Origin of the sequence: Algibacter mikhailovii (genome assembly GCF_014651495.1) — a bacterium.
GTDB lineage: Bacteria > Bacteroidota > Bacteroidia > Flavobacteriales > Flavobacteriaceae > Algibacter_E > Algibacter_E mikhailovii.
In genome coordinates this window covers 115,344-230,686 of the sequence record NZ_BMWZ01000004.1, presented here as the reverse complement: position 1 = coordinate 230,686, position 115,343 = coordinate 115,344, and the positions used below count along the sequence as shown (strand labels likewise).

Annotated in this window: 90 protein-coding genes, 6 tRNA genes and 1 other RNA gene (2 of these 97 cut by a window edge); 65 read left to right on the top strand and 32 right to left on the bottom strand. The window is 33.5% G+C overall.

Annotated elements, in window-relative coordinates; all coding sequences use genetic code 11:
• The 3 genes from IE051_RS09710 to IE051_RS09700 all read left to right on the top strand — a co-directional run.
• Positions 1-1,784 carry the 3' portion of a SusC/RagA family TonB-linked outer membrane protein gene (locus IE051_RS09710; protein WP_189360583.1) on the top strand. The gene continues 1,168 nt to the left of window position 1, outside the view, so the window shows 1,784 of its 2,952 coding nt (coding positions 1,169-2,952); its start codon lies off the left edge, out of view; it ends in the stop codon at positions 1,782-1,784.
• Between the two features lie 10 nt (positions 1,785-1,794).
• Complete coding sequence (locus IE051_RS09705; RefSeq protein WP_189360582.1) at positions 1,795-3,324, top strand: RagB/SusD family nutrient uptake outer membrane protein; 1,530 nt, start codon at positions 1,795-1,797, stop codon at positions 3,322-3,324.
• A gap of 148 nt (positions 3,325-3,472) precedes the next feature.
• Positions 3,473-6,832 carry a VCBS repeat-containing protein gene (locus IE051_RS09700; protein ID WP_189360581.1) on the top strand — a complete coding sequence of 1,120 codons (3,360 nt, stop codon included), beginning with the start codon at positions 3,473-3,475 and terminating at the stop codon, positions 6,830-6,832.
• Positions 6,833-6,844: 12 nt separating this feature from the next.
• On the opposite strand, the gene IE051_RS09695 is transcribed toward IE051_RS09700, so the two are convergent.
• Positions 6,845-10,963: a hybrid sensor histidine kinase/response regulator transcription factor gene (locus tag IE051_RS09695; protein WP_189360580.1), complete on the bottom strand. Its 4,119-nt coding sequence runs from the start codon at positions 10,961-10,963 to the stop codon at positions 6,845-6,847.
• Positions 10,964-11,488: 525 nt separating this feature from the next.
• On the opposite strand from IE051_RS09695, the gene IE051_RS09690 reads away from it, so the two are divergent.
• From IE051_RS09690 to IE051_RS09670, 5 genes are all read left to right on the top strand, one after another.
• Positions 11,489-12,736, top strand: coding sequence for a glycoside hydrolase family 88 protein (locus IE051_RS09690; protein ID WP_189360579.1), 1,248 nt, complete (start codon positions 11,489-11,491; stop codon positions 12,734-12,736).
• A gap of 6 nt (positions 12,737-12,742) precedes the next feature.
• Complete coding sequence (locus tag IE051_RS09685) at positions 12,743-14,305, top strand: DUF4955 domain-containing protein (RefSeq protein ID WP_189360578.1); 1,563 nt, start codon at positions 12,743-12,745, stop codon at positions 14,303-14,305.
• An 807-nt stretch (positions 14,306-15,112) separates the two neighbouring features.
• The gene (locus IE051_RS09680) at positions 15,113-15,985 is read left to right on the top strand and encodes a T9SS type A sorting domain-containing protein (protein ID WP_189360577.1); all 873 of its coding nucleotides are present in this window, start codon (positions 15,113-15,115) and stop codon (positions 15,983-15,985) included.
• 280 nt (positions 15,986-16,265) lie between these two features.
• Positions 16,266-17,606 carry a T9SS type A sorting domain-containing protein gene (locus IE051_RS09675; RefSeq protein WP_189360576.1) on the top strand — a complete coding sequence of 447 codons (1,341 nt, stop codon included), beginning with the start codon at positions 16,266-16,268 and terminating at the stop codon, positions 17,604-17,606.
• 266 nt (positions 17,607-17,872) lie between these two features.
• On the top strand, positions 17,873-20,584 hold the full coding sequence (locus IE051_RS09670) for a glycoside hydrolase family 2 protein (RefSeq protein ID WP_189360575.1): 2,712 nt from the start codon (positions 17,873-17,875) through the stop codon (positions 20,582-20,584).
• 135 nt (positions 20,585-20,719) lie between these two features.
• Here the strand turns inward: IE051_RS09670 and IE051_RS09665 are convergent, their stop codons facing one another.
• Together IE051_RS09665 and ssrA are read right to left on the bottom strand one after the other, a co-directional pair.
• Positions 20,720-21,076: a hypothetical protein gene (locus IE051_RS09665; protein WP_189360574.1), complete on the bottom strand. Its 357-nt coding sequence runs from the start codon at positions 21,074-21,076 to the stop codon at positions 20,720-20,722.
• A gap of 51 nt (positions 21,077-21,127) precedes the next feature.
• Positions 21,128-21,522: a transfer-messenger RNA gene (gene ssrA, locus IE051_RS09660) on the bottom strand.
• 196 nt (positions 21,523-21,718) lie between these two features.
• Here ssrA and IE051_RS09655 point away from each other — a divergent pair.
• The 3 genes from IE051_RS09655 to IE051_RS09645 all read left to right on the top strand — a co-directional run bounded on the left by IE051_RS09655 (position 21,719) and on the right by IE051_RS09645 (position 24,327).
• A complete protein-coding gene (locus IE051_RS09655) occupies positions 21,719-22,138 on the top strand; it encodes a DUF1801 domain-containing protein (RefSeq protein WP_189360573.1) in 420 nt (139 codons plus the stop codon).
• Between the two features lie 12 nt (positions 22,139-22,150).
• Positions 22,151-23,359 carry an NAD(P)-dependent oxidoreductase gene (locus IE051_RS09650; RefSeq protein WP_189360572.1) on the top strand — a complete coding sequence of 403 codons (1,209 nt, stop codon included), beginning with the start codon at positions 22,151-22,153 and terminating at the stop codon, positions 23,357-23,359.
• A gap of 230 nt (positions 23,360-23,589) precedes the next feature.
• A complete protein-coding gene (locus tag IE051_RS09645; protein ID WP_189360571.1) occupies positions 23,590-24,327 on the top strand; it encodes a slipin family protein in 738 nt (245 codons plus the stop codon).
• Between the two features lie 100 nt (positions 24,328-24,427).
• Here IE051_RS09645 and IE051_RS09640 read toward each other — a convergent pair whose 3' ends face one another.
• Positions 24,428-25,270 carry a hypothetical protein gene (locus tag IE051_RS09640; RefSeq protein WP_189360570.1) on the bottom strand — a complete coding sequence of 281 codons (843 nt, stop codon included), beginning with the start codon at positions 25,268-25,270 and terminating at the stop codon, positions 24,428-24,430.
• A gap of 145 nt (positions 25,271-25,415) precedes the next feature.
• Between IE051_RS09640 and IE051_RS09635 the strand changes: the two genes are divergently transcribed.
• On the top strand, positions 25,416-25,793 hold the full coding sequence (locus tag IE051_RS09635; protein WP_189360569.1) for a DUF1801 domain-containing protein: 378 nt from the start codon (positions 25,416-25,418) through the stop codon (positions 25,791-25,793).
• On the opposite strand, the gene IE051_RS09630 is transcribed toward IE051_RS09635, so the two are convergent.
• Complete coding sequence (locus IE051_RS09630) at positions 25,790-26,638, bottom strand: hypothetical protein (protein ID WP_189360568.1); 849 nt, start codon at positions 26,636-26,638, stop codon at positions 25,790-25,792. The genes IE051_RS09635 and IE051_RS09630 overlap by 4 nt on opposite strands.
• A 21-nt stretch (positions 26,639-26,659) precedes the next feature.
• Positions 26,660-27,478, bottom strand: coding sequence for a 3-deoxy-8-phosphooctulonate synthase (kdsA, locus tag IE051_RS09625; protein WP_189360567.1), 819 nt, complete (start codon positions 27,476-27,478; stop codon positions 26,660-26,662).
• Positions 27,479-27,724: 246 nt separating this feature from the next.
• Here kdsA and typA point away from each other — a divergent pair, with 246 nt between their 5' ends.
• From typA to IE051_RS09590, 7 genes are all read left to right on the top strand, one after another.
• Positions 27,725-29,524: a translational GTPase TypA gene (typA, locus tag IE051_RS09620; RefSeq protein WP_189360566.1), complete on the top strand. Its 1,800-nt coding sequence runs from the start codon at positions 27,725-27,727 to the stop codon at positions 29,522-29,524.
• Positions 29,525-29,888: 364 nt separating this feature from the next.
• On the top strand, positions 29,889-31,190 hold the full coding sequence (locus IE051_RS09615) for an O-antigen translocase (RefSeq protein ID WP_189360565.1): 1,302 nt from the start codon (positions 29,889-29,891) through the stop codon (positions 31,188-31,190).
• A gap of 22 nt (positions 31,191-31,212) precedes the next feature.
• Positions 31,213-32,505, top strand: coding sequence for an O-antigen translocase (locus tag IE051_RS09610; protein WP_189360564.1), 1,293 nt, complete (start codon positions 31,213-31,215; stop codon positions 32,503-32,505).
• A 22-nt stretch (positions 32,506-32,527) separates the two neighbouring features.
• Positions 32,528-34,132 (top strand): sulfatase-like hydrolase/transferase, encoded by a 1,605-nt coding sequence (locus IE051_RS09605; RefSeq protein ID WP_189360563.1) that lies wholly within the window; start codon positions 32,528-32,530, stop codon positions 34,130-34,132.
• Positions 34,133-34,428: 296 nt separating this feature from the next.
• The gene (locus tag IE051_RS09600; RefSeq protein ID WP_189360562.1) at positions 34,429-35,457 is read left to right on the top strand and encodes a hypothetical protein; all 1,029 of its coding nucleotides are present in this window, start codon (positions 34,429-34,431) and stop codon (positions 35,455-35,457) included.
• Complete coding sequence (locus IE051_RS09595) at positions 35,447-36,562, top strand: glycosyltransferase family 2 protein (RefSeq protein ID WP_229796773.1); 1,116 nt, start codon at positions 35,447-35,449, stop codon at positions 36,560-36,562. The genes IE051_RS09600 and IE051_RS09595 overlap by 11 nt, the downstream gene beginning before the upstream one ends.
• 74 nt (positions 36,563-36,636) lie before the next feature.
• Entirely contained in the window at positions 36,637-37,707 is a 1,071-nt protein-coding gene (locus IE051_RS09590; RefSeq protein ID WP_189360561.1) for a glycosyltransferase, read from the top strand.
• A gap of 3 nt (positions 37,708-37,710) precedes the next feature.
• Here IE051_RS09590 and IE051_RS09585 read toward each other — a convergent pair whose 3' ends face one another.
• Genes IE051_RS09585 through IE051_RS09575 form a run of 3 tightly spaced genes read right to left on the bottom strand, consistent with a single transcriptional unit; the run spans position 37,711 to position 40,234 of the window.
• Entirely contained in the window at positions 37,711-38,664 is a 954-nt protein-coding gene (locus IE051_RS09585) for a glycosyltransferase family 2 protein (protein WP_189360560.1), read from the bottom strand.
• A gap of 4 nt (positions 38,665-38,668) precedes the next feature.
• Positions 38,669-39,544 carry a glycosyltransferase family 2 protein gene (locus IE051_RS09580; protein ID WP_189360559.1) on the bottom strand — a complete coding sequence of 292 codons (876 nt, stop codon included), beginning with the start codon at positions 39,542-39,544 and terminating at the stop codon, positions 38,669-38,671.
• A gap of 3 nt (positions 39,545-39,547) precedes the next feature.
• The gene (locus IE051_RS09575) at positions 39,548-40,234 is read right to left on the bottom strand and encodes a cell division ATP-binding protein FtsE (RefSeq protein WP_189360558.1); all 687 of its coding nucleotides are present in this window, start codon (positions 40,232-40,234) and stop codon (positions 39,548-39,550) included.
• Positions 40,235-40,429: 195 nt separating this feature from the next.
• On the opposite strand from IE051_RS09575, the gene IE051_RS09570 reads away from it, so the two are divergent.
• Together IE051_RS09570 and IE051_RS09565 are read left to right on the top strand one after the other, a co-directional pair.
• Positions 40,430-43,450: a tetratricopeptide repeat protein gene (locus IE051_RS09570; protein WP_189360557.1), complete on the top strand. Its 3,021-nt coding sequence runs from the start codon at positions 40,430-40,432 to the stop codon at positions 43,448-43,450.
• Positions 43,451-43,481: 31 nt separating this feature from the next.
• Positions 43,482-45,221, top strand: coding sequence for a porin family protein (locus tag IE051_RS09565; RefSeq protein WP_189360556.1), 1,740 nt, complete (start codon positions 43,482-43,484; stop codon positions 45,219-45,221).
• Positions 45,222-45,260: 39 nt separating this feature from the next.
• Here the strand turns inward: IE051_RS09565 and IE051_RS09560 are convergent, their stop codons facing one another.
• Positions 45,261-45,956: a class I SAM-dependent methyltransferase gene (locus tag IE051_RS09560; protein WP_189360555.1), complete on the bottom strand. Its 696-nt coding sequence runs from the start codon at positions 45,954-45,956 to the stop codon at positions 45,261-45,263.
• A 71-nt stretch (positions 45,957-46,027) separates the two neighbouring features.
• On the opposite strand from IE051_RS09560, the gene IE051_RS09555 reads away from it, so the two are divergent.
• On the top strand, positions 46,028-46,519 hold the full coding sequence (locus IE051_RS09555; protein ID WP_189360554.1) for a YkgJ family cysteine cluster protein: 492 nt from the start codon (positions 46,028-46,030) through the stop codon (positions 46,517-46,519).
• Positions 46,520-46,546: 27 nt separating this feature from the next.
• A complete protein-coding gene (locus IE051_RS09550) occupies positions 46,547-47,383 on the top strand; it encodes a sterol desaturase family protein (protein ID WP_189360553.1) in 837 nt (278 codons plus the stop codon).
• Here the strand turns inward: IE051_RS09550 and IE051_RS09545 are convergent.
• Positions 47,373-48,437 carry a serine hydrolase domain-containing protein gene (locus tag IE051_RS09545; protein WP_189360552.1) on the bottom strand — a complete coding sequence of 355 codons (1,065 nt, stop codon included), beginning with the start codon at positions 48,435-48,437 and terminating at the stop codon, positions 47,373-47,375. The two genes, IE051_RS09550 and IE051_RS09545, sit on opposite strands and share 11 nt — an antisense overlap.
• Positions 48,434-49,675, bottom strand: coding sequence for an exo-beta-N-acetylmuramidase NamZ family protein (locus tag IE051_RS09540; protein ID WP_189360551.1), 1,242 nt, complete (start codon positions 49,673-49,675; stop codon positions 48,434-48,436). Before IE051_RS09540 ends, IE051_RS09545 begins: the two co-directional genes overlap by 4 nt.
• Before the next feature lie 8 nt (positions 49,676-49,683).
• Between IE051_RS09540 and IE051_RS09535 the strand changes: the two genes are divergently transcribed.
• Both IE051_RS09535 and IE051_RS09530 read left to right on the top strand, forming a co-directional pair.
• Positions 49,684-50,919: an ABC transporter permease gene (locus tag IE051_RS09535; protein WP_189360550.1), complete on the top strand. Its 1,236-nt coding sequence runs from the start codon at positions 49,684-49,686 to the stop codon at positions 50,917-50,919.
• Between the two features lie 148 nt (positions 50,920-51,067).
• On the top strand, positions 51,068-53,605 hold the full coding sequence (locus IE051_RS09530; RefSeq protein WP_189360549.1) for a glycoside hydrolase family 2 protein: 2,538 nt from the start codon (positions 51,068-51,070) through the stop codon (positions 53,603-53,605).
• Positions 53,606-53,747: 142 nt separating this feature from the next.
• Here IE051_RS09530 and IE051_RS09525 read toward each other — a convergent pair whose 3' ends face one another.
• Positions 53,748-54,230: a CIA30 family protein gene (locus IE051_RS09525; RefSeq protein ID WP_189360548.1), complete on the bottom strand. Its 483-nt coding sequence runs from the start codon at positions 54,228-54,230 to the stop codon at positions 53,748-53,750.
• Positions 54,231-54,259: 29 nt separating this feature from the next.
• Positions 54,260-54,655, bottom strand: a complete 396-nt coding sequence (locus IE051_RS09520; protein WP_189360547.1) for a DUF2721 domain-containing protein — start codon at positions 54,653-54,655, stop codon at positions 54,260-54,262.
• Positions 54,656-54,751: 96 nt separating this feature from the next.
• Between IE051_RS09520 and IE051_RS09515 the strand changes: the two genes are divergently transcribed.
• The 24 genes from IE051_RS09515 to IE051_RS09400 all read left to right on the top strand — a co-directional run bounded on the left by IE051_RS09515 (position 54,752) and on the right by IE051_RS09400 (position 76,578).
• Positions 54,752-56,026, top strand: coding sequence for a DUF2851 family protein (locus IE051_RS09515; RefSeq protein WP_189360546.1), 1,275 nt, complete (start codon positions 54,752-54,754; stop codon positions 56,024-56,026).
• Between the two features lie 36 nt (positions 56,027-56,062).
• Positions 56,063-56,290, top strand: a complete 228-nt coding sequence (locus IE051_RS09510; RefSeq protein WP_189360545.1) for a PspC domain-containing protein — start codon at positions 56,063-56,065, stop codon at positions 56,288-56,290.
• 30 nt (positions 56,291-56,320) lie between these two features.
• Entirely contained in the window at positions 56,321-57,352 is a 1,032-nt protein-coding gene (locus IE051_RS09505; protein ID WP_189360544.1) for a potassium channel family protein, read from the top strand.
• Between the two features lie 100 nt (positions 57,353-57,452).
• Positions 57,453-59,057 carry an alanine/glycine:cation symporter family protein gene (locus IE051_RS09500; protein ID WP_189360543.1) on the top strand — a complete coding sequence of 535 codons (1,605 nt, stop codon included), beginning with the start codon at positions 57,453-57,455 and terminating at the stop codon, positions 59,055-59,057.
• A gap of 31 nt (positions 59,058-59,088) precedes the next feature.
• Positions 59,089-59,955: a ComEA family DNA-binding protein gene (locus tag IE051_RS09495; protein ID WP_229796772.1), complete on the top strand. Its 867-nt coding sequence runs from the start codon at positions 59,089-59,091 to the stop codon at positions 59,953-59,955.
• The gene (locus IE051_RS09490; protein WP_189360541.1) at positions 59,952-61,118 is read left to right on the top strand and encodes an acyl-CoA dehydrogenase family protein; all 1,167 of its coding nucleotides are present in this window, start codon (positions 59,952-59,954) and stop codon (positions 61,116-61,118) included. Before IE051_RS09495 ends, IE051_RS09490 begins: the two co-directional genes overlap by 4 nt.
• Positions 61,119-61,203: 85 nt before the next feature.
• Entirely contained in the window at positions 61,204-61,398 is a 195-nt protein-coding gene (gene rpsU, locus IE051_RS09485; protein WP_189360540.1) for a 30S ribosomal protein S21, read from the top strand.
• A 140-nt stretch (positions 61,399-61,538) separates the two neighbouring features.
• Positions 61,539-62,429 carry a tyrosine-type recombinase/integrase gene (locus IE051_RS09480; RefSeq protein WP_189360539.1) on the top strand — a complete coding sequence of 297 codons (891 nt, stop codon included), beginning with the start codon at positions 61,539-61,541 and terminating at the stop codon, positions 62,427-62,429.
• 36 nt (positions 62,430-62,465) lie between these two features.
• On the top strand, positions 62,466-62,768 hold the full coding sequence (hpf, locus tag IE051_RS09475) for a ribosome hibernation-promoting factor, HPF/YfiA family (RefSeq protein ID WP_189360538.1): 303 nt from the start codon (positions 62,466-62,468) through the stop codon (positions 62,766-62,768).
• Between the two features lie 101 nt (positions 62,769-62,869).
• A tRNA-Thr gene (locus IE051_RS09470) sits at positions 62,870-62,943 on the top strand.
• 49 nt (positions 62,944-62,992) lie between these two features.
• Positions 62,993-63,074, top strand: a tRNA-Tyr gene (locus IE051_RS09465).
• Positions 63,075-63,146: 72 nt separating this feature from the next.
• Positions 63,147-63,219 (top strand) — tRNA-Gly (locus IE051_RS09460).
• Between the two features lie 90 nt (positions 63,220-63,309).
• Positions 63,310-63,381, top strand: a tRNA-Thr gene (locus IE051_RS09455).
• A 68-nt stretch (positions 63,382-63,449) separates the two neighbouring features.
• Positions 63,450-64,637, top strand: coding sequence for an elongation factor Tu (gene tuf, locus IE051_RS09450; RefSeq protein ID WP_189360537.1), 1,188 nt, complete (start codon positions 63,450-63,452; stop codon positions 64,635-64,637).
• 64 nt (positions 64,638-64,701) lie between these two features.
• Positions 64,702-64,774 (top strand) — tRNA-Trp (locus IE051_RS09445).
• An 80-nt stretch (positions 64,775-64,854) separates the two neighbouring features.
• On the top strand, positions 64,855-65,052 hold the full coding sequence (gene secE / locus IE051_RS09440; protein ID WP_189360536.1) for a preprotein translocase subunit SecE: 198 nt from the start codon (positions 64,855-64,857) through the stop codon (positions 65,050-65,052).
• Between the two features lie 11 nt (positions 65,053-65,063).
• On the top strand, positions 65,064-65,618 hold the full coding sequence (nusG, locus tag IE051_RS09435; protein ID WP_189360535.1) for a transcription termination/antitermination protein NusG: 555 nt from the start codon (positions 65,064-65,066) through the stop codon (positions 65,616-65,618).
• Between the two features lie 71 nt (positions 65,619-65,689).
• The gene (rplK, locus tag IE051_RS09430) at positions 65,690-66,127 is read left to right on the top strand and encodes a 50S ribosomal protein L11 (RefSeq protein WP_189360534.1); all 438 of its coding nucleotides are present in this window, start codon (positions 65,690-65,692) and stop codon (positions 66,125-66,127) included.
• 20 nt (positions 66,128-66,147) lie between these two features.
• Entirely contained in the window at positions 66,148-66,837 is a 690-nt protein-coding gene (gene rplA / locus IE051_RS09425; protein WP_189360533.1) for a 50S ribosomal protein L1, read from the top strand.
• 20 nt (positions 66,838-66,857) lie between these two features.
• Positions 66,858-67,379: a 50S ribosomal protein L10 gene (gene rplJ / locus IE051_RS09420; protein WP_189360532.1), complete on the top strand. Its 522-nt coding sequence runs from the start codon at positions 66,858-66,860 to the stop codon at positions 67,377-67,379.
• Positions 67,380-67,444: 65 nt separating this feature from the next.
• The gene (gene rplL / locus IE051_RS09415; protein WP_189360531.1) at positions 67,445-67,819 is read left to right on the top strand and encodes a 50S ribosomal protein L7/L12; all 375 of its coding nucleotides are present in this window, start codon (positions 67,445-67,447) and stop codon (positions 67,817-67,819) included.
• A 124-nt stretch (positions 67,820-67,943) separates the two neighbouring features.
• Positions 67,944-71,756 carry a DNA-directed RNA polymerase subunit beta gene (gene rpoB / locus IE051_RS09410; RefSeq protein WP_189360530.1) on the top strand — a complete coding sequence of 1,271 codons (3,813 nt, stop codon included), beginning with the start codon at positions 67,944-67,946 and terminating at the stop codon, positions 71,754-71,756.
• A gap of 32 nt (positions 71,757-71,788) precedes the next feature.
• Positions 71,789-76,090, top strand: coding sequence for a DNA-directed RNA polymerase subunit beta' (rpoC, locus tag IE051_RS09405; protein WP_189360529.1), 4,302 nt, complete (start codon positions 71,789-71,791; stop codon positions 76,088-76,090).
• Positions 76,091-76,260: 170 nt separating this feature from the next.
• Positions 76,261-76,578: a DUF3467 domain-containing protein gene (locus IE051_RS09400; protein WP_189360528.1), complete on the top strand. Its 318-nt coding sequence runs from the start codon at positions 76,261-76,263 to the stop codon at positions 76,576-76,578.
• A gap of 91 nt (positions 76,579-76,669) precedes the next feature.
• On the opposite strand, the gene IE051_RS09395 is transcribed toward IE051_RS09400, so the two are convergent.
• Positions 76,670-78,259 (bottom strand): peptide chain release factor 3, encoded by a 1,590-nt coding sequence (locus IE051_RS09395; protein ID WP_189360527.1) that lies wholly within the window; start codon positions 78,257-78,259, stop codon positions 76,670-76,672.
• A gap of 128 nt (positions 78,260-78,387) precedes the next feature.
• Here IE051_RS09395 and idi point away from each other — a divergent pair, with 128 nt between their 5' ends.
• From idi to IE051_RS09370, 5 genes are all read left to right on the top strand, one after another.
• Positions 78,388-78,912, top strand: a complete 525-nt coding sequence (gene idi, locus IE051_RS09390) for an isopentenyl-diphosphate Delta-isomerase (RefSeq protein WP_189360526.1) — start codon at positions 78,388-78,390, stop codon at positions 78,910-78,912.
• Positions 78,909-79,316 (top strand): 6-pyruvoyl trahydropterin synthase family protein, encoded by a 408-nt coding sequence (locus IE051_RS09385; protein ID WP_189360525.1) that lies wholly within the window; start codon positions 78,909-78,911, stop codon positions 79,314-79,316. Before idi ends, IE051_RS09385 begins: the two co-directional genes overlap by 4 nt.
• On the top strand, positions 79,297-80,289 hold the full coding sequence (locus tag IE051_RS09380; RefSeq protein WP_229796771.1) for a type I phosphomannose isomerase catalytic subunit: 993 nt from the start codon (positions 79,297-79,299) through the stop codon (positions 80,287-80,289). The genes IE051_RS09385 and IE051_RS09380 overlap by 20 nt, the downstream gene beginning before the upstream one ends.
• Before the next feature lie 27 nt (positions 80,290-80,316).
• Positions 80,317-80,565, top strand: a complete 249-nt coding sequence (locus IE051_RS09375; RefSeq protein ID WP_189360524.1) for a hypothetical protein — start codon at positions 80,317-80,319, stop codon at positions 80,563-80,565.
• Between the two features lie 61 nt (positions 80,566-80,626).
• Positions 80,627-80,700, top strand: a tRNA-Thr gene (locus IE051_RS09370).
• 114 nt (positions 80,701-80,814) lie between these two features.
• On the opposite strand, the gene IE051_RS09365 is transcribed toward IE051_RS09370, so the two are convergent.
• The 3 genes from IE051_RS09365 to IE051_RS09355 all read right to left on the bottom strand — a co-directional run bounded on the left by IE051_RS09365 (position 80,815) and on the right by IE051_RS09355 (position 83,931).
• Positions 80,815-81,504, bottom strand: coding sequence for a DUF4369 domain-containing protein (locus IE051_RS09365; protein ID WP_189360523.1), 690 nt, complete (start codon positions 81,502-81,504; stop codon positions 80,815-80,817).
• A gap of 50 nt (positions 81,505-81,554) precedes the next feature.
• Entirely contained in the window at positions 81,555-82,859 is a 1,305-nt protein-coding gene (locus tag IE051_RS09360; RefSeq protein ID WP_189360522.1) for a DUF819 family protein, read from the bottom strand.
• Positions 82,860-83,337: 478 nt separating this feature from the next.
• Positions 83,338-83,931 carry an alpha-ketoglutarate-dependent dioxygenase AlkB family protein gene (locus IE051_RS09355; protein ID WP_189360521.1) on the bottom strand — a complete coding sequence of 198 codons (594 nt, stop codon included), beginning with the start codon at positions 83,929-83,931 and terminating at the stop codon, positions 83,338-83,340.
• Between the two features lie 39 nt (positions 83,932-83,970).
• Here IE051_RS09355 and IE051_RS09350 point away from each other — a divergent pair, with 39 nt between their 5' ends.
• Positions 83,971-84,636: a M15 family metallopeptidase gene (locus IE051_RS09350; RefSeq protein ID WP_189360520.1), complete on the top strand. Its 666-nt coding sequence runs from the start codon at positions 83,971-83,973 to the stop codon at positions 84,634-84,636.
• A 191-nt stretch (positions 84,637-84,827) separates the two neighbouring features.
• On the opposite strand, the gene IE051_RS09345 is transcribed toward IE051_RS09350, so the two are convergent.
• From IE051_RS09345 to IE051_RS09305, 9 genes are all read right to left on the bottom strand, one after another.
• The gene (locus tag IE051_RS09345) at positions 84,828-85,331 is read right to left on the bottom strand and encodes a cupin domain-containing protein (RefSeq protein ID WP_189360519.1); all 504 of its coding nucleotides are present in this window, start codon (positions 85,329-85,331) and stop codon (positions 84,828-84,830) included.
• A 4-nt stretch (positions 85,332-85,335) separates the two neighbouring features.
• Positions 85,336-87,006, bottom strand: coding sequence for a sulfatase family protein (locus IE051_RS09340; protein WP_189360518.1), 1,671 nt, complete (start codon positions 87,004-87,006; stop codon positions 85,336-85,338).
• Positions 87,007-87,064: 58 nt separating this feature from the next.
• Positions 87,065-88,306: a DEAD/DEAH box helicase gene (locus IE051_RS09335; protein ID WP_189360517.1), complete on the bottom strand. Its 1,242-nt coding sequence runs from the start codon at positions 88,304-88,306 to the stop codon at positions 87,065-87,067.
• 42 nt (positions 88,307-88,348) lie between these two features.
• Entirely contained in the window at positions 88,349-88,984 is a 636-nt protein-coding gene (locus IE051_RS09330) for an MOSC domain-containing protein (RefSeq protein WP_189360516.1), read from the bottom strand.
• Positions 88,985-89,037: 53 nt separating this feature from the next.
• Positions 89,038-92,682, bottom strand: a complete 3,645-nt coding sequence (locus tag IE051_RS09325) for an ABC transporter permease/M1 family aminopeptidase (protein WP_189360515.1) — start codon at positions 92,680-92,682, stop codon at positions 89,038-89,040.
• A 34-nt stretch (positions 92,683-92,716) separates the two neighbouring features.
• Entirely contained in the window at positions 92,717-93,604 is an 888-nt protein-coding gene (locus tag IE051_RS09320; protein WP_189360514.1) for an ABC transporter ATP-binding protein, read from the bottom strand.
• Positions 93,605-93,928: 324 nt separating this feature from the next.
• The gene (locus tag IE051_RS18715; RefSeq protein ID WP_308427714.1) at positions 93,929-94,756 is read right to left on the bottom strand and encodes an FKBP-type peptidyl-prolyl cis-trans isomerase; all 828 of its coding nucleotides are present in this window, start codon (positions 94,754-94,756) and stop codon (positions 93,929-93,931) included.
• 236 nt (positions 94,757-94,992) lie between these two features.
• Positions 94,993-95,682 carry a helix-turn-helix transcriptional regulator gene (locus tag IE051_RS09310; protein WP_189360513.1) on the bottom strand — a complete coding sequence of 230 codons (690 nt, stop codon included), beginning with the start codon at positions 95,680-95,682 and terminating at the stop codon, positions 94,993-94,995.
• Positions 95,683-95,749: 67 nt separating this feature from the next.
• Positions 95,750-96,127 (bottom strand): VOC family protein, encoded by a 378-nt coding sequence (locus tag IE051_RS09305; RefSeq protein ID WP_189360512.1) that lies wholly within the window; start codon positions 96,125-96,127, stop codon positions 95,750-95,752.
• 332 nt (positions 96,128-96,459) lie between these two features.
• On the opposite strand from IE051_RS09305, the gene IE051_RS18710 reads away from it, so the two are divergent.
• The 4 genes from IE051_RS18710 to IE051_RS09285 all read left to right on the top strand — a co-directional run bounded on the left by IE051_RS18710 (position 96,460) and on the right by IE051_RS09285 (position 101,181).
• Positions 96,460-98,205 carry a polysaccharide lyase family 7 protein gene (locus IE051_RS18710; protein ID WP_189360511.1) on the top strand — a complete coding sequence of 582 codons (1,746 nt, stop codon included), beginning with the start codon at positions 96,460-96,462 and terminating at the stop codon, positions 98,203-98,205.
• A 239-nt stretch (positions 98,206-98,444) separates the two neighbouring features.
• The gene (locus tag IE051_RS09295) at positions 98,445-99,128 is read left to right on the top strand and encodes a hypothetical protein (protein WP_189360510.1); all 684 of its coding nucleotides are present in this window, start codon (positions 98,445-98,447) and stop codon (positions 99,126-99,128) included.
• 160 nt (positions 99,129-99,288) lie between these two features.
• Entirely contained in the window at positions 99,289-100,557 is a 1,269-nt protein-coding gene (locus IE051_RS09290; RefSeq protein WP_189360509.1) for a hypothetical protein, read from the top strand.
• Positions 100,558-100,740: 183 nt separating this feature from the next.
• Positions 100,741-101,181, top strand: a complete 441-nt coding sequence (locus IE051_RS09285) for a hypothetical protein (RefSeq protein WP_189360508.1) — start codon at positions 100,741-100,743, stop codon at positions 101,179-101,181.
• 200 nt (positions 101,182-101,381) lie between these two features.
• Here IE051_RS09285 and IE051_RS18595 read toward each other — a convergent pair whose 3' ends face one another.
• Complete coding sequence (locus IE051_RS18595) at positions 101,382-101,645, bottom strand: hypothetical protein (protein WP_229796770.1); 264 nt, start codon at positions 101,643-101,645, stop codon at positions 101,382-101,384.
• 322 nt (positions 101,646-101,967) lie between these two features.
• Entirely contained in the window at positions 101,968-102,444 is a 477-nt protein-coding gene (locus IE051_RS09275; protein WP_189360507.1) for an Hsp20/alpha crystallin family protein, read from the bottom strand.
• 411 nt (positions 102,445-102,855) lie between these two features.
• Between IE051_RS09275 and IE051_RS09270 the strand changes: the two genes are divergently transcribed.
• The 3 genes from IE051_RS09270 to IE051_RS09260 all read left to right on the top strand — a co-directional run bounded on the left by IE051_RS09270 (position 102,856) and on the right by IE051_RS09260 (position 106,489).
• Positions 102,856-104,319, top strand: a complete 1,464-nt coding sequence (locus IE051_RS09270; RefSeq protein WP_189360506.1) for an alpha/beta hydrolase-fold protein — start codon at positions 102,856-102,858, stop codon at positions 104,317-104,319.
• A 156-nt stretch (positions 104,320-104,475) separates the two neighbouring features.
• The gene (locus tag IE051_RS09265; protein WP_189360505.1) at positions 104,476-105,417 is read left to right on the top strand and encodes an alpha/beta hydrolase; all 942 of its coding nucleotides are present in this window, start codon (positions 104,476-104,478) and stop codon (positions 105,415-105,417) included.
• 82 nt (positions 105,418-105,499) lie between these two features.
• Positions 105,500-106,489 (top strand): hypothetical protein, encoded by a 990-nt coding sequence (locus IE051_RS09260; RefSeq protein WP_189360504.1) that lies wholly within the window; start codon positions 105,500-105,502, stop codon positions 106,487-106,489.
• A gap of 238 nt (positions 106,490-106,727) precedes the next feature.
• Here the strand turns inward: IE051_RS09260 and htpG are convergent, their stop codons facing one another.
• Complete coding sequence (htpG, locus tag IE051_RS09255) at positions 106,728-108,641, bottom strand: molecular chaperone HtpG (RefSeq protein WP_189360503.1); 1,914 nt, start codon at positions 108,639-108,641, stop codon at positions 106,728-106,730.
• Between the two features lie 160 nt (positions 108,642-108,801).
• Here htpG and IE051_RS09250 point away from each other — a divergent pair, with 160 nt between their 5' ends.
• Positions 108,802-109,809 (top strand): 3-oxoacyl-ACP synthase III family protein, encoded by a 1,008-nt coding sequence (locus IE051_RS09250; RefSeq protein ID WP_189360502.1) that lies wholly within the window; start codon positions 108,802-108,804, stop codon positions 109,807-109,809.
• A gap of 480 nt (positions 109,810-110,289) precedes the next feature.
• Here IE051_RS09250 and IE051_RS09245 read toward each other — a convergent pair whose 3' ends face one another.
• Positions 110,290-112,764, bottom strand: a complete 2,475-nt coding sequence (locus tag IE051_RS09245) for a TonB-dependent receptor (protein WP_189360501.1) — start codon at positions 112,762-112,764, stop codon at positions 110,290-110,292.
• Between the two features lie 95 nt (positions 112,765-112,859).
• Between IE051_RS09245 and IE051_RS09240 the strand changes: the two genes are divergently transcribed.
• Positions 112,860-113,222 (top strand): CoA-binding protein, encoded by a 363-nt coding sequence (locus tag IE051_RS09240; RefSeq protein WP_189360500.1) that lies wholly within the window; start codon positions 112,860-112,862, stop codon positions 113,220-113,222.
• On the opposite strand, the gene IE051_RS09235 is transcribed toward IE051_RS09240, so the two are convergent.
• Positions 113,193-114,641, bottom strand: coding sequence for a sodium:solute symporter (locus IE051_RS09235; protein WP_189360499.1), 1,449 nt, complete (start codon positions 114,639-114,641; stop codon positions 113,193-113,195). The two genes, IE051_RS09240 and IE051_RS09235, sit on opposite strands and share 30 nt — an antisense overlap.
• 115 nt (positions 114,642-114,756) lie before the next feature.
• Here IE051_RS09235 and recR point away from each other — a divergent pair, with 115 nt between their 5' ends.
• Positions 114,757-115,343 carry the 5' portion of a recombination mediator RecR gene (gene recR, locus IE051_RS09230; RefSeq protein ID WP_189360498.1) on the top strand. The gene runs 31 nt beyond the window's last position, so only the first 587 of its 618 coding nucleotides appear in the window; the start codon lies at positions 114,757-114,759; the stop codon falls past the right edge of the window.

The following is a 115,343-nucleotide window of genomic DNA, read 5'->3' as shown; positions in this document are numbered from 1 at the left end:
GGACTTATTATGATATAGAGCCACAAGCAGTTGGTAGTATTTTGGTTAACCCTATAGCTGTCATATCTGAAAAGAATAATAATTCTATTCAAGATAGATTAGGACTAAATTTAAATCTAACTTACAATTTTACACCGGCATTTAGTTATAGGCTTAATGCGGGGTCTAATACATTAAATGCCAGAGAAGAGCGTTATTCCCTTATACCCGATGGGTCATCTGTAATAGCACCAAGAGCTAGTTTTATTACTTCGGTTTTAACAAATACGCAGTTAAGTAATATTTTTACTTATACTAAAGATTTTGGGAAAACTAATTTGATACTTACGGGTGTTTATGAAATAACAAAGAACGTAAGACGAACCGCTAATGGAGGGTCTGGAGCCTATTCTTTAGAAGGATTAAAAGATGCTTTTTACCAAATAGAATTAGGCACATCACCAGGGGTGTCTGCAGGGATTAATGATCGAACCTTACAATCTTATGTGGGGCGTGCACAAGTTGGTGTGAGCGAAAACTTTAATATTACTGGATCATTGCGTGTAGATCAGTCGTCTACCTTTAGGAAAGAAAATAATACAATTTATGCCCCGGCCGTATCGGCAAGGTATAGCCTGCAAAATTTATTTAATGATGATGATGCATTTCTTAATAATATAGTTTTAAGAGCAGGATGGGGTAAAGTAGGTAATGATGGTACCTTCTTAGGTACCTATGAACAATTAACTAATAACTTTAATCAACACTATTCATATGATGGAGTTGGAATAACCAATGGTTTAGGCTATGGAGGTGTAGTAGATAAAGATTTAAAGTGGGAAATTACTAGACAAACCAATGTAGGTCTAGATTTTAAATTAGTAAAAAATAAAGTTTCATTTTCTGTTGATTGGTATATCAAGAATTCAGAAGATTTATTGTTAGATAAGCAATTACACCAAGAAGCAGGGGATCCAGATGGCAGGGTGTTTACTAATTTAGGAGAAATTGAAAACACAGGTTTTGATTTTTCTTTAAATGCTGATTTATTGGATTCTAAAGACTTTTATTGGAACGCAAATGTTGTGCTTTCTACAATAAAGAATACAGTAGTTGATTTAGGTGGACCAGATGAAGTTCCAATTTCACCTGCCAATATTGTTGGGGCCAGTGGAGAAACTGTTTATGTTTTACAAAAGGGTGAGCCCTCTGGTCAGTTTTATGGACGTACCTTTTTAGGGACTTGGAAAACAGATAATCCTGAAGGAGAAACCCCAGGTACGGCAAGATATGCTACTGATGAGAACGGTGAGTTTATACTCGGTGCTATAGGGAATGGACTTCCAACGCTAACATGGGGATTCAATCAAGTCTTTGATTACAAAGGTTTTAATGTTAACCTTTTATTTAGCGGAGCACATGGTTTTGATGTGTATAATGACACATATTCTGAAATGCTTGTTAAAAACCCAATACATCCGGATTATTTAAATAGATGGACTCCAGATAATCAAACTGAAATACCAACGGGTACAGATAGAGTAAGATCTTCTAGATTTGTAGAGAAGGGAGATTTTATAAGATTAACCAACCTGACTTTAGGTTACACTTTTGATGAGATCAAATTTCTTGAATCTGCCAAGGTTTATGTAAGTGGTCAAAATTTAGTATTGATAACAGACTACCGAGGTTATGATCCAGAAGTATCTTCAACCAACAATAGTACTGATCTTGCTCCTTCCTATGACAAGGGCGCATTTCCTAACCCTAGGACATTCACATTAGGTTTAAATTTAAATTTTTAAAAATATAGATATGATGATATTTAAGAATTATAAAATAAAAAGTGCTATTTGTTTAAGCATGATTATAACATTATTTTCATTTTCCTGTGCAGACCTAGAGGAAGATCCTGGTCAATCCCAGCTATCACCGCAGGCATTGACTAATGTTGAGGCGTTGCGTGGCGTTATAGCTGCAACTTATAGAGTTGCCTTTAACGCAGTTAGATGGTCCGAATTTCACCTTGCCGCTTATGGAGGGGATGATATTACCACAGAGAGTAGTGTAACCTCTGGAAATAAAGAGGATTTTCGAGATTCCGATTGGAGAACTCAAACAGATGGTGTTGACCGTGTGATAAAGGCATATCTCGAGTCATATAGAATAATAGCCAATGCCAATGTTGCTATTAATGCTCAAGAAAATATTGTAGACGGTGATAAAGATGAAATTGATAGGCTACTTGGTGAGGCCTATTTTTTAAGAGCATATGCTTACATGCATTTAACTAGAACTTATGGTAGAGTTCCTATTGTGACTACATTAGGTAGTGTAGAGCAACCAGCCAAAGCTTCTTTTGATGAGATTTATACGTTAATGGAAAATGATTTATTAAAGGCTGAAGCACTATTGCCAGATACATACCCAGGTATAGTTGCAACTGGTACAAGGCCAAGTAAAGGAGCCGCCAAAGCGTTCTTAGCCAGACTGTATATGCATTGGGCTGGTTTTCCTATAAATGATAATAGTAAATATGCTCTAGCGGCTGAAAAAGCTGGTGAAGTAGTAAACGGAGATTATGGTTATGCATTAGCAAGTAGTATTAAAAGTATGTGGACTATTGATGGCAGATTTGCTCATGACGAAGGCGTTTTTACTTTTGTAGCCTGCCTAACGTGCATGGATAACTTAGGTAATAGAACAGTAGGACGTCTAGGTTTACCTGCTGAAGCAGGCGGTTGGACCGAAACTTTTGGTGAAATTGCCTATTATGAAGATATGGAAGCCGCTGCAATTACAGATGGAACACAATCACGTTTTGAAGACACTTATGTTCATGAACGCATATTAAGAGGAAGTGGTCCTTATGGTTCAGATTGGAGAGAATGGATAGATCCACATCCTGTTTTAAGAAAAGTAGCCGGTTCAGAATCCACCGTTTGGAATAGCACCAATGCCGACATAAACCGTTATGTTATGCGTTATGCAGATGTATTGTTAATGTATGCTGAGGCATCCGGTCGTTCTGGGAACGTGACTGCTGATTCGTGGAAAGCACTAAACGAAGTGAGACGTAGAGCTGGGGCGACGGTAGATTTAACATCTGCTGATGGTCCTATAGAGGAACTTGCTTATACAGAACGGAAATGGGAGCTTTGTGGAGAATATGAAAGGTGGCATGATTTAGTTAGAATGCAACGCTTTACAGACCCTAATCATGTTAGACGTTCTTCCATAGAACCTGTAGATGTTGTAAACAATAGAACGCCTGCTGATTCAGGAGAATATTTATATTTCACGCCAATCCCAAGAGGAGCTAAGGATGTAAACCCGAATCTATAAATTAGGACTTTTTGAAATACTACTATTATTGCTAGTAGAAACAGTCTATTTGTTAGTTAATTTGTTAGTTTGTTTAACCCTGCATGCTTTATGGTATGTAGGGTTAAATGCTTAATTAAATTTTTATATTTAAAAAACATAAACAATTATGGTTCATTATTTTAATGGCATTTTTAGTAATACATCATTTTTCACCTTTGCATTTTTATTGGTACTGACTAGTTTCTCTTGTAAAGAAGAACAAATCAATAAAAGATCAAATATGCGCTTTGAAATTTTACCAGCAATAGAAACTGGGGTAGGTTTTAAAAATGAGATTGTAGAAAGCGAAGAATTCTACTATTATAAATATATATATTCTTATAATGGAGCAGGTGTTGCATCTGCAGATTTTGATAATGATGGCCTAGAAGATTTGTTTTTCGTCTCAAACCTAAAAGAATGCAAGCTATACTTAAACTTAGGAGATTTTAAATTTAAGGATGTCACCAATAAAACAGGTATCCATTTGGAGTCCGGTTTTAATACAGGCGTAACGGTGGTAGATATTAATAGCGACGGTTTACTCGATATTTATATTTCTAGAGCCGGTTGGTTTAAAAATGAGCAGAACTGTACCAATTTATTGTTTATAAATAAAGGTAATTTAACCTTTGAGGAAAAGGCAGAATCTTATGGTTTAGCTGATGCCAATAGAAGCATTCAATCTACTTTTTTTGATTTTGATAAAGATGGAGACTTGGATGTATATATTGTTAACGCCCCCTATACCAACAAAAAAGCGAGTAAACTAATAGATTTAAAAACCTTTAAAAAGGATGATGAGACCATAAAATGGGGTGGGAGCGATTCTTTTTATGAGAATAATGGCGACCATACCTTTACTAATATCTCAGAAAAAGCAGGTATTGTACCAGACATTGCATTTGGATTAAATGCTCAAATAGCTGATTTAAATAATGATGGATGGTTAGATGTTTATGTGAATAATGATTTTGCTATGCCCGATTTTGTCTATATAAATAAGAAAGATGGCACTTTTCGGGATGAGAGATTAGAGATGTTTAAACATCAATCATTTTATAGTATGGGTGGAGATATTGCCGATATAAATAATGATGGCTTTTTAGATGTGGTTAATTTAGATATGAACCCAGAAGATTATATCAGGTCTAAGACAACAATGTCGATGACCTCTATCTCAAAATTTACTGACATGGTAAATAAAGGGTATCATTATCAATATATGCATAACGTCTTACAATTAAATAATGGTAATGGTTCATTTAGTGAAATTGCCAATATGGCGGGCATGGCAAATACAGACTGGAGCTGGGCGCCGCTAATAGCCGATTTTGATTTAGATGGTTTAAATGATATTTATATAACTAATGGTGTTTTTAGAGATGTTATTGATAAGGATACAAATAAAAACATACTTAATCTAATCAGGCAAAAACGGAGAAAACCGAGTTCAAAGGAGTTTTTAGAGTATACACAAATGCTGCCTCAGCAAAAGTTGAGTAATTACTTTTTTAAGAATCAAGGCGATTTAACCTTTTCAAATGTTTCAGAACTCTGGCATAATGCTTCACCAACCTTTTCTAATGGGGCCGTATTTGCTGATTTAGATAACGATGGGGATTTAGATATTGTTGTTAATAATATAAACGAAGAGGCACATATTTTAAGAAATAATACTGTAGAAAGAGAAAAAAAACATTTTTTAAATTTTAATTTTAAAGGCCCTGAAAACAACCCATTTGGGATAGGAGTAACTGTAAATATTTATGGTGAAAACAAAGAGAAACAGACCAGAAACCTCGTGAATTCTAGGGGATACATGTCTTCTGTATCTAACAAATTGTTTTTTGGATTAGGGGAACAATTAACTGCTGATAAAGTTGAAATTATTTGGCCAGATGGTAAAGTGCAGTATTATCAAAATCTGAAATCGAATCAATTGATAACTGTAGACTATAAAAATGCGATTAGGCCTACTGAAAATAACGTTACTTCTAAAAATATTAAACTATTTCAAGACATTCCATTCAATTTCAAACATATAGATAGTTTATTTAATGATTATGATATTCAGGTTTTATTGCCGCACAAGTTCTCTCAGTTAGGACCTGGTGTTGCGAAGGCAGATATTAATAATGATGGAATTGAGGATTTATATTTAGGTGGGGGTTACTCACAGCCAGGAAAACTATTGTTAGGAAAAAAATCGGGAGGCTTTGAATCAATTGAAAATAAGGATTTCATAGCCGATAAATTACACGAAGATGTAGGCGCTGTGTTTTTTGATTTAGAGAATGATGGCGATTTAGATCTTTATGTTGTAAGTGGCAGTTATGAGTTTCAAGAATCTTCTAAATTTTTGGCTGATCGCATTTATAAGAATGATGGAAAGAACAATTTTAAAAAATGTCTAGATTGCCTACCAAAGTTTTATTCGGCAGGTTTTATAGTAAAACCATCAGATTATGATAATGATGGTGATATTGATCTTTTTGTTGGAGGCAGAGTGATTCCTGGAAGATATCCGTATGCCCCAAATAGTTATTTGCTTACAAATTCAAACGGAAAATATATTGATGAAACATATAAACTAGCTAAATCCTTAGGTAATATAGGCATGGTTTCAGATGCGAATTGGAGCGATATTGATCATGATAATGATTTGGATTTAATTGTTACCGGAGAGTGGATGGGGATTGAAGTCTTTGAAAACGTGAATGGAAAATTGTTAAAATCTTCAGATTACAAAACACTTAATGAAACCAAAGGGTGGTGGAATACATTGTTGGTTGAGGATATAGATAATGATGGCGATTTAGATATTATTGCTGGAAATTTAGGGTTAAATTCCAAGTTTCATGCAACAATAGAAAATCCTTTTGAAGTTTATGCTAGTGACTTTGATAATAATGGAACCGAGGATGTTTTTCTTGCAAAATATCATAATGGCAAGCAGGTTCCAATAAGAGGGAAAAGTTGCAGTGCACAGCAAATACCTGAGCTTGATGCTAAAATAAAATCATATAAAGAATTTGCTAGTCGAGATTTGGAAGGGATTCTTGGCCCTGCAATTAAAACAGCCTTAAATTATAAGGTCACAGAGTTTCGCTCTGGGATTTTTGTCAATCAGGGACATGGGAAGTTTTTGTTTTCAGCATTTACTAACGAATTGCAAGTAGCGCCAATAAATAGTATTATTTTTGATGATCTTGATCAAGATGGAACAAGGGATTTACTATTAGCTGGAAATAATTATCAAACAGAAGTTGAGACTACAAGGTTAGACGCAGGTATTGGAACATTCATGTCCGGCGAAGGCAATGGAAAGTTTCATATAGTACCAAATTTGAAAACAGGCTTTTATGCCAATAGGGACGTTAGGGATATGGTTCAAATAAAAACAACTACCGGAAAAAATATACTTGTCATTAATAATAACGACAAGCATGAATTGTTTAAAATTAATAAGCTAATTCTAGAATAATTTACTAATCATTTATTTTTCTTTTGGTTCTTTATCCTCATAGTTTTTTGGGTTATTCCTGTATTCTGAAGGTAGTTCGTTGAATAGGTTTTTAAACAATTTCCTAAAGTGTTTTAAATCTACAAAACCAATTTCATAAGCAATTTGGGAAATATTTAAATCTTTTCTAGAAACAAGAAGTTGACCTGCATGTTTAAGTTTTATTGTTTTGATGAAATCATAAATAGACTGTCCAGTTAAGGCCTTTATTTTTTTGTAAAGTATAGACCTACTCATATTTAGCATATCGGCAAGGTTGTAGACTGAAAAATCTGGATTAGATAAATTTTCCATAACTACATTAAATACTTTTTCTAAAAATAATTCGTCAGCAGAGGTAGCCGCTATAGCCTTTGGTTCTATAATAATGTCTTTTCTAAATTTTTCAATTAAACTTTTTCTTGAAAGTATAATATTATTTACCTGAGTAAACAATAAATTTGGATTGAATGGTTTAGCTATGTATAAATCGGCACCAGTCTCATAGCCTGATTTCTCCGATTCTTTGGAAGTCTTTGCAGTTAACAAGACTACAGGGATATGACTCGTATTTATGTTGGTCTTTATAGTTTCACAAAGTTCTATGCCATCCATAAATGGCATCATGATATCACTTATTACAACATCTATAGTATGGTTATTCGCCAATTCTAGACCAACTTTGCCATTTTTTGCTTCAAGGATATTAAAACTATTAATAAAAATACTTTTTAATAAATCTCTAACATCAGTATTATCTTCAACAATTAAAATGGTTGGCAAAGATTCGTCAGAATCAACTATGTTAGCCTCATTTTGAGTGTCCCTTTTTTCTAATAATTCAAAGGGCTTATTATAGACCCCATAGTCCATTGTATTGGTTGAATCTTTCTTAATAATTTCTTGTTTGCTTAAATGGGAATTACCAAGTGGGAGTAAAACGGTAAAACAAGTGCCCTTTCCAATTTCACTTTTTACATCAATATACCCTTTATGCAAAGACACAAGGCTTTTGGTTAATGATAAGCCAATTCCAGTGCCTAAAGAGCCCCCGTGTTTTTTATCAAGATTGTAGAATCTTTCAAAAATAAACTTTAAGTTTTCTTTAGAAATACCGATACCTGTATCACAAATTTTTATTTTGACGCCCGCGGTAATCTTATCATCCTTAAAAAATTTCTCAGTTGTTGAAATGTTGATAATAATGTCACCATCATTAGGTGTGTTCTTGAAAGCATTAGATAAGAGGTTGTAAATAATTTTTCTAAGTTTAATTTTATCAAACCAGACTTCTATATTGTCTTCTGTAGTTTTTAGTTTGAAATTAATATTTTTTTCAACAGCTAATTCGTCAAAAGATTTTTTAATATCGTCTATAAAAGTTATAATATTTGACTTGGAAGCTTCTAATTTAAACTGTCCGGATTCATTTTTTCTAAAATCTAAAAATTGATTTATTTGCTGTAATAAGATCATGGCATTTCTATGCATAACTGTATGCTGTTTCTGTATAGAGGCTAAAGTTATGTTTTTATGATCTTCAATCATTTTCTCCAAAGGCGCAACAATAAGGGTTAAAGGCGTCCTGAAATCATGTGAGATATTGGTGAATAATTGAAGTTTTAATGCGTTTATTTCTTTGATTTTTTCTTTTTCTTCGCGTTCCCTTATAAGCTCTTTTCTTTCAGTTAGTCTCTGTAAATAATATTTTCTTATTAAAAACGCAATACCTGAGAGTACAAGCATATACAATAAGTAGGCCCACCATGATTTCCAAGGTGCTGGAAAGATTTCTATAAAAACTTCATCACCCTTTCCATTCCATAAGTCATCACTATTTGAAGCTTTTACTCTAAACGTGTATTTTCCTGGGTCAATATTTGTATATGTTGTAGACCTCCTATTGCCAATGTAAATCCAGTCTTTATCGAATCCTTCAAGTTTATAAGCGTATTGGTTTTTCGTGGGTTTGGAATAACTTAATGCAACAAAATTAAAACTAAACACATTCTGTTTATGATTTAATTTAAGTGTTTTTGTGTATTTTGGATAATGTAATTCATTATTAATCCGAATATCAGTGACTAAAACTGGAGGTATAAATGAATTCCCTGTTATATCATCGGGATTAAAAATGGTTAACCCATTCGCGCCTCCAAAAAATAGTTTGTTGTTTTTAGTTTTTAAATAAGCGCCATAATTAAATTCGTTACCTTGAATACCATCTGACGCATCAAAGTTTTTTACTTTTTTTGTTGTTAAATCGAATTTACTTAGGCCCTGATTAGTACTCAGCCATAAGTTATTCTCATGTGCCAATATGCCGTAGATTATTTCACTTGGTAATCCTTCTGCAATCCCGTAATTACTGCTGATTTTTGTTTTTTTATCATAATAATACAATCCGTTGCCTTCAGTGCCAATCCATAAATTTTGAGTATTATCTTCATAAATACTAATTACTGGTGTTTTAGTAAACACATTATCATCTGATCTAAAATTTATAGGGTTAATTTTTTGTGTGTAAATATCAATTTCATACAAGCCTTCATTACCTCCAATATATAGAATATTAGTATTTAATGACTTTGTAATGACGTTTACAAAATCTTTTGAATATTTTGAATGGGGTTTTAATCTGGTAACTCGTTTTGAATCTTTATTGATAATATTAACTCCACCACCTCTAGTGCCTAACCAAATATTATTATTGTCATCTTCGCAAAGAGCTGTAACTCTATCATTACTTATGCTTGTGGTGTCATTTGGAATATTTTTAAAATGCTGAAAATTTTTCTTGTTGTTTTGAATATTGATAAAATTTAGTCCGCCGTCAAAAGTTCCAACCCAGAGATTCCCTTTAACATCTTTTGTAATCGCCTTTACGTTATTACTACTTAGACTGTTTTTGTTCTTCGGATTATGAATAAAATATTCAAAATTCCCCGTGGTATCATTGTAATAATTTAATCCACCACCTTCCGTTCCTATCCATAAATTATCTCTACCGTCTTCAACAATTGAACTTACCACCTTATAGTTTAAAGTGTTTTTACCTCCCGGTGAAAATAATTTAAACGAATCATAATTTCTATCGTAATAATTAATGCCACCTGCATAAGTACCTATCCAAATATCACCTTTACTGTCTTCGAAAATTTTAAATACAGAATTTTGACTTAAACTACTATTGTTGTCTTCATTATGCTGAAAATGTTCAATTGATGTTTTGTTGGCGTTAAGGATATAAAGACCATTATAAGTTCCTATCCATAAATTTCCATGGTAATCTTCATGAATACTTCTTACGTTATCATTAATTGAGGATTTTTGATTTTTATTAATGCTGTAAACCTCAAAAGTGTTTGATTCTTTATTTAATAAGGCTAATCCATTTTTATAGCCTAGCCATATATTTTTTGAACGATCTTCATACAAACATGAAATAATATTAAGGTTTAAGTCATTTATTCCTTTTGCATTAAGTGTGTGTCTTTTTAGGGTTTTATTATTGAAATCATATGTTCCAACAGCTGTGGTGGTTTTAATCCATAATTTACCATCTTCAGATTTTAGTATGGCCCTAATTGGGGTGTCTAATTTAATTCCTCGATTATCAATAATTCGTTTCTCCTTAATACTAAAACTCTTCAGTTGATGGTAGGTAGCAACCCATAAATGATCTGAATCATCTTTAATAATATTTGAGATTTCATTGTTGGAAATGTTATTGGTTTGCATAAAACGCTGAAAGTTATCTTCACTTTCTACATAAAGATTTAGGCCATTACTTGTACCTATCCACATGTTACCGTGATCATCTTCATAGAGTGCTTTTATATAGTTATTACTTAAAGACGTAGAATCATTGGATATATGCTTGTACGTTTTAAAATTATGGCCATCATATTTATTCAATCCATCTCTAGTTCCAAACCATAAAAAGCCATTTTTATCTTGCAAAATAGAAAGCACTGAACTTTGAGATAAACCCTGTTCTAAGGAAATGTGTTTTAATTTTAAATTTTTTATGTCAATATTTGAGCTTTGACCATAAAATATTTGGGACAGCAGAGAAAAGGCGATAAAGCTTATAAAAAAATTAAATTTCATTATTAAAATCTTGGTGAACAAAAATTTTTGGAACGCTGAAGAGCGTCAATTTTATACTTTTGAATAGTTCCAAAATATAGTAAAATTTAATAGAATTCATTACAAGAATTTAGAGCAAAAAAGAAATACTTTATAAAAACCAACCTGTTGTAAGTTTTTTGCGATAAAGATTTGTAGGATACAATGGATGCATTAGAATAACTCAAAAACAACGTTATAATATTCTTAATGAAATAATGACCTTAATTTAAGTTGTACGAAATTATGTTACTCTTCATAGCATCAAAAAACCTTCGAATTGTTAATGTAATGTTCAGTTCAATTTACATGATTGGAGCATGTTTTTTGTAAAAAAAACGCCCAAATCTATTGAAATAGGCAAAATGCCCCCCCTTATTATTTATTTAGCTCCCCCTTTTATTTTCTTACATTATTGAAATTTGTCAGGAGTCATTAATGTTCTGTTTATAGATTTCTTTATTACTGTTCAATAGGAAATTTCAATACGTCAAAAAAATTTAAAGTATGAAAATAATTAAAGTGGTATTTGTATTAGTTTTTATTAACCTATTATACTCTTGTGCATCAAAAAGTAAAAAAAATGAATTAATTAGTGAAAAAAGTGAATTACTTGATGTTGAAAAAAGAGACTCAAAAATGGTTAATATTGATGATCAAATAACCTTTATAAATAGTCAATTGTCCTTGTTACTTCAGGATGCTGAGCGCGCAGATAATATACCTCGGACTGTAGAACATAATGAAGTAAAATGGGTAAATCCGGGTTTTGACTGGACGGAAGGATTTTTTCCAGGGACATGTTGGTATTTATATGAAGCAACAAAAGACAAAAAATGGAAAAATGCGGCCGAAAAATTCCAATCTAAATTTGAGGCTCATCAGGTATACACCTCAAATCATGATTTAGGTTTTGTTTTTAATTCTTCTTATGGCAATGGGTTAAGGCTAACAAATAATGAAGGCTATTCAAAGGTGCTTGTTACAGCAGCAGATGCTTTATCTAAAAGGTTCAATTCTAAAGTGGGATGTATAAAAAGCTGGGATGTAGATGAAGGCTGGCAATCTAAACGCGATTGGCAATACCCTGTAATCATTGATAATATGATGAATTTAGAATTATTGTTCAAAGCGAGTGAATTAACAGGTGATACCACCTATAGCGAAATGGCTAAGAAACATGCTAATACAACGCTTAAAAATCACTACAGAGCGGATAATAGTTCTGTACATGTGGTAGACTATAATCCCAATACTGGAGAAGTTCGTAGTAAACAAACAGCACAGGGTTATGCTAATGAAAGTTCATGGGCTAGAGGTCAAGCTTGGGGTTTGTATGGGTTTACGGTGTGCTATAGGTTTACAGGAGATGAAAAATATTTAAATCAAGCAATAAAAATTGCAGATTATATCATTAATTATAAAGATTTGTCCGAGGATGGAGTACCATATTGGGACTATAATGCACCAAATCTACCTGATGAACCTAGGGATGTTTCAGCCTCTGCAGTTACGCTTTCTGCATTGATTGAATTAAACCAATATACGGATAATACATATAAAACATTTGTAGACAAAACCATGAATTCATTGGCATCCCCTCAGTATATGGCTAAGCTGGGAGAAAATCATCATTTTGTCTTAAAACATAGCGTTGGCAGTATACCTCATCAGAGCGAAATTGATGTGCCCTTAATTTACGCAGACTATTATTATTTAGAAGCATTGTTAAGATATAAAAACTTTAATCTTTAAAACAAGATGATGATTTTTAAAAATTTGCTTCTAGCGATAGTATGTCTATATTATATACCTATTGTTTCTCAAGAAAAGAGCGTTTGGGAAGATTTTAAAACGGCAAAAGAAACAGGGATTGAGGCCATTTTACCCGATTTTTCATATGCTGGATATAAATACAGTGAAACGGCTTTACCTACAAAGGGTCATGAGGTATTTAATGTTTTAGATTATGGAGCTATTCCCAATGATAATAAATCAGATAAAAGAGCCGTGTTAAATGCCATAAAAGCTGCGAAAAAAAAAGGTAGTGGTATTGTGTTCTTTCCCAAAGGAACCTATCATTTGTTTACAAAAGACGATGATCATAAACCCATAGAGATTGATGCATCAAATATCGTTTTTAGGGGAGAGGAGCAAGGGGAGTCTATTTTGTTTTTTGAAAATAACCTTGAGCCAACAGAACCTGACAAACTTTGGACAACTCCAAATATGATTGTAGTTAAGGCAAATGGTAATAGTGTAAAATTGGCAGATGTCATTTCTGATGCTAAGAGAGAAACTTTCACGGTTACCCTATCTGATGCGAGCAAAATAAATAAGAATGATTGGGTCATTTTATCAGTATCTAATAATGACTCAGATTTAATATCTTATGATATTCAACCTTTAAAGGCCGAGCCAGAATGGACCTCAATTCTAGAAGAAGGTGTCATTGTGAATGAGCGTCATCAAGTAGCCTCAGTAAATAATAACGTAATTACGTTTTATGAACCTATACACTACGATGTTAAGGCAAAACATCATTGGGAAATTTTAAGTTTTGAACATGTTGAAGAAATTGGTTTTGAGAATTTAACTTTTGAAGGGAATTGGAAAGAAGAATTTGAGCATCATAAATCAGCAAAACACGATGGTGGATGGAGTATATTATGTGTTTCAAAAAGTGTTAATTCTTGGGTTAAGGATTGCACATTTAAAAATATCAATAATGCATTTTCTTTTAGTAAATCGGCTGCTTGTACTGCCTTAAACATAACTATTGAAGGTAACATAGGGCATAGCTCTGTTCATTCTGAAGGGTCAACAGGTATTTTATTAGCAAAAATTAATGATTTGAGTGGGATGCATCATGCTGTTGGTGTAGGAGGAGGAAGTAATACAGGCACTGTAATTTGGAGATCGAAATATCCATCACACACCTCTTTCGAGGCGCATGCATCTCAACCTAGATGCACCCTTTTTGATAATGTAGAAGGAGGTTTCTTTGCAGGCAGAGCAGGAGGTGCCCGGTTTAATTTACCTAACCATGGAAGGTATTTAGTATTGTGGAACTTTAAAGAAATTGATGAACCTGAGTCTAATTTTAAATTTGTAGCGACTGACACTTGGTGGTGGAGAATAGTGCCACCAATTGTTGTCGGTTTTCATGGATCTGATACTACTTTTAAAGAAAACGAAATACAAATATTGGAAGGTTTAGGAACTAAGGTAAAACCTGAATCATTGTTTGAGGAACAATTGAAATTGAGATTAGGGGGTAAATTACCAAAATGGATGATTACAAATAATTATTGCAAAAATTGAAATTACCAAACTAATATTTACCTGTTATTTTAAATCTTGATATTGTGGGTTAGATAGTTTAAACTATGTGCCGGAAGCGTTTTTATTTTAATCATTAAAATGGAATATTTATGTTACCGGCATTTTTGTTTCCTTAAAAAAGCAATATCTCATGATCAAGACATTAAATATTTACTAGAAGTTTTCCTGAAAATTGATTGTTTAGAGGTGTTCTATTCTGTAAGGAGCCGTAGGTAGAGCACATAATAAAATAAAAAGAGCATTCAACCTACTTTTTACTTCAAGGGCTTACCGCAGTCAATGACTCCAGTAAGAATCTTTACAGATCGGTAATTCTGCTATTTATAAGACCAACAAATATTTTGAAAAACGAGTCCTTAATTCCTCCGTTATTTTTCTTATTACTCATAGTCATAAACATAATAGCTGTGCATATCTAAAATGATTAATGATGAATGTCTTGTAATGCTATTAAAAAGTCTTTTTAGCTAAATAAGAATTCAAACATGTGTTTGTTCTTTTTTTATCTGAGCCTTAAAAATTTGAAATTGAAGTATTAATTATGCATACACCTTTCACATCTTCATGGTTTCAATCATAAACTTTTAATAGAGAATGCATTAAAAACAGTCTGTTTTGGTTAAAATAAATGAACACGTGTCTTTTGTTGTTAACTAATTGTTTTTTAATGTGGTAAAAACAAATACACCCTCTAAAAGAAGCAAACCCCCCCTCTTAAATCAGGTCAATATCTTCTAATTTTATCCTCGATAAATAATTTATTAAAAACTAATAACTAAAAACATTATGAAAAAAATTACATTATTATGTGCTTTGATGTTAACTATAAGTTTAGCACAAGCGCAAACTACAGTAACAGAAACATTTACTGATTTTAAAAACAACTTTGGCGTACCATATGTAGATGGTTGGTCAAGTAAGGATTTTCCTTATACAAGTGGTGTTACTGGATATGATTATTTCTTAAATGGCTATCTTGAAATTCCAGGAAGAAGAAATGAAGGAGGAAATCCTATGCCTGGATCGATACGTGGTAGAGCTGGAGAAGTAGAGAATGATGAGCCAGTACGTACTTTTCTTCTTAAGGCTACTGACTTACCTGGAGGGGTTACTAGTATAACGGTCCATACTGCTGCTTTTTGGGGAACATCAAGTACTGTCCTTAGAAGTGTTAAAATTTTTGTTAATGGTGAAGATGTTGGAACAAGTCCAGGAAAAACTTCTCAAGGAACAGGTGATGCAGGAGATAATACTTTAGGGTATGCAGATTTTACTGTTAATAATCTTGATATTGATGGAGCCTTTAGTTTGGATATAGAAGCGGTTTGTACTACTGGTGATTGTGCAGGTGATAAGCCAAATATTGCTATGGCTCAGTTAAGTTGGACTACAAAAACTACATTATCTTCTCAGGATAACGTTTTGGCTAGTGGTTTAAGTGTTTATCCAAACCCTGTAAGTGATGTATTAAACATCAAGAAACTTAGTAACAATGTTACATTTAAAAATGTTGTACTCTATGATATCGTAGGTAAGGTGGTATATGAAAGCAACGATACACAGTCAATACATGTTCGTGATTTTGCAAAAGGCCTATACCTTTTGAAAATTGAATCACAAGAAGGGGGTGTTTTAAATAGAAAAATATTGGTGAAGTAAAAATATTTTGTACACTTAAAAAAAGGCTATGTTAACATAGCCTTTTTTAGGTTAAATTAAATAATGGAAAAAGTTTACCGCGATATGTAAAAAGAGAATTATGCGGTTACTTTATTTCGAAGGTAGCTCACCGAGATTCCAAAGTTTCTAAAAGTTTTTTACGATATAATTATATGATGCCTTTAAGTATTTTTTGAAGTAGTAATAAAATAATTATTCTTCAAAAAAAGGTGTTTTATAATTGGCATTTCTCAACAAAAGATTAATAACATAACATGCAATGAAAACAATCAATACCTATTTATTTTTAGCGTTTTTAATTCTTTCTTCTTCAAAGGGCTTCTCACAACTACGTGTGGGTGATCCTGGCGTTACATTTTATGAAGATAAATTTGATGACACTAATTATCCTGAAATGCGTGAGTGGGCTAAAGCGGGAGTTGTAGGGGGTATCCCTTTTCTTTCAACTTCTCCAATAAAGAAAACAATAGATGCCACAGACAGTAATGGAATAAATGCGGCAATTACTGATGTTGCCCGTCAGGGAGGCGGACAATTGGTTTTAAACAATGGGAACTACACTATAGATAGCAGAATTAATATGAAGTCTAAGGTTCGAGTTGTTGGTGAAAGTCAAAGTGGTGTAGTGTTAAATATAACTATGCAGGGCACTAGTGGGGAAGCGATTAGGTTTGGTGTTCAAAATGCTGGTATTGAAAATATGACCATACAAGGGGTTTACGGTACACCATCAATGAGGATGTCAGATCAAAAACCAAATTATTTAATAAATGCCGTATATATGGGAGGCGGAACAAAAAATTGCTGGCTGGATAAAGTTAAGATTATTAATGTTGGAAATTGTCCATTTACATCCTGGAATAGTAATCATATAACTATAAGAGATTGCCACTTTGAAGGGTCATGGAATAAGGGTAGTGGTGGACACGGATATTTTCAAATTGCAGGAAGTTACACCCTAATATATAATACATTTGTTACCAGATTAAGACATATTACTATTCAACGTCAATATTGCCATCACAATGTGTTTTATCAGAACAATGTGGAACAGGATTTTAATTTCCACGATAGTAATGCGGGCTATAATCTTGTTGAGCAGAATATTTCACGTCTCAACCCTGAACTCAATACTCAATATCATTCCATGATGGGGCCGTGGTCAATTCAGCATCAAGATCCTCCGGGAACAGACGCCATTTTTAGAAACGATTGTATTGAAAGAAACAATAATGATAATGTAACATTTAGTGATCCAAACTTAGTATACATTCCCGTAAGACATGAAAATTCAATCCCTTTTGATACGCACTCTGTTTTACCAAAAGGAGGCACATTCTACCCCGTTAATCTTACTACGTTGAGCACTAATACATTTGATACTCATAATATCACAGCATTTCCAAATCCTGCTCAGAATTATATTTCCCTTAAAGGCTTAAAAGGCCATACAAATTATAAAATTTTTGACATTATTGGCACAGAAATGGCTAGCGGAAATATCACAAACAGCGAAAAAATCAATCTACAAAACCTTTCTGTTGGATTATATCTAATAAAACTTGAGAACGGAAATGTAATCAAATTTTTAAAACAATAAATCGTTAATAATTATAGGGCAAGACATATGGTTTTAGTCAAAGCAAAGGTCCTTGAGAATATAATTACTCGTTGGAATATATCTTGCTAAGACCTTAGATGCCTTTTATTTTGCGTTAGCAATACATAGTTTGTTTTGGCTAATCAATCCTGCTAACAGCAAATGTTTATGCCTTGATAATAAACATTAAATTATCAGGGTAAGCCATTATTTTATTAAGAAAGCTATCTCAGAAAAAAATTACATTATCAAAGAACAAATCTTATATGTATAAATTAGCAATTCAATTCATATGCTTAATTCTAGTAAATGTAACGCTTAATGCACAAGCGCTTCTTAAATCTCCAGAATACTCGAAAGCCGGTTTTTTTGAAGTGCCAAATTCTGGTCGTCAAGTATATGATTTTAATGTTGGTTGGCGTTTTTACAAAGGAGTTATAGAAAGGGCAGAATTATCTGATTTTGATGATTCAACTTGGAATGTTGTGAATACACCCCATGGTTTGGAATTGAATGCTTCGGAGGCTAGTGGGTCCACTAATTATCAAGGTGAAGCTTGGTACAGAAAACACTTTACTATACCCAAAAACCTTTTAGGTAAAAAGTTGACTATACATTTTGAAGCCATCATGGGCAAAAGTAAAGTCTGGTTAAATGGTGAGTTATTAACGACGCACTATGGCGGATATCTTCCTTTTAGTATAGACATAACGAATAAAGTTTTAAAAGATAAAGAAAACGTTTTGGCTGTGTGGGCAGATAATAGTGATGACCCAAATTACCCGCCAGGGAAAAGCCAAACCGTTTTAGATTTTTCATATTTTGGTGGTATTTATAGAGATGTTTGGCTTTTGGCTACCAATAATGTTTACGTGACCAATCCAAATACGGCCAATAAAGTTGCGGGTGGTGGCCTTTTCGTGCGTTATGAAAATCTAACTAAAAAAAGTGTAGAAGTAATAACCAAGACCGATATATCAAATGATTCTAAAAAGTCATTTGATATCAGTATTACCTACAATTTAAAAGATGATGACAATAATATAGTAGCCACCAAAACTATTTCAGAAACAATAAAGGCGCGGAGTAATATTCAGGTTGAACAAATTCTCCTTGTTAAAACCCCAAAATTATGGTCGCCAAAATCACCATTCTTGTACAACTTGGAAGTATTAATACAAAATCAGAATCAAAATATCATTGATGGTGTTAGGCAAAAAATTGGGATTAGAAAAATAGAGTTTAGAGGAAAAGAAGGTTTTTATTTAAACAATGAACCCTATGATGGAAAACTTATGGGTGTAAATCGTCATCAAGATTATGCTTATGTGGGTAATGCTTTACCTAATTCTGGGCAATGGAGAGATGCCCTCATTTTAAAAGAAGCGGGAAGCGAAATCATAAGAGCTGCGCATTACCCAGCTGATCCTGCGTTTATGGATGCCTGTGATGTCTTGGGTTTGTTTTTTATTGTAGCTACTCCCGGCTGGCAGTTTTGGAATGATGATAATACGCAATTTCAGGAGTTGGTTTATCAAGATATAAGAAATATGGTAAGAAGAGATAGAAACCATGCCTCTGTTATTCTCTGGGAACCCATATTAAATGAAACCCATTATCCAGATTATTTCGCAGAAACCGTACACAATATTGTGCATGAAGAATATCCGTATCCCGGGGCTTACACAGCTTGTGATTCTAGAGCAAAAGGCATGGAGTATTTTGATGTTATCTATGATCATCCAAGATATGCAGACAAGTTCAAAGTTTGGATGCCAGACCCAAAGGGAAAAAATACAAGCAAAATAAAGTTTGATTATGGAGCGGAAAATAGAAGTATTTTTACGCGAGAGTGGGGAGACAATGTTGATGATTGGAACGCTCATAATTCTTCAAGTAGAGTCGCGAGAAATTGGGGTGAATCTCCTCAGTTAATTCAGGCCCATCATTATGCGAATACAGCCTATAGATTTACAAATTGGGAATCTATAAGCAGCACGCCTGCCCAACACGTTGGAGGTGCTTTATGGCATGCGTTTGATCATCAAAGGGGGTATCATCCTGATCCGTTTTATGGCGGTATCGCAGATGTTTTTCGTCAGCCAAAATATTCATATTACTTATTTAATGCGCAACGAAAAGCAAAAGATAGCGAACCTATGGTGTACATTGCTCATGAGATGTCTCCTTTTTCTAGTAAAGATGTTACCGTTTATAGCAATTGCGATGAAGTAAGACTAATAGTCTTACAAAAGGATACCATTACTATGAAACACGACAGAGAAACTTTTAATATGCCAAATCCAATTATGGTTTTTGAGGATGTCTATGATTTTATGGAAGTTAAAAGTTTGTACAGAAAAAAAAGACATGCCGAAACCACTATTGTAGCGGAAGGTATAATTGACGGTAAAGTCGTCGTGAGCGCTACTAAAATGCCAACCAATAGAATTACAAGAATTAAATTAGAATTAGCAGATTATGGTATTCCTCTTACGGCAAACGGATCTGATTTTGTTCCGGTGATTGCTTCTATTGTTGATGATAATGGGAATGTCAAAAGATTAACTGAAAATCATATAAAATTTGAGGTGGAAGGCGAAGGAACAATAATAGGGGATTCAGACATTATGGCTAATCCAAGAACGGTTGAATGGGGCACAGCACCAGTGCTAATAAGGGCAACAGAACAGTCAGGAACTATAGTAGTAAAGGCATCAATGGTACATGAAGGGGTACATACTCCCATGGCTGCAAAAATTACTATTAATAGCATCCCTACGAATACGCCCCTCATATTTGATGAAAAAACCAATACATCATATAAGAAAGCGGTCTCAAAACCTATAGATTCTAACAATCAAGATTCGACATTGAAACAAAAGGTCTTAGAGCTTGAAAAAGAACTGAATCAATACAAGCTAAAGGAAGTTCAAAAACAACAAGAAGAGTTTGAGAATGAAAGCAAGAAAAATTAATATAATAGGTTTCATGCTTATGCTTGACATTAATTATCCACTTTTTTGAGAATCCAACAAGGGATGTTGCCATTTACTTAGTAAACGGTTACGGGTATATTAATTAGAACTTTATAAAAGTGTTCAAAAAAGGGGTTAATCTAGAAGCTCTAAAGGATTAATTCTGAAACATCGTTCAGTTCCTAAAAAATGTGGATCCCCGTAATCTTCAGACCAAAATCCGTCCAGTATGTTTTGGCTAAGACATTTATAAACCACCACACCCCTATAACTATTTTCATCGGCTCCTTGATAGGTAAAGTTAATAACAAGAATATTGTCTTTAAAAAAACCAATGCCTTCCTGTTTTTGCTCTTTGTTAATGAGCCAGTCAGCCTTAATTCTATTGCTGGGGTCAAGTTGTAAATGAAGTATTCCGTGGTAAGTATTTTTGCTATCGTCTTGATTGCTTCCAGTGACTTTATATTGACCAACTAATTCTTCAACTTTCATAGTAAATTATAATACAAAAGGCCTCATAAATATTTTTTATGAGGCCCTACAAAGTGGAGTCGGAGAGAATCGAACTCTCGTCCAAACAAGTAACCAAAGGGCTTTCTACACGTTTATTCTTTTCTTGGGTTTTCGATTATAAGCTGGTTAAAGACAACCCACTTATAACTTAACTTCTTTAGTTTCAAAAAGGCATCAAAGTACTACCTAATCTATATTGACATTTACGATGCCTCAAAATGGAACGCCGTCAATCAAGGCTTTCCGGAGACATAAAGCTTGTACACCTTGTGTACCTAGGCCAATCTTACTATAATTCAGATTATGCAGCTAAAGCGTAGTTATTCTCGCCGTTTAAAATTTGGTCTAGCCTTTAACGTGTTTCAATGCCATTACACGACGTGCTTACCGTTTAATTAATCTCGCTGTCAAAACCAGTCGACCCCATTATTATTTAAATAGTTATTTCTATTGTGGCGTTACCCTATCGGGTCAGGCTTTCTGCTATATCTTTTTTGCTTTTAACGGCAAAAAAGGATGTCGCTTCAATCCTTAACGCGGGCAGCAAAGGTATCAAAAAGTTTGTAATTCCGTTTAAATCCTACTACTTTAGAGCAAAAATTATTCCAATTCTTTCAGTACATGCAACTTGTCAGTAATCCAAAGGCTAAAGAAGTGTTTAATACATATCCCATGCCTATAAAACCCAAAATGCTTTACCTTAGAGAACTGGTTCTCGAAGTAGCTAAAGAAGAAAGTAGTGTTGAATACTTAGAAGAAACTTTAAAATGGGGGGAGCCAAGTTACCTTACTAAGTACGGAAGTACCGTCAGGATGGATTGGAAAGAAAAAAGCCCAAATCAATATGCCCTTTATTTTCAATGTTCCTCAAGCCTTGTCTCCACTTTTAAGACTATTTACAAAAATGAATTTAAATTTGAAGGAAAACGAGCAATTGTGTTTAAATTGGAGGATGAGTTACCCGTATCAGAATTAAAACATTGTATTTTGCTAGCATTAACATATCATAAAAGAAAACATTTACCTCTTTTGGGGGCATAAAAGATAAAGCTTATGAAATTTGCCATAATAAAAGAACGCAAAAACCCACCTGACCGTCGCGTTGTATTTTCTCCATCAAAATTGGTAGAAGCAAAAAATAAATTCCCCGAGGCCACTTTTAAAGTAGAGGCTTCAGATATTCGAGTATTTTCCGATCAGGAATACAGAGATGCTGGTTTTGAAGTTGTACAAGATGTTTCAGATTGTGATATTATGATTGGTGTTAAGGAAGTGCCAATTGATGCTCTTATAGCTAACAAGAAATACTTCTTCTTTTCACATACCATTAAAAAACAACCCTATAATAGAAATCTATTAAAAGCTGTTTTGGAAAAGAATATTGAATTATATGACCACGAAACAATAATCAATGAAAAAGGGTTCCGACTTATAGGTTTTGGTCGTTATGCAGGAATTGTTGGTGCCTACAATGGTTTTAGAGCCTGGGGATTGAAATATAAGTCATGGCAATTACCAAAAGCCGGACCATTACCAAATCAACAAGCCTTAATAAAAGAGTTAAATCAAATAGAGGTACCTAATATTAAAATTTTACTCACGGGGAGTGGAAAAGTATCAAATGGCGCCCAAGAAATGTTGAATGCTATGGGCATCAAATCGGTTTCAGTTGAAAATTATCTCAATAAAAATTTTGATGAACCTGTGTATTGTAAAATAGACGTGCTTGACTATAATAAACGATTGGACGGTAATTTGGTGACAGATGTTTTTGATTTTTTTAATCACCCTGAAAAATATGAATCTGATTTTATGAGATTTGCAAAAGTAAGTGACTTCTATATTGCAGGTCATTTTTACGGAGATGGTGCGCCCTATTTATATACTAAGGAGGATGTGAAGTCGCCTGATTTCAATATAAAAGTAGTAGCAGATATCAGTTGTGATGTTGATGGTCCAGTGGCGACCACCTTAAGAGCATCTACTATTGCAGATCCTATATATGGGTATGATCCTGAGTCAGAAGCAGAAATAGACTATAATAACGAAAAAGCTATAACGGTAATGGCTGTTGATAATTTACCCTGTGAATTACCACAAGATGCCAGTGAAGGTTTTGGAGAGCAATTTCTTGAACACGTTATACCGGCGTTTTATAATAACGATAAAGATGGTGTTTTACAGCGTGCTAAAATGACCGAAAACGGACTACTTACCGAGCGTTTTGATTATTTGCAGAATTATCTAGAGGGTAAGGAATAAATCAGAAGAAATTTAAAACCTAGTAATAATTATAAAACCATCAATAGCTTGCTTTTGATGGTTTTTCTTTGCTTTTGAGGTTCCTGTTTAATTAAAAGATTTTGGTTTTAATAATTTATTCAAGTTCAAGTCAACTTTTAAAAGGTAAATGATATATATCATTTTTAAGTTCTTAGAAATAAACGAACTTATAGTTCTATTTATTTAGTGTTAACTTAAATTAATATATCATGAATCCACTATTATTATTTACGCTTCTTTTTCTTGTATTCTTGTTTTCTGGCATACGAGTAATTTTTGAATATAAACGCGCTTTAAAATTTAGGTTTGGTAAATACATTAAAACTTTAAAGCCCGGATTTAGATGGATTATTCCAATTATTGAGACTATTCAGAAAGTTGATATTCGCGTCATTACTATTAATATAGTCTCACAAGAAGTCATGACTGAAGATAATGTACCATGTAGTATTGATGGTGTCGTGTTTTTTAAAATTGAAAGTCCAGAAAAAGCCGTTTTAGAAGTGGAAGAATATAATTTTGCTATTACGCAATTATCTCAAGCTGCACTTAGAGATGTTTGCGGTAAGGTTGAACTGGATACTATTTTATCAAAACGGGAAGAAATGGGGAAGAATATTAAAAGCATTGTTGAGATTGCAACTAAAGAATGGGGCATTGAAATTATTGATGTTAAAATAAAAGACATACAGCTTCCAGAAAACATGAAACGTATGATGGCTAATCAAGCAGAGGCAGAGCGTTCTAGACGTGCACGTATTATTTTAGCGTTAGCTGAGGAGCAAGCAGCTGGTAAGTTATTAGAAGCCGGTAAATTAATTGATCAATCGCCATCTGCAATAAAATTAAGATTGTATCAGACTTTATCGAACATTGCAGCTGAGAAGAATTCTACTATTTTGTTTCCTTTTCCTGAAGAAGTGTTGCCAAGAAATCATTCAAAATAAAACGACAATGAGATATCTATTTGTTAATTTTTATAAAAGTTTAATTTTTAAAACCTGTTAACCTTTATTTGTTAAATAAAAAAGAACCTAATAAATTTCACTAAAACCTAGCCGTTAAAAACAAATTAAAACCACCAAAACTAAAATCAATTTTTCCATTAAAGTCATCGCCTAAAGGTACATCATTAACTCTATAGCTATTTGTTGAATACGCAGCTCCTAAACCGAAATTTTTAAAGAAAAAGTAATGGACAGCGGCATTTGATTCAACAACATTAATATCTATACCACTAACACTAAGATAAAAATATTCTAATGAATATCTGGCTAATAATTTAGGAGTAAGGTAGGCACTGCCATGAACACCAAAGAGAATGGCCGGTGCTGTTATTGAAGTTGATTCAGTATAAGTCCTCTCATTTATTTTGGCGCCAAAACCAGTATTTATAGATACAGCTCTTGCCCCTAAAGATAATCCAGCATTCCAATTCTTTTTATTGTAAAAGGAATACCTCCAGGTGACTGCGTAATAATCGACATCAAACAAAATCCCTACACCTGAACCTTTTAGAAATGTGCTATCTCCTACGGTAACGTCCCTTTCTAGTAGCGCTGTGCTTTCTCTGTTTATGTTAGTGTAGGTAATAGCTAACTGTGATTTAGGTGAAACCCGAATAACACCATCGAGTTTAAAAACACTTTTGTCTTCTTCTAATCCTAAGTCTTCTAGACCTATTTCAGTTCCTATTCCTAGAGCCGTATCAATTCTAAGTGAGGTGTTTATTGCAGGAAAGTAATATCCGGCAGTTATATATGCTCTTGGGTTAATTGAATCTCCCTCAACAGTGGAATAGCTTTGGGCAAGAACCTTACTCGTGCTACAAAGGTATAAGCATATGGCGAAGCAAAGAAACAAATATTTGTTTAAATGGTTTGTAGACATATTTTTGGATGATGTTTGGTTATAATATAAAGGTATTAAAATTTTGCATTAATTGTATGTTTTTGCATTGAAAGTATAGTCAAATAATGCTTTATTAAAGCCTATAAAATTATTAAGTTTGAAAATAATAATTGAATCATAGCTTTTGAAACCAGTTGATGAATATTTTATAAACCAAAAAGAGCCCTATCAATCTATATTGCTTTATGTTAGAAGTATTATTATAAATACATTACCAGAGGTAGAGGAGAAGTATAGTTATAAAATCCCTTTTTATAATATTGATAAAAAGCCTATGGTATATTTGAACATTTTAAAAGGAAAAGATTATGTAGATGTGGCGTTTGTTCAGGGTGTGCTTTTAGAAAACGACTTTCCTATTTTAAGAAATGATAACAATAGGAAACAAGTGCGTTCTATTCAATTAAAAACTATTGAAGATTTAGATTATCAAAACTTTATAGAATTACTTAAAAAGGCTACACACCTACTAGGTAAAAGTAATAAAGCATGGTTTCTCTAAATTCTAAAAATTCCTCCAAAAGAAACAACGCGTTGTATGTAAAAGAAATGCTGTGAAGCACTATCTATTGAATTATTTGTGGTTCTTATATCGGGCATATTGATATAGCCCCCTTTGAGGTCTAATTGTAAAAAAAAGTGTTTGAAGCAGGTAAAGTTGATACCAGCATGAGCAGAAAGACCATAGCCTGCTAGATGAAACTGGTCATACCTGTCTTTTTGTAATAGTTTGGAGTTAGTTTTGGGGTATAGCATACCGGCAGCCAAACCCTCAGTAAGATTTATTTGAAATTTATCCGTGTTCGGGAGTTTAAATAACTTAGAGATGTCATCATATCTAGAAAATTCTGCATAAATATAATTTAAACCATCAGTATGCTCAAATTGAAGAAAATCATCAGATACAAAAAAGGCTTCATTGTTATAAGTCCCATTATATATTGATCCTGATTCAGTATCGGGCAAATTGATATAGCCGTCAATGTTTTTCGTTTTGTTGTTATTCATCACATATTTCATATGGTCTAGCCCAACAGAAACTGTATAATTATCTGAGATAAAATACCCTGCTTTAAAATTTGTTTGGGGAATGGTTAACCTTGTAGGATTGATATAATCAATATGCCAACCTTTAGGCCGATCTGCAGCGGATACGTCTTTTATTATAAAATCATAATGCTCTCCTTTAAAGCTAATATCAGAATTAGAATAGGACTCCCTATTGCCACCCCAACTCACAAAGAACTTTCCTTTATTGGAAGCTGTATATCTTTGGATTGAATCTTGCGCCAACGTAGAATACGTGAGCAATAGAAAAGCAATGCTGAAGAAAGGTTTTACCGTCATGTACAATTGAAAGACGTAAAATTAGAGTGCGTTTACGGCTCTTCTAATAGAAACTAAATTTGTTAAAAGATGTTCTAAGTTATCCAAATGTAACATGTTAGCACCATCACTTTTTGCATTAGATGGGTCAAAATGGGTTTCAATAAATAAACCATCAACGTTATTAACAACACCTGCTCTGGCTATGGTTTCAATCATTTCTGGTCTACCACCGGTAACTCCAGCTGATTGATTAGGCTGTTGCAATGAGTGCGTCACATCTAGAACGGTAGGTGCATATTCCCGCATAGTTGGAATCCCTCTAAAATCTACAATCATATCTTGATAGCCAAACATCGTGCCTCTGTCTGTTATCCATGCATTATTATTACCTGCATCTTTTACTTTCTGCACAGCATGTTTCATGGCTTCAGGACTCATAAACTGACCTTTCTTTAAGTTTACTACCTTACCTGTTTGTGCTGCAGCAACCACTAAATCTGTTTGACGCACTAAAAAAGCGGGTATTTGCAATACATCAACATATTGAGCTGCTAACTGGGCATCCGAAATCTCATGAATATCAGTTACCGTTGGGACATCAAATGTTTCCGAAACCTTTTTTAGTATTTTAAGGGCTTTCTCGTCTCCAATGCCTGTAAAACTATCAATCCTGCTTCGGTTGGCTTTTTTAAAACTACCTTTAAATATATAAGGGATTTCAAGTTTTGTGGTAATATTTACTACTTTTTCTGCAATGTGCAATGCCATGTCCTCACCTTCAATAGCACAAGGGCCACACAATAAAAAGAAGTTATTAGCACTAAGGTGTTTTAACTTAGGAATATCTTGAAAATCCATAATCTTGTTTCGATAATTTTGAGTGCAAATATACAATTATGATATTTTAAACCATAGTACTTTTATTATATTAATAAACCTATATAAAATAAGCGCTCTGTGTTTAATGTGTTGTTAGTCAGAAAAATGCGTCTTTCTATATGTGAGCATGAACTTTTCAAAAAACAAGATTTTTCTTAAACGCGATATTGTATTATATATTCATAATTTATAAGTACCTTTGCACGCTTAAAATAAGGCACTATTATGGCTAATATTAAAAACATTGCGATTATTGCACACGTAGATCATGGTAAAACTACTTTGGTTGATAAAATTATGTATCACTGTCAATTATTTCGTGAAAACGAAAATACTGGAGATTTAATCCTTGACAATAACGATTTAGAACGCGAAAGAGGAATAACAATTACCTCAAAGAATGTTTCTGTAATCTATAAGGATACTAAAATTAACATTATAGATACACCTGGTCACGCCGATTTTGGAGGTGAAGTTGAGCGTGTATTAAATATGGCAGATGGCGTTTTATTATTAGTTGATGCCTTTGAAGGTCCTATGCCACAAACACGTTTTGTACTTCAAAAAGCCATTGATTTAGGATTAAAGCCATGCGTTGTAGTTAATAAGGTGGATAAGGAAAATTGTACGCCTGATGAGGTTCATGAGAAGGTGTTTGATTTGATGTTTGAATTGGGTGCTGAGGAGTGGCAATTGGATTTTCCAACAGTTTATGGTTCGGCCAAAAACAACTGGATGAGTGAAGATTGGCAAAAAGAAACAGATAATATAGAGCCCTTATTAGATATGGTTATTGATCATATCCCTGAGCCTAAGATTGAAGAAGGCTCAACGCAAATGTTGATTACTTCTTTAGACTTTTCTTCTTTTACAGGAAGAATTGCTATAGGTCGTTTAACAAGAGGAGAACTTAAAGTTGGACAAAATATTTCTTTAGTTAAAAGAGATGGAAGTATTGTAAAGTCTAAAATTAAAGAACTTCATACGTTTGAAGGTTTAGGTAGAAAGAAAGTTGAAGCTGTACAAGCTGGAGATATTTGTGCTATAGTAGGTCTAGAAAGTTTTGAAATTGGTGATACTGTGGCCGATTGGGAAAATCCTGAAGGTTTAAAGACGATTGCTATTGACGAACCAACAATGAGTATGTTGTTTACAATTAATGATTCACCTTTCTTTGGAAAGGATGGAAAGTTTGTAACATCGCGTCATATTAAGGATCGTTTAACAAAAGAATTAGAAAAGAATTTAGCACTTCGTGTTGAAGAAACAGATAGTGCCGATAAATTCATGGTGTTTGGTCGTGGTGTATTACACTTATCAGTTTTAATTGAAACGATGCGTCGTGAAGGTTATGAGCTTCAAATAGGACAGCCACAGGTAATTATTAAAGAAATTGACGGGGTTAAATGTGAACCTGTTGAAGAAATGACAATTGACTTACCAGAAGTAGTTTCAGGAAAAGCAATTGAAATGGTGACCTTACGTAAAGGGGAGATGTTGAGTATGGAAGCGAAAGGCGACCGTATGGTTTGTGAATTTATTGTACCATCACGTGGAATAATTGGTTTACGTAATCAATTACTAACAGCTACGGCTGGAGAAGCTATAATGGCACACCGTTTTAAAGAATATCAACCTTTAAAAGGTGGAATTCCAGAACGTCAAAATGGCTCATTAGTGTCTATGGAAAAAGGACAAGCTATTCCTTATTCAATAGATAAATTACAAGACCGAGGGAAGTTTTTTGTTGATCCAGGTGAAGATATTTATGAAGGCCAAGTTATTGGAGAGAATTCTCGTGGTGATGATATGACTGTTAATGTTACGAAAACAAAAAAATTAAGTAACGTACGTTCTTCAGGTGCAGATGATAAGGCAAAAATTGTTCCTGCAATTAAGTTTTCTTTAGAAGAAGCCTTAGAGTATATCCAAAAAGACGAGTACGTTGAGGTAACTCCTAATTTCTTGCGTTTGCGCAAAATTTGGTTGAGCGAAGTAGATCGTAAAAGAAATAAATCTATTTAGTAAGATAATTCTAAGGAATAAATTAAGGAACAGTTAAAAGTAAATTTTAGTTTGCTGCTTCTTTCTTAAATTATATTAATTGATAAACACAAAAAGTAAACAATTTAGTTTGTTTACTTTTTGTGTTTTACAGCATTTCTTTATAAGCGGATAGTTTTCTTTTCTTACGGGTTAAGCGTGCTTGATTTATTAAAGCCCTATTTTGAAAACAGAAAATTTCGACAAAAGGTAAATTAAGGCTTTATAATCCATTTTGTATTTGTTTTCTTTTTTTAAGCAGATATAATTTTGTTTTTTTAGGGGTTATAAATCATCATAAAGCATATGATGCCCGAACTAATTGGATAAATGAAATTTTTATTAATTGAAAGAATTAATAAACTACATAAATAACAAGGTTTTACTTAAAATAGCTTCACTGCAAACAGTCTCAGTATTAATTAGAATCATTGGGGGCTTATTAACATCAAAGGCCATTGCCGTATTTATTGGAGCAGAGGGCTTAGCTTTAGTGGGTAATTTAAGAAATTTTGTAGGGTCTTTCCAAGCGATAGCCACCGTTGGCTTTTACAAGGGGATAGTAAAACATATTTCTGAAGTAAAAGAAAAAGCTCAAGAACTAAGTAAGTTGTTGTCAACGGTATACTATGTAGGTTTTATTTCTACAGTACTCGTTTGTTTTTTTTGTTATCTGAAAGCAGAGTGGATTAATGATTTAATTTTTCCTACTTATAACGATTATGCCTACGTTATCAAGATTTTTGCCATAGTGTTGCCTTTTTATGTATTGAACATGTTTTCATTTTCAATAATGAATGGGTTCTTAAAGTATAAAATTCTTATAATAATTAATATCATTGGGCAAATTTTAAGTGTGTCTATCGCTCTGCTCCTAATTTATCAAAATAAGATTGATGGTGCTTTAATATCAGTAGTTATAGCTGAGTCGTTAATATTTTTAATTACGCTTGTTGGAATAATTAATAGACGTAGTTTAGTGTCTTCTCTTAAGGTAGGAAGCATAAGCCTTAAATATTTAAAAAAGATGGCACCTTATTCCGTTATGGCACTTTTTACAGCTGTGCTACTACCCATGGTTGCTATTCTTATTAGGTCTTATATTATTGATACCATCGGCTATAAAGATGCAGGGTTTTGGGAGGCCATGACTAGAATATCGAAGTACTACCTGATGTTTGTGAGTTCACTAATAGCAATGTATCTTGTACCAAGGTTTTCGGAGATTAACAAGGCTAGTGAGTTTAAAAAGGAAATATTTAGTTTTTATAAAACCATAATGCCCATTTTATTAATAGGTTTAATAGTGATATATTTATTGAGAAAATATATTGTATTGACCATATTTTCGGAGGAATTTGAGCCCGTAGAAAATTTGTTTAAATGGCAGCTATTAGGTGATTTTGTTAAGGTTTTATCTATAGTTATAGCGTATCAGTTTCTAGCAAAAAAAATGTTTTGGCATTATATATTAACCGAAGCTTTTCTCGTTATTACGTTATATTCTACTAGTATTTATTTTATCAATTTATACGGGGGAATTGAAGGTGCTGTTATAGCTCATTTTGTATGTTATACTATGTATTTCGGTATTCTGATACTTATATTTGGCAGCTCGCTTTTTGGAGTTGAGAGCCATGAGAATTAAGCGAACTTGTTAAAAAATTTAATTGAAGTTACCTAATTACATAAAGCATAATCTATTGTTTAAGGTGACTTCAGCAAATACTATCCTTGTATTAGTAAGAATGTCTTTTGCTTTAATTTCTCAAAAGGTACTGGCTATTTTGATAGGAGCAGAAGGGATAGCACAAGTAGGAAATCTAAAAAATGTAGTGAGCTTTTTTGAACAATTTACCATTCTAGGTACGTCTAATGGTTTAGTGAAATATATAGCTGAACATAAGAATGATAAGGCTGAACTAAATAAGTTATTTTCAACAGCCTTTGTTTTTACCTCTTTTGGCACAGTTTTGTCTTTCATAGTTTTGTTTTTTTGTGCAGATTTACTCAATAATTTTATTTTTGGGAGTGACGAAAACTATGTGTTTGTATTTAAAATCTTAGCTTTTATTATTCCTTTTATGGGCATAAATGCCTTGCTATATTCTTTGCTGAATGGCCTGTCTTCTTATAAAATATACTCAAAATCTGCTTTGAGTACAATTGTTATGAGTACGGTGCTTATTGTAACACTTACATATAGAAATGGCCTTTCCGGGAGTTTAGTAGCTATTAGTGTATTTCCAGTATTACAAATTTTAAGCTATTTGATGTTTTATTCAGGAGGCTATACCCAATATGTAAGTATAAGAAAAATAAGGTTTGATTTAAGCTTTAAGAATCAGTTGTTAACTTACAGTTTTATGTCTGTAACTGTTATTCTATTGATTAATGTTACAGATATTGCAATAAGGAACCTAATAGAGCAAAAACTGAATGCTTCGGAGGCGGGGTATTGGACAGGGATGACGTCAATATCTAAAACATATATGCAGTTTTTAGCAGCCATATTTCCCATCTATATATTACCAAAATATGCTAATATTACAAATACTTTTGATTTTAGGAAAGAGGTTAAGAAAATATACAAACTATTATTACCAATTTTAATAATTGGCATGTCTCTAGTGTTTGTTTTTAGAAATTTAATTATTCAGTTACTTTATACCAAATCGTTCTTAGCAATGGGAGAACTTTTTATTTGGCAACTTTTAGGCGACTTGATTAAATTCATTGCTCTAGTTTTGTCTTATATATTTTTAGCTAAAAAACAAGTGATGTATTATGTTTTTACAGAATTGTTATCAGTTTTTCTGTTTTATATTTTAGCTCAATATTTTATTTTAACAAAAGGAACCCAGGGAGTGGTAATAGCACATTTTATTAGATATATTATATACTTATTCGTAGTTCTATTGATTTTTAGAAAGTATTTTATTGGAAAAAATATAAGAATTTAACTGGTAATAGTAAAATGAAAAAATGAATATATTTTTTAAGGTTTTAATAGTATTTTTTATTGTTGCTTTCACAAGTTTCACTTTTGATTGTATTTATGATGAACTTTCATTTAGTACATTTTATGACTTATTGGAAGAAGTTTTGTTTGCCATTGTAATAATCAGTTTTAGTTATGTGTTTGGAAAACATATAAGAGGTGTTTTCTTGAATATATCCTATGTCTTTTATTGTTTGTTTAGTTATTTGGAAAGCGTTTATTACTATTTGTTTAAAACTCATTTAAGTCCGTCAGCTATTTTTGTTGCATTAGACTCTAATTCTGAGGAGAGTGGAGAATTTCTTAGTTTTTATTTAGATAATATAATCCTTGCCTTTACCGTTGTTTTTTTTATTGTTTGTGTGATCTTGTATTTTAGGTTAATTAAAATTAAATCTTTAATTGGTTACAACAAGAGTTTTAGGACTAAGTATAGGTATATTGGGCTTGCTGGGTTTCTAATAGTCATGTGTTTTTTGAAGTTTTCAGAACTGATTATTTATAATTTACCCTATCTCATTGTTAAATCTACGGTTGATTATAATTTCGAAAATAGTAAATTGGGAAGTCAGAATATTAATAAGTTCGGTGATTTTAAAAATGTACAAAGAACAATTAACACTAATGAGAAAGAGATATATGTAGTAATAATAGGTGAGTCAACATCCCGTTCTCATCTCGGTTTATACAATTATTACAGAAACACCACTCCAAATTTAGACAGGATTAAAAACGATCTATTAATATATAAAGATGTCATTAGTCCCCATGCCTATACGGTTGGTTCTTTAACTAAAATATTGACATTAGGGAATTATGAAGAACCTGAGAAGGTTTTTTCAGGTTCAATTATACAGTTATTGAATAGTGCAGGATTTAGTACTTATTGGATATCAAATCAAAGACCTATAGGACCTTATGAGAGTATGGTTACCAAAATAAGCCTGGCGGCAAAAAGTAGTGAATTTTTAACAACTGATTTGGCTAAACTTAGTAAGGTTTTGGATGGCAGTTTAATAGATGAATTTGCTGAAGTTCTTCAAAATCAAGATGATAGGAAGGTTATTTTTGTTCATTTAATGGGAACACATCACAATTATGATAATAGATATCCAGATTCCTTTAATGTTTTTAAGGAGGAACCGAAATCAAACTTTAAATCAATAGAAAGTAGAATTAAAATAAACCATTATGATAATGCAGTTCTATATAATGATTTTGTGATTTCATCTTTAATCAAAACGCTTAAAAAATATAATTCATGTAGTTTCGCACTCTACTTTTCTGATCATGGAGAAGAAATGTATGACGATATAAACTTGGCGGGCCATAATGAAGACATTTATTCAAAGAAAATGTTCGAGGTACCCTTTTTTATCTGGCAGTCTAAAAAATATAATGAATTAAAGGAATTAGATTATAATTGTAATAGAAAATATATGCTTGATGACCTTTTTCATAGTTTGGCTGATTTAACCGGCGTTAATGCAGATGAAGTGGATTTAAAAAGAAGTATTTTCAACGATTCTTTTAAGTTAAGAAAGCGAATTATTAAAGAACGAATTGATTTTGATGCTTATTATGAATAACATCGATGAGATTAAACTTTTTAAATTAGAACATGAGGCAAATTAACGTCGATAGATTATCCAATCTTTTAAGAGTATTAATATATGTATGTGTAGGATTTTTGGTCGTTTCGAGAGGAGTAGTCCTTTTTCCTGATAGTTATACTTTCTTGGATATGGCAATAAACCACTCAATAACCTATTGCCTTTTTTTGAAGTTTTTTACGTTGCTTTTTAATGATTATTATGAAATTCCACTACTAATCTCTCAGTACGTTTTTATTGTTTACGGTATCATGTTTATAAACAATCGATTATTGGAAATATTTGATATCAAATGGTTTGGTAAAATAGTTTTGCAAATTCTATTATTAGCACCTTGTATTTATTTACATTTATTGGGAAGCGCTATCTTGTCAGAAGCTATTGCATACCCGCTGTTTTTGATTTTTTTTGGACTTGGCCTTAAGATGTTTGTAAATGAGAGTTTTGAGGATATTTTTAAAATATTTTTACTGCTAGTAGCATTAGTTTTAACAAGAGGTCAATTTATTGCTTTGGTACCAGCATTCTTAATAATTGTGATATACACAATTATTAAGAATGGGGCTATAAGAAATAGGTGGTATGTCTTAATTATTTTGTTAGCGGTGCCTTTAATGGCTTCTTTGGTTGAAAAGACGTATAATAAAATAAATTATGATCATTTTGTTGGTAACACTATGAATTATGTTCATTTAATTAGCTCTCCGTTTTATCTTTCTAATGCTAATGATATTGATGTTTTTAGTCAGGAAGATCAAAAAGCTTACTTCAACTTAATTTATAAGAATTTAGAAAGCCGCAAATTATTATACAATCAAATAGATTTAAATAAGTCCGATAATTATCAATTCTACCACCGGAATTTTTCAAATATTTGTAATAAAGGTGTTTATAAATTGGGCCTAGATTTTTTTAAGAATAAAGGATTTGACTATTATCAGCAGCATATTCAATTAAATAAACTATGTAAATCTATGCTTTTACCATTAATAAAGCAGAATTTTCAAAGTTGGATTTATTTATATATAAAAAATGTTAAGAATTCATTTGGTTCATTTAAACAATTATTGCTTTTTTTATTATTACTGATATATGGTCTAATATATCTTGATGTGAAGAATAATAACTTTTATAAGTTTTTAGTAATGGCGATTATCTTTATGTTTGCTAATAATTGTTTAGTGGCTATACCAATTCACACTATAAAAAGATATATTTTCTATTTTGATTGGGTAATTTTTGCTGTCTTTATAATATTAATAGAAGAAAAGTTAAGAAATAGAATTGCCTATGAGTGTTAAATTATCTATCATAATGCCTTGTTTGAATGAAGCGGAAACAATTGGTACCTGTATCAAGAAGGCACAGGCATTTTTGAAAAGAGTAAAAATTTCTGGTGAAGTTGTAATAGGTGACAATGGCAGTGTTGATGGTTCTCAAGATATAGCCAAAAATCTTGGTGCTATTGTTGTAAATGTTGAAGTTAAAGGTTATGGTAGTGCCTCAAGAGGTGCAATTGATCGAGCTAATGGGGATTATATTATTTCGGCAGACACAGATGATAGTCATGATATTTTGAATTTAGATGAGTTCGTTCATAAGCTTGATGAAGGGTATGATTTGGTTATAGGTAATAGATTTAAAGGTGATAAATTAAAAGAGTCTATGCCCTTTTTACATAGATATGTAGGGAATCCAGTATTAACTTTTATTGGAAACATATTTTTTAAAACTAAAATTGGTGATTTTCATTGCGGTTTGAGGGGGTTTACCAAAGAGGCGTATAATCAAATGAATTTATCAACAGTGGGTATGGAGTTTGCTTCGGAAATGATTGTAAAGGCTTCTTTGTTAGATTTAAAAATAACTGAAGTATCCACAACCGTTTATCCTTCTGGAAGAAGTAGAAAAGCTCATTTGAGGTCCTTTCCAGATGGATGGCGGCATTTAAGGTTTTTATTACTTTATAGTCCAAAATGGTTGTTTTTGATTCCAGGCGTTATATTTATGCTGATCAGTTTTATCGGTACTTTTTTATTAATTTATTTAAAAAACCTTTTTGTTGTCGAATGGATCCCCCTATTTTCAGGTTTGTTTCTTATAAGCTTTCAGTTTGTCATCTTCTATGCACTGACTAAAATCTATGCTACTAATCATGGCTTAATCCCAAGACGTAAAAAATATAATGACTTGTTTTCTTTTTTTACTCTTGAAAGAGGTTTGTTGAGTGGATTGCTTATATCGATTTCGGGAATTCTTTTGTATGGCTTTGGTTTTCAAAAAGATTTAGATATTTATCAGGTTTTAAGCATTGTTGTTCCTGCTACAATAATTATAGTAATGGGGGTACAAGTTATATTGTTTAGCTTCTTTTTTAGTATTTTGGGTTTAAAGGAAGAGCTTTAAGAATATAGTTGCACATTGTTCAATTCTAATCCTTTTTAAGGAAATAAGAAGCGAACTTTTATTTATAATTTTTTATGAAGAAAGTCTGCATAATAACAACATCTTTAGGTGAAGGAGGAGCACAACGATTTAGTGGATTACTCTCTCAAATGCTTTCTAATCTTGGATATAATGTAAAAATAGTTTCCACAAAAAATATTATAGATTATGAATTTTCTGGGGCATTATTTAATTTAGAAGAAAAGCTAGAAGGACGTGTTTCTATTTTTAACAAAACTAAAATTTTAAGAGCATATTTTAAAAAACATAATTTTAATTTCATTATTGATAACCGACCCAGAAGTGAATTTTTTAAAGAGTTCTTGCTTTACTATTATGTGTTCAAGGCTAAAAATATTATATCTATAATACACAGTTATTATTTGAAAACGTATCTCCCTAATTCAAAATGTCTTGCAAGGGTATTGTATTTTAAAAACGCAAATATTCTAGCTGTTAGTAAAGAAATACAAAATGCTGTGGTTAGTACATATGGTTTTAAAAATTGTATTCATATATACAATCCCATAGAATTAGCGAGTATAACAGCAAAAGCTAATGAGGAAATTGAAGTAGAAGGAGAATACATTTTGTGTTATGGACGCATTGAAGAAAGGGTAAAAAACTTCACATTATTGCTACAAGCCTATAAAATATCGTCGTTGTCAAATAGTAATATAAAGTTATACATTATAGGCGATGGGAAGGATGTCGATTTTTTAAATTTTAAAATAAGGGAACTGGAACTTGAAAACTACGTAATCCATAAATCATATATCAAAAACCCATTTCCTTTTGTTAAAAAAGCACGCTTTACAACTTTAACAAGTAGGCATGAAGGATTTCCACTGGTTTTGATAGAATCTCTGTCATTAGGAACTCCTGTAGTTTCTGTTAATTGTAAATCTGGTCCAAAAGAGATTATTGAACATGAGCACAACGGGTTGTTAGTAGAAAACAATAGTCCTACTGAGTTAGCAAATGCTTTTGATACTTTTATCAAAAATAAGCCGCTATATGAGTTTTGTAAAAAAAATGCAGTAGAAAGTGTGGGGCAATTTTCAATGGATAATATATCTAAAGCATGGAAAAAGCTACTTGATTAAAATTTAATTGTATGCGGTGAGGTAGAGTTTGTTTTTGATTAAAAACTTTTGAAAACTTTTAATTTTTAACACAATATATTTTGGTGTTTTTAACAGGATATGCTGCTTAACGTTTAAGTTTTTGTAATTAATTTCTGTTTTTAATTTTTTGTATATATCGTCTTCATTGTTTAAAAGACAGCGTATGGCAAGAGCGTACCTATTGATGTCTAAATATTGTTTAAGACCTGAATTTTTGCTTTCGTATTCCTGATATTTTTTTAGTCCATTATACCTCATAATGTTATATTCATTTTTTGAAAGACTGTCATCAATAAAAAAATGGTACGACATGGTGATAGTAGGGTTGAAAGAAATATCATAGTTCAGAGCTATTCTAATCCATAAATCTAAATCCTGAAACGTTTTAAGATCGGGATCAAAACCTCCAATGTCTTCAAATGTTTTTTTTGATACGGCTACAGCCGATGTCCAAGCCAAACAGTTGGTTATACTTGCAGTAAAAAAATTGGGTACTATTAAACAATCTTTGTTATAATCTAAGTTTAATTCTGCTGGTTTACAAAACCCATTGGTGTGATAGATTTCATAATTATTGCAATAAAGACCAGCATCTGGGAAGGCCCTTATTTGTTTGTTTAATTCAAATAAATGATTCTCATACCACAAATCATCTGCGTCTAGAAATGCGATGAAATTAGCTTGAGCTGCTTGCACTCCTTTATTCCTAGCAATTGAAACTCCAGCGTTTTTTTGTTTTAAGATTATAATATTGTCTGCTTTAAAACTTTCAATGATTTCTAAGCTTTTATCAGTACTTCCATCATCTACAATAACTATTTCAAAATCTTTGAAACTTTGATTTAGCACACTTTTTAATGTTTTTTCTATGTAATTTTCCTTGTTATACAAAGGGATTATAACCGAGAAAAAAGGAGTGTTTAGATCTGGGGTCATGTGATTATTGAATAGAGGTTAAATAAAAAAGTTTAAACATTTGAAAAAAGCTTGTGCTGCTCGTTTTTTCTGCCAAAACCTCAAAGAATTTCGAAATAGGGTATGCCAATTTTTTTGATAATTGGTAATTTAATATTGTATTTGTTTTTGCAAATTTTAAGAGCTCGCTATATTCCATGAACTGGGGATATTCAGTGTAAAGAACAATCAGGTTCTCAATACTCTCTTTAGTTTTTTTTATGAATTGCGAATTGTTACTGTCATCAAAATGAATTACAGGATTGTCGATATGAATAATTTTAACAGGAACTTGTTCCATTTGGTAAGCAAAAAAGGTGTCCTCATGCCCGTACTTTTTTAAGTTCTCATTAAAAGGTGTTGCTGTAATGATTTCTTTGGGTACAATAAAATTGTTCGTTTTAAAACAGATAAACGGCTTTTTGTTTCTTGTATTAGCCTTTTTAAATTCTATCTTTTTACTGTAGTTATATCTTAGTCCTTTTGTTTTATTAGATTTCTTTGGTTGCGCAGTTCCACCATAAATTATACAGTTGTCATTTTTAGAAAGCGCCAATAGGTAATGGTCTAAGAAATTCTGCTCAATACCGGAGTCCCCGTCAATGAAAAGGATATGACTGTATTTTGATTTTTGCGCAAGATAATTTCTAATCTTAGACCTTCCAATATTTTGCTCTAATCGTTCGTATGTATAGTTGTTGTTTTTAAAGTTAGCCAAATCGGTAATTTCTGGACTAGATGCGTCATCAACAACCAATACCTCCGCTTTTAAATCTAAGGATTGTATTTGTTTACATAACGTTTTTACAGCGCTTAATGCATTATAATTATAAACAGGAATACAAATACTTAACCCATTCATATTTTATTGACTTTTTCGCTGCACGACTTCATACACTGCATTGTTATCACATTTCAAAGTCTTGCTTGGGTATTTTAATAAAAGCGCATAATCATGAGTGGCCATCAAAATAGTATTGCCGTTTTTATTGATTTCTTGGAGCACTTCCATAACTTCTATACTAGTTTGGGGGTCTAGGTTGCCTGTAGGTTCATCGGCAAGAATAAGTTCAGGATTGTTAAGTAATGCTCTGGCAATCGCAATGCGTTGTTGCTCACCTCCAGAAAGTTCATGAGGGTATTTAAAGCCTTTAGATGTCATTCCTACTTTGTTAAGAACTTCTTCTATACGTGAAGTCATTTTGGTCTTGTCCTTCCATCCTGTTGCTTTTAGTACAAATAGGAGATTATCATTTATGGTTCTATCAATAAGCAATTTAAAATCTTGAAAAACAACACCTAATTTACGCCTTAAATATGGAATGTCTTTTTCTTTAAGCGTTTTTAAATCGAAGTCTACAATATGTCCTTCTCCTTGGTTTAAAGGTAAATCGCCATAAAGGGTTTTCATAAAGCTACTCTTTCCTGTTCCTGTTTTTCCAATAAGATAAACAAAGTCACCCTTACTAACTTCAACGTTAACATTGGATAGCACTAAATTATCACCTTGATAAATAGAGGCATCTTTGAGTTTTAAAATAGGACTTGACATAATTTTACAAAGAGGTTTAATGTGCTGTAAAAGTATTACTAAAAAGTTTAACCCTAAAAGCAAACGATTACAATTTTAATTTATTTCCGGAGATCAATCAAATATTTAATAACTCGGTTTATAATTATGCCATGATTATTACGTTATAAGATTCAGATTAAATTATATTTGATTTAAATTAAAACCAAATCCTTAATGACTAAAAAATGTATTGTTACACTAATGGTGGCTGTAACTTTTAGTTTTCAAATAATAGCGCAGCAATCAGCTGTTTATACAAGTAAAATTGTAGAATATCAAAAGGCACTTACTTTATATAATAATCAACAATATCAGGCTGCGCAGTCATTATTTAAAGCAGTTTATAAAACCACAAAAGAAACTGTTCTAAAATCAGATTGTACCTATTACATTGCTACCTGCGCCATTAGGTTGAATCAATTGAATGCTGATAAATTGGTAGAAGATTTTGTGGAGAAATACCCTACTAGCACTAAACGAAATACAGCCTTTGTTGATGTGGCTGATTATTATTTCGAAAATGCAAAATATGCCCATGCTCAGAAATGGTATAATAAAGTTTATGAAAATGATTTAAGCCAAGCTGAACTAGAAAAATATTATTTTAATAAAGGTTACACGGCGTTTCTCACTAAAGATTATAAAGATGCAAAAAAGTATTTAGCGCGTATTGAAAACTCGAAAACATACGGTGAACAAGCTAAATATTATATTGGTTTTATGGCCTATGAGGGCGATGATTATGACAAGGCAAACCAATATTTTGAACAAGTTGAAAACAATGAAAGGTATCAAGAAAAAATGTCTTATTACCAGGCGGATTTAAATTTCAAACTAGGTAGATTTGAACAAGCCATTACCTTGGCTAAAAAGATGTTAGAATCTAGTGATGCTAATGAGGCTTCAGAGTTATCAAAAATAATAGGGGAGAGTTATTTTAACTTAAAGCAATACCCTGAGGCTATTCCATATCTTGAAAGCTATGAGGGGAAAAATGGGAAATGGAATAATACGGATTTTTATCAATTAGGCTATGCATTCTACATGCAGAAAGATTATAACAGTGCACTTTCAGAATTTAATAAGATTATAGACGGCCAGGATGGCATTGCTCAAAATGCCTATTATCATTTAGGAGAATGTTATATAAACCTAGACAAAAAACAAGAGGCTCTAAATGCTTTTAGAAATGCATCTCAAATGAATTATAATTTGAAAATTCAAGAAGATGCCTGGTTAAATTATGCTAAAATTAGTTATGAAATAGGAAACCCGTATCAATCTGCTCCGCAGGTATTGGCCGAGTATCTTGAACGATATCCTAATACGAGCTATAAAGAAGAAGCAGAAACGCTTCTAATTGATTCTTATATTACATCTAAAAACTATGAAGAAGCCCTACGTCTTTTAAAGGGAAAGAAGAGTTACGCAAACAAAGAAGCCTATCAAAAAGTGTCTTTTTATAGAGGTTTAGAACTGTTTAATGAAGGAAAGTATTTAGAAGCGGAAGCTCTTTTTGATGCCTCAATTAAAGAATCTATTAATCCTAAATTTACAGCAAAAGCGACCTTCTGGAAGGCAGAGTCTGATTATCAACTAACGAGTTATGAAGATGCTTTGTTGGGGTTTAAGCAGTTTGTTCAGCAATCTGGTCCTTCGGGAATTTCTGAAGACAAAAATGTAAATTATCATATTGCTTACACATACTTTAAGCTTAAGAATTATACACGAGCATCAGAATATTTTAATCAGTTTATTGCCACAGAAACTGAAGATCAGTTAAGGTTGAATGATGCTTACTTGCGGTTAGGCGATGCGCATTTTGTTTCTAGTGAATATCAAGAGGCCATTAATGCCTATGAAAAGGCCATCAAGCTGAATAATATTGAATCAGATTATCCTGCTTTTCAGAAAGCATTAAGTATTGGATACCTCGGGAAATCATCTTTAAAAATTCAAGCTTTGGAAGATTTTATTACGGATTATCCTAAATCTAAGTTTAGAGATGATGCTATGTATGAGCTCGGTAATTCATATGTAAAGGCGAATGAAACGGATGAAGCTATGCGCGCTTATAATCAATTAATTAGTGAATATAAGATGAGTTCATTTGTGCCAAAGGGCTTGTTGCGTCAAGGATTAGTGTACTACAATAGTGGGCAAAATGATCAAGCGTTAACAAAATTTAAAAAAGTTGCCAATGATTTTCCTGGAACGCCAGAAGCGGTTCAGGCAGTTTCAACGGCACGTTTAATTTATATTGATATTGGAGAAGTGAATCAATATGCCACGTGGGTGAGAACCTTGGATTATGTTGAAGTGACTGATGTTGAATTGGATAATACCACTTATGAATCGGCTGAAAAACAATATTTAGATAATAACGTGGATAGAGCCATTAGAGGTTTTAATGATTATCTCAATGAATTCCCTAAAGGGTTGCATGCGTTAAAAGCTCATTTTTATGTAGCACAATTGTATTCTAAAAAGAATTTGTTGGAGAATGCCTCACCACATTATAGCTATGTGGTTGAAGCCGCTCAAAGTGAATTTACAGAAGAAGCTTTGGCAAAATTATCACAATACCATCTAGAACAGAAACGTTGGGAGAAGGCCATTCCTTTGCTGAAAAGGTTGGAGGAAGAAGCAAGCTTTCCGCATAATGTGATTTTTTCGCAATCAAATTTAATGAAAGCAAACTACCAATTGCAAGCTTATAAGATAGCCGTTTCTTATGCAGAAAAAGTATTATCAAGTTCAAATATTGATAATAAAATAAAAAGCGATGCCCATATTATTATTGCCAGATCTGCTATGAAAACAGGGGATGAGGACAAAGCTGAGTTGGCCTATAAAGAAGTGGAGCAAGTTGCTATTGGGGAAATGGCTGCAGAAGCATTATACCATGACGCTTATTTTAAAAATAAAGCAAATAATTTTGAAGCTTCTAACATAAGCGTTCAAAAACTAGCAAAAGATTTTTCTGGGTATAAATACTATAGCGCTAAAGGTTTGGTACTTATGGCTAAGAATTTTTACGCCTTAGATGATGCATTTCAGGCCACTTATATTTTGGAAAGCGTTATAACTAATTTTTCAGAATTTGAAGATGTTGTGTCAGAAGCAAAAGAAGAACTTAGTACAATCAAGAAAAAGGAAGCCGAAACGAACGCTTCAATTCAGGCAGAAGATTAGTATCATCAATCACTATAAATAAAAATTACATATGCGAAAGCACATAAAAATATTAGCGTTAATAATCTTTGCATTAAGGATTAATATAGGCTTTTCTCAAGATAAATCAAGTGACACCTTAACTACAGGTGTTATTGATGTTGTCAAGCCGTATACTCCAACAATATCAGATGCGTTTAAAGTCAAAGAAGCTCCAAATCTTGATGAAGAGACAACCGATAAAAAAAAGGAAATTAAATATAATATTTTTTCGATTCCGGTAGCTTCAACCTTTACACCTGCAAAAGGCAAGGCTGCCGTTGTTGAAAAAAAGGCACCATCTAAGTTATATGATAATTATGCATCTCTTGGATTGGGCACATATAATACTATTTTAGGGGAAGTCTATTTAAATCACGCCCTTAATCGATACGATAATATAGGCGGTTATGTGCGCCATCATTCATCTGGTGGTGGTATTGATGAAGTTGTACTAGATGATGATTTTATCAATTCGCAATTGGAAGTTAATTATAGCTCTAATCAACGTGATATGACTTATAATATTGATGGTGGATTCCAATTTCAACATTATAATTGGTATGGAATAAATGATGGTTATAAAGATGATACAGTGCTTATTAATGGTTTAGATGTTGGTCATTCTTACTTTGATGCCCACGTAGGTGGAGCACTTACTTTTAATGATACGTATATCAATTCTGGTAGTGTGTTCTTTCGTCATTTTTCGGATAATCAAGGTTCCGGAGAAAATAGATTTATTGCGAAAGCACAAGTGGATATTCCTATTAATAATATAGAGATTTATACCGGTTTTAAAATTGATTATTTAGGCGGAGGTTTTGATAGAGACTATTTCACCAATTCAGAATTGAAGTATAGTAATTTTCAAATAGGATTATCACCAACCTTTCAGCTTCAAGAGGATGATTTAACCGTAGATATAGGTCTATCCTTGTATTATTTAAATGATATGGAGTTTGGCAAGAGTAAATTCTATATGTATCCAAATGTTAGCGCAACGTATAGGGTGGTAAATGATGTTTTAATTGCCTATGGGGGAATTAAAGGAGATTTAATTCAAAACTCTTATCATGGTTTTGCAAATGAAAATCCTTTTGTTTCACCTAGCCTGTTTATTACTCCCACCGATCAAGTATATAATACCTATCTTGGTTTAAAAGGGAAGGTGTCAAGTACTATGAGTTATAATGTTAGTGGAAGTTATATTGCAGATAAAAATAAGGCGCTTTTTAAATCAAATACTATTAAAAATATTTCAGCCCAAAATAGCTATGAATACGGCAATTCATTTGGCATCTCTTATGATGATATTAAAACGTTTAGTTTTGCCGGTGAATTAAATGTTGATCTAAACAGAAATTTTAAGCTTGGTTTAAAAGGCGAGTATTTTGTTTATGATACGGATGTAGAGGCTGAAGCATGGAATTTACCTGATTTGAAGGCTTCTGTGTTTTTTGATTACCAGATTGATGAACATTGGTTTACTGGGGCTAATTTATTTTTTGTGGGCGAACGAAAAGACCAAGTAGCTTTGGAAGGCACATTGGTACCTGAAGATTTAATGCGTACGGTAACTCTAGATAGCTTTTTTGATGTAAATGCACATGTGGGTTATCGTATAAATGACGAGTTTACTTTTTTTGCAAAGGTGAACAATATAGCAAATCAGCAGTATCAGAAATGGGTTAATTATCCTGTTCAAGGGGTTCAATTTTTGGCTGGAGCAACCTATAAATTTGATTTTTAAATCCGAGGTTGCGATTCATTATTGAAAAGTAGGAATAACTTAACTCAAGCGTGCCAAATAATCGAAATGGTCTCCTTCTAAAACTAAGTCGCAATTAAGTCCAATGGTTTCACAAGCCATTTTCAAAGTGTCAAAATCTAGATATAGCCATTTCATAGGGTCTTCTTTTTCACCTTTATAGGAAAGGAAATAATCAAGCTCGCCATAATAATTAGAATTCATATCCATCCAATAGCCGCCGTCTTCATCAGTATACATGTATTTAATATCAGACGAGTCAATTAATATCTGGCCATTAGGTTTAAGCAGACTTTTTAAATGCGTTAAATATTTTGAAACTTGAGATAATTCTTCAAAAATACCTGTACCATTCATTAATAGAAGAATGGTGTCAAAAGTATGCGTTTCGTCTATTAGGGCTTTTACCTCACAGACAAGGACACCACGTTGTTTAGCAACTTCAATGGCTCCTTTTGAAATATCAATAGCTTTAACTGTAAACCCTTTTTTTTGCAGGTACAAGCTATGACATCCACTACCACAACCAACATCTAGAATACTGCCTCTGCAAGAATTAAGTGCTTCTTGTTCCAATTTAGGCATGTTATCAAAGTTTCTAAAGAGGTACGGCAGCGGTAAGCTATCCTTATCAGAAATATTGGTTTCAGTAATGATATCCTCTGTATAATTTCCATTATGATAATCTAATAAAGCCTGTCCAAAAAGATCTTTCATGTATAAAAACGTTGTTTTTTGTGATTATGATTTTTTGATAAAGTATCAAGAACTTTGGTTATTTTTACGCCATGCAAGACTCTATTAATAGGCTTCCAAAGCAGGCCAAAGATAAGCATAACGAAAACAAGAAATTCTTCGCTAAGCTAAAAAAGAAACCGCCAAAGAATTTGGATTATATCATGCAAAAATTGCATGATGAGGAGTTTGAACGCACCGATTGTTTGGAATGTGCTAATTGCTGTAAGACTACCGGTCCTTTGTTTACCGATAAAGATGTAGACAGAATTGCCAAACACTTTAGGTTAAAAACACAACAATTTATTGAGCAGTATCTCAGGGTCGATGAGGATAATGACTATGTGCTCCAAGGTGTGCCATGTACGTTTTTAGGCGCAGATAATTATTGCTCTATTTATGATGTTAGACCAAAAGCTTGTAGAGAGTTTCCGCATACAGATAGAAGGAAATTTCAACAAATATCAAACCTTACATTAAAGAATGTTGCCATATGTCCAGCTGCTTTTAACATTGTTGAAGCGATGAAGGAAAAAATAAAATAGGTATATTTAGTTCAAAATATATATGATTTGGAAACTATTTTAAATTATTTCGAGACTATTCCGCCGCTTCATCGAGGACTAATTATTGTGGCAGGTTTATCTTTTTTCTGGATATTGGAGGGTGCTATGCCACTATTTCATTTCAAATATAAAAAGTGGAAGCATGCAGTACCCAATATCTTTTTTACTATAACAACAGTTCTTGTTAATCTGCCCATGGCGTTTCTTTTGTTAATGTCTGCCGATTGGGTTATGGCGCATAATTTTGGTGTTTTAAATTGGTTACCAGAAATGCCTTTATGGTTGTATGTGTTATTGGGGGTGTTGTTAATGGATTTTTTTGGAGCTTATTTACCTCATTTAATAGAACATAAGGTGAAACCACTTTGGATGGTTCATTTGGTGCACCATTCTGATCATAAAGTTGATGCAACAACAGCCAATAGGCACCATCCGCTCGAGAGCATTATTCGATACAGTTTTACCTTAATTGGTGTTTTTGCCATTGGTGCTCCAATAGGAATTGTTATGTTATATCAATCGATGTCTATTGTAGCTACTCAGTTTAGTCATTCTAATATTGGGCTTCCTAAAAATGTGGATAAATGGATTAGTTATGTACTAGTTTCTCCAAATATGCATAAAGTACATCACCATTATACATTGCCTTATACAGACTCCAACTACGGTAATATTTTTTCAATTTGGGATAGGCTATTTGGGACATTTATGGAATTAGATGCCGAAAAAATTGTTTATGGCGTTGACGTATTTCCAGATGAAAAGGAGAACAGTAACATTATAAACTTACTCTTGCAGCCTTTTCAGAAATATAAAAAGCCAACTCATAAGGCTAATCAATAAAAATATGTTCTAGAGTTTTTCCGAAGCTGTCCATTTTCACACCTGTTTTATTGGTTAATACACAGATCACAATGGCCTCTTTGGGGTAAATAAATAAAGCGGTAGATGCTCCAATACCACCGCCAGTATGATAAATCTTGGGTGTGCCGTTTTTAGGCCGCTCTACAGAAAAACCAATACCATAACCAGTTAAATTTCCTGATTTCAATTTTTGAGACGTGGTGATTTCAAATAAGGCGTCTTCAGAGATAAGTGTAGGTGATATAACCTCTTGACCAAACTTAATTAAATCTTCAGATGTTGATAAAAACCCACCACCGGCTACCTTATATTCATTGGCAACAGGCGTTGATAAAACACGTTTGTTTCTGTAAAAAGTAGTTTTATTTGGTATATAACGCTCTGAATCGTCGAGCATGGTATTGCTCATGTTTAATGGTTGTAGGACTAATCTATTGACTAAATCCACAAAATCAGTTTTACTAACCTGTTGCATAATCTCACTTAATAAAACATATCCATAAGTGTTATAATAAAACTGGGTAGAGGGCTCAAAAAGAAGGGAGTCATTTTTAAATAATTCAACACCTTCAGAAATGGATAGTTTTTTGCTAAGTGTAAACTCATCACCTTTATAAGACCGAATTCCCGCTAAATGTCCAGCAAGTTCTCTAACAGTAAAATCGAATTTTTTTTGGGGATAATCAGGGAGGTAGGTATAGATACTTATATTTAAATCAATAAGATTATCATCTACTAATTTAGCTAGTGTAACAGCAGTTATCGATTTGGATATACTGGCTATCCTAAAACGTGTTTTGTTGGGTTCTACTCTAAGTCTTTCTTTTCTATTCGCATAGCCAAAACCTTGGGACCAAATTAAATCCCCTTTTTTCGAAACAGAAATGGACATACCAGGAATACCTTGTGAGCGAAGAAACCGTTTAGCCTGTTTTTTTGCTTTTTTTAAAGTTTGTTTTTCGGTTTTTTCTATATTCTGGCCAAAACTGAAACATGCAAAAAAAAGAGACATCATTATTAAAATACGGGTCATGGATAAAGAAGATATTGTGCTCTTATTTTTTTGAAATTTTCAAGGTCTTCTTTCCAAGTTAATTTGATTTCAACTTCACTAAGTCCAGATTCTATTTGCTGTTGTAATTTTTCTGTTCCAGCATGTTTAGTAAAATTGGTTGTATTGAAAAACCGTGATTTATCAAGCGTATTTTCATAAGCTTTAATAACCCATTTTAAGGTCATGATACCATTTAAATTTTCATGCCGTAAGTCTTCACCGTAGCATAATTTATTTTTATGTTTTGGGTGTTTTGCACCAAAATTTTCAATGGGCGTATAACTAAATGTTAGGGCGTTCTTATTTAAAAATGGTGCGCCATATCTTTGAAATTGAAATTCCGTACCTCTTCCAGCGTTTATATTTGTCCCTTCAAAAAGACCTAAACTTGGGTACAATCTAATAGATTGATCATTAGGTAAATTAGGAGAAGGTCTTATTGGTAAACTATAAGAGGTATTATGGGTATAGTTTTTAAGAAGGATAATTTTAATGTCACATTGTAGACCGTCGTTTAACCATGCTTGCCCATTTATCATCTTAGCATATTCACCAATGGTCATCCCATGCACTAAAGGAATAGGGTGCATGCCTAAAAAATTCTTATGCTGAAGTTCTAGTGTAGGCCCATCAATATAATGTCCATTGGGGTTTGGTCTGTCTAAAATTAAGACAGATATACCATTTTCAGCGCAGGCTTCCATTACATTATGAAGTGTGGAGATATAAGTATAGAATCGTACACCAACATCTTGTATGTCAAATACAACAATGTCTAGGTCTTTTAGTTGCTCTGGTATGGGCTTTCTATATTTTCCGTGTAAAGAAACTAGAGGTAAATTAGTTTTGGTATCAATGGCATCATTGACATGTGCTCCTGCATCTGCTTGTCCACGAAATCCATGTTCAGGCGCGAATACTTTTTTGATGTTAATATGCAAAGCCAAGAGTGAATCTACCAAGTGTGTGTAAGAAAAGTCATTTTTAAATATTACCGAAGTTTGATTGGCTACTATGCCTACACGTTTACCTTTTAATAATGGTAAATAATTTTCTGTTTGATTTGCGCCAACTACAATAGTCTTATCATCAGATAATGGTTTGTAAGTCGCTTTGTCTTCACTTGATTTGTTATCGATTCTTGTTGTTGTACTTCCACAAGAAATCATTATCAGAACAAATAATAAAACAGTATTTTTGAACACATTAAACGTCATAAGATAAATTGAATTTCGAGTTTTTTATAGCTAAACGCATTATTGGTAGTAAAGCGTATAAAAGTAGCATATCGGCACCAATAATAAAAATTGGTATAGCGGCAATTACTATTGGTATTGTAGTTATGATGATTGCTATAGCAACAGGAGTTGGTTTACAGCAAAAAATACGCGATAAGGTAGTGGCTTTTAATGGGCATGTGACTATTTCAAATTACGACAGCAATAACTCTCAAGAAAGCGGGAAGCCAATTTCCATAAATCAAGAGTTTTATCCTGAGTTTAAAATGGTTGAAGGTGTTAAGCACGTGCAGGCTGTGGCTACGAAGTTTGGCGTAATTCGAACCGAAACTGATTTTGAGGGGGCTTATCTTAAAGGTGTAGGAGCAGATTATAACTGGGATTATTTTAAAGAATTTCTCGTGGAAGGTCGCTTGCCAGATTATACAGCAAAAAGAAATGAAGAGGTATTAATATCAGAATATCTTGCCAATAGATTAAACTTTAAGGTTGGGGATAATTTTCAAATGGTTTTTGGTAAAGATGATCCAGAGAAACTCCCTAATATTATCACATATCAAGTAGTGGGTTTATTTAATTCAGGTTTTCAAGATTTAGATGCTACTTACTTAATAGGTGATTTACGTCATTTACAGCGTATTAATAGATGGAGTTCTGAGGACATTGGAAGTTTTGAAGTTTTTATTGATGATTATACTAAGCTTGAAGAAAAAGGAATAGAGATATATCATAATACACCATCAACATTTAATACAGAAACCATAACGGCTAGATATTTTTCCATTTTTGAATGGATTAAAATTTTTGATAAAAACATTATTGGAATAATAGGTATCATGATACTAATAGCCGGAATTAACATGATTACTGCCTTATTGGTGCTCATTCTTGAACGCACCCAAATGATAGGTATTTTAAAAGCCCTAGGTAGTAATAATTGGAGCATCCGGAAATTGTTTATATATAACGCATCATATTTAATTCTTCTAGGCTTGCTGTGGGGAAATATTATAGGGTTGGGTCTTTTGTTTGCCCAGAAATATTTCAAACTATTTGCGTTGGACCCAAGTGTATACTACGTAACAGAGGCACCAGTATATATTAATTTTGGGTATATACTGGCTTTAAATATTGGGACTTTGGTACTCTGTTTACTCATGTTGTTAATCCCCTCATACATCATTACTAAAATATCACCGGTTAAGGCTATTCGTTTTAACTAACAGTTTGGTTTTTAAGGCTTAATTTAGGGTGTTTGTTCCGTTTTTTAGAAGTGTTCATATTTTGTCTAGTTTATTTTTGCACGAAAACGAGTTTCATATATGAATATAATTTCATATATGATTATATTTGAGTGTTAAAAATATAGATATGACACATTATTTCAATAGAATAAAAGAGCAATTTATTGTGGTTGTTTTTTTATGCGCCTTTTCTTCTTTATTTAGTCAACCAAATACCATGATCTCACATAATGCCAATAGTCAATTGGTGCGTGATTTGGGTGGCGTAAAATGGACTATGAAAATGATGCTACCAGGGGAAGGAGTTAAAATGGGTTTACCAAAATTACCTCCCGAGGATATTGAAACTTTAGTTTGGAATTATGCTAAAGTACCAGGAGATGTATATACAGACCTTTGGAAAGCCGGGGTTATTGAGGACCCTTATTTTGGCAGAAATAGTGTTAAAGCGCAATGGGTTCAGCAATATGAATGGTGGTATTCACATCAATTTCATATCAGTGAAGCTGTTAATGATAAAGTGGTTAAAATACTTTTTGAAGGCGTTGATTATGCATGTGATGTATGGTTAAATGGGCATTTTTTAGGGAGACATGAAGGGGCTTTTTCTGGATTTTCGTTTGATGTCACTAAGTATTTGCGAATATCCAATAAGCGTCTAGAGAGTACAAATATGCTCATGATAAAATTAGATCCGCCCCCACGTGTAAATGCATTAGTAGCCGGTAAAAAAACACCGTGGTTTGGAGATTATTGGAGGGATTTGGTTCCTTTTGGAATCTTTAGGACCGTAAAAATGGTTACTACAGGTAATGTTCTTTTTGAAGATGTGTACGCTAATACTTCTATTAATAAAAATAATTCTGCTGAGGTTAATTTAGAAATTACGGTGGAGAATACTCAGACAGAAACTAAGAAAATGAATTTTATTGCTACACTTGAAGGAAGTAACTTTTCTTCAGATATTGAAACTGTAGAGTTCTCTGCGGATGTAAAACCTGGCATTAACAAAATAGAGCACAACATTCATTTGGAACATCCTAAATTGTGGTGGCCTTGGGATATGGGAAAGCCTAATTTGTACAAAGCAAGAATATCTTTAAAGGAGGGGAATATTAATCAAGATTTTAAAGAACTCACTTTTGGTATACGAGAAGTCACTTCTAAATGGAACCCCGGTTTTAAAAAAAATATAGATGTTAGTTTCCCCAGATCAACATATATAAATGGGAAGTTTCATTTTATTCGATCAGCATGCTGGGGAGGCCCGCCAGATATTTTTACAGGTAGGACTTCAATTGCAGAATACAAAAAATTAATACAATTGGCTAAAGATGCGAATATGAATAATATTAGAATTTTTGGCTGGCACCCTCCAGAGATTCCTGAGTTTTATCAATATTGTGATGAAATGGGAATTACAGTTTGGCAAGATATAATACCCTTAGGAACTGGTAATATTCCTGACAAGGAGGAAGAGTTAGCTGAGATTTTTAATGAAGGTGTCAAAGTTATTAAGGAACGTAGAAATCATCCTTCACTAATTATGATGGAAGGGGGAGAGGAAATGTTATTAAGAACAAGAGATGCTAACTTTGGTAGAGCGTTTTTAGAGCGTTTAGGAGATTCATTACAAGCTTACGCCAATTTACCTTATGTGCCCGATTCGCCACTAACATGCGAAGTCTCTAGAGAAGCTGGTTTTAAGCCTAAAGAAGCTGTACATGCATTACGCTATTTTTATGATATGGGTAGTTTCTTGCATGAAGATTGGTTGAAAACCCTGAAATTTCCAATTGTGCCAGAGTTTGCTATAACCTCGGTGCCATCTGTTGAAAGTTTAAGAAAATTTATTCCTAAAGACGAAATATGGCCTCCTGGATTAAGTTGGGGACACCATTGGGCAGATTTGGAGCGTTTAAAAATGCAAAATTGGGATGTGTTTGGAGAGGAAAAAACAGGCTCTTTAGAGGAGTTTGTTAATGCTTCCCAAGATACGCAAGGCGTAATTTTTCAAAACGGTATTGAATATTTTAGAAGACAGAAACCGAATTTAAGTGGAATTGCTTTATGCCATTTTATAACGTATTGGCCTGATATGAAATGGGGTATTGTTGATAATTATCAGGAGACAAAACGGTCTTATGAATTCGTAAAAAAAGCTTATCAGCCGTTGCTTATTAATCTTAGTTTTGAAAAGAGACGATGGTCAAAACAAGAACATTTTAAAGGTGGATTATGGATTGTAAATGATTTATTCGAGGACTTTACACGTTGTAAAGCGACTGTAGTTTTTAAAAATGAAAACGGAAAAGAACTTATGTCTAAAACTTTCGATATTGGAAATGTTAAGGGGAATAGCGCCAAAAAGTTTGAAGATATTTCTGCAGATGTGTTATCAAATATAGAAAAACAGCTTTTTGTAGAGTTGAAATTAACTGATGCATCGGGACAGGTTATATCATATAATAATTATTTCTTTTTAATAGGGAATCAAGACGCGGCTACTAAGGAATTTAATGCCATGAGAGATAAGCGTCGGATATTGGAATCAGAATATGGTTATGGAAACTATTATCGTTTTTTTGATGCAATGACGGGTGATGAGGGGAAAGTATATCAAAGTGGAATAGAAATGCCTAGGGCGAGAGGTTATGGTGAATAATTATAGGGCTTTTGGCAGTATTAAGAAAGTATGGTCATACTGTCAAAAAGGCTTTTATTCTTTTTGATGCAATACCAATTGGGAAAGAAACCAATGGCGAGAATTAAAAAAATAGACTAAGGATACCTTTGTCTTTTAATAGTTAGGACAACACTATACTATTAATAATTAATTCAAAATTTTCAGCTGCTTTATTCCCAATTAGGAACGCAATAAGTTCCATTTGTTCTCCGGGGTAATTGGTGGTATTTAATTTTTTCCCTCTAAAGGCTGGATACAATGTATTAAAAGGCAGTTCAATATTTTCCCAATCTCCAGACGTTTCAAAAGGTATTACGTAAGAATGCTTTTCATTAGTTTTACTTTTTACTCTAAATTGGTAGGTCTTGCCATCTCCTTTAAGTCGTATACTAATTTTTGAATAGTCATTTACCATTATAGGTTCAAATGGATACTGAACCATTGAGAAACCACCATTATTCTCTAAAGAAACGTTTCCGTAAAATACACCAAAGCCCTCATCGTTTAATTCAAAATTACCATTAGATTCCCCTCCCATAACCACATCATTAACTATACGCCAGTTAGAAATAGTACTGTCTAAATTAAATTTTATTAAATCCATTTGCCTTCTTTTTGTTAAAGTACCTTAATCTATCCCTTCTCAATATCACTAATATGATGTTCTAAAGCTTTGACTGAAATTTGTATTTCTATAATTAAATAGGCTAAAGACATTATTAATAGAATAAGCGCCAGACCAAAAACCCATATGGCAATATATTGCTGCTCAATATAAATTAGAAACATAGTAAGTACACACAATAGTAGGCTGCTAATTCCTAGTATTTGCATAGAACGTGTCAAGTACAAACGTTTTTTTATATTCTCAATCTGAGCAATGAGCACAGAATCCTTATTCTCCATGTATTTGTCATGCAAACTTCGTATGGTAGCTGCATAAGCTAAAAAACGGTTAGTATATGCCAACATAATTAGAGAGATAGCTGAAAATAAAAGGGCCGGCGTGGTTAGTGTGAGTTGTTCCATCAATGACATTTTAGGCTAAATTACAAACTTTGGTGTTTAATTAAGAATCTCTAGAGTTTATTTGCTGAGTGTTTGTAAGAATTTTATATTTATAAAATGAGAGAAAATTTTCTACATTATGTCTGGAAGCTTAAGAAATTCCAAATCAATAATTTGAAAACAACTGCTGGAGCCGAAGTTCTAATTTCTAAAGTAGGGGAGCATAATTTTAATACAGGTCCAGATTTTTTTAATGCACAACTTAAAATAGATGGACAATTATGGGCAGGAAATGTAGAAATTCATGTAAAATCGTCAGATTGGTTTTTGCATAACCATGAACGAGATAAGGCCTATGACAATGTTATATTACATGTTGTTTGGGAACACGATATTGACGTTTTTAGAAAAGATAATACGGTCATACCAACCTTACAGCTCAAGGATTTTGTACTCCCCAAAATGATAAAAAAATATAAGCAATTATTTTCTAAGGAACGCAAATGGATTAATTGTGAAAACGAGTTTGCATCGATAGATAGTTTTATTCTCAGTAATTGGTTGGAACGTTTGTACTTTGAACGTTTAGAGTCTAAATCAAAACTAATTGAACAACTCCTGGCCGAATCGAAAAATGATTGGGAACGCGTTTTATTTATTATGTTGACTAAGAATTTTGGATTAAAGGTTAACGGCGAAGCTTTTTTTAGTTTGGCTAAATCTTTTGATTTTGCAATTATTAGGAAATTGCAAAGGAATCAAAATCAGCTAGAAGCGCTTTTAATTGGACAAGCTAATTTACTTGAATCCCCAGTTGAAGATGGGTATTACAGGAATTTGGTAAAGGAGTTTCGGTTTATGAAGCAAAAATTTAATTTAGATAATCAACAGGTATTACCTATTCAGTTTTTTAGATTACGCCCCTTAAATTTCCCAACTATTCGCCTATCACAATTAGCAGGTTTATACCATCAGCATCAAAATTTATTTTCCAAAATTATGGCATTAGAAAGCATTGATGATTTTTATGAAGTATTCAAAATTTCAACCTCTACGTATTGGAATACACACTACACCTTTCAAAAGACATCAAGAAAATCATCAAAAAAGTATCTTTCTAAATCTTTTATTGATTTAATATTAGTAAATACCATAATCCCAATCAGGTTCCTTTACAACAAACAAAAGGGAGCTCATTCAGATTCGAGTATTATCAAATTAGCAAGTCAAATTAAGTCTGAAGAAAATCATATTATCGATGCGTTCAATAAATTAAAGAAGGTATCAAAAACTTCAATGGATTCCCAAGCCTTAATTCAACTTAAAAAGGCGTATTGTGATAAAAATAACTGTTTAAAATGTGTTGTTGGTAATCAACTTTTAAGCGAATAAACTTTTATGCGATTAAACTAAGTATTAAATTGCGGCATGAACAATATCTACAAGCCCTTATTGTTTTTTCAAAAGCACGGTTATTATGTATGCCAACGTATTGCAGATAGATTTGGTATTAGGGCAAAGGTGGTGCGTACGTCTTTTATGTATCTCACTTTTGTAACGGTTGGTTTTGGTTTTGCATTGTACTTGTTTTTAGCATTTTGGATGCGGATAAAAGATTTGGTTTACACAAAACGTTCGTCAGTATTTGATTTGTAATAGTATTCCTTGAGTAAATTGGTATAATCTATGAACCCACTTATTAAATTTTTTCGTACCAAAATTTACACGGCAATATCCTTATTGGTAATAATTTTATTAATAGGTGTAAATGGTTATAAGTTTATTTCGGGGTATACATGGTTAAATGCTTTATATATGACTGTGATCACTATGACCACAGTCGGATTTAGTGAAGTGAACCCTTTGGATAGTGAGTCTAAGATTTTTACCATATTTTTAATTTTGGGTAGTGTAGTGATTGTAGGTTACGCACTTTCAGTAATTACCGAATACATTTTAAGTAAAAATGATTTTGAAGAATTAAAACAAAAAAAGATGCAGAAAAATATTAATAGTTTTAAAAATCATATTGTTATTTGTGGCTATGGTAGAAACGGTAAGCAAGCAGCAAGAAAACTTATGGCTTACAAAAAGCAATTTGTTGTTATTGAAAAAAATAAGGAAATGGCTGATCGTTTACAATTGGATAATGTATCTTATGTTATTGGGAATGCTAATGAAGATGAAACCTTATTGATGGCGGGAGTAGACAGAGCATCTTGTTTTATTTCAGCGCTACCCAATGACGCAGATAATTTATTTGTAGTGCTTTCAACCCGCCAACTAAATAGTAAAATTAATATAATCAGTAGAGCCTCAAATGAGTCATCATATGATAAATTGAAATTTGCAGGCGCAAACAATGTGATTTTACCCGATAAAATTGGCGGTGACCATATGGCGTCTTTGGTTGTGGTTCCGGGATTAATGGAGTTTATTGATAACCTTTCTATCGTTGGTAAATCAGACATTAATATTGAGGAAGTTGCGATTGAAAAACTTTTTAATTCTAAGAAAGCTAGAACGATAAAAGATTTAGATCTAAGAAAGAAGACGGGCTGCACGGTTATTGGCTACAAAGACAGCAAGGGCGATTACACGGTAAATCCAGAAGCAGACATGCCATTGGAGTCAAAATCGAAAATTATTGTTTTAGGGCGGCCTGAGCAAATTGAATTATTAAATTCTGTTTACAATATTGAAATTGAAAATCAATAAGTTTTAACGACGGATGTTTTAAAATTACGTTTATTTTTACCATCTTGCCTTTCTAATTTCTAGTAAACTCGAACAAATACATAAAAAATTATTATTCATTATGAAGAAATATCTTCTTTCTATTTTTACATTAATAGCTCCTATTTTAACTTTCGCACAAGAATCTACAGATAAAGGCATAGATCAACTTATTGATGAAAAATTTGGTGCTGCTACGGGTTGGTTTGTAAACGCTATATTTTACAAAATTCCTTTTACCGATGAGATCAGCATATATTGGGTGCTTTTTCCTTTAATTTTAGGAGCTACCTATTTCACCTTCTATTTCAATTTTATAAATTTTAAGGGATTTTGGACTTCAATTAATATTGTAAGAGGAAAATATGATGATTTAGAAGATAGAGAAAATCATAAAGTTGAAATTTCTAAATCAAAGTTTTCAGATGAAGAGGATAACCCAGATACCATAAGAATAGAAGGACATGAAGGAGAGGTTTCTCATTTTCAAGCTTTAACGGCAGCTTTATCTGCCACAGTAGGGCTGGGGAATATTGCAGGTGTGGCCATCGCAGTTTCTATTGGTGGTGCAGGCGCTACATTTTGGATGATTATTGCGGGCTTAGTTGGTATGGCGTCTAAATTTGTTGAATGTACATTAGGGGTAAAGTATAGGGATATTGAGAGTGATGGAACCGTTTATGGCGGCCCCATGTATTATTTGACTAAAGGTTTAAAATCAAAAGGACTGGGAGGTTTAGGGAAATTTTTAGCGGCATTATTTGCCATTTTTGTTATTGGTGGTTCGTTTGGGGGCGGTAATATGTTTCAAGTGAATCAAGCTTTTCAATTGGTTGAAAACATTACAGGAGGAGATCAATCATTCTTACACGGAAAAGGTTGGTTATTTGGAGTAGTCATGGCTGTACTTGTAGGTATAGTGATTATTGGAGGTATTAAAAAAATAGCCAAAGTAACCGATAAAATAGTGCCATTTATGGTTGTGATTTATGTGGCAGCTTCTTTATTTGTGATAATTGCAAATTATGATATGATAGGCGCCGCTTTTTTACAGATATTTAATGGTGCCTTTAGTCCAGAAGGTGTTACTGGAGGAGCACTTGGTGTTTTAGTTCAAGGGTTTAGACGGGCAGCATTTTCAAATGAAGCCGGTGTTGGTTCTGCTTCTATTGCGCATTCGGCGGTTAAAACAAGGTATGCGGCAAGTGAGGGAATGGTTGCCTTATTAGAACCATTTATTGATACTGTTGTGGTTTGTACTATGACCGCTTTAGTGCTTATCATTACAGGTAATGTTACTGCAGAAAACGCGTCTTTAAATGATGCTCAGGCCATATTGCTGACATCTGGAGCTTTTGAGTCGGTAATTTCTTGGTTTCCATATGTGCTAACTATTGCTGTTGTGTTATTTGCATTTAGTACGATGATTTCATGGTCTTACTATGGGTTTCAAGGTTGGGCTTATTTATTTGGTAGAACAAAAAAAATGGAATATGCCTACAAGTTAATATTTTGCATATTCGTCGTTATAGGAGCAGCTGCCAGCTTAGGATCTGTAATTGGCTTTTCAGACGCGATGATTTTTGCAATGATGGTTCCAAATATGATAGGTTTAGTATTACTAGCGCCTAAAGTTAAGGATGAACTAAAAAAATATATGAAAGCTATAAAAGAGCTTAACTTATAAAGGTATAATGCAAAATTTTAGATCCCATTTCATGTTAACAAAAGAACAAAGAAATGGGATCTTTTTGTTATTACTACTTATTGTTATTTTACAAACCGTTTATTTTTATGTTGACGGATCTTCCGAAGATATTAAAGTTGATGAAGAAGCCCTACCAGCATACACAAACGAAATAGATTCTTTAAGGCGTGCTGAATTAGAGGAACGAAAGCCGAAGATTTATCCTTTTAATCCAAATTTCATTAATGACCACAAAGGGTCTGTTTTGGGCATGAGTAATGAGGAGATTGACCGATTGTTGGCTTACCGAATGAAGAATAAATGGATCAATTCTGCCCAACAATTTCAGGATATAACTCTGGTGTCAGATTCGCTTTTAAATGAGATTTCTCCATATTTTAAATTTCCGGAATGGCTAAGGAATCCTGAAAGGACTATTAAGCGGGTATACACTAGTGAAAGCCAAGCTAAAACGTTTACTGAAAAACAAGATTTAAATAAGGTGTCTGTTCAGGAAATTCAAAAAATAAATGGAATAGGTAAAGTGCTTTCTGAACGCATTATTAGGTATAGAAACTCAAAAATAGGAGGTTTCGCTTCAGATGTTGAATTGTTTGATGTTTATGGATTATCTCCAGAAGTTATTAAGGCGATTACAAATCAATTTACCGTAAAAACACCAAGAATCATAAATAAAATTGATTTGAATTTGGCAACCATAGATGAATTGGTGACTATTCCGCATATAGGTTATGATTTGGCGCATAACATTTTAGAAGAACGTCAACTAAGAGAAGGGTATAAAACTATTGACGAATTAGAAAAAGTTATAGACCTACCCGCAAATAAAATCAAGATAATTGAATTATATTTGCACATCGAAAAAGAAAATAGATGAATAACATGTACTTCACTGAAGAGCATAACCTTTTTAGAAAAAGTCTTCAAGATTTTTTAAAAAAAGAAGTTGTACCACATATTGATAAATGGGAAAAAACGGGTTCTATTGATCGGTTTATTTGGAAGAAATTCGGGGAGATGGGTTTTTTCGGAATTAATTATCCAGAAAAATACGGTGGTTTAAATCTTGATCTTTTTTATACGGTAATTTTACAAGAAGAGCTTCAAAAAATAAATTCGGGAGGTTTTGCTGCGGCCATATGGGCGCATGTCTATTTAGCCATGACGCATTTAAATGCAGAAGGGGATGAGACTATTAAAGAAAACTATTTAGCACCTAGTATTGCTGGTGATAAAATAGGGTGTTTATGTATTTCAGAGCCTTCAGGAGGTAGTGATGTGGCTGGAATGCGAACTACCGCTGTAAAGGAAGGTGATTCCTATTTTATAAATGGTTCGAAAACCTTTATTACTAATGGTATTTACAGTGATTATTTGGTTGTAGCTGCAAAGACAAAACCTGAATTAGGAAATAAGGGTATGAGTATTTTTGTTGTTGATAGAGAAACTCCAGGTATTACTGCTTCAAAGTTAGATAAGTTGGGTTGGAGAGCCTCAGATACGGCGGAGATTGCATTCGATAATGTTAAGATACCAACGTCAAACCTTTTGGGAGAGGAAAACAACGGTTTTGCTTACATCATGCAGCATTTTGCTCTAGAACGCCTTGTTATGGGGATTAATGCACATGCAAGAGCTGAATATGCTCTTGATTATGCTTCGCAATATATGTCTGAAAGAATTGCTTTTGGAAAAAGTTTAGATAAATATCAGGCCTTAAGACACAAGTATGTGGATTTATATTCTGACATGGAGGTTTGTAAACAATTTAACTACACGGTTGCTTATAGATTAAACCGGGGTGAGTATGTAGTAAAGGAAGCGACCATGTCTAAACTTAAATCTACAAAAATGGCCGATGCGGTTATATATGAATGTCTTCAGTTCTTAGGAGGATATGGTTATATGGAAGAATATCCAATGGCACGTCTATTAAGAGATAGCAGATTGGGACCTATTGGCGGTGGAACTTCAGAGATTCTTCGAGAAATTCTTTCTAAGATGATTTTAGATAAGAAAGAGTATAAGCCTGCTACGTAAATAATAGTAAATTATTAATTGTCAATTGGAAAATGTTTTTACATTTGCAGCCTGAAAAATCTAAAAGAGAGGAGGTTAAGACACTATGTTAAAAATCCCAGTAAAAGAAGGAGAAAATATAGATAGAGCGTTAAAGCGTTACAAGCGTAAGTTTGTTAAAACAACTACTAAAAACCAGTTGCAAGAACGTAAGCAATTTAATAAACCTTCTATAGTGCGCAGAACTCAAGTTCAGAAAGCACAGTACATCCAAGGTTTAAGAGATGCGGAAGCCGTATAGGTTCTGTTTGTCATTATTATAAAGTCCCGCTTCATGCGGGATTTTTTATTTATTCAGTTTTTTTGTTGCCATATAAAGTGATCTAAAAGTTGTTGCATAAATTTATAACCTATAACTTTAAGGCTTTAACCTCCATACATATGTCTTTTAAATCATTTACAGATTATTTATTGTTGGAAAAGAACTATTCAAAATTGACAGTAAAGGCCTATAATAATGATCTAAACACATTTTTAGATTTTGTGAAGACCTCATATGAAGTTAACACAATTAATGATGTTAACTACGCTCAAATTAGAAGTTGGATTGTTAGTTTGGTAGAAACTAAATTATCAAATAGAAGTATCAACCGAAAAGTATCGGCATTAAACACCTATTATAAATTTCTCTTAAAGATTGGTGATATTAAAAGTAATCCGTTATCCAAACATAAAGCCTTAAAGACTAGTAAAAAAGTACAGATACCATTTTCTGAGACTGAAATGGAAACAGTTCTGGATGATTTAAAGTTTGATAATAGCTTTGAGAGTACAAGGGATAAATTAATTATTGAATTGTTTTATTCTACAGGCATCAGGCGAATAGAGCTCGTTAATCTTAAATTGAATAATTTGGATCTAAATTCTAAAGCCTTAAAAGTATTAGGTAAGCGAAATAAAGAACGCGTTGTGCCTTTACTTGATTCTGTTATAGAAACACTGCATGCTTATTTAAAAAAGCGGCTAGAACTAGATGAAGTTGTGGATGAAGTTTTTTTGTTTTTAACCAAAAAGGGAGTAAAAATATATGAAACACTTGTGTACAGAATAATAAATGAGTATTTTAGTTTGGCATCTTCAAAGGTAAAGAAGAGTCCACATATTCTAAGGCACTCCTTTGCTACTCATTTGTTAAATCAAGGTGCCGATTTAAATGCTGTAAAAGAACTTTTAGGACATTCAAGTTTGGCTTCTACTCAGGTTTATACACATAATAGTATAGCTGAACTCAAAAAAGTCCATGTGAATGCGCATCCTAGAAGCAAAAAATAGTACTATATAAATTATTGTCTAACCAAAAATAATATTATGAAGGTGAACATCCAATCAGTTAATTTTAATGCAGACCAGAAGTTGATCCAATTTGTTGAACAACGTATGAATAAATTAGATATGTTTTATGATAAAGTCATTAATTCTGATGTTTTTTTGAAAGTTGAAAATACAAGTAATAAGGAAAATAAAATATTTGAGGCAAGAGTAAGTGTACCGGGTGATAGTTTTGTTGTAAAGAAACAATGTAAAACCTTTGAAGAAGGGGCAGATATAGCTGTTGCATCATTGGAAAGGCAGTTGAAAAAGAGAAAAGAAAAATTAAGAGCACATTTATAGTAAAATTTTCTAAAAAATGTTTTGATTAAAATAAAAAAACTATACATTTGCAGTCCGTTAGAAATAACGGGCTTTTTTTATGCGTCAAAAGTGTAAAAAATGCCGATGTAGCTCAGCTGGCTAGAGCAGCTGATTTGTAATCAGCAGGTCGTGGGTTCGAGTCCCTCCATCGGCTCTTTGAAAAATTGAAAAATATACTTTTAAATTTAGTTTAAAAGTGGTCCGGGGAGATACTCAAGCGGCCAACGAGGGCAGACTGTAAATCTGCTGACTACGTCTTCGCAGGTTCGAATCCTGCTCTCCCCACAACTAGTCCTATTTTATTAGGTGTTTATTTGAAATATTGAAAACCATAACAAGTTTAGGCTTGTTTAAATTGCGAGAGTAGCTCAGTTGGTAGAGCGTCAGCCTTCCAAGCTGAATGTCGCCAGTTCGAACCTGGTCTCTCGCTCTAAAATTCCTGCGAAGGCAGGAATCTCTTCTTTCTGTTAAAGCGGTTTTAAAAGAACTTGTGTGAAAGAATAGGAAATAAAAACTTTACGCCGGTGTAGCTCAGGGGTAGAGCGTTTCCTTGGTAAGGAAGAGGTCACGAGTTCAAATCTCGTCATTGGCTCTATAAAGAGTATGTAAATTAGAATACACGAATATTATTATATAACTAAGATTAAAATTATTTAAAACATGGCAAAGGCAACTTTCGATCGTTCAAAACCACACTTAAATATTGGTACAATTGGACACGTAGATCACGGTAAAACAACTTTAACTGCTGCTATTACTAAAGTATTAGCTGATGCAGGTTTATCAGAAGCAAAAGATTTCGATCAAATCGATAACGCTCCTGAAGAAAAAGAAAGAGGTATAACAATTAATACTTCTCACGTTGAATACGCAACAGCTAATCGTCACTACGCTCACGTTGACTGTCCAGGTCACGCCGATTACGTAAAGAACATGGTTACTGGTGCTGCTCAAATGGATGGCGCTATTTTAGTAGTAGCTGCAACTGATGGTCCTATGCCACAAACTCGTGAGCACATCTTATTAGGTCGTCAAGTAGGTATTCCTCGTATCGTTGTATTCATGAATAAAGTGGATATGGTTGATGATGAAGAGTTACTTGAATTAGTAGATATGGAAATCAGAGATTTATTATCTTTCTATGAGTATGATGGAGATAATGGTCCTGTAATTGCTGGTTCTGCTTTAGGAGCACTTAATGGTGAGCAAAAGTGGGTTGATACTGTAATGGAATTAATGCAAGCTTGTGATGATTGGATCGAAGAGCCTGTACGTGATATGGATAAGCCTTTCTTAATGCCTATCGAAGATGTATTCTCTATTACTGGTCGTGGTACTGTTGCAACTGGTAGAATTGAAACTGGTGTTGCTAACACTGGGGATCCTGTTGAGATTATTGGTATGGGAGCTGAGAAATTAACTTCTACTATTACTGGTATTGAAATGTTCCGTCAAATATTAGATAGAGGTGAAGCTGGTGATAATGCTGGTATCCTATTAAGAGGTATTGAAAAATCTCAAATCTCTAGAGGTATGGTTATTACTAAGCCAGGTTCTGTAACACCACACAAAAGCTTCAAAGCTGAGGTTTATATCTTGAAAAAAGAAGAAGGTGGACGTCATACTCCATTCCATAATAACTACCGTCCACAGTTTTACGTACGTACAACTGACGTAACTGGTAACATTGCTTTACCTGATGGAATTGAGATGGTTATGCCTGGAGATAACTTAACAATTACTGTTGAGTTGATTCAACCAATTGCAATGAACGTAGGTTTACGTTTCGCTATCCGTGAAGGTGGTAGAACAGTTGGTGCAGGTCAGGTAACTGAGATATTAGACTAATACTAGTTTAAACAAATAAATAGTTAAGGTATTCCGTTTTTGCGGAATGCCTTGACTTATGTTTACGGGCGTAGCTCAGTTGGTAGAGCACTGGTCTCCAAAACCAGGTGTCGGGAGTTCGAGTCTCTCCGCCCGTGCTAATGAAATTAGATTTACAACATGTTTTAAAATGTTAGTGTAAATTAAATTTCACTTTAAATTTCAAAGATTAAAAAAAATGGCAGGAATTGTAACATATGTAAAAGAATCATTTGGGGAACTAAAAAATAATGTGACATGGCCAACTTGGGCAGAGGCGCAAAGTTTAACGGTTTTAGTTGCTGTGTTTTCTATTATATTTTCTCTTGCTATTTGGGGAATAGATACAGTATTCAGTAAAGTTATAACAACTTACTTTCAATGGATTAACGGTTAAAAGGAAAATTTATGTCTGAAGTAAGTGAAAAAAAATGGTACGTTGTTCGCGCTGTAAGTGGTCAGGAGAACAAAATCAAGACGTATATTGAGAATGAAATTGCTCGTTTAGGAATGAGTGATTACGTTGACCAAGTATTAGTACCTACCGAACGCGTTATCCAGATTAGAAACGGAAAGAAAGTTCATAAAGAAAAAGTGTTTTTTCCAGGGTATATCATGGTGCAAGCGAATTTAACCGGTGAAGTGCCGCATATAATAAGATCAGTTACAAATGTGATTGGTTTTTTGGGTGAAACTAAGGGCGGTGATCCAGTGCCTTTAAGACAATCTGAAGTTAATAGAATGTTAGGTAAAGTAGATGAGTTAGCGGTTGAAGAATCGGCAAACGTTGCGATACCATATACAAAAGGAGAAACGGTTAAAGTTATAGACGGACCGTTTAATGGGTTTGATGGTACTATTGAAAGTATTAATGAAGAAAAGCGTAAGCTTGAGGTAATGGTTAAGATTTTCGGAAGAAAGACGCCATTAGAATTGAGTTACATGCAAGTTGAAAAAGTATAATAGTGTTACATTAAGATAGATGCGTCTTTCGCTTCCAAAAGAAGGACAGAATCAAAATTAAATTATTAAAAATGGCAAAAGAATTAGGTAAAGTAGTTAAGTTACAAGTTCGGGGAGGTGCTGCGAATCCATCGCCACCGGTTGGACCCGCTTTAGGAGCTGCAGGTGTTAACATCATGGAGTTCTGTAAGCAATTCAATGCCAGAACCCAAGATAAGGCAGGTAAAGTATTACCAGTTGTTATCTCTGTTTACAAAGACAAATCATTTGACTTTGTAATTAAAACGCCACCAGCAGCAGTTCAATTATTAGAATCCGCAAAGGTGAAGAAGGGGTCTGGAGAGCCAAACCGAAAAAAAGTAGCTAAAGTATCTTGGGATCAGGTTAAGACCATCGCAGAAGACAAAATGGTAGATTTAAATGCATTTACTATTGAATCTGCTATGAAAATGGTTGCTGGAACAGCAAGATCGATGGGAATAACTGTAACAGGGAAATTTCCTTCTTAATCTATTAAAGACATTAGAAAATGGCAAGATTAACAAAAAAGCAAAAAGAAGCTTTAGCAAAAATTGAAAAAGGTAAAATTTATTCTGTTGATGAAGCATCAGCATTAATAAAAGAGATTACCAATACTAAGTTCGACGCATCAGTAGATTTAGCTGTACGTTTAGGTGTAGATCCTAGAAAAGCAAATCAAATGGTGAGAGGCGTGGTTTCTTTACCACATGGAACTGGTAAGGATATGAAAGTATTAGCATTAGTAACACCAGATAAAGAAGCAGAAGCTAAAGAAGCTGGCGCTGATTATGTTGGTTTAGACGAATATCTTGATAAAATCAAGAGCGGATGGACAGATGTGGATGTTATTATTACTATGCCTAGTGTAATGGGTAAGTTAGGTCCTTTAGGACGTGTATTAGGTCCTCGTGGTTTAATGCCTAACCCAAAGACAGGTACAGTTACAATGGATGTTGCTAAAGCAGTAACAGAAGTAAAAGCTGGAAAAATTGACTTTAAAGTTGATAAAACTGGTATTGTACATGCAGCGATTGGTAAAGCATCATTTAGTGCTGATAAAATTGCTGGAAATGCAAATGAATTATTAACAACATTAATTAAACTAAAACCGACAACTGCAAAAGGAGTTTATGTAAAAAGCATATTTATGTCTTCTACAATGAGTCCTAGTATTGCTGTTGATCCTAAAATTGGTTAATTAAGTTAAAACTTTAAATTATGACAAGAGAAGAAAAATCACAAGTAATTGAGGAATTAACTGCAGAATTAGCTAATAATGCAAATATCTATTTAACAGATATTTCAGGATTAAATGCAGGAACTACCTCTAATTTACGTAGAGCAGCTTTTAAAGCTGACGTAAAAATGGCAGTTGTTAAAAACACGTTACTTGCTAAAGCCATGGAAGCATCAGACAGAGAGTTTGGAGATCTTCCTTCAGTGCTTAAAGGAAATACATCTGTGATGTATTCTGAAACAGGTAATGTGCCAGCTAAGTTGATAAAAACATTCCGTAAGAAATCAGACAAACCTTTATTAAAAGGAGCGTTTATTGAGGAAGCTGTTTATATTGGCGATGAGCAATTAGACATGTTAGTAGACATCAAATCTAAAGAAGAGTTGATTGGAGAGATTGTAGGATTACTACAATCGCCTGCTAAAAATGTTATTTCCGCACTTAAATCAGGTGGTGGAACTATAGCTGGTCTTATTAAAACACTATCTGAAAAAGAAGGATAGTATTAAATAGTACGCACTTTATTACAATTATATTATTATTACAAAATTATTAAAACGATAGAAAAATGGCAGATTTAAAAGATTTCGCAGAACAATTAGTTAACCTTACTGTAAAAGAAGTAAATGAGTTAGCAACTATATTAAAAGATGAGTATGGTATCGAGCCTGCTGCTGCTGCTGCAGTTGCTGTTGCTGGTCCTGCTGGAGGTGGAGAAGCTGAAGAAGCTCAAACTGAATTTGATGTTATCTTAAAAGCGGCTGGTGGTTCTAAATTAGCAGTTGTAAAATTAGTTAAAGAATTAACTGGTTTAGGATTAAAAGAAGCTAAAGGTTTAGTTGATGATGCACCAAGTGCAATCAAAGAAGCTGTTACTAAAGATGAAGCTGAGGCTTTAAAAGCATCTTTAGAAGAGGCTGGAGCTGAGGTAGAGGTTAAGTAATCTTACCATCTCAAAAACACAAAGGTTTAGGTCTGGAGTTTAATCTCTTGGACCTAGACCATTTTGCGTATATAATCATTACATACGCTATTATTATTTTTTTTAATCAAAATTCCGTCCATTGATGTTATCAACACAAGCTGAAAGATTAAATTTCTCGTCTATTAGAAATAAGACATCATATCCAGATTTCTTGGATATACAGATAAAATCCTTCCAGGATTTTTTCCAATTAGAGACAAAATCTGAGGAAAGGGGTGATGAAGGGTTATATAACACCTTCATGGAGAACTTTCCAATTACAGATTCTCGTAATCAATTCGTATTAGAGTTTTTGGATTACTTTGTAGATCCACCAAGATACGCTATTGAAGAATGTATAGAAAGAGGTCTTACTTACAGCGTCCCTCTTAAAGCAAGGTTAAAGTTATATTGTACAGATCCTGAACATGAAGATTTCGAAACCATTGTTCAAGATGTTTACTTAGGAACGATACCTTACATGACACCTTCTGGTACCTTTTGTATCAATGGTGCAGAACGTGTAGTAGTTTCTCAATTACACCGTTCGCCAGGGGTATTCTTTGGCCAATCTTTCCATGCTAATGGAACAAAACTGTATTCAGCAAGGGTTATACCATTTAAAGGATCTTGGATAGAGTTTGCAACAGACATCAATCAGGTGATGTATGCTTACATTGATAGAAAGAAAAAATTACCTGTTACAACGCTTTTCCGTGCTATCGGTTTTGAGCGTGATAAAGATATTTTAGAGATTTTTGATTTAGCTGAAGAAGTTAAAGTATCAAAATCTGGATTAAAGAAGTACTTAGGAAGAAAATTAGCAGCACGTGTTTTAAATACATGGCATGAGGATTTTGTTGATGAAGATACGGGCGAGGTTGTTTCTATTGAGCGTAATGAAATTGTTCTTGATCGTGATACAATTCTTGATAAAGAAAATATAGATGAAATTCTTGATGCTGATGTAAAAACGGTTCTTTTACATAAAGAAAGTACTGAACAAGGTGATTATGCTATTATTCATAATACACTACAAAAAGATCCAACAAATTCTGAAAAAGAAGCTGTTGAACATATCTATAGACAATTACGTAATGCAGAGCCGCCAGATGAGGAAACGGCTCGTGGAATTATAGATAAGTTATTCTTTTCTGACCAACGTTACTCTTTAGGAGAAGTAGGTCGTTATAGAATGAATAAGAAATTACAATTAGATATTGGAATGGATAAGCAAGTGCTTACCAAAGAAGATATCATTACTATAATAAAATATTTAATCGAGCTTATTAATTCTAAAGCTGAGATTGATGATATTGATCACTTATCTAACCGTCGTGTGCGTACCGTAGGAGAGCAATTATCATCTCAATTTGGAGTTGGTTTAGCGCGTATGGCTAGAACTATTCGTGAGCGAATGAACGTGCGTGATAACGAGGTATTTACACCAATCGATTTAATTAATGCTAAGACCTTATCGTCTGTTATTAATTCTTTCTTTGGTACAAACCAGTTATCTCAATTTATGGATCAAACCAATCCATTAGCTGAAATTACGCATAAGCGTCGTTTGTCAGCTCTTGGACCTGGAGGTTTATCAAGAGAAAGAGCAGGTTTTGAGGTTCGTGATGTTCACTATACGCACTACGGAAGACTTTGTCCTATTGAAACACCAGAGGGACCAAATATTGGTTTGATTTCTTCACTTTCAGTATTTGCGAAAGTTAATTCAATGGGATTCATTGAAACACCATATAGAAAAGTTACTGATGGTGTTGTTGATATTAAAAATGATCCAACATATTTAAGTGCTGAAGAGGAAGAAGAAAAATTAATCGCCCAAGCAACTGTTGAAGTTGATGAGGAGGGTAAAATTTTACATGATAAGGTAATTGCTAGAATGGAAGGTGACTTCCCTGTAATTGATCCAAATGACTTACATTATACGGATGTTGCACCTAATCAAATTTCATCTATTTCGGCGTCTTTAATTCCATTTTTGGAGCATGATGATGCGAATAGAGCCTTGATGGGATCAAACATGATGCGTCAAGCAGTGCCACTGCTAAGAGTAGATGCACCAATTGTAGGGACAGGATTAGAAAGACAAGTAGCTTCAGATTCTAGAGTATTGATTAATGCTGAAGGACGAGGAGAAGTACTTTATGTTGATGCTAACGAAATAAAAATTAGATACGATCGTACAGAAGATGAGGCTAAAGTTAGTTTTGATAGTGATGTTAAAACTTACCAATTAGTTAAATTCAGAAAAACGAATCAGGGTACATCTATTAACCTTAAACCTATTGTGGTTAAAGGTGATATTGTTACCAAAGGTCAAGTTTTATGTGAAGGTTATGCTACACAACAAGGAGAATTAGCCCTTGGTAGAAATATGAAGGTGGCCTTTATGCCATGGAAAGGGTATAACTTTGAGGATGCAATTGTTATTTCTGAAAAAGTTGTTCGTGAGGATATATTTACCTCTATTCATATTGATGAGTATTCTCTTGAAGTAAGAGATACGAAGTTAGGTAATGAAGAATTAACTAATGATATTCCAAATGTATCCGAAGAAGCTACTAAAGATTTAGACGAAAACGGAATGATTCGTGTTGGTGCCGAAGTAAAACCTGGAGATATTCTTATTGGTAAGATTACTCCAAAAGGTGAATCTGATCCAACACCTGAAGAAAAATTACTTCGTGCAATCTTTGGAGATAAAGCTGGAGATGTAAAAGATGCTTCTTTGAAAGCTTCACCTTCATTACATGGTGTTGTTATCGAGAAAAAATTATTTGCTAGAGCAGTAAAAGATAAGCGTAAGAGAGCTCAGGATAAGGATGATATTCTTGCCTTAGAAGCTCAGTATGACAGAAAGTTTGATGAACTTCAAGAAGTTTTAGTAGATAAACTTTTTGCTATTGTTAACGGAAAGACAGCTCAAGGTATCTATAATGATTTAGGTGAAGAAGTTTTACCAAAAGGTAAAAAATTCACACTTAAAATGTTAAATGCTGTTGATGATTATGCGCACTTAGTATCCGGAAAATGGACGACTGATGAGCACACTAACACATTAGTAGCTGATTTAATTCACAACTATAAGATTAAGGAAAATGATCTTCAAGGGGCTTTACGTCGTGAGAAGTTTACTATTTCTGTTGGAGATGAATTGCCAGCTGGTATTATCAAATTAGCAAAAGTTTATATTGCTAAGAAACGTAAACTGAAAGTAGGAGATAAGATGGCAGGACGTCACGGTAACAAAGGTATTGTTGCTCGTATTGTTCGTCAAGAAGATATGCCATTCTTAGAAGATGGAACGCCAGTTGATATTGTATTAAACCCTCTTGGTGTACCATCTCGTATGAACATTGGGCAGATTTATGAAACGGTATTAGGCTGGGCTGGTCAAAAATTAGATCGCAAATATGCGACACCAATTTTTGATGGTGCAACAATTGATCAAATTAATGGATATACTGATGAAGCAGGTATTCCAAGATATGGTCATACGTATTTATACGATGGTGGAACTGGACAACGTTTCGATCAACCGGCAACTGTTGGTGTGATCTACATGTTGAAACTAGGACACATGGTAGATGATAAAATGCACGCTCGTTCTATAGGACCTTACTCATTAATAACACAACAACCATTAGGTGGTAAAGCACAGTTTGGTGGTCAGCGTTTTGGTGAGATGGAAGTTTGGGCACTTGAAGCATATGGTGCATCAAGTACCTTACGAGAGATCTTAACTGTAAAATCTGATGATGTTATTGGAAGAGCTAAAACTTACGAAGCAATCGTAAAAGGTGAACCAATGCCAGATCCAGGATTACCAGAATCATTCAACGTGTTAATGCACGAATTGAAAGGTTTAGGTTTGGATATCAGATTAGAGGAGTAGTTAATTAATTAAATTCATTTCAACCATTTATTATGGCAAGAAAACAAGATAAAAATACAGTTAAGAGATTTAATAAAATCTCAATTGGTTTAGCATCACCAGAGTCTATATTAGCAGAGTCTAGAGGTGAGGTTTTAAAACCTGAAACTATCAATTATCGAACTCACAAACCTGAACGTGATGGTTTGTTCTGTGAGCGTATTTTTGGTCCTGTAAAGGATTATGAGTGTGCTTGTGGGAAATATAAAAGAATTCGTTACAAAGGTATTGTTTGTGACCGTTGTGGCGTTGAAGTAACAGAAAAGAAAGTACGACGTGATCGCGTAGGGCATATCAATTTAGTTGTTCCTGTTGCGCACATATGGTACTTCCGTTCTTTACCAAATAAAATAGGGTATTTATTAGGTTTACCTTCTAAGAAATTAGATATGATTATTTACTACGAACGTTACGTAGTAATACAGCCTGGTAATGCTAAAAATGAAGAAGGAGAGCCAATTCAAAAAATGGATTTCCTTACTGAGGAAGAGTATTTAAATATTCTTGAAACGCTTCCGCAAGATAATCAGTATTTAGATGATGAGGATCCAAACAAGTTTTTAGCTAAAATGGGTGCTGAATGTCTTATAGACTTATTAGCTAGAATCGATTTACAAGAATTATCTTATGAATTGCGTCATAAAGCCAATACTGAAACGTCTAAGCAACGTAAGACAGAAGCTTTAAAGCGTTTGCAAGTTGTAGAATCTTTAAAAGAATCTAATTTAAACAGAGAGAATCGTCCAGAATGGATGATCTTAAAAGTAATTCCAATTATTCCGCCAGAATTAAGGCCTTTAGTACCTTTAGATGGTGGTCGTTTTGCGACGTCTGATTTAAATGATTTATACCGTCGTGTTATTATTCGTAACAATCGTCTAAAGCGATTGGTAGAGATCAAAGCACCAGAAGTAATTTTACGTAATGAAAAGCGTATGTTACAAGAATCTGTGGATTCATTGTTGGATAATACGCGTAAATCATCGGCAGTAAAAACGGATTCTAACCGACCTTTAAAATCACTTTCAGATTCTTTAAAAGGTAAACAAGGTCGTTTTCGTCAAAACTTATTAGGTAAGCGTGTTGATTATTCTGCACGTTCTGTAATTGTTGTAGGACCAGAATTGAAACTGTTTGAATGTGGTTTGCCTAAAAATATGGCTGCCGAGCTATACAAGCCTTTCGTAATTAGAAAATTGATTGAAAGAGGGATTGTAAAAACGGTAAAATCTGCAAAGAAGATTATAGATAAAAGAGAACCTGTTGTATGGGATATCTTGGAAAATGTTTTAAAAGGACATCCAGTTCTTTTAAATCGTGCGCCTACATTACACCGTTTAGGAATTCAGGCATTCCAGCCTAAATTAATTGAAGGTAAAGCGATCCAATTGCACCCATTAGTGTGTACTGCATTTAATGCGGATTTTGATGGGGATCAAATGGCTGTGCATTTACCTCTAGGTCCTGAAGCAATATTGGAGTGTCAATTATTAATGTTGGCATCACATAATATTTTAAATCCTGCAAATGGTTCACCAGTAACGGTACCTTCTCAAGATATGGTACTTGGTCTTTATTATATGACCAAGTTAAGAACGTCTACTCCAGAAGTGCCAATTCAAGGTGAAGGATTAACTTTCTATTCGCCAGAAGAGGTTGAAATAGCTTTTAATGAAAAGCGTGTTGACTTAAATGCAGGAATTAAAGTAAGAACTATTGATATTAATGAAGATGGGAAGCTTGACAGAATGATTGTTGAGACTACTGTTGGTAGAGTTTTATTTAATCAACATGTACCTGAAGCTGCAGGATATATCAACCAAGTACTTACTAAAAAATCGTTAAGAGATATTATTGGAGAGATTCTTAAAAGAACTTCAGTTCCAGAAACCTCTGATTTCTTAGATGCGATTAGAACACTAGGATTTAAGTTTGCCTTCCAAGGTGGATTATCATTTAGTTTAGGTGATATTATTATACCACCAGAAAAACAAGGAATGATTGATAAGGCTAATGGATTAGTTGACGGTATTACTGGAAACTATAATATGGGACTTATTACTAATAATGAACGTTACAATCAAGTTATTGATATTTGGACTTCAACAAATGCTGAATTGACTGAATTATCAATGAAGCGTATTAGAGAAGATCAGCAAGGGTTTAACTCGGTGTTTATGATGCTTGATTCTGGAGCTCGTGGATCTAAAGAACAGATTCGTCAGCTTACTGGTATGCGTGGATTAATGGCGAAACCTAAAAAGTCTAATGCAGGTGGTGGTGAAATTATTGAAAATCCTATTTTATCTAACTTTAAAGAAGGACTTTCAATTTTAGAGTACTTTATATCAACGCACGGTGCACGTAAAGGTCTTGCAGATACGGCTCTTAAAACGGCAGATGCTGGATATTTAACACGTCGTTTGGTTGATGTATCTCAGGATGTTATCATTAATACTGAAGATTGTGGAACATTAAGAGGTGTTGAAGTTGAGCCATTGAAAAAGAATGACGAAGTTGTTGAGACATTAGAGGAACGTATTGTTGGTCGTGTGTCATTGAATGACGTCTTTAATCCATTAACTGATGAGTTGCTAGTTTCAGCTGGGCAATTAATAGAGGATGATATAGCTAAAGCTATTCAAGCGTCTCCTATTGAGAGTTTAGAAGTACGTTCAGCATTAACTTGTGAAGCCTTAAAAGGTATTTGTACTAAATGTTATGGCCGTAACTTGGCTACCGGTAAGATGGTACAACGTGGTGAAGCTGTAGGTGTAGTTGCTGCACAATCTATTGGTGAACCTGGAACGCAATTAACATTAAGAACATTCCACGTAGGTGGTATTGCAGGTAACATTTCAGAAGACAACAAATTATCTGTTAAGTTTGACGGTGTTGCTGAAATTGAAGATTTAAAAACTGTTAAAGGTCAGGATAGTGAAGGAAATGATATTGATATCGTTATTTCTAGAACTTCTGAACTTAAACTTATAGATAAGAAAACAGGTATTATTTTAAGTACTAATAACATTCCTTACGGTTCTACCATTAATATTAAAAATGGTGACAAACTAAGTAAAGGTGATGTAGTATGTACTTGGGATCCTTATAACGGTGTTATTATTTCAGAATTTGCTGGTAAAGTAAAATATGAAAACATTGAACAAGGGGTAACATACCAAGTTGAAATCGATGAGCAAACTGGTTTCCAAGAAAAGGTAATTTCTGAATCAAGAAATAAAAAGTTAATCCCAACACTTCATATTGTTGATGAAAGTGGTGAAACTACCCGTTCTTACAATTTACCAGTTGGCGCACACTTAATGATTGATGATGAAGAGAAAATTAATGTTGGTAAGATCTTAGTTAAGATACCACGTAAGTCTGCTAAAGCTGGTGATATTACTGGTGGTCTTCCTCGTGTAACTGAATTGTTTGAAGCGAGAAACCCTTCTAACCCTGCGGTAGTAAGTGCTATTGATGGTGTTGTTTCTTTCGGAAAAATCAAAAGAGGTAATCGTGAGATTATTATAGAGTCTAAAACTGGTGATATTAAGAAATACTTAGTTAAGTTATCTAATCAAATTCTTGTTCAAGAGAATGATTATGTTAAAGCGGGTATGCCTTTATCAGATGGTTCTATAACACCTAATGATATTTTAAATATCAAAGGCCCATCTGCGGTACAACAATACTTAGTAAATGAAGTACAAGAAGTATATCGTTTACAAGGTGTTAAAATTAACGATAAGCACTTTGAAGTTGTTGTAAGACAAATGATGCGTAAAGTTAGAATTATAGATTCTGGTGATACTATTTTCTTAGAAGATCAATTGGCTCATAAAGCTGATTTTATCAAGGAAAATGATGATATTTTTGGTAAGAAAGTTATTGAAAATGCAGGTGACTCGGCAACTCTTAAAGCCGGTCAAATTGTAACGCCACGTGAGTTAAGGGATGAAAATTCTATTTTACGTCGTGAAGACAAGGCATTGGTTGAAGCTAGAGACGCTCAGCCAGCAACAGCTACGCCAATACTTCAAGGTATTACTCGAGCTTCACTTCAAACTAAATCGTTTATTTCAGCGGCATCTTTCCAAGAAACAACGAAAGTACTTAATGAAGCTGCAGTAGCAGGTAAGGTTGATTCGTTAGAAGGCTTGAAAGAGAATGTAATTGTTGGACATAGAATTCCAGCAGGTACAGGTATGAGAAACTATAGCGACATAATAGTGGGCTCTAAAGAAGAGTTTGACGAAATGATGCAAGTTAAGCAAGAATTGAATTATAATTAATTAAAAGACCAGTCTTACCTTGGTGAGATTGGTTTATTACATATTTTCCTGCGAAGGCAGGAATCTAGAAAAACAAAAGCCTTCAGTATTTTAAATTGAAGGCTTTTTTAATTTAAGAACAATATATTAATATAGCTTTTGCTGCAGTGAAAGCGATAAATAGAGCAATAATGGAAGACGGAAAAGATAAGCCAAAACAAGGGCAAATTAATATTGAATTGGATGAAAAGGTTGCTGAAGGCACCTATTCTAACCTTGCAATAATTAACCATTCGGTTTCAGAGTTTGTAGTGGACTTTGTAAATATTATGCCTGGAGTACCTAAAAATAAAGTAAAATCAAGAATTATTCTTACGCCACAGCATGCCAAACGTTTAATGAAAGCTTTAGGAGAAAATGTGTCTAGATTCGAGCAAGCTCATGGTGAAATTAAAGATTATGAGCAGCCGTCTATTCCTCTAAATTTTGGACCAACTGGTCAGGCATAAGCGCAAAAATGTCATAAAAAAGAACATAAAAAAAGGCCGCAAAGGGCCTTTTTTTATGTTCTATATCTACCTAAGTCCAAGTAATCTTGGTCTATGAAAATTCAGATGTAAAATGTAATTTGACGTTAGGATATTTTTGCTGTGTCATTTGCAGGGAGAATATCGAATCGGCTAGAAAAACAAGTTGATTTTGCTTGTCTTTTGCTAAAAACCGTTGCTTTACCCTAACGAACTCTTTATATTCATCAGTGTTGGAGTTAGAAGGATCTACCCAACATGCCTTATGAACATTTAAGTTTTCATAAGTACATTTGGCACCATATTCATGTTCTAATCTGTATTGAATAACTTCATACTGCAGTGCACCAACAGTACCAATTACTTTTCGTCCATTAAGCTCTAGAGTGAATAATTGTGCAACACCTTCATCCATTAATTGATCAATACCCTTAAATAATTGTTTTGATTTTAAAGGGTCAGCATTATTTATATATCTAAAATGTTCCGGAGAAAAACTAGGAACTCCTTTGTAATTTAACTTTTCACCTTCCGTTAATGTATCTCCAATTTTAAAATTCCCGGTATCTTGTAAGCCAACAATATCCCCTGGAAATGAAATGTCTACAATTTCCTTTTTTTCAGCAAAAAAGGCATTAGGACTAGAAAATTTAACTTTTTTATTATGCCTTACGTGCAAATAAGGCGTGTTTCTTTTAAATTCTCCAGAAACAATTTTAATAAAAGCTAATCGGTTTCTATGATTGGGATCCATATTAGCATGGATCTTAAAAACAAAACCAGTAAATTTATTTTCTTCTGGCTTCACAAGACGTTCTTCACTTTCTTTGGCTCTTGGCTTGGGCGCAATTTCTACAAAACAGTCTAATAGTTCACGTACCCCAAAACTGTTTAATGCAGAACCGAAAAATACAGGTTGTAAGGTGCCATTTAGATAATCTTCATGATCAAATGCTGGATAAATACCTTCAACTAATTCTATTTCTTCACGCAATGTCTCTGCTGATGTATCACCAACTAAATCATTTAATTCAGATGATTTAAGGTCAGAAATCTCAATAGTATCTTCTATATTTTTTCTGCTGTCACCACTAAAAAGATTGATGTTTTTTTCCCATATATTGTAGATGCCCTTAAAATCATAGCCCATTCCAATTGGAAAACTTAACGGTGTAACGGTCAATCCAAGTTTTTGTTCTATTTCATCGAGCAATTCAAAGGCGTCTTTCCCTTCACGATCCATTTTGTTTATAAAAACAATCATAGGGATATTTCGCATCCTACAAACTTCAACAAGTTTTTCGGTTTGTTCCTCAACACCTTTTGCAACGTCAATAACCACAATAACACTGTCTACTGCCGTAAGTGTTCTAAACGTATCTTCGGCAAAATCCTTATGACCCGGTGTATCTAGAATATTTATTTTAATCCCATTGTATTCAAAAGCCAGTACGGAAGTAGCCACCGAAATTCCACGTTGACGTTCAATTTCCATAAAATCACTCGTGGCCCCTTTTTTTATTTTATTACTTTTAACGGCACCAGCTTCTTGAATGGCACCACCAAATAGTAATAATTTCTCAGTTAACGTCGTTTTACCGGCATCTGGGTGCGAAATGATACCAAAAGTTCGTCTGCGTTCTATTTCTTTTAAAAAACTCATAAATGTTTGTGCAAATGGGTTGCAAAGATACTATTTCTAGTTCATTAGAATTATAAGTTATAGTATCATTTTATTTTTCTATTTAGAAATATACTTTTTAATAATTTAGTTGGTATTTTTGTTAGACTATGGAAGAAGAAAAAGTAATTCTTGTTAATGAACAAGATGAACAGATAGGACTGATGCCTAAAATGGAGGCGCATGAAAAGGCATTGTTACACCGGGCATTTTCTGTGTTTATATTTAATGACAACAATGAATTGATGTTGCAACAACGGGCACTTGATAAGTACCATTCGCCTGGACTTTGGACTAATACGTGTTGCAGTCATCAACGTGATGGAGAATCAAACCTGCAAGCGGGGAAAAGACGTTTGAATGAGGAAATGGGATTTACAGTTGACTTGAAGGAATCCATATCATTTATTTACAAGGCGCCATTTGATAATGGATTAACAGAGCATGAGTATGACCATGTAATGATTGGTCATTATAACGATGAGCCTGAAATAAATCCAGATGAAGTAGCGCATTGGAAATGGATGTCTTTAGAAGATATAAAAGCTGATATTGCTCTTAATTCAAATGTGTATACAGAATGGTTTAAGGTGATTTTTGATAAGTTTTATGAATATATAAACGTGAAATCATGAGTGTAAAAGTCAGTAGAAGAGCCCATTTTAATGCCGCGCATAGACTCTACAGGAAAGATTGGAGTTTTGAGAAAAATGATGCCATTTTTGGTAAATGTAACAATCCAAATTTTCATGGGCATAATTATGAACTTATAGTTAGTGTTACAGGCGAGATTGATGAAGAAACGGGTTTTGTTATTGATGTAAAGATTTTAAAAGACATTATTAAAAGCGAAATTGAGGAAGCCTTTGATCACAAAAATTTAAATCTTGAGGTTGCTGAATTTAAAGATTTAAACCCTACTGCAGAAAATATAGCCGTTGTAATCTACAATAAGATAATACCAAAAATAAGTCCATCATTACAATTAGAAATAACGCTTTACGAAACACCTAGAAATTTTGTCACATATTCAGGATAATAAGAACCCACAATGGTACCCTCTAAAGTTTTATCCCATTTTAAAGGATAAAATTTGGGGCGGTCAAAAACTAAATGAAAAGCTTAATAAAGTTTCTAATTTACCTAACATAGGTGAAAGTTGGGAAATAAGTGATGTTGAAGGCGATACATCTATAGTGGCGAACGGGGTTTTTAAAGACCAGTCTTTAAAGGACCTATTAGAAGCATTTGGTAAGGACCTTTTAGGTTTGCAGAATTACAGAATATTTAAAAATAAGTTTCCTTTGTTGATTAAGTTTATTGATGCTAAGGAAGATTTGTCCATCCAATTACACCCCAATGATGAGTTGGCTGCAGAACGACACAATTCATTTGGTAAAACGGAAATGTGGTATGTCATGCAGGCCGATGCCGATTCAAACTTAATTGTAGGCTTTAATCAAGAAATGACTAAGGAAAAGTACTTATATCATTTGGAGAATAAAACCCTTCCTAAGATCTTAAATTTTGATAAGGTTAAAAAAGGAGATACTTATTTTATTGAAGTTGGTAGGGTGCATGCTATTGGAGCGGGCGTTATGCTTGCCGAAATACAACAAACTAGCGATATTACGTACCGGGTTTATGATTGGGACAGGGTGGATGATCAAGGCAATGAGAGAGACCTGCACAATGATTTGGCTATAGATGCTTTTGATTTTGATATGCCAGATAATTTTAGAGTGCCTTATTCTAAAACTAAAAATGTATCGAATGAAATGGTGGCGTGCCCATATTTTACAACCAGTTATTTAAGTTTAGATAAGTCTATTCAAAAAGTAAATCATACGAACTCTTTTATCATTTATATATGCGTTGAAGGCGAGGTTACGATTGCTGCAAATGGGGTTGAAGAGCATTTATATACTGGGGAAACTCTATTGCTACCAGCGGCAATTAAGGACTATGAAATTAATACTAAAAATGCAGGGCTTTTGGAAGTTTATGTGTAGTTTTGTAACCAATTTAAATAAGAAATTATGGCAAATGTTAGAGATTTAAAAAAAGATATTAATTACGTTTTAGGTGATATTATTGAACTTGTATATAACGTAAATACGGATAAAAGCGAAGCAATTATTGATGAAGCTATTGAAACATTTGATGAGTTGATAGCTAAGGTAAATAATAAAAATGTTGAAAACCCAAAAGCACATTTTAAAGCTATAAAGCAAGAACTGGAGGATAAAGGGAAGGCTTTAATTGATAAAATTAATAAGCTTGGATAAAATTTTTTAACGGACTGCTTGTAAATGTCATTATAGATATTATATTTGCACCCGTTAAAATGCCGATGTAGCTCAGCTGGCTAGAGCAGCTGATTTGTAATCAGCAGGTCGTGGGTTCGAGTCCCTCCATCGGCTCTAAAAACTTCACTTTTGTGAAGTTTTTTTTTGCCTTATAATTACGTTACGTGGTACTATAAAAAAAGCCTTTTCGTAAGAAAGGCTTTTTTTAGCATAGCGTAATCGCTTTTATTATTGTTCAATACTCTTTATAAATTCATCCAGTTGTACGCCATATTTTGAAGCTTTTACTTTTGGCGTTAATGACTTGTTTATGGTGTCTAATAGCTCTAATTTGGCATTATATATTTCAGAAAGCGCAAGGTAAGGAGCAACTTCACTATCCTTATTATTAAGAGCGAAATTTACAGTGTACAAATACTTGCGCTTTATGGCGTTATTTTGCTCCTTTTCAATAGCTTTTAATTTAGAGGTATCACCCGCTTTTCGTGCTTCAAAAGATTCTTTAATTAAATCTAAATTTCTATTGTTAGTTATAGAAATATATTTTTGATATTTTTCCCAAACCTTTTGTTGCTCAGATCCTTTGATTTCCGCATCAAAAATGAAGTTTTTTAAAGTTGTATTAATTTCTGTAACACCTTTATCGGCAAAAAAAGCAATGGCATCCTTTTTCAAACTATTTTTATCTAGGTATAGATAAAATACCTCTGGGGTATCTAGGGCACTATAAAGTTCAATATTAGTTTGTCCATTGATAGCCATGGAATCAACAGTCACCAAAGTTGTATCTTCTATTTTTTTTAGATAAACTGTCCCTTTCTGTAATCCTTTTATATGAGCCTTGACGGTTAAATCATTTTGTTTGTTTCCGCAAGCTATAATAGATATGGCAATAAGTAATAAAGCTATTTTTTTCATTGAATTTTGTAAATTTTGAGGGCAAATATCATATAATTATTAGTTATATACTAACCACCAGCAGCAATTTTCATGAGTTCAGCACAAAACATGGCTCCATAAGTTCCAACAACATATCCAAAAACAGCCAAAAGGACACCAACAGTGGCTAAGGACGGATGAAAGGCAGCCGCAACCACAGGGGCCGAAGCGGCTCCTCCTATATTGGCCTTGCTTCCAACGGCCAAAAAGAAGTAGGGTGCTCGAATAAGTTTAGCTACTATAATTAGTAGGAGAACATGTATTGTCATCCAAATTAGACCAATAATAATTAAACCTGGATTTTCTGTGATTTTGGTTAAATCCATTTTCATGCCTATGCTGGCGACAAGAATATAGATGAATACACTTCCTATTTTACTCGCACCAGCACCTTCATATTGCTTTAACTTTGTAAATGATAGTGCAATTCCGGTGGCTGTTGCTATGGTTATCATCCAGAAAAATGAAGAGCCAAAGGACGATAGAGCAGAAGATTTATCTTGGACAATGCTAAAATTAGATTTTAAGAATGCTGAAATGGTATTGGCACCATAATGCGATAAGCCTACAACCGAAAAGGCGATGCCCAATATAATCATGTAGTCGGTTAAGGTTGGATTTCTCGATATTTTATCGGCGTATGATGACACACGTTCCTTTAGTGTTTCGATAGCACTGTTATCTGCTTTCAACCAGATATCTATTTTATCTGATTTACCTATGCCAAGCAGTAAAATTGCCATCCATATATTAGCAACTACGATGTCTACAATAACAAAACCGGCATAGTTACTTGTGTTATATCCATAAATCTCTAACATAGCAGCTTGATTTGCGCCACCACCTATCCAGCTTCCTGCTAGGGTGGCTAAACCACGCCAAACGGCATCAGGTCCTACGCCACCAACGGTTTCAGGTGAAAAAATGGAAACACACAAAATGGCTAGTGGCCCCCCGATAATCACGCCTAAAGTGCCTGTTAAAAACATAATAAGAGCTTTGGGGCCTAGGTTGAAGATAGCTTTTAAATCAATACTTAATGTCAGTAATACCAATGCGGCGGGTAACATGTACCTACTCGCTATATAATATATCTGTGATTGATGTTCAACAACCTCTCCTGAGGTATTTATTGAAGTCCATTCTGGAGCAATAATGCCCAAAGTTGTGAGTGTTCCAGGAAGCATATAGGCTAATAATAGCGCAGGAATATATTTGTAGAATTTTTTCCAAAAAGCATTAGTACTTGATGCGGTGTAAAAAACCAATCCTAAAACTAGCATGAGTAGACCAAATACTATAGTGTCATTGGTAAATATAGGTTGAATATTCATAAAATTGTTTTGTCATTTCAAGCCAAGATATAAAAAATAAATAAAGCACTTAATTGTCTTTGGCATGAAAGTTGATTTCTTTTAATTGATTACATTCAAGCATAAGTTTATTGAGTGGTTACTTTAAACTTTAGAAATGTAAATCATATTTTGGTTGGTTAGTTAGTAAAAAAGCACTCCTATAGGGGTGCTTTTTTTGCTTTTACAGTTTCTATAAGTATGCATTTCATCGATAATAGTATAAATTTTACCTATAAGTGTTAAAAAAAGATGCATTTCGTCGAATATTGGTGTATTTAATCGTTGTTATATGAATAAGAATTATATATTTGGAGTGTACTAAATAACACACTTTTTAGTTCAATGGATTAATTAATTAATATTTGCATTATGGTCTTGATGTGGAAACCCCAAATCTAGCTTCATAATATAAAAAGCAAATTAAAAGAAAGCCGAGTTTGAGGGAACTCGGTTTTTTTTATGCAATAATTCTAAATGTTAAATTGATGCGTTTCCCAATTATTTTTTTTGTTTTAGGGATTTGATGTAGCCAGTTTTTCTGGGTTTCTCCAGACATTAACAATAAACTACCGTCTTCAAGCAGCAGTTTCGTTTTTAGAGCTTTGTCATGTTTATGTTTTAATTGAAATACTCGTGAGGCGCCGAAAGAAACTGAAGCGATAATTGGATTTTCACCTAGCTCTTTTTCGTCATCGGCATGCCAACCATTACTATCTTGTCCCGTTCTGTAAAGATTAGCTAAACAGCTTGTAAATTCAATATGTAATCCAGACTCAATCTTTTTTTTTATCGCATCGAGTTCTGCATTAAAGGGGATTGGATGCATTATAATATTACTGTATTTATAGGTCTCAATATTATTCGAAAAAAATGCGGTAAGCCTTGGTTGTGGATAGGTCTTTCCAAAAACAGTAATATCATCTTGTTGCCATTTTATCTTATGCAGTAGACTTTCGAAATAATTTTGAGCCTCATTTTCATTAAAAAAATTGGGGTAATAAACAACCTCGGCATTATCTAAGTTTAAATTTATGGGTGTTTTAAATAGCATATTATTTTATTTTCTAAATTAGCATAATTACAAGATTGTATGAAGTATGTTGTCATCTTTTTTATTTGTTTCTGGCCCGCGAATCTCATAGCTCAAATCCCGGATGGCTTTGTATCGGTTCAAGAAATCATTGATGATATAGAAATAGAACTTCGTTATTTTACCTCAAATAATTTTGTTGGCAAACCTATTGACGGTTATCATGCTAATAAATTAGTGCTCACCAGTGGGGCTGCTCGCGCTTTAAAACAGGTTCATGAAGAACTACAAGAAAGCAATTTATGCTTAAGAGTTTATGACGGATACAGGCCTCAAAGAGCCGTAAATCACTTTGTGCTCTGGGCAAGAGAAATAACCGATACCATTACAAAACAAAGGTACTATCCTGATGTTCAGAAAAGCAACCTCTTTAATGAGGGCTATATTGCAAGTAGATCTGGACATAGCCGAGGAAGCACTGTAGATTTAACTATTATTGATGGTAATACAGGAGAACCATTAGACATGGGCAGCCCCTACGATTTTTTCGGTGAAATTTCTTGGGTGAATTATAACGGTATTACTGAAAAGCAGCAAAAAAACAGGAATCTTTTACAATCTCTAATGCTTAAACATGGATTTAGGAATTATCCAAAGGAATGGTGGCATTTTACACTGAGAAATGAGCCATTTCCAAATACTTATTTTGATTTTTTAATAGAATAGGTGATTTTTGTAAATAAAGCATAGCCTCATACTTAGGACTATATGTTTAATAAACGTTTAGATGTAATATAATCCAAGCATCGTTAGTATGGCAAACAAAGGAATTACCGTTTTACTTTATGGTGTCCAAAATAAAATTGACTTAGGTTAAAAATGTTTTATACCATGGAAGGGTTTTCAGGAATCAAAATCTAAAGCCTAGTCAGTTTCGTTATTATGGCTTTATGTTTGGGAAAAGTGGTTATTAAAGATGCTCTATTAGCCAATTCAAAATCTTTAAAATCAAACCCAGGAGATACCGTGCAACCCAATAGGGCATAGGTGTTTTCATGAGTGACTTCAGCAGCAAACCAATACCCCGCTGGTACCATGTATTGGGGTAATTCACCTTTTTCTACATGATTACCAATAACTACTGAATTGTAATGCCCTTCTGCTGAAATAGTATGCAATATAATTGGGGTTCCCTTATAAAAATGCCAAATCTCGTCCTGCTTTATTCTGTGAAAAGCCGAAAATGTATCAGAGGTTAATAGGAAGTAAATACAGGTAGAATAATTTCGTTCACCTTCAAGCTCCTTGCCTAAGCTATCCTGATTAATGATGCCTTCACTTCTATAGGTTTCTTTGTAAAAGCCGCCTTCAGGGTGTGGTTCTAATTGTAAGCTTTCAATGATGTAATTGCATGCCTCCATAGTGTTATATTTTATTTTTAAGCTCATCCCATTTTGTATTTTTCCAATCGGTAGGTGGGCGGTCATTTTTAGAATCTTTAAAATACAATTCTGAAAGTTCTTTAACTACTTCCGGGTAACTATGCGCCACATTATGTAATTCAGCCGGATCATTTTTAATATTAAAAAGCTCAACTATTGGGGCCCTTCCTTCTAAATGATCTAAGTAGACTCCTGGTTCTAGGGTCCCTGTATAACGCAATAAATACTCGTCTTTTATAACAACCCAAGCTGGTGGAGCGTGTTTAGATTCAGTACTATGTGTTTTTGTTGTTTTGGTAATAAGGTATCCCCATTTATAGGAGTGCATACCAGACCAAGTTAAATATTTATGTATCGACCGGTTTTCATTAATCAAAGGGAGTAAACTTTTCCCATCAATATGTTTTGGTATTTCACCACCAGAAACATCAATTGCGGTGGGAAGAATATCCATAGTTGATATTAATTTATCCTTAATCCCTTTATTGGTTATACCCTGTGGCCAATGTAAAAACATTGGAACTCTAATGCCGCCTTGATAGTAAGTGCCTTTGTGCCCTGAAAAAGGCGTATTTGCGGGTAATGGAGATCCCGTTTTGTGTCCGTTATATGATCCGGCAGACATGGCTCCATTATCAGAGGTAAAAACAATTAGGGTGTTTTTGTATTTCTTTTTAGATTTTAGAAATTTTATAATTCTATTGACATTGGAGTCAACCCCATAAATATGAGCATAAAAATTATTTAGGATATGTGATTTTGAATCAAATCTATTATAATATTTTTTTGGTGCTACAGGCTCTAGTGAGTCATGAACGGCATGGTAATGAATTTGGATATAAAAAGGATCATTATTTTTAATTTGTACATCCATAAAGTCTATAGCTTTATCTGTAAATGTATCGGTATTATAATTTTTTTGAAGTCCCGCATGCTTAAAATTTTCCCAAACATTTGTGGCATTGTAGAAATTACTTGCCCAATGGTTATAGCCATAATAATAGTCAAACCCATTGTTTAATGGATGTTGTTCTTTTGAAACAGACCCCACGTAACCACTATTTTTAATCTTATTCTTTAATTTAGTCTTAGAACGATCTAATTTTGATAAACTCCCGTTTTCTGCGCGTTTTTCGTTTTCTAGAATAGCTTTGATTATTTGGTCGTCCCTTTTCCCTATATGCCATTTACCAATATGAGCCGTTTTATAATGTTGTTTTTTTAGTACATCTGCTAAATGGGTATTAGGTTTCAATCCAGATTTTTCGCAATCCACGTTGGTATAAACTCCAAATTTACTTTGAGAAGTACCGGTAGCAATGCCTAACCTAGACGGAGCACAAATATTACTTGACGTATAGGCATTAGTAAAAGTAATTCCTTCATTGGCAAGCTTAGAAAGTGTTGGAATAGCCAATTTGGAAAACTCGAGAGATTTATTCAAAGAATAACCTTCTAAGCTATCTACTAAATGAACAAAATAGGGATTAAAGTCTTGGATTGTAATGGTATCATTATAAACCCCAAATTGACCATAACCAAGATCATCCATCATTATAAAAATAATATTTGGTCTTTCATGCTCAGTTGTATTCTTACAGGATTGGAATGAATACAGTATGGCCAAAAGAATAATGAAACTTTTAAAATTCATATTATTCGTTTAGAATTTTAAATATAATCATTTGGTTATAAAGAAAATAAGCCGCATTCTAATACCAGCGCTTCTTTTTCTTTTTGGACGCCTCACTTTTCCTTCCTTTTTTATGTTTACTGCCTGTTTTTTTAGATTTGTGAACAATGGGTTTTGCTTTTGGATCTAAAGGGTAGGGGTGCTCTTCAATAATTTCTAACTGCAAATGAATGAGTTGTTGTATCGATTGCACATAGTTTTTTTCATCGGCGGAACATAAAGAGTATGCCATTCCAGATTTACCAGCTCTAGCGGTTCTTCCTATCCTATGAACATACGTTTCAGGGATATTAGGCAAATCAAAATTGACTACGGCATCCAAATTATTTATATCAATACCCCTTGCTGCTACATCTGTGGCTATTAAAATGGAAACATCCCCTTTCTTAAATTTATTTAGAGCCTCTTGTCTTGCTATTTGGCTTTTATCACCATGAATACTATCCGCTTTATAGCCATTTTTTAATAGGGTTTTTTCTAATTTATCAACACCAAATTTTGTCCGTCTAAAAATGATAATATTACCTTTAATTGTATTTCGTAATAGGTGCAGGCAGAGTTCTATTTTATTCTTTTTAGGAACGTAATAAAGTAACTGATTTACATTTTTTGAAGTTGATGCGTTTTGCGCTACCTCAATGCGCTCTGGTGCATTTAATATAGAAGAAGCTAATTGTTCCACTTTATATGGAATTGTTGCAGAGAATAAGAGGATCTGTTTATCACGCGTGCAAAGGCGTTCTATTTTTTTTACATCATCTATAAACCCCATTTCCAACATAAGGTCTGCCTCATCCAAAACCAATGTTTCAACATAGTCTAAATTAATAATATCTTGCTTGTGCAAATCTAATAAGCGTCCTGGCGTTGCAATGAGAATATCAACCCCTTTTTTTAGGATGTCTTTTTGAGGTTCTATTGAGGTGCCACCATAAATAACAGTGGTGGTTAAATTTGTATAGCTACTATAAGATTTAAAATTATCACCAATCTGTTGGGCCAATTCTCTCGTAGGACTTACAATAAGGGCTTTTATAGTTTTTCCCTTTTTAGGCGCGTCTTGTCTATCAAAAAGGCCTTGTAAAATAGGCAAGGCAAAGGCTGCCGTTTTACCCGTTCCTGTTTGGGCTGATACAATAATGTCTTTTCCTTCTAATACCTTAGGAATAGTTTTTTCTTGTACTAATGTTGGGTTATCATATCCCGCTTCGGCTATAGCCCTTAAAATAGGTCTGTTGAGTTTTAAGTCTTTAAATGACATCTAATTTTATTTGTTGCAAAGATATGACAAACCTATTCAAGACTATTTTAGAAATGCTTTCAGTTTATCTCTTTTTCGTTGAGGAAGGGCGTTATTATCCAGTATTCGCTTAATATGGTCCATATTTTTTTCTTGACTGTAAAGTAATTTAAAGAACTGCCAAGTACTTATGCTGTCTTTTGCTTTGGCAACTAATTCTATTACGTCGCCAGTTTGCACATAGCCTTCTTCTAAAACACGGATATAAGTGCCAGAGTACCCATAGTCAATAAACTGCTTTAATACATTTTGCGATCCAAATTTAGCACCAAACTTGAAGCAAGGTTCTCTAGGTTGTGTGACTTGAATAAGTGTTTCGCCAATTCTATAGAGATCACCAATATGAATGTCTTTTTCATTTAAACCTGAAACAGTCAGGTTTTCTCCAAACATTCCCCAACCCCACTCCAGAGTAGGGTATAAGGTTTTCCAGTAATCATAATGATTTTCAGAAAATAAATAGCATGCTTTAAACGCTCCGCCATGCACGTTTCTATCTGATACCTCATCATGCTCAACCCCTTGATTTCCCAAAAGAATAGGTTCATGTACAGGTTTTTTATAGATACCTGTTTTAACCTCTGAACCATTCCAAATAATAGTTCTGGGTTTTGCAATATTGGTCGAGATAATTTTCATACTTTAAAAATAATAAAAGTCACGTTAGTGATTGATGTTTTTGTTATTAGCGGTTACTCCTCCGCCGGACTAATAGTAATTAAATTATCATCTGGAATGAGGTCAATCATTTTATTATAGGGGTCAATTCCAGCTTTTATAGGCAGCTTTTTTGTAATAAAGGTATATTTAGATTTGCCGGATTTAATCCATTCTTTTTTAATCATGAGAGGAGATTTAGAGGTCATGCCATTTTCGTTTTTGCCATCGTTTTCAAAAATGCCAATATCTAACAGATTAGGTTGTTCACTAGAACCTAGCTGGGTGCCATTGCCATCAAAGAATTCTTTTTTACTTTCAACATGAATGGTCACCTCATAGGTGTCATTTTCAAGCTTTTTATAGGTCGCTTCTATGGCCTTATTTGAATACAAAGTGATTTTTTCAAAACTATCTTCCAAATAATACTGCATAGAATCCGGAGTAACAGATTTAATATAATCATACCATTCGGTAGTTGTTGTAAAAGGTGCTTTTTCTCTAAATTTGGCTGCATGCATATAGGCTTTAAACCCATTATTTAAATTCCGCTCTCCAATAAGGTCTTGTAAACCATAAAGAATAAGACCTCCTTTTTGATACCAAACATAGGCTTGTGTGTCATTATCTAGTAAGGTTTTTTCAAACTTACTTTCATTTGCTCTACCCCTTAAATAGCGGTCTAATTCTCTTTTTAGAAATTTTTGCATAGCATCAATACCATACTCTTTTTTCATAACCATAAGCGATGAATATTCAGCCATAGATTCAGATATTTGATTAGACCCCCTGGTTGATGATGGCGTGATTTGGTGTCCCCACCATTGATGGGCAACTTCATGGGCCGTCACCATATAGGCATAATCAATATCTTCGGGGTCGCTAAAATCACCAACCCAGCCAAAGCTTTCAGAATATGGGACGGTATTAGGAAATGATTGCGCAAAGGATGCATACCTCGGGAATTCTAAAATACGCATCTGCCTATATTGATATGGACCATAGCTTTCAGAAAAATAATCTAAAGAATGTTTAACAGATTTAGTAAACCGATCCAGATTGTAGGTGTGCGAAGGGTGATGGAAAATTTCTATATTCACCGTTTCACCTGAATTACCATTCCAGACTTCTTTATGCACATTATAATTGGCTGAAGAAATATTATAGAAAAAGTCAAGCTCACCTTCCATTTTATATGTGTAATATTTACGTCCATTTTCTTCCCATGCTTTTTGTAAATAGCCTGGCATTATGGCAATTTGATCTGGAGCTGTGCTTACAGTCCCCTCAAAAGTCACATAATCCGCATCATTATTAAATAATAAATTACTAAGTCCCCAGACATCATTTTGGTCGGGTAATTGATAGTCTTTTACAGGAAGATCATGCTTTTTTCGGTCTTTATCACTGGTTAACTCCCCTCCAGTATTATAACCAAAAGAAGGAAAAAAATCATTGTTCAGAAATGTGCCATTATAGACAATGTCTGAACCCATACCTTCATTAGGGAATCCTTTATAAGAGCCTGTAACCTCCAATATCATTTTAACCGTATCATTAGGTTTTAACGGTTGGTCAAAAGCATAAATTTCATAACCAAAATCGTCATAGCGCTTGCCCAAAATTGGTTTTTCACCGTCAATGGTAAATGTATTTATTTCTTTTTTCAGCAAGCCCTCAGCGCCCCATAGTAGATGTAACGAATCAATAACCTCAGTGGACTTATTCACCATTAGGTAGGTTGCTTTTATTTTGGCACTTCTTTTTTCAGGGAATAGATCGGCATTTACCTTAACATCTATGACTTTGGGTTGGGCAATTTGGTCATATTTGTTTAATTGCTTTTCATATTCAGCTTGACCTAATATCCCTTGTTTAACGGTACGGTATTTATTGACTGTTTTAGTATTGTAATTTATAAAGGCACCAGAGGCAATAAAAACAATAAATAATAAACTAAAGGTACCAACTGTTTTTATGTTAAGACGTTCTTTGGCTATTTGCCAGCGTGCTTTTCGTCCAGAATCGGTACCACGCTTCCAGAACATATAGCCAATAACAAGCAAAACAAAACCACATGCCAACCAATAGGTTCTAAACCAAAATAAGGCTGTACCAAAATGACCAAATCCATTCATGTCTGAAAGGACATATCTTGGCGCATAACCATACAAATAGAGATTGTTATTTACATCAACAAAGCTATTTAATGCAAACAGTAAAGCCCAAATGGCTATTGCAATAACGTGACCCATAAACTTTTTTGTAACAACGGAATGCACAAAAAAGGCAAGTAAAATGAAGGTAATATATTTAGGAAATTCGATGAGGTATAAGTCAATAAAATACATGTCAAATTCAAAATTAAAATACCCTTTGGCAATCTGTGTTAAAACGCCACTAACCAAAACCATGTTAACAAGAACGAAACTCACCATAACTAGCGCTAAAAATTTTGAAGCGTATACTAAGCGATTTGATAAAGGAAGGGCACCAAATATTTGATTGTAATTAACAGTGCGTTCTCTATGTAATACTTCCCCAGTCATAAACACAATGAGGACAAAGATGAGAATCACAAAATTAAAATCCTTTACTTCTAGCATATAGTATGTCAGCGGCAATGATGGGGTGCCATAGACTGGAAATCCATAAAACGCATCGAATAGTAAAAAGGCAACTGCTGCGATTAATATGGCCTTAAAAAAGTTGTCCCTTATAATATTTTTGAACTCCATAAAGGCGAGACTAAATAAAAGGTTAAGGCTTAGTTTTCCTGAAAATACTTGAGTTACTTTTGGCACTTTTGTTAAAGCCGCCGAAGGATTAGATTCGTCTAAGTTTTTATCTCTTTTTTTGGACTTATAATTATCATTCACGAACGTAATAAAGTCAAATTTAAAGAGGGTGAACAGAAAAGCTAGAAGGCCTATGCCTACCCAGAGTAAGCGATTCCAAAAAAGTAAGCCTGAAATTGGAATGGTTAGGGCGTTTTGTTCTACTGGGGTCCAATACCTTATGATATTGGAGTAGGTACCTAAAGCGAATGGGTCTAAGAGACTCACTAAATCTTTGTTTTCAATGTCTTGTGTAAGCGTTAATGTGATTAAGTATATGATGAAAAGAATGGCACCTCCAGCATAGGCTAGCATCACCTTTTTGGTTAAACTCACTAAAGCAAAGAATATACAACCAGCAAAGAAAAAGTTTGTCCAGCATAATACTAATGTGGGTTGGATATAATGCCAAAGATTTAAGGATGTAAAGCGTTCGGCCTCAGTGAAACCAGCATAGGGTCCAATTTCAAACCCTATAATTAATCCAATATGAAAGCCCAATGTAATTAGGAAGAGTATTGACATAGAGCCCAAAAACCGACCTAAAATATAGCCTTTTTCACTTATAGGATAAGAGAAGTAGTAGTTCTTAGTTTTGTGCTCAATATCCCTGTAAACAGGCACACCCATTATAGCACTAGCCAGCATGATGCCAAAAATACTAATGATGGATAACATTCTAGCAATTGAAACAGGCGAATTCACAAAGGTCTTTTCTGATGCAGGAACATCCCCACTAATAGAGATAATAAGCCCAAAAACTAAAAGAATTCCAAAATAGGCCCAGGTGGCTGGTCGCTTTAGTCTGTATTTTATTTCGAATAAGAAGATTTCTTTAAACATAATTGAATTAATTGAAGTGAACGTTAAAAAGTAATTATGCCGAAACAGTGTTCATGCGCGTCGTAATTTCAGAAAAATAAACATCTTCTAAATTCGCCGTAGAAGCCTGAAAAGACGCCTCTGGTTGGTTATCGCTTAACACGTGAATTACAGTTTTACCACTTTTAAGATATGTAGAAATCACTTGAAATTCTTCTTGGTAGTTATTCAGTTCTGCTTTTTCAATAGTTTTTTTCCAAATTCGGCCTTTTATACCTTCAGTTAAAACAATGGGGTTACCTTTTGCCACAACCTCTCCAAGACATATAATAGCCATATTGTTGCAGAGGTTAGAAATATCTTCAACGATATGAGTAGATAATATAACAATGGTGTTCTCTCCAATTTCACTTAATAAATTATGAAAGCGAACGCGTTCTGCAGGGTCTAAACCCGCCGTTGGTTCATCAACAATAATCAATTTTGGATCACCAATTAGGGCTTGCGCAATGCCAAATCGCTGTTTCATACCGCCAGAGTAGGTGCCTAAACTTTTATTTCGAAACTGCCATAAATTGGTTTTGTTTAATAATGATTCAACCAAATCTTTACGCTCAGCTTTGTTGGAAACGCCTTTAAGAGAAGCGATATGGTTCAACATATTATAAGAACTTATTTTAGGGTAAACACCAAATTCTTGCGGTAAATAACCTAAAATTTTACGCACCTGTTCTTTATTATTTAAAACATCAATATCACCTAGGGTTACAGTGCCAGAGTCCGCTTGTTGCAAGGTGGCCAATGTTCTCATTAAGGATGATTTTCCTGCGCCGTTAGGTCCTAATAGTCCAAACATGCCCGATGGAATATCAAGGGAAACATTTTTTAATGCTTGTACGCCATTGGAATAGGTTTTGTTTAAATTGCTGATCTGTAATCCCATATTAAGTGATTTTTTGGTTGGTAAGTTCTTAAAGATAGCTAAATTTTAGGTTATTTCATTTCATTAAAGTGGTATTGCTTTAAACATTGTAATTTTTAATCGATTGATTATTAATTACAAAAGATGACTTTATAGTTTAATGTTTGCAGATATTGAGAGGGACTTCTGTGGCCCGTAGGTTGATGTCCCAAGGAGCTGTTTTACGTGCAGTATCCAAGAACAATCCCAAGAAAGTACTTCGAGACAGCAATAACTCATCAATTAACTTCATAAAAAAACCACCTTGAAAAACAAGGTGGTTGTAATTTTATGCGTAATGAGGTTCTAGTTAACGGAAATGACTTCAACGTCAAAAATAAGTACAGAACCCGCAGGTAAACCGCCAATAGCACTATTGCCATAGGCTAAGTGAGATGGTATAAAAAGGGTACCACTACCACCTTCTTTAAACTTAGTAAGGCCTTCAGCAAATCCAGGGATTAAGGTTGCTAAATTGAAATTTACACTACTTGCACTTTCATCAAATACTTCTTCATTAGTAAAATAACCTTTATAGGTTAAACTTACCTCATCTTGTAAAGTCACTTGTGCGCCATCACCAGGTTCATCTATAATGTAATAAAGTCCAGAATCTGTCTTTTGAGCTTCTAAATTATTCGCACTTAAATAACTATTGATTTGTTGATCATTTTCAGTAACATAATTCACATAAACAAGTTCTATGTCAAATATTAGCACAGACCCACCAGGTATATTATTGTAATCATTGCTACCATAGGCCAAATGGGAAGGAATAAGCAGTTTACCACTACCACCTTCTTGGAAATAGGTAAGCCCTTCAGCCCAACCACTAATAACGTTTTGTAGAAAGAAAGAAATACCTTCGTCATCACTTTCATCAAAAACAGTTCCGTTTGTATAATAGCCTTTATAGCTAACTTTAACACGATCAGTTGATATAGGGTTCTCTCCGATACCAGGTTCATCAATAACGTAGTATAGACCAGAATTACTTCGTTGTGCCGTTAAATTATTTGCGGTTATGTATGCTTTTATTTCCTCTTCATTAAGTGAGGTGTAATCTTTGGGAGTATCATCACTGCTGCATGATGCAAACAAAACCAAAGTAAGGAGAACTAATATATGTTTCATATTATAAAATTTAATTTTGCAAAAATAGTTAAGAACGTATAGTCTTGGAGGGTTTTAACTGTTAAAATTAAACCAAAATATAGGACGTCTATTAGCACAAAATAACTACAATTTCAAGGATGTTGCTTTCATTCATCGCAAAGACTAGTAAGAAATAAGAACGGTTATTTTCATAACAGAACTACTGGGGAAAAATGAAAAACTGTCAATTGTGAATTGGGCGTAAACTAAAGTTCTTATTTGTCATATGGGCAAGATTGAAAATACGTTTGTAGATTGAATTTTCGATCTTCAAATTTGTCGTGTAGTATTTTAAAGTGTTCAATACGGTCAATTCTAAAGGCGCGATAATCATGACGTAAATGACACCACGCCATTAAAATCCACTTATGGTTTGTGGAATAGAAAGCATATGGTTCTATTTTTCTAAATGAACTTTGGGTATCGTTTGCTTTGCAATAATTGATTTCAATGTAATTAAAGTTGGTTATCGCCAATTGAATTTCAGAAAGAGCATTACTGGTCAAATTTTCATGGTTAGCGTCAAAAATGTGAATTTTACTATCTAAAAGCTCACTTTTCTCCTGAATTGAAGACCTGAATACTGATTTTATTTTGATTAGCGCCTCTTTAAAATCTTCAATAAAAGAGACGTCTTGAGTTTGATTAACTAAATGCTGTGCGGTAATTAAGGCGTTGGCTTGTTTTTCAGTAAATTGAACCGGCGAAATATGGTAGCCTTCCATCAGCGAATATCCTCGCCCTTCAATTGTTGTCACCGGAATGCCTGCCTCTTCAAGTTTTCTAATATCTCTATAAATCGTTCTAATGCTAACATTGAACTTATTAGCAAGTTCAGTTGCAGTTAAAAGTCTTTTGGACCTTAATAACGTCAGAATACTTATGAGTCTTGATAATTGTGACATGAAAACAAAGATAGCGAACGGTTGAAACAATTCGCTATCCTCTCGTTTTTTGATTGTTTAAGTTGTATTACATCCAAGAATGTAGTGCAATTCTATTGCCTTCGGTATCTGTAAACTGAGCCATAAAGCCATTTTCCCCAATATCAGTTTTTGGCATCATTATTTTACCTCCAGAGATTTCCACTTTATTTAAAGCTAAATTTAAATCATCTCCGGCATTGAGGTAAATAGTAGGACCATCTGTGGTTGGGTTTTGTCCATTACCTTCAATAAGACCGCCGCCTACGCCGTTGTTATCGGCGTCATAAGGGAACATGCCATATTTAATGTTTTGCTCTGGCATGTGATTATCTTTAATTTCTAAAGCCATAACCGTGCTGTAAAATTGTTTTGCTCTTTCGTAATTTTTTACTGGAATTTCAAACCAGTTCACTGCGTTTTTCATTTTTAGAATGGATTTTGTTGTTAAACTTTAATACAAATTTAAGAGCGTTTGTGACGGATCGTGTCAGGGGTGTTTTGAAATTTTTAATTTTTTTGATTCACTGAAAAAAAAATCTACTCAAATTGATTTTGCCCCTATTATCTAGCCCTTTTTTGATTTTTACAACGGTGCCTAGTGCCATATAACGGGACGATGTGTTAATATCTGATTTATAACACAAATTGGTTAACCAATTTGTGTTGTGCATGTGTTTTTTTTCATATTTTGCAGAGCGTTAAACTGGTTAACCAATTTAATATGTTTTATATTTACTAATTAATGGCTAAGATTAAGTGAAAAATAATAAGCAAAATCAAACGACGGCATTCACCTTTTTAATAGTATTCATTTGTGTTTTTGGTCCTTTAAGGGCTCAAGTGCCCTCAGACCTTATGGATAATTGTAAGCAATGGAAGATCACCTACCCAACCGGGGTTGAAGATAAAACGCTGTGTGGTGAGGCTAACAATGAATACTTTTATGTGAATGGGGCAAAAGATGCCATTGTTTTTCGCACGCCAATTAGAACTGATAACGGCACTACGCCAAATTCTAGTTATATACGCTCAGAACTTAGAGAGCTAGAAGCAGATGGTGGCGGAAATATTTATTGGACGACTGAAGGGTCACATTTGATCTATGTGAAACAAGCCATTACGCATTTACCAATGAATAAGTCGCATTTAGTGGCTACTCAAATTCATGGAAATAAAGATGATGGCATTGATGATTCAATGGTATTGCGATTGGAAGATAGGCATCTGTTTTTGTCCTTTAATGGCAATAAATTGAGAGACGATTTAACCATTAAAACAAATTATGCCCTAGGTACTATTCATGAAGTTGTTTTTCTAATAGAGGATGGTAAACACTACTGTTACTATTCAGAAGATGGAAATCTTAAAACAGCTTTTAATAGCGGTAACGCAGCGTCGTATTTAATTAAGGATGGCGCCAATGACTATGTTATGGATTTAGATTACGACGAAACCTATTTTAAGGTAGGGAATTATACGCAAAGTAATTCTGAAAGAGAAGGTACAGATAGCAATGATCCTAATAATTATGGCGAAGTATTAGTATATGATTTTTATGTTGAGCATGATGCTTCTCATGTTACAGGGGTGTCCTTATTACCAAGCACAGTAGACCTTTCTATAGGAGGTACTTATCAATTATCAGAAGTTATAAGTCCATCAAGTGCCACTAATAAAGGCGTAAGTTTTAGTAGTTCGAATGCATTGGTAGCATCGGTGAATTCAAGTACGGGTTTGGTAACGGGAGTAAAACCGGGTAAGGCGATTATAACCGTAACTTCTGATGAAGGTGGATTTACTGCTACAAGTACAATTACCGTGGTAGAAGATCCTTCGGGTATTAATCTAGCACTTAACAAACCGGTTACAGGAACGGGGACCCATCATGAAGATAATGAATTAGGGCATTTGGTAGATGGCTTGACATCTACACGATGGTCGGTCTCAGGATTTCCGCAAACCGCTGTAATAGATTTGGGTGCTGTGTATGCCTTAGGAAGAACAGAAATGGTATGTTATACCGATAGGGCTTATAAGTATACGGTCTCTGTATCAAGTACAGAAAATGGAATCTATACCGAGATTGTAGATCGCTCAGATAATACAACACCAGGAACGGAATTAAATCCTATCATTGATGTGTTTTCTGGAACTAATGGTCGATTTGTAAAAATCACAGTAACAGGTGCTGAATATTATACAGGATCTTGGGTGAGTTTATTGGAATTTAGAGCCTATGAAGCTGCATCCTTAGGCGTTGAAAATGATTTAGATTCAAAGGAAAACGTTGTGTTATGGCCAAATCCAGCAGGAAACACAATCCATATTCAAGGGGCAGAGGCATTCAATACACTTGCCGTATATGATATGGTTGGTAAATTGATTTTCAAGCGGCCTTATTTGGATGATATTGTGGATTTATCACAATTGAATCCGGGGCTTTATATATTCAGGTTATCTAATGCGTCCAAAACTATAAATAAGCGTATCGTTAAAAAGTAGCCCGCAATACTGTAGGATAGTTGCCTAAATATTTTGACTTCTAGAAACGTAGGAATTATTCTAAATAATACAATTCTAATCTCTATATTTGAGTGCGATAACCCCTGTTTTAAAATCTACATTTCAATTATAGATAAATAAAGGAGTATTAGATTTATCAGGGAATACAATCGTATAAACAATAGGTTATATAAGAATATAGCTAGTTAGCCTACATATAAACAAAAAACGTTAAAATAATGAAAATCAGTAATTTAATATTTTGTTTTACATTTCTAATTCTGTTTAGTAGTTGTGATAAGCAATCAAATAAGAAAACAATCGTCATTGAGAAAGGTAAAGTAGGAATGATTGGATTTGGTTCTTTAATTTCGCTTAATAGGACTGAAGAAGTTTTTAAACATAAATATACAGACTCAATTTATTTAGTTCATCTTGAAGGTTATCAAAGAAGTTGGGATTTTGTTACTTCTAATTATGACAAAGGATACACAGAAGAAGAATTGAAACATGATGGTTATTATATTCGAGACAATGACACCCTTATTTTTGACAATTCCATTTACTTAAACATTACAGAACAAAAAGGGAGTACAATGAATTGTGTCTTATATCTGGTAACAGAAAAAGAAATTAAAGATATGGACCTTTATGAATTTGGATACGAAAGAATAGATGTGAGTGATAAGATAAAGGAATATGATTTTGAGGGAGGAAAAGTTTATGCTTACAAAGCAACGCCTGAATACTTATATGATTCGAAAAAAATTAAAGGAGTAACTGTAATACAGCAAGATTATTTGGATTTAGTTACAAAGGCTTGTGATAGCATTGGGTTAGATTTTAGAAAAGAATATGATGAAACAACTAGTCCTTTAAATTTAGAATTAGTTGCACCAGTTATCTGGAAAAAAGCAAGATAAATACGTGTGCTAACACCATATAAAAATATTGCGTAAGTTTATTCCTAAATCATAAGGCTAGTGCTTGTTTGCTTGCATCTGATTTTCCTTCGGAAAATCCTCGCACTCAAACTACGCACTATTCTTATACCAACACGTTGTGTTTAATTAAAACCTACAAATGAAATTTAACTTCTTTAACAAAAAGAAAAGTCTAACTAACATGAAAGAGGAATGGAATAGACTAGGAAGCGAATACGCTAAAAATGTTAATGAAATGGTTGAATTTGGAGAAAAAAATGGATTGGAGAACTGGAAAGGAAAAGAACCCGAAGATAATAGAGAGCATCTAGCTGACGAAATTTTCAATCTATTGAAAAAAGCTAATGAATACAACACTATTGAACAATTCAGAAATGATTATCCACCTTCTCATAATCCAATAATAAAACTTTTAGAGACTAAAGGTCAAAGTATTGAACAATTACAATTCATTGACGGACAAAAAATTGTATTCCTAACAGGTACGTCTTACCAAAAACGACAAGCATATGTTCTTGATAATGAAAATACACTAAAATTAGATTCAACTATTAATGCAATCGGTAAATCCAAAAAGAATAATGTTTTTGCGATTTCAGCCGAAAATAAAATTACAACTACTCAAGGTTGGGAAGGCAATATTATTTCAACCTTTGAATTAATAGAAACTAAAGATTTAGGAATAACAGAATTAATTCCATTCAATAATGGACTTAAGATATTACTAGTCGCTTCTGAAGGAATATATTTGATTGCTAAAGAATCTGAAAAAATGATTCACCCTGTACCTGATTTAGAAGATGAAGAATGGGATTCATACATTGATATGGAAAATGCAACATTATCAAATGACAACGAATATATTGTTGTTGGAGACCAATGTGCAGACCATAGAATATTAAATCAAAATGGAGAACAGATTGGAGAAGTTGGCCCTCAATCTTCTTATAATCATTTTTGCTTTTTTTCGTCGGACGACAAACAATTAATTACTAACTCTTGTCATTTTTACAATGGAATTACAATCGGAATATCTACAGAGAATATAAATGGATTAAAGATTGAAGCTTATGAAGAAAGTGAGGATTATAAAGTTATAGATGATGGTATGCGTGTATATGTTGGACTAACAACAAGAGACTTATACATACTTGGAGATGCTCACGGATATATCAGAGCGATTGATAAAAATGGTAAATGCATTTGGAGACATTTTATAGGTTCAACAATTAGTGGCATTACAATATCTGATGATGAAAAGACATTATGGGTTGGTTCTTATTCTGGAATGCTTCATAAATTGCAGTTAGGAAAAGGATTTAGAGATGAACATACTATTGGAAACGGGAGTCATTATGAAGATTTTCGACTGATTTTGTGGAAAGATGAACCAATAATGAAATGGTAAATAAAAATAACTAAGCACAACAACGGCCATAAGTAATTGCTAGTTAAAGCCTACTCAAGAAAATCGTCGTAGATTTTCTATTCGGTTTGTATTTGCTAAATTAGGTGCTTAAACCATACAACGAAATCATAGCCTAAACCGCTACCTGTAATTTGAAAATTGTAGTATTTTTAAAAATATAATATGAAAAAAATTATAATTAGTTTGTCACTTTTGTTGTGTCATCTGACAATTTACTCTCAAAATAATTCAGATGCTTCTCAATTGGAAATGACAAAGATGATAAACACCTTATCTGAATACTACAACAATCAAAAATTTACAAATCTTTCAGAAATTCTTTCTGATTCATTACAAGTATTTGAATTCCCGAATACACGAAGAAGTTCTAATCTTGATCAAGTAATTTCTCAATGGAAAAAGACATTTATAAAGTACCCAAAAAACAAAGCAGAAATATTTGATATTTATATAGTTGGGAACAAAGCAATTTTGAAAGAAAGGATTTATGGAAGAGGTGAACCATTTGAGACAGTTTTAATATACGAATTTAGTAATGGTGAAATTATAAAGGTTTGGTTTATTTCTAATTCACCAACTACAGCCAGAGCAAAGAAAGGATAATATCTAATTTAATAGAAATAAAGCTGAAGAAGTGTCTAATGCAGTTCTAGTTCTTGCCTACACACGAAAATATTCTCGGACTTTATATCTGCGATTTATTTGCTAAATGAGGTGATTGTAGCGTGCAACATTCAATATGCAAACACGCTCTGCTTAAGGCAATAAGATTCGAATTCAAAAGAGAAAAAGACGAAAATGATTTAGTTTTCGTCTTCAGGTTTAATAAAATCTGACTGATATTTTTCTAAAAAAAATTTCTGTCTTGCAATCATTTGTTGCCTTATTTTGTCAATATCCATAAAGCCTGAACCAAAATCACTTTCGAAAAAATCGTCATCAAAGAAATGTTTGCTAAAGAGTGAATCTTTAGAAAAAATGTCTTCAAACCCTTGATTTTTAAACCCCGAAAAGTTAGAAAAATTCCTTAAATTAAAAGATTGCATTAAACTATCATGCTCTGACATTGATAGATTGTTGTACTTATCATTGGAAGACCAAGAATAAATACTATCATATTTAATTAGATTTCCATTTTCGTCAAATTCTTTATCGACCTTCCAAGTTCCCTTTGGTTCTGGAATTTTTTTGTCTTCGTTTTGCGCTGTTTCCGCATTTATTTTGTCATTTTTTGACTATTGCAACTAACACTCAACAAGCCAATCATAAAAAATAGAATATATTTTTTCATCGCTTTAGATTTAAATTGTTTGAATAGTATAGAGGAGACCGATTACTCGGTCCCCTACCACATACTTTATACCTTAATGAAAAATTTTAGTAAATCGATTATGAAATCTCAATACTTCTAGCAGGCTTTTGTTTTGCCTCTTCTTTTTTGGGTAAGAGAATACTCAAAATGCCTTCGTTATAACTCGCATTAATTTTTTCATCATTTACACTTTCAGGCAGAGTAAAGGTTCTTTTAAAAGAAGAGTAACCAAACTCTCTGCGAGTATAATGTTCTTCTTTGTGTTCATTTTCTTCCTTTGTCTCTGTTGATATTGATAATACTTGATTATCAATATCAATCTGGAAATCTGATTTTTTAAGACCAGGAACAGTCATTTCTACCGTAAAATCATCAGCAGATTCTTTGATGTTAACTTTAGGTAAAGTAATTCCAGTATTGAAGTTTGAAGTAAATACTGATGGTAGATCTCGATTAAAAATATCATCTAACCAATTTGATAAAGTTGGGAAGTTTTGATTTGAATTGCTGTTCGCTAAACTTCCGTTTTTAGGAACACTAACTAAATTGCTCATAATTACAAAATTTTAAATTAAACATTATTTCAAATTTGAAATCTCTATTGATTTCAACTTCAATTAAACAAATAAAATACCAAAATGGATTTACTAGATTTTACCCTATATATTTTTACAAAAAACACTTGTTTCGCTGTCAAATTTTCAGAATCATTGTCATTTTTTTACTTAAATAAATGTCATATTGACATTTTGAAAATATGAAAATAAGAACGTGACCAACAAGAACCTCTGGCACAAAACAGTGGATAAACACTGCACATAATATCGTATATAATGCATTGCTAGTTCTTGCCTTCTAGCTAAAATCCTTCCGGACTTTCTATCTGTGATTTATTTGCTAAATTCGGTGATTGTAACATACAACTGTCCATATACATTAACGTCGTCAAACATTAAAAAAATAATATGAAGAAAAATTACATTTTAATTATCATCTTGATAATAATTGCATTCCAGGCGAAAGCTCAAATATTTGAAGTTAGTTTTGATTCTAGTATAATGAATGGGGACTTTTCCGGAAATGTGCTCCTTTACCTCTCAAAGGAAAAAAAATCACCGAAAGACATTTTTGTAGGACTAGAATTAACACCTGTTTACAGAGTTGTTGTTAAAGATTTAAAAGCAGGAGACCCTGTTGTTTTTAATGATAATAGTGTTTCATATCCGGTTGAATTATCAAATATTGAGCGTGGGGAATATTATGTTCAGGCTGTCTTCGATTTAAATTTAGGTGATGCGAACATTGGCTCAAGTTCTGGGAATTTATATTCTGAACCCATCCAAATTAATTTAACCAAAGATTTTGATACTGTTTTTAAGATAAGCGCGGATAAGGTTATTCAACCCATTACATTTAATGATACTGAATTTCTAAAAGAATTAAGTGTGAAATCATATCTTTTAAGTCAGTTTCATAATAAGGATATTTTTGTTAAAGCAGCAGTAAGTTTACCAAAAGAATACTTTGATCAACCTAATAAAGAATATCCAGTCATATTTTCAATTTTTGGTTTTGGGGCCAATTACAAATTGCATTCAGGTCACAGTACTTTTTTAGAACAGTTAGGTGAGCAGCCTACCATTGTAGTTTATTTAGATGGTAATTGTCCAGAAGGTCATTCTACTTATGCCAATAGCGATGTTAACGGCCCTTGGGGAGATGCCCTGGTGAACGAGTTTATTCCGCGATTAAAACAAAAATATAGAACTAATGGTGCTTTCCTGCTATACGGACATAGCAGCGGCGGATGGACTTCCCTTTGGTTACAAATTAATTACCCAAAAACCTTTGCTGGAGCTTGGGCAAGTTCACCTGATCAGGTTGATTTTAGAAACTATCAAAACAAAGATATTTATAAAACAAGTAATATGTTTTATGATGAAAAGGGAAATTTATTAGCTGATATTACTATAGCAGGTAGGTTTCCAGTTATAAGTGCAAAAGACCTCTATAGAACTGAACACGTAATTTATCGAGGATCTCAATTACATTCTTTCGATGCTGTTTTTGGAGGGTTTGATGCTAATGGAAATAGGATTAGATTGATAAATATTCTTAATGGAGAAATTAATAAAGAGGCACTTCCTCTATGGAAGCGGTATGACCTTTCAATTATTTTAAGAGATAATTGGAACAATTTAAAGGAAGATCTTGATTCAAAAATTAGAATTTCAATAGGCACAAGTGACAATTTTCATTTACATCATGCCGTGAAATTGCTAGATCAAGAAATGAAAACTTTAGGTGCAAATATGGAATTTCAATATTATGCAGGAGATCACTTTACTTTATTTACACAGGAATATAAAAAAGAAGGCTCCAGTTTTTTATTAGAGACCTATAAAAATTGGTTGAATGAAAAGCAGTAACAAATACCAAGAATGCAAAAATATAAAACCTTTAATTACGAAAGCGAATGTAAGTCAATATGAAGAGGTCTTATTTAGCCAGAACGTTAGTGGGAGTAAATTGGCTACTTGTATAACACCAGGCTGTTAATAATAATAGAAAAGACAAACGCGATTATGAAGCAAGTATTTATGTTGGTTTTAATACTTAACTTTTGGGGTCTTGTTCACGGACAAGATTTGGATTTCCTAAATTCCCAAGAGTTTTCAGTACACTTTAACCAATCTTACGGTGAATATGAGCGGAATAAATTTGATATTCTACTCCCAAAGAATGATTCGATTCATGGACTGGCTATTTTTATTCATGGTGGAGGATTCAAACATGGAGACAAAGACGCCATATATAAGAGAAAAGAAGATATTAGGTGTTTTTTGAACAACAATATTGCCGTAGCTTCAATCAATTATCGCTTTTATTCAAGTAATGATTCATTGGGAGTAAAAGTATCTCTTAAGGACATTCAGACGGCTATACAGTATTTGCGTTTTAATGCAAATGCATTCAATATTGATAAAGAAAGAGTAGGCTGTTATGGTATTTCTGCTGGTGCGGGAGCAAGCTTGTACTTTGCATTTCATGATGATTTGGCAATACAGGGAGATCCTACTTTAAAAGGAGAATCTACACGACTAAAATGTGCTGGAGCCATTGCAACACAATCAACGTATAATGTCTTTAAATGGAAAAAAATTGTTCCATATATGCGTTTGGTTGTTCCGCTAAAACGTAAACAGATATATAATTCTGCCGCTAATTTTTATGGTTACCCGAATTATAAATCATTTAAAGAACAGATTCGTATGAGCTCAGAGCAATTGGACATGTTAGCGATGATTGATTCGCAAGACCCACCAATTTACCTTATGAATCTAATGAAGGAAAATTTCCCCAAAACCGATAATGTAGTGCAACATCATAGAAGGCATGCCATTGTGTTGTCTAAAATGCTTAAAAAGAATAATGTTGAAAATTATTTATATACGAGCAAAACCGTAGATAGAGAAGGAGATATTGATATTAAAATCAGAGAATTTATAGTGCATAATCTAAAATAAAAGTTTGAACAGAGGGCTTAATCGTTAATTAACTTCTGGACTAATCATAAACAAAACCGTTAACCATATTTTACAAGGTAGCATGAAATTTAAATACATAACATACCTTATTATTTGTCTTCCGTTTATCATCTATTCACAAGAGAAATCGGGTTATTATATCAATTGGGATATCAATCATGCTGAAACTTTTGTAAGACCAAGTATTCCTATTTCAGAGGAAGAATCAAAAACAATTAACAGCTACTACGTTGAATTTGATAATAACAATAGGTTGTTGCGTGTGAAGTTTTATTTCTCAGGTAAGCCTAGTGATTATAGCAATTATGGCGCATTTGAGTTGGTAAGGACGTATCATTCAGGTTACTTTATAGAAAAATATAAGAATACCGCCGGTGAATTTATTGAAAATTCCAGCAACATTGATGAAAAGAAATACCTCCTCAATACAGCAGGGTATTGGATACGAAAGGAAAATTATAGTAATGGAGAACTTATTTCGGATGGTGTTGCCTACTCTGAAGTAACACGAAATGATAAAAATGAAATCGCTACTGAAATTCAATTCTCAGCTACAGGAGATACTATTCCCGATGGCAATGGTTTCAATATTGTTCATTTCCTTTACAATAAGGATGGACTAACTTTATATAGGCAAAACAGAAATGAAAAAGGGGAAATTGTTAATGGCAACCAAGGTTATGCCACAGTGGTTTTTCAATTTGATCATAATGGGATGTTCTTCGAAGAGCATTTTTTGGATGAAAACAATAACTTATTCTTACATCCAAGGTTTGATTTAGCAAAAATTAATTGGAGAGCATTCAATAAATATGGAAAACCTTCAAGAATTTACTATATGAATAGCCTAGGTTATCCCCATGAGAAGCGAGCCTATGGCATTATTAAATACCGTCCTAACATGACTAGAGCGAGTATTACATATTATGATAGATATGGAGAAAGAAGCGTTGATGTTCATGGAGTGGCCAAATCTATCTATAATTATGATGCACATGGTAAATATCTAGGCAGAGATAATTTTGACTTAGAAAATAATCGGATTGAATAAAATAAATCCGGTTAATGACTTATATAGGGCGTGGCTTCTTTATGTCAACCAAGATGGCATACACGAACAGGTATAGCAACATTTTATGGCTTAACATGAGAACTGACAGTAGTATTTATTTTACACGCAATTCTCTTATTTGGCATTATACCGAATAAATAAAGGGTACAAAAAAACCACTTCCAATAAGAAGTGGTTTTTTTTTAATATTAGCATATCTGCTTTATGTATGCATCAACTATTTTATCATCTCATAACTACGTTTAATGAAGTTTGTTAATTCTTCACCTTTTAGTAAGCCTTGAGATAATCTAGCTAAGTCTAAACTTTGGTTTATTAAACGTTCTTGCTTCTTTTTGGTTTTTGTACCAATAATTTCGCTAACCAATTCAGAGTTAGTGTTCACAACCAAGTTGTACATTTCTGGCATGTTGCCCATACCAAACATACCTCCGCCACCACCAGTAGCCTGCATTTCTTTCATACGACGCATAAATTCTGGCTGCGTAATAGTAAATGGCGATTCGTTGCTATCCATAGCTTCTAACTGAACCATAAATTTCTCAGAAGGTATAACTTCTTTTAATAGTTCGTCTAATGCTTTGGTTTGATCTTCATCTAATTTAGAAATAGTTGTTTCATCTTTCTTAATTAAATTATTGATATGATCACCATCAACACGAGCAAACGTGATGTTTTCTTTAGAGCTTTCTAACTTTTGAATGAGATGTGAAACAATTGGAGAATCCAATAGTAATACTTCGTAATCTTTTGCTTTAGCCGACTCAATATAACTGTGTTGAGCGTCTTTGTCAGAAGCATAAAGAATAACTAATTTGTCATCTTTATCTGTTTGTTTTGCTTTGATCTTATTGAATAATTCATCGTATGTATAATACTTCCCATCAACTGTTGGGTATAGAGCAAAGGCATCTGCTTTTTCAAAGAACTTTTCTTCTGAAAGCATACCGTATTCAATAACGATTTTAATGTCATTCCATTTGGCTTCAAAATCTTCACGGTTATTGTTGAATAACGATTTTAATTTATCAGCTACTTTTCTTGTAATGTATGATGAAATTTTCTTTACTGCACCATCTGCTTGTAAATACGAACGTGATACATTTAATGGAATATCAGGTGAATCTATAACACCACGCAACATGGTTAAGAATTCAGGAACAATACCTTCAACATTATCAGTCACAAAAACTTGGTTTTGGTATAACTGAATTTTGTCTTTTTGAATCTGCATATCGTTCGACATTTTAGGGAAATATAAAATCCCAGTTAAGTTGAACGGATAATCTACATTCAGGTGAATGTTAAATAAAGGCTCTTCAAATTGCATTGGGTACAATTCTCTGTAGAAACCAGTGTAATCTTCATCCTTTAATTCAGTTGGTTGTTTGGTCCAAGCTGGATTAGGATTGTTAATGATGTTATCGACCGTAATTTGTCTGTGAGGTTCTGTTGTTTCTTTACCTTCCTCATCCTTTGTTGTTTGAGGTTCATGCTCAGGGTCATTAACTTCTTTTGTGCCAAATTTAATTGGTACAGGCATAAACTTGTTATACTTCAATAACAATTCGCTAATTCTACTGTCTTCTAAAAATTCAGTAGAATCTTCAGCAATATGAAGAATAATTTCTGTTCCTCTTTCTGTTTTATCAGAAGCTTCTAAAGTGAATTCAGGTGAACCGTCACAAGTCCAATGTGCTGCTGGTTCATCTTTGAAAGACTTTGTAATGATTTCAACTTTTTCAGCAACCATAAAAGCAGAATAGAAACCAAGACCAAAATGACCAATTATTCCAGAATCTTTAGCAGAATCCTTGTACTTATCTAAAAACTCCTCAGCTCCAGAGAAGGCCACTTGGTTGATGTATTTTTCAACCTCTTCAGCTGTCATCCCTAAACCTTGATCAATAATATGAAGTTTTTTACCTTCTTTGTCGACCTTAACTTCAATTTTTGGGTTGCCATATTCTACTTTCGCATCACCAACATTGGTTAAGTGTTTTAATTTTAACGTTGCATCAGTTGCGTTACTAATAAGCTCACGCAAAAATATTTCGTGATCGCTATACAAGAATTTTTTAATGAGTGGGAAGATGTTTTCTACCGATACATTAATGTTTCCTTTTGTCATAATATATAATGTTTTATAATTGTTTTTTTATGTTTGATTAATAGGCAACAAAAATGCCAATTGAATAAATATGACAAACTGACACAATTATTTGGCGTTTCATTTTATTGGTTCATCATGATTTTATTTTGTATTTTGGTTAACCAATAAAGATGACAGTATGTATAATTCAAAGATTACCGGTTTAGGTAAGTATGTTCCAGAAAATATAGTGACCAACCATGACTTATCTAAAATCATGGATACAAGTGATGAATGGATTCAAGAACGCACGGGAATAGAGGAGCGCAGGTGGATTCCTGATGGATCTGAAGATACATCGGCTGTAATGGGCGCTAAGGCTGCTAGAATTGCCATAGAACGTTCTGGTTTAACAAAAGATGATATTGATTTTATAGTGTTTGCCACGCTTAGTCCGGATTATTACTTTCCAGGTTGCGGGGTGCAAATTCAAGATATGTTAGATATGCCAACCATTGGCGCTTTAGATGTTAGGAATCAATGTTCTGGTTTTGTGTATGCCATTTCTGTGGCCGATCAGTTTATAAAAACAGGCATGTACAAAAATATACTCGTAATAGGAGCTGAATATCATAGTAATGGTCTTGATAAATCTACTAGAGGCAGGGGCGTGACGGTGATATTTGGCGATGGAGCAGGTGCTTGTGTATTGAGTAGAGAAGAGGATAATAGTAAGGGGATTTTATCAACACATTTACATAGTGAGGGTAAATATGCCGATAAATTAATTGTGGCTTCGCCAAGTATAGCGCATTGGGTTCCTGAAATATTAGAATCGGAAGAGGAAGACATTTCTTATTTCCCTTATATGGATGGTACATTTGTATTTAAACATGCTGTGGTACGTTTTAGTGAGGTTATTATTGAAGGTTTGATGAAAACTGGTTTGCAGAAAGAAGACATTGATATGTTAATACCGCATCAAGCCAACTTAAGAATCGCTCAGTTTATTCAGAAAAAGTTTGGACTCAGAGATGATCAGGTATTTAATAATATTATGAAATATGGTAATACTACTGCCGCTTCTGTAATTATTGCGCTCACTGAAGCCTGGGAAGAGGGTAAGATTAAATCTGGTGATAATGTGGTCTTGGCTGCCTTTGGTAGTGGATTTACTTGGGCAAGTGCTATAATTAAGTGGGCTTAGAATAAAGTATTACGTTGTGTAAAACGAAAAAACCGAATCGCACGCGCTTCGGTTTTTTCTAGCTATTAATCAACTTCAATTAACACTAATGTGAAGAATCTCAATGTATTAGACGCAATATTTTGAAAAATATTGCACCGATATAAATTATTTAACGTTTTTTAACATAAAAAAGAAAAACTCGAAATATTAAATTTCGAGTTTTTTTATACTAATCTGTTAACGAATATTTTATGTGTAGACGACTAACTCTTAAATAATTACTTCATTCGTTATTAGCTAGATTGTATATTCGTATAACGTTTTATTGCAGAAATTATTGTGACAGAATTAAAACTTTAACATAGTAATAGTATTGCTATTAGTAAAAATCAAAACTCCGAAGTTAAATGACTTCGGAGTTTCTTATTAATAACCATACTTTAACACTAACCATCAACTATTATAGCAGGCTATTAAATGTCATGTCTACTTAGCAATCTAAAAGCCACTACTTCCAGTTTGCTCATCATTAGCGCGCTGTTTTCTTTTTAAAGCTTTGTATTTTCCACCACCAAAACGGTAATTGAATGAAATATTTATTGTATTACTTTCAAAATTAAAAACGCCTTCTGCAGGAAACGGGGTGCGACTTTCAAATTCATACTGCATGGTTCTAAAAATATCATTGTAACTTAAACTAAGCGTTCCTCTATTGTCCTTTAAGAAACTATAACGCATACCTGTGTTTACCATGAACATAGGTTTTCTTGTATATTGGATACCTACAGATTCTCCACGATACATCCCAAATAGGGAAAAGCTTAGATTTTTAGTGGCCTTGAAGTTATTAAACATTCTTAGGTTCCAAACAACATTATCTACTTCTATATCCTGTCTCACAATATCTTCGGGTGTTGCATTTTCTATGTCTTCAGTATCAAGATACTCCGTGATGCCTATTTGTGTTTGTGAATACAAATCAAAACTAGCATTAAAACTCCACCATTTTGTTGGTCGGTAATTTGAAGATACTTCAATACCATATGCTGATGTGTTCTCAAAATTATTATAGGATAGTATTACGTTTCCTGAAGTTATATCTCTGCGGTCAATACTGAGGTATCGGTTAATATTGTCCTGAATAAATCTATAAAACACGCCTGAGGTAATGCTACCATTTTCAAAATTTCTAATATAATTTACTTCAACAGAATTGGTGAATTGCGGTTCTAGTTGTGGGTTTCCAAAAGAGGAAACTCTAGGGGTATTCCATTGTCTAATTGGATTTACCTGATTTAAACCTGGTCGGTCTACTCTTCTGCTTGCACTAAACTGATAGTTGTTTTTTTCTGATGGTTGATAACCAATAAAAATTGAAGGGTAGGCTTGAAAGTAATTGTTTTCAAATGGGTACAATTCTGTACTATTATCATCAAATGTTCTTAAAGCATCCGCGTTAACAAATACTTGTTCGGCACGAAGACCAACTTGGTAGTTCCATTTTTCGTATTTTTTGGAATAGGTAGCATATGCTGAATAAATGTCTCTTTTGTAATCAAAATCGGTACTAGGTGTTGGTATAATATCGCCTTCACCATTAAAAGTTTCTCCTGTTGAGCTGTAACCTATTACAGAATTGAATAATCTGGCTTCCAAGCCAGCCTCAAGTTTAGTGTCATCTTTTAGTGGGTTTACGTAATCAACATTTATTGTTGTTCTATCTCTATTGGTATTGACATTGTCATTATAATCTGTAGGAAAAGTGAAATTGATAAAATTAAAATCGGCTAGTTCTTGACCTTCATAGTCATTAAAATTAGCCTCTATTTCTAGTGTTTCACCTTCTTTTACAAAATCATGCTTGTATGCAAAGTTGTATTGTCTGGAGTTATTTTCTGAATCATTATGAAATATTTGAGTTTGAACGGCGCTACTGGGAAAAGTAAGGTCTGTGACACTATCGCCTTCACCATTAAACTTATTTTGATTTGTAAAAAAGGATAGGGTATTTCTATCATTCAAATAAAAATCGACCCCTAGTTTATAAAGATGTGATTTGTTCTTATTTGTACCATTAAAGTCTTGTATAGAACCATCATCAATACGATTAATTGTACCAAAATTATTTTGTTTGGAAATATTATTACCATAATTACCAAAAAAATTAAATTTTCCTTGACGATAATTCATGTTTATAGAGCTATTGAATTTTGCATATACGTCATTTGTAACTCCAACATTCAGACTTCCATTAAAACCTAATTGGGTGTTTTTATGAAGTTTAATATTAATTATACCACTCATGCCCTCAGGGTTATATTTTGCTGAAGGGTTTGTTATTAATTCAATCTGTTTGATGGAGGTTGTAGGTATTTGTTTCAGCAATTGAGCAATTGGTACATTTGTGAATTTACCATCAATCATAACTCTAACATTTTCATTACCACGAAGACTTATGTTTCCCGTTTGCGGGTCTACACCTACTGAAGGTATGTTGTTCATAATGTCGCTAGCAGTTGGCCCCGCGGTAATTAAATCCTTACCTACAGTAATAACTTTCCGGTCTACTTTTTGTTGAATTGTGGAAGTTTCTGCAATGACAGTAACTTCATCTAGGCCTTCAGCTTCTTCTTCAAGAAATATGTCTCCCATATTTATATTAAAATTCCCTTTTCCTATAGTAAGGGTTTTATCGTAGGTTTTGTATCCAATATATTGAATACTGACTACAATGTTGCCTTCGGCCACTTTACCAATTTTAAAAGTACCATCATCAAGAGTAATACCTCCGGTTAAGGTTTCTCCTGAGGGATTTTTGATGATTACATTCACATATGGTAAGGGTTGTTTTAAAGTAGCGTCTAAAACTTTACCAGTAATGGTTCCAGTTTTTTCGGCATTTGGATCGGGATTAGTGATCGCGTTGGCTGTAATTGTAAGTACAAGCATACAATAGACAATAAGATTTTTCATTAGTTTTGATTGATGATTAGATTGATTACTTGATAGACGTGTTTAATTGTATTCTGTTACTGTATTTTGTTTGACTTAACATTTTTTTAACTTTTATGAATAAAAGAACTTTAGTTTTAGGTGCATCATTAAAACCAAATAGATATTCAAATTATGCTATCCAAAGGCTTAAGGCGAATAAATATGACGTATTGGCTTTTGGTTTAAAGGCAGGGGAAGTGGAAGGCGCAACTATTGATACTGAGTTGAAAGCCTATCAAGATGTGCATACCATAACGCTCTATTTAAATCCTAAAAGGCAGCCTGGTTATTATGATTATATTATTTCCCTTAATCCAAAACGGGTTATTTTTAATCCAGGCACAGAAAACCCTGAATTTTATGCGGTATTACGTAAAAAGAATATTCCCTTTGAAGAGGCCTGTACTTTAGTTTTGCTTGCTACGAATCAATATTAGTCCTAAGAAAGTGAATATGCCATTTACTATTAATATTTCAAAACCTATTTGGTACCCGTTTAATAGCTGCATGGAATACGTATTTAGCACATAAGAAAGTATAGGAGCAATAATGGCTATAATCCATACATAATGGTCTTTGATCTGTTTTGTTGTAAAAATACCAAAAGCAAATAAGCCCAACAACGGTCCATAGGTGTAACCTGCCGCCTTGAACAATTCCCATATCACGGAGACATCTTTAAAAATGGAATCAAATAGTACAATAACAACCACCAAGATGAGACTTATAAGAACATGAGCTTGTTTTCTAACACGTTTTTGAGACGATTGCGGTTTTTTATCCAATTCAATAATGTCAATACAAAATGACGTTGTTAGAGAGGTTAATGCTGAATCGGCACTAGAATAAGCAGCAGCGATAAGACCCAATAAAAAGAAGGCCGAAGTCATTACCCCAATTTCCGGCAACATAGCAATTGTTGGAAATAAATCATCTTTTTTAGCCGTAATGCCATGCTGATTGGCATATTCAGTTAATAATAAACCTAATACTAAGAATAGTATGTTTACAAAAACCAAAACCACACTAAAGGACACCATATTTTTCTGCGCTTCTTTTAGGTTTTTACAGGTTAAGTTTTTTTGCATCATATCCTGATCAAGCCCTGTCATGGTAATGGTAATAAACATTCCAGCCAGAAAACTTTTGATAAAATATTGAGGATTGTTAATGTCATCAAAGAAAAATACTTTACTCATAGCATTGTCCTTAACACTGTTGTAAATTTCAGAGATGCTATTTAAATTTAGGGCTTCAGATAAAAAGGTAATAGTAACTACTACCGAAATAAGCATAAATAAGGTTTGTAATGTATCTGTGAAAATAATGGTTTTAATACCGCCTCTAAAGGTATATAGCCAGATTAATGCAATGGTAATGATTACGGTTATGGTAAATGGAATATGAAATTGGTCAAAGATTAACAGTTGTAGCACTTTTGCTACTAAAAACAACCTAAAGGCGGCACCAACAACTCTTGATATCAGGAAGGCAATAGCACCTGTTTTATAACTAACATTTCCAAAGCGATCTTTTAAATACGTATATATAGATGTTAAGTTTAGTTTGTAATAAATAGGCAGTAAAACATAGGCAATAACGAGGTAGCCAAAAAAATAACCAAAAACAACTTGTAAGTAGCCAAATTGTTTTGCTTCAACTGCACCTGGGACAGAAATAAAGGTTACCCCAGAAAGTGATGCCCCAATCATTCCAAAAGCCACTAAATACCAAGGCGCAGATTTGTTCGCTTTAAAAAAAGCGGCATTACTGTCTTCTTTGCCTGTAAAATAAGAGATTAGAATAAGAACAATAAAATAAGCAAGTATGAGCAGTAGGATTTGTGTGGCCGTCATGAAATAAACTTTTTTGCGATTGAAAATTACAAATATTAAATAACAAGACCTTCGTAATTATTAAAAGAGTTAAGTAAATTAGTGAAATTGGAGTGTAAATAGTAATTTCGCCGATATGGAATTTTCTTCAAAATTATTAGAACGCGCAGTAAATGAAATGTCGCAATTGCCAGGTATAGGTAAGCGTACGGCACTGCGTTTAGTTCTGCATATGCTCAGGCAGCCTAAGGAACAAACAATTGGTTTGGCCGAGGCTTTGCAAAATATGCGTCATGAGGTGAAGTTTTGTAAGTCTTGTCATAATATTAGTGATGTTGCGCTTTGCGAAATATGCTCAAACCCTAATAGAAATGAGGAGGTTGTTTGCGTTGTTGAAGATATAAGAGATGTTATGGCTATTGAAAACACAAGCTCGTTCAAAGGCTTGTATCATGTTTTGGGTGGCAAAATTTCTCCAATGGATGGCATTGGTCCTCATGATTTAAATATAGAATCTTTAGTGACCAAGGTAAGTAAAGGCGAGGTGAAAGAGCTAATTTTTGCTTTGAGTTCTACCATGGAAGGTGACACGACTAATTTTTATATTTTTAAACGCATTCAAGATTTTGGTATTATTACGTCTACGATAGCACGTGGCATTTCTGTAGGTGATGAATTAGAATATGCAGATGAGATTACTCTAGGTCGAAGTATTGTTAATAG

What these genes read in the sequence shown, in the direction of transcription:
- IE051_RS09375 (WP_189360524.1), top strand. Translation starts at nt 80,317, where the DNA reads ATGGCAAATGTTAGAGATTTAAAAAAAGATATTAATTACGTTTTAGGT.
- IE051_RS09680 (WP_189360577.1), top strand. Translation starts at nt 15,113, where the DNA reads ATGAAAAAAATTACATTATTATGTGCTTTGATGTTAACTATAAGTTTA.
- IE051_RS09555 (WP_189360554.1), top strand. Translation starts at nt 46,028, where the DNA reads ATGCAAGACTCTATTAATAGGCTTCCAAAGCAGGCCAAAGATAAGCAT.
- IE051_RS09480 (WP_189360539.1), top strand. Translation starts at nt 61,539, where the DNA reads ATGTCTTTTAAATCATTTACAGATTATTTATTGTTGGAAAAGAACTAT.
- nusG (WP_189360535.1), top strand. Translation starts at nt 65,064, where the DNA reads ATGTCTGAAGTAAGTGAAAAAAAATGGTACGTTGTTCGCGCTGTAAGT.
- IE051_RS09270 (WP_189360506.1), top strand. Translation starts at nt 102,856, where the DNA reads ATGAAGAAAAATTACATTTTAATTATCATCTTGATAATAATTGCATTC.
- IE051_RS09685 (WP_189360578.1), top strand. Translation starts at nt 12,743, where the DNA reads ATGATGATTTTTAAAAATTTGCTTCTAGCGATAGTATGTCTATATTAT.
- IE051_RS09525 (WP_189360548.1), bottom strand. Translation starts at nt 54,230, where the DNA reads ATGGATTTAATAAAATTTAATTTAGACAGTACTATTTCTAACTGGCGT.
- IE051_RS18595 (WP_229796770.1), bottom strand. Translation starts at nt 101,645, where the DNA reads ATGTCAGAGCATGATAGTTTAATGCAATCTTTTAATTTAAGGAATTTT.
- IE051_RS09605 (WP_189360563.1), top strand. Translation starts at nt 32,528, where the DNA reads ATGAATATATTTTTTAAGGTTTTAATAGTATTTTTTATTGTTGCTTTC.
- kdsA (WP_189360567.1), bottom strand. Translation starts at nt 27,478, where the DNA reads ATGGATTTTCAAGATATTCCTAAGTTAAAACACCTTAGTGCTAATAAC.
- tuf (WP_189360537.1), top strand. Translation starts at nt 63,450, where the DNA reads ATGGCAAAGGCAACTTTCGATCGTTCAAAACCACACTTAAATATTGGT.
- IE051_RS09570 (WP_189360557.1), top strand. Translation starts at nt 40,430, where the DNA reads ATGACTAAAAAATGTATTGTTACACTAATGGTGGCTGTAACTTTTAGT.
- IE051_RS09295 (WP_189360510.1), top strand. Translation starts at nt 98,445, where the DNA reads ATGAAAATCAGTAATTTAATATTTTGTTTTACATTTCTAATTCTGTTT.
- IE051_RS09275 (WP_189360507.1), bottom strand. Translation starts at nt 102,444, where the DNA reads ATGAGCAATTTAGTTAGTGTTCCTAAAAACGGAAGTTTAGCGAACAGC.
- IE051_RS09340 (WP_189360518.1), bottom strand. Translation starts at nt 87,006, where the DNA reads ATGAATTTTAAAAGTTTCATTATTCTTTTGGCCATACTGTATTCATTC.
- rplL (WP_189360531.1), top strand. Translation starts at nt 67,445, where the DNA reads ATGGCAGATTTAAAAGATTTCGCAGAACAATTAGTTAACCTTACTGTA.
- IE051_RS09250 (WP_189360502.1), top strand. Translation starts at nt 108,802, where the DNA reads ATGTATAATTCAAAGATTACCGGTTTAGGTAAGTATGTTCCAGAAAAT.
- htpG (WP_189360503.1), bottom strand. Translation starts at nt 108,641, where the DNA reads ATGACAAAAGGAAACATTAATGTATCGGTAGAAAACATCTTCCCACTC.
- IE051_RS09310 (WP_189360513.1), bottom strand. Translation starts at nt 95,682, where the DNA reads ATGTCACAATTATCAAGACTCATAAGTATTCTGACGTTATTAAGGTCC.
- typA (WP_189360566.1), top strand. Translation starts at nt 27,725, where the DNA reads ATGGCTAATATTAAAAACATTGCGATTATTGCACACGTAGATCATGGT.
- rplK (WP_189360534.1), top strand. Translation starts at nt 65,690, where the DNA reads ATGGCAAAAGAATTAGGTAAAGTAGTTAAGTTACAAGTTCGGGGAGGT.
- IE051_RS09565 (WP_189360556.1), top strand. Translation starts at nt 43,482, where the DNA reads ATGCGAAAGCACATAAAAATATTAGCGTTAATAATCTTTGCATTAAGG.
- IE051_RS09350 (WP_189360520.1), top strand. Translation starts at nt 83,971, where the DNA reads ATGAAGTATGTTGTCATCTTTTTTATTTGTTTCTGGCCCGCGAATCTC.
- IE051_RS09530 (WP_189360549.1), top strand. Translation starts at nt 51,068, where the DNA reads ATGACACATTATTTCAATAGAATAAAAGAGCAATTTATTGTGGTTGTT.
- IE051_RS09520 (WP_189360547.1), bottom strand. Translation starts at nt 54,655, where the DNA reads ATGGAACAACTCACACTAACCACGCCGGCCCTTTTATTTTCAGCTATC.
- IE051_RS09395 (WP_189360527.1), bottom strand. Translation starts at nt 78,259, where the DNA reads ATGAGTTTTTTAAAAGAAATAGAACGCAGACGAACTTTTGGTATCATT.
- IE051_RS09355 (WP_189360521.1), bottom strand. Translation starts at nt 83,931, where the DNA reads ATGCTATTTAAAACACCCATAAATTTAAACTTAGATAATGCCGAGGTT.
- IE051_RS09590 (WP_189360561.1), top strand. Translation starts at nt 36,637, where the DNA reads ATGAAGAAAGTCTGCATAATAACAACATCTTTAGGTGAAGGAGGAGCA.
- IE051_RS09690 (WP_189360579.1), top strand. Translation starts at nt 11,489, where the DNA reads ATGAAAATAATTAAAGTGGTATTTGTATTAGTTTTTATTAACCTATTA.
- IE051_RS09515 (WP_189360546.1), top strand. Translation starts at nt 54,752, where the DNA reads ATGAGAGAAAATTTTCTACATTATGTCTGGAAGCTTAAGAAATTCCAA.
- IE051_RS09305 (WP_189360512.1), bottom strand. Translation starts at nt 96,127, where the DNA reads ATGAAAAACGCAGTGAACTGGTTTGAAATTCCAGTAAAAAATTACGAA.
- IE051_RS09335 (WP_189360517.1), bottom strand. Translation starts at nt 88,306, where the DNA reads ATGTCATTTAAAGACTTAAAACTCAACAGACCTATTTTAAGGGCTATA.
- IE051_RS09400 (WP_189360528.1), top strand. Translation starts at nt 76,261, where the DNA reads ATGGAAGACGGAAAAGATAAGCCAAAACAAGGGCAAATTAATATTGAA.
- IE051_RS09585 (WP_189360560.1), bottom strand. Translation starts at nt 38,664, where the DNA reads ATGACCCCAGATCTAAACACTCCTTTTTTCTCGGTTATAATCCCTTTG.
- idi (WP_189360526.1), top strand. Translation starts at nt 78,388, where the DNA reads ATGGAAGAAGAAAAAGTAATTCTTGTTAATGAACAAGATGAACAGATA.
- secE (WP_189360536.1), top strand. Translation starts at nt 64,855, where the DNA reads ATGGCAGGAATTGTAACATATGTAAAAGAATCATTTGGGGAACTAAAA.
- IE051_RS09325 (WP_189360515.1), bottom strand. Translation starts at nt 92,682, where the DNA reads ATGTTTAAAGAAATCTTCTTATTCGAAATAAAATACAGACTAAAGCGA.
- IE051_RS09260 (WP_189360504.1), top strand. Translation starts at nt 105,500, where the DNA reads ATGAAATTTAAATACATAACATACCTTATTATTTGTCTTCCGTTTATC.
- IE051_RS09595 (WP_229796773.1), top strand. Translation starts at nt 35,447, where the DNA reads ATGAGTGTTAAATTATCTATCATAATGCCTTGTTTGAATGAAGCGGAA.
- IE051_RS09575 (WP_189360558.1), bottom strand. Translation starts at nt 40,234, where the DNA reads ATGTCAAGTCCTATTTTAAAACTCAAAGATGCCTCTATTTATCAAGGT.
- IE051_RS09285 (WP_189360508.1), top strand. Translation starts at nt 100,741, where the DNA reads ATGAAAAAAATTATAATTAGTTTGTCACTTTTGTTGTGTCATCTGACA.
- IE051_RS09245 (WP_189360501.1), bottom strand. Translation starts at nt 112,764, where the DNA reads ATGAAAAATCTTATTGTCTATTGTATGCTTGTACTTACAATTACAGCC.
- IE051_RS09675 (WP_189360576.1), top strand. Translation starts at nt 16,266, where the DNA reads ATGAAAACAATCAATACCTATTTATTTTTAGCGTTTTTAATTCTTTCT.
- IE051_RS09360 (WP_189360522.1), bottom strand. Translation starts at nt 82,859, where the DNA reads ATGAATATTCAACCTATATTTACCAATGACACTATAGTATTTGGTCTA.
- IE051_RS09580 (WP_189360559.1), bottom strand. Translation starts at nt 39,544, where the DNA reads ATGAATGGGTTAAGTATTTGTATTCCTGTTTATAATTATAATGCATTA.
- rplA (WP_189360533.1), top strand. Translation starts at nt 66,148, where the DNA reads ATGGCAAGATTAACAAAAAAGCAAAAAGAAGCTTTAGCAAAAATTGAA.
- IE051_RS09500 (WP_189360543.1), top strand. Translation starts at nt 57,453, where the DNA reads ATGAAGAAATATCTTCTTTCTATTTTTACATTAATAGCTCCTATTTTA.
- IE051_RS09385 (WP_189360525.1), top strand. Translation starts at nt 78,909, where the DNA reads ATGAGTGTAAAAGTCAGTAGAAGAGCCCATTTTAATGCCGCGCATAGA.
- rplJ (WP_189360532.1), top strand. Translation starts at nt 66,858, where the DNA reads ATGACAAGAGAAGAAAAATCACAAGTAATTGAGGAATTAACTGCAGAA.
- hpf (WP_189360538.1), top strand. Translation starts at nt 62,466, where the DNA reads ATGAAGGTGAACATCCAATCAGTTAATTTTAATGCAGACCAGAAGTTG.
- IE051_RS09240 (WP_189360500.1), top strand. Translation starts at nt 112,860, where the DNA reads ATGAATAAAAGAACTTTAGTTTTAGGTGCATCATTAAAACCAAATAGA.
- IE051_RS09640 (WP_189360570.1), bottom strand. Translation starts at nt 25,270, where the DNA reads ATGTCTACAAACCATTTAAACAAATATTTGTTTCTTTGCTTCGCCATA.
- IE051_RS09645 (WP_189360571.1), top strand. Translation starts at nt 23,590, where the DNA reads ATGAATCCACTATTATTATTTACGCTTCTTTTTCTTGTATTCTTGTTT.
- IE051_RS09495 (WP_229796772.1), top strand. Translation starts at nt 59,089, where the DNA reads ATGTTAACAAAAGAACAAAGAAATGGGATCTTTTTGTTATTACTACTT.
- IE051_RS09540 (WP_189360551.1), bottom strand. Translation starts at nt 49,675, where the DNA reads ATGACGTTTAATGTGTTCAAAAATACTGTTTTATTATTTGTTCTGATA.
- IE051_RS09560 (WP_189360555.1), bottom strand. Translation starts at nt 45,956, where the DNA reads ATGAAAGATCTTTTTGGACAGGCTTTATTAGATTATCATAATGGAAAT.
- IE051_RS09490 (WP_189360541.1), top strand. Translation starts at nt 59,952, where the DNA reads ATGAATAACATGTACTTCACTGAAGAGCATAACCTTTTTAGAAAAAGT.
- IE051_RS09510 (WP_189360545.1), top strand. Translation starts at nt 56,063, where the DNA reads ATGAACAATATCTACAAGCCCTTATTGTTTTTTCAAAAGCACGGTTAT.
- IE051_RS09650 (WP_189360572.1), top strand. Translation starts at nt 22,151, where the DNA reads ATGAAATTTGCCATAATAAAAGAACGCAAAAACCCACCTGACCGTCGC.
- IE051_RS09290 (WP_189360509.1), top strand. Translation starts at nt 99,289, where the DNA reads ATGAAATTTAACTTCTTTAACAAAAAGAAAAGTCTAACTAACATGAAA.
- rpoB (WP_189360530.1), top strand. Translation starts at nt 67,944, where the DNA reads ATGTTATCAACACAAGCTGAAAGATTAAATTTCTCGTCTATTAGAAAT.
- IE051_RS09665 (WP_189360574.1), bottom strand. Translation starts at nt 21,076, where the DNA reads ATGAAAGTTGAAGAATTAGTTGGTCAATATAAAGTCACTGGAAGCAAT.
- rpsU (WP_189360540.1), top strand. Translation starts at nt 61,204, where the DNA reads ATGTTAAAAATCCCAGTAAAAGAAGGAGAAAATATAGATAGAGCGTTA.
- IE051_RS09655 (WP_189360573.1), top strand. Translation starts at nt 21,719, where the DNA reads ATGCAACTTGTCAGTAATCCAAAGGCTAAAGAAGTGTTTAATACATAT.
- IE051_RS09235 (WP_189360499.1), bottom strand. Translation starts at nt 114,641, where the DNA reads ATGACGGCCACACAAATCCTACTGCTCATACTTGCTTATTTTATTGTT.
- IE051_RS09700 (WP_189360581.1), top strand. Translation starts at nt 3,473, where the DNA reads ATGGTTCATTATTTTAATGGCATTTTTAGTAATACATCATTTTTCACC.
- IE051_RS18715 (WP_308427714.1), bottom strand. Translation starts at nt 94,756, where the DNA reads ATGAAACATATATTAGTTCTCCTTACTTTGGTTTTGTTTGCATCATGC.
- IE051_RS09330 (WP_189360516.1), bottom strand. Translation starts at nt 88,984, where the DNA reads ATGAAAATTATCTCGACCAATATTGCAAAACCCAGAACTATTATTTGG.
- IE051_RS09265 (WP_189360505.1), top strand. Translation starts at nt 104,476, where the DNA reads ATGAAGCAAGTATTTATGTTGGTTTTAATACTTAACTTTTGGGGTCTT.
- IE051_RS09365 (WP_189360523.1), bottom strand. Translation starts at nt 81,504, where the DNA reads ATGAAAAAAATAGCTTTATTACTTATTGCCATATCTATTATAGCTTGC.
- IE051_RS09630 (WP_189360568.1), bottom strand. Translation starts at nt 26,638, where the DNA reads ATGACGGTAAAACCTTTCTTCAGCATTGCTTTTCTATTGCTCACGTAT.
- IE051_RS09705 (WP_189360582.1), top strand. Translation starts at nt 1,795, where the DNA reads ATGATGATATTTAAGAATTATAAAATAAAAAGTGCTATTTGTTTAAGC.
- IE051_RS09670 (WP_189360575.1), top strand. Translation starts at nt 17,873, where the DNA reads ATGTATAAATTAGCAATTCAATTCATATGCTTAATTCTAGTAAATGTA.
- IE051_RS09320 (WP_189360514.1), bottom strand. Translation starts at nt 93,604, where the DNA reads ATGGGATTACAGATCAGCAATTTAAACAAAACCTATTCCAATGGCGTA.
- IE051_RS09695 (WP_189360580.1), bottom strand. Translation starts at nt 10,963, where the DNA reads ATGAAATTTAATTTTTTTATAAGCTTTATCGCCTTTTCTCTGCTGTCC.
- IE051_RS09545 (WP_189360552.1), bottom strand. Translation starts at nt 48,437, where the DNA reads ATGACCCGTATTTTAATAATGATGTCTCTTTTTTTTGCATGTTTCAGT.
- IE051_RS09345 (WP_189360519.1), bottom strand. Translation starts at nt 85,331, where the DNA reads ATGGAGGCATGCAATTACATCATTGAAAGCTTACAATTAGAACCACAC.
- rpoC (WP_189360529.1), top strand. Translation starts at nt 71,789, where the DNA reads ATGGCAAGAAAACAAGATAAAAATACAGTTAAGAGATTTAATAAAATC.
- IE051_RS09505 (WP_189360544.1), top strand. Translation starts at nt 56,321, where the DNA reads ATGAACCCACTTATTAAATTTTTTCGTACCAAAATTTACACGGCAATA.